The sequence below is a fragment of the Enterococcus sp. AMC1157 genome, from assembly GCF_058216555.1.
In genome coordinates, this window is sequence record NZ_CM177099.1 from 1293528 (window position 1) to 1408870 (window position 115343).

General features: G+C 35.5%; 110 protein-coding genes, 1 other RNA gene and 1 other annotated feature (2 of these 112 cut by a window edge). Of the genes, 28 read left to right on the top strand and 83 right to left on the bottom strand.

Annotated elements, in window-relative coordinates; all coding sequences use genetic code 11:
• The 3 genes in view from AC4BBX_RS06290 to sufC are tightly spaced (at most 15 nt apart) and all read right to left on the bottom strand, a layout consistent with a single transcriptional unit that may run on beyond the window.
• Positions 1–1031: the 5' portion of a cysteine desulfurase gene (locus AC4BBX_RS06290; RefSeq protein ID WP_490455584.1), read on the bottom strand. It extends 205 nt beyond the left edge of the window; 1031 of the gene's 1236 nt are visible here — the first part of the coding sequence; it begins with the start codon at positions 1029–1031; its stop codon lies off the left edge, out of view.
• Positions 1028–2326 (bottom strand): Fe-S cluster assembly protein SufD, encoded by a 1299-nt coding sequence (gene sufD, locus AC4BBX_RS06295; protein WP_490455585.1) that lies wholly within the window; start codon positions 2324–2326, stop codon positions 1028–1030. Before sufD ends, AC4BBX_RS06290 begins: the two co-directional genes overlap by 4 nt.
• Positions 2327–2341: 15 nt before the next feature.
• A complete protein-coding gene (sufC, locus tag AC4BBX_RS06300) occupies positions 2342–3115 on the bottom strand; it encodes a Fe-S cluster assembly ATPase SufC (RefSeq protein WP_490455586.1) in 774 nt (257 codons plus the stop codon).
• A 168-nt stretch (positions 3116–3283) separates the two neighbouring features.
• Between sufC and AC4BBX_RS06305 the strand changes: the two genes are divergently transcribed.
• Together AC4BBX_RS06305 and AC4BBX_RS06310 are read left to right on the top strand one after the other, a co-directional pair.
• Positions 3284–3739 (top strand): GNAT family N-acetyltransferase, encoded by a 456-nt coding sequence (locus AC4BBX_RS06305; protein WP_490455587.1) that lies wholly within the window; start codon positions 3284–3286, stop codon positions 3737–3739.
• Between the two features lie 53 nt (positions 3740–3792).
• Entirely contained in the window at positions 3793–4266 is a 474-nt protein-coding gene (locus AC4BBX_RS06310; protein WP_490455588.1) for a GNAT family N-acetyltransferase, read from the top strand.
• Positions 4267–4426: 160 nt separating this feature from the next.
• Here the strand turns inward: AC4BBX_RS06310 and AC4BBX_RS06315 are convergent, their stop codons facing one another.
• The 6 genes from AC4BBX_RS06315 to AC4BBX_RS06340 all read right to left on the bottom strand — a co-directional run bounded on the left by AC4BBX_RS06315 (position 4427) and on the right by AC4BBX_RS06340 (position 9924).
• Positions 4427–4957 carry an HdeD family acid-resistance protein gene (locus AC4BBX_RS06315; RefSeq protein WP_490455589.1) on the bottom strand — a complete coding sequence of 177 codons (531 nt, stop codon included), beginning with the start codon at positions 4955–4957 and terminating at the stop codon, positions 4427–4429.
• A 127-nt stretch (positions 4958–5084) separates the two neighbouring features.
• Positions 5085–5627 (bottom strand): GNAT family N-acetyltransferase, encoded by a 543-nt coding sequence (locus tag AC4BBX_RS06320; protein WP_490455590.1) that lies wholly within the window; start codon positions 5625–5627, stop codon positions 5085–5087.
• 116 nt (positions 5628–5743) lie between these two features.
• Positions 5744–6148, bottom strand: a complete 405-nt coding sequence (locus AC4BBX_RS06325; RefSeq protein WP_490455591.1) for a zinc ribbon domain-containing protein — start codon at positions 6146–6148, stop codon at positions 5744–5746.
• Between the two features lie 258 nt (positions 6149–6406).
• Positions 6407–8527: a polyribonucleotide nucleotidyltransferase gene (gene pnp / locus AC4BBX_RS06330; RefSeq protein WP_490455592.1), complete on the bottom strand. Its 2121-nt coding sequence runs from the start codon at positions 8525–8527 to the stop codon at positions 6407–6409.
• Positions 8528–9026: 499 nt separating this feature from the next.
• Entirely contained in the window at positions 9027–9296 is a 270-nt protein-coding gene (gene rpsO / locus AC4BBX_RS06335) for a 30S ribosomal protein S15 (RefSeq protein ID WP_016174218.1), read from the bottom strand.
• A 196-nt stretch (positions 9297–9492) separates the two neighbouring features.
• Positions 9493–9924, bottom strand: coding sequence for a VOC family protein (locus AC4BBX_RS06340; RefSeq protein WP_490455593.1), 432 nt, complete (start codon positions 9922–9924; stop codon positions 9493–9495).
• A gap of 158 nt (positions 9925–10082) precedes the next feature.
• Here AC4BBX_RS06340 and AC4BBX_RS06345 point away from each other — a divergent pair, with 158 nt between their 5' ends.
• Positions 10083–10376, top strand: coding sequence for a rhodanese-like domain-containing protein (locus tag AC4BBX_RS06345; RefSeq protein WP_490455594.1), 294 nt, complete (start codon positions 10083–10085; stop codon positions 10374–10376).
• 191 nt (positions 10377–10567) lie between these two features.
• On the top strand, positions 10568–11188 hold the full coding sequence (locus tag AC4BBX_RS06350; protein WP_490455595.1) for an NAD(P)H-dependent oxidoreductase: 621 nt from the start codon (positions 10568–10570) through the stop codon (positions 11186–11188).
• Between the two features lie 38 nt (positions 11189–11226).
• Here the strand turns inward: AC4BBX_RS06350 and AC4BBX_RS06355 are convergent, their stop codons facing one another.
• Both AC4BBX_RS06355 and AC4BBX_RS06360 read right to left on the bottom strand, forming a co-directional pair.
• A complete protein-coding gene (locus AC4BBX_RS06355; protein ID WP_490455596.1) occupies positions 11227–12438 on the bottom strand; it encodes an AI-2E family transporter in 1212 nt (403 codons plus the stop codon).
• Positions 12439–12447: 9 nt separating this feature from the next.
• Complete coding sequence (locus AC4BBX_RS06360; RefSeq protein ID WP_490455597.1) at positions 12448–12801, bottom strand: PTS glucitol/sorbitol transporter subunit IIA; 354 nt, start codon at positions 12799–12801, stop codon at positions 12448–12450.
• Between the two features lie 102 nt (positions 12802–12903).
• Between AC4BBX_RS06360 and AC4BBX_RS06365 the strand changes: the two genes are divergently transcribed.
• The 3 genes from AC4BBX_RS06365 (at position 12904) to AC4BBX_RS06375 (ending at position 14673) form a co-directional block, all read left to right on the top strand.
• Entirely contained in the window at positions 12904–13926 is a 1023-nt protein-coding gene (locus tag AC4BBX_RS06365; RefSeq protein ID WP_490455598.1) for a lactonase family protein, read from the top strand.
• Positions 13927–14140: 214 nt separating this feature from the next.
• Entirely contained in the window at positions 14141–14491 is a 351-nt protein-coding gene (locus tag AC4BBX_RS06370) for a hypothetical protein (protein WP_490455599.1), read from the top strand.
• A gap of 20 nt (positions 14492–14511) precedes the next feature.
• Complete coding sequence (locus AC4BBX_RS06375; protein WP_490455600.1) at positions 14512–14673, top strand: hypothetical protein; 162 nt, start codon at positions 14512–14514, stop codon at positions 14671–14673.
• 79 nt (positions 14674–14752) lie between these two features.
• On the opposite strand, the gene abc-f is transcribed toward AC4BBX_RS06375, so the two are convergent.
• The 15 genes from abc-f to metG form a co-directional block, all read right to left on the bottom strand.
• On the bottom strand, positions 14753–16246 hold the full coding sequence (gene abc-f / locus AC4BBX_RS06380; RefSeq protein WP_490455601.1) for a ribosomal protection-like ABC-F family protein: 1494 nt from the start codon (positions 16244–16246) through the stop codon (positions 14753–14755).
• A gap of 365 nt (positions 16247–16611) precedes the next feature.
• Positions 16612–17910 (bottom strand): CehA/McbA family metallohydrolase, encoded by a 1299-nt coding sequence (locus AC4BBX_RS06385; RefSeq protein ID WP_490455602.1) that lies wholly within the window; start codon positions 17908–17910, stop codon positions 16612–16614.
• A 36-nt stretch (positions 17911–17946) separates the two neighbouring features.
• Entirely contained in the window at positions 17947–18807 is an 861-nt protein-coding gene (locus tag AC4BBX_RS06390) for a carbohydrate ABC transporter permease (RefSeq protein WP_490455603.1), read from the bottom strand.
• A complete protein-coding gene (locus AC4BBX_RS06395; RefSeq protein WP_490455604.1) occupies positions 18804–19712 on the bottom strand; it encodes an ABC transporter permease subunit in 909 nt (302 codons plus the stop codon). The genes AC4BBX_RS06390 and AC4BBX_RS06395 overlap by 4 nt, the downstream gene beginning before the upstream one ends.
• 18 nt (positions 19713–19730) lie before the next feature.
• Positions 19731–21125: an ABC transporter substrate-binding protein gene (locus AC4BBX_RS06400; RefSeq protein ID WP_490455605.1), complete on the bottom strand. Its 1395-nt coding sequence runs from the start codon at positions 21123–21125 to the stop codon at positions 19731–19733.
• Positions 21118–22233 carry an ABC transporter ATP-binding protein gene (locus tag AC4BBX_RS06405; RefSeq protein ID WP_490455606.1) on the bottom strand — a complete coding sequence of 372 codons (1116 nt, stop codon included), beginning with the start codon at positions 22231–22233 and terminating at the stop codon, positions 21118–21120. The genes AC4BBX_RS06400 and AC4BBX_RS06405 overlap by 8 nt, the downstream gene beginning before the upstream one ends.
• A gap of 65 nt (positions 22234–22298) precedes the next feature.
• Positions 22299–23282, bottom strand: a complete 984-nt coding sequence (locus AC4BBX_RS06410; RefSeq protein WP_490455607.1) for a LacI family DNA-binding transcriptional regulator — start codon at positions 23280–23282, stop codon at positions 22299–22301.
• A 348-nt stretch (positions 23283–23630) separates the two neighbouring features.
• The gene (locus tag AC4BBX_RS06415; protein WP_490455608.1) at positions 23631–24212 is read right to left on the bottom strand and encodes a DEAD/DEAH box helicase family protein; all 582 of its coding nucleotides are present in this window, start codon (positions 24210–24212) and stop codon (positions 23631–23633) included.
• Between the two features lie 371 nt (positions 24213–24583).
• Positions 24584–25012 carry a hypothetical protein gene (locus tag AC4BBX_RS06420; protein ID WP_490455609.1) on the bottom strand — a complete coding sequence of 143 codons (429 nt, stop codon included), beginning with the start codon at positions 25010–25012 and terminating at the stop codon, positions 24584–24586.
• A gap of 90 nt (positions 25013–25102) precedes the next feature.
• The gene (locus tag AC4BBX_RS06425) at positions 25103–25732 is read right to left on the bottom strand and encodes a PepSY domain-containing protein (protein WP_490455610.1); all 630 of its coding nucleotides are present in this window, start codon (positions 25730–25732) and stop codon (positions 25103–25105) included.
• Between the two features lie 90 nt (positions 25733–25822).
• Positions 25823–27163, bottom strand: coding sequence for a sensor histidine kinase (locus AC4BBX_RS06430; protein ID WP_490455611.1), 1341 nt, complete (start codon positions 27161–27163; stop codon positions 25823–25825).
• Positions 27153–27839 (bottom strand): response regulator transcription factor, encoded by a 687-nt coding sequence (locus AC4BBX_RS06435; protein WP_490455612.1) that lies wholly within the window; start codon positions 27837–27839, stop codon positions 27153–27155. Before AC4BBX_RS06435 ends, AC4BBX_RS06430 begins: the two co-directional genes overlap by 11 nt.
• 244 nt (positions 27840–28083) lie before the next feature.
• The gene (locus AC4BBX_RS06440; RefSeq protein ID WP_490455613.1) at positions 28084–30801 is read right to left on the bottom strand and encodes a cation-translocating P-type ATPase; all 2718 of its coding nucleotides are present in this window, start codon (positions 30799–30801) and stop codon (positions 28084–28086) included.
• Positions 30802–31170: 369 nt separating this feature from the next.
• Positions 31171–31671 carry a GNAT family N-acetyltransferase gene (locus tag AC4BBX_RS06445; protein ID WP_490455614.1) on the bottom strand — a complete coding sequence of 167 codons (501 nt, stop codon included), beginning with the start codon at positions 31669–31671 and terminating at the stop codon, positions 31171–31173.
• 267 nt (positions 31672–31938) lie between these two features.
• Complete coding sequence (gene metG / locus AC4BBX_RS06450) at positions 31939–33945, bottom strand: methionine--tRNA ligase (protein ID WP_490455615.1); 2007 nt, start codon at positions 33943–33945, stop codon at positions 31939–31941.
• A 696-nt stretch (positions 33946–34641) separates the two neighbouring features.
• Between metG and AC4BBX_RS06455 the strand changes: the two genes are divergently transcribed.
• A complete protein-coding gene (locus tag AC4BBX_RS06455; protein WP_490455616.1) occupies positions 34642–35469 on the top strand; it encodes an NUDIX domain-containing protein in 828 nt (275 codons plus the stop codon).
• A gap of 120 nt (positions 35470–35589) precedes the next feature.
• Here the strand turns inward: AC4BBX_RS06455 and rpiB are convergent, their stop codons facing one another.
• From rpiB to AC4BBX_RS06525, 14 genes are all read right to left on the bottom strand, one after another.
• Positions 35590–36036: a ribose 5-phosphate isomerase B gene (rpiB, locus tag AC4BBX_RS06460; RefSeq protein WP_490455617.1), complete on the bottom strand. Its 447-nt coding sequence runs from the start codon at positions 36034–36036 to the stop codon at positions 35590–35592.
• Between the two features lie 99 nt (positions 36037–36135).
• Entirely contained in the window at positions 36136–36606 is a 471-nt protein-coding gene (locus tag AC4BBX_RS06465; protein ID WP_490455618.1) for a PTS sugar transporter subunit IIA, read from the bottom strand.
• Between the two features lie 2 nt (positions 36607–36608).
• Complete coding sequence (locus AC4BBX_RS06470; protein WP_490455619.1) at positions 36609–38687, bottom strand: BglG family transcription antiterminator; 2079 nt, start codon at positions 38685–38687, stop codon at positions 36609–36611.
• Between the two features lie 210 nt (positions 38688–38897).
• Entirely contained in the window at positions 38898–39953 is a 1056-nt protein-coding gene (locus AC4BBX_RS06475) for a zinc-binding dehydrogenase (protein ID WP_490455620.1), read from the bottom strand.
• 49 nt (positions 39954–40002) lie between these two features.
• Positions 40003–41271, bottom strand: coding sequence for a PTS galactitol transporter subunit IIC (locus AC4BBX_RS06480; protein ID WP_490455621.1), 1269 nt, complete (start codon positions 41269–41271; stop codon positions 40003–40005).
• A gap of 57 nt (positions 41272–41328) precedes the next feature.
• Positions 41329–41622: a PTS sugar transporter subunit IIB gene (locus tag AC4BBX_RS06485; protein WP_490455622.1), complete on the bottom strand. Its 294-nt coding sequence runs from the start codon at positions 41620–41622 to the stop codon at positions 41329–41331.
• A gap of 717 nt (positions 41623–42339) precedes the next feature.
• On the bottom strand, positions 42340–43335 hold the full coding sequence (locus tag AC4BBX_RS06490) for an RNA-guided endonuclease TnpB family protein (RefSeq protein WP_490455623.1): 996 nt from the start codon (positions 43333–43335) through the stop codon (positions 42340–42342).
• 173 nt (positions 43336–43508) lie between these two features.
• Complete coding sequence (locus AC4BBX_RS06495; protein WP_490455624.1) at positions 43509–44216, bottom strand: gamma-glutamyl-gamma-aminobutyrate hydrolase family protein; 708 nt, start codon at positions 44214–44216, stop codon at positions 43509–43511.
• 193 nt (positions 44217–44409) lie between these two features.
• Positions 44410–46218, bottom strand: a complete 1809-nt coding sequence (locus AC4BBX_RS06500) for an FtsX-like permease family protein (protein WP_490455625.1) — start codon at positions 46216–46218, stop codon at positions 44410–44412.
• Positions 46208–46957: an ABC transporter ATP-binding protein gene (locus tag AC4BBX_RS06505; protein ID WP_490455626.1), complete on the bottom strand. Its 750-nt coding sequence runs from the start codon at positions 46955–46957 to the stop codon at positions 46208–46210. Before AC4BBX_RS06505 ends, AC4BBX_RS06500 begins: the two co-directional genes overlap by 11 nt.
• A 595-nt stretch (positions 46958–47552) precedes the next feature.
• The gene (locus AC4BBX_RS06510; RefSeq protein WP_490455627.1) at positions 47553–49952 is read right to left on the bottom strand and encodes a DNA translocase FtsK; all 2400 of its coding nucleotides are present in this window, start codon (positions 49950–49952) and stop codon (positions 47553–47555) included.
• Between the two features lie 320 nt (positions 49953–50272).
• Positions 50273–51079 carry an amino acid ABC transporter substrate-binding protein gene (locus AC4BBX_RS06515; RefSeq protein ID WP_490455628.1) on the bottom strand — a complete coding sequence of 269 codons (807 nt, stop codon included), beginning with the start codon at positions 51077–51079 and terminating at the stop codon, positions 50273–50275.
• Positions 51080–51097: 18 nt separating this feature from the next.
• Entirely contained in the window at positions 51098–51733 is a 636-nt protein-coding gene (locus AC4BBX_RS06520) for an amino acid ABC transporter ATP-binding protein (protein WP_490455629.1), read from the bottom strand.
• A 29-nt stretch (positions 51734–51762) separates the two neighbouring features.
• Positions 51763–52404, bottom strand: coding sequence for an amino acid ABC transporter permease (locus AC4BBX_RS06525; RefSeq protein ID WP_490455630.1), 642 nt, complete (start codon positions 52402–52404; stop codon positions 51763–51765).
• 173 nt (positions 52405–52577) lie between these two features.
• Positions 52578–52808, bottom strand: a binding site (T-box leader).
• 470 nt (positions 52809–53278) lie between these two features.
• Between AC4BBX_RS06525 and AC4BBX_RS06530 the strand changes: the two genes are divergently transcribed.
• The 4 genes from AC4BBX_RS06530 (at position 53279) to AC4BBX_RS06545 (ending at position 56396) form a co-directional block, all read left to right on the top strand.
• Positions 53279–53581, top strand: a complete 303-nt coding sequence (locus AC4BBX_RS06530) for a VOC family protein (protein WP_490455631.1) — start codon at positions 53279–53281, stop codon at positions 53579–53581.
• Positions 53582–53697: 116 nt separating this feature from the next.
• Positions 53698–54567, top strand: a complete 870-nt coding sequence (locus AC4BBX_RS06535) for a helix-turn-helix domain-containing protein (RefSeq protein WP_490455632.1) — start codon at positions 53698–53700, stop codon at positions 54565–54567.
• Between the two features lie 117 nt (positions 54568–54684).
• Entirely contained in the window at positions 54685–55794 is a 1110-nt protein-coding gene (locus AC4BBX_RS06540; protein WP_490455633.1) for an ABC transporter ATP-binding protein, read from the top strand.
• Between the two features lie 221 nt (positions 55795–56015).
• The gene (locus AC4BBX_RS06545; protein ID WP_490455634.1) at positions 56016–56396 is read left to right on the top strand and encodes a YccF domain-containing protein; all 381 of its coding nucleotides are present in this window, start codon (positions 56016–56018) and stop codon (positions 56394–56396) included.
• 293 nt (positions 56397–56689) lie between these two features.
• Here the strand turns inward: AC4BBX_RS06545 and AC4BBX_RS06550 are convergent, their stop codons facing one another.
• The 9 genes from AC4BBX_RS06550 to AC4BBX_RS06590 form a co-directional block, all read right to left on the bottom strand.
• Entirely contained in the window at positions 56690–58759 is a 2070-nt protein-coding gene (locus tag AC4BBX_RS06550) for a DNA topoisomerase III (RefSeq protein ID WP_490455635.1), read from the bottom strand.
• On the bottom strand, positions 58707–59069 hold the full coding sequence (locus tag AC4BBX_RS06555) for a DUF1033 family protein (protein WP_490455636.1): 363 nt from the start codon (positions 59067–59069) through the stop codon (positions 58707–58709). The genes AC4BBX_RS06550 and AC4BBX_RS06555 overlap by 53 nt, the downstream gene beginning before the upstream one ends.
• 262 nt (positions 59070–59331) lie before the next feature.
• Positions 59332–59616 carry a hypothetical protein gene (locus AC4BBX_RS06560; protein ID WP_490455637.1) on the bottom strand — a complete coding sequence of 95 codons (285 nt, stop codon included), beginning with the start codon at positions 59614–59616 and terminating at the stop codon, positions 59332–59334.
• Positions 59617–59680: 64 nt separating this feature from the next.
• Positions 59681–60007 (bottom strand): MazG nucleotide pyrophosphohydrolase domain-containing protein, encoded by a 327-nt coding sequence (locus AC4BBX_RS06565; protein ID WP_490455638.1) that lies wholly within the window; start codon positions 60005–60007, stop codon positions 59681–59683.
• A gap of 269 nt (positions 60008–60276) precedes the next feature.
• Entirely contained in the window at positions 60277–61398 is a 1122-nt protein-coding gene (gene mnmA, locus AC4BBX_RS06570; RefSeq protein ID WP_490455639.1) for a tRNA 2-thiouridine(34) synthase MnmA, read from the bottom strand.
• Between the two features lie 253 nt (positions 61399–61651).
• Positions 61652–61993, bottom strand: a complete 342-nt coding sequence (locus AC4BBX_RS06575) for a DUF1831 domain-containing protein (protein ID WP_490455640.1) — start codon at positions 61991–61993, stop codon at positions 61652–61654.
• 56 nt (positions 61994–62049) lie between these two features.
• On the bottom strand, positions 62050–63192 hold the full coding sequence (locus AC4BBX_RS06580) for a cysteine desulfurase family protein (RefSeq protein WP_490455641.1): 1143 nt from the start codon (positions 63190–63192) through the stop codon (positions 62050–62052).
• A gap of 292 nt (positions 63193–63484) precedes the next feature.
• Positions 63485–64456 (bottom strand): ribose-phosphate diphosphokinase, encoded by a 972-nt coding sequence (locus AC4BBX_RS06585; RefSeq protein WP_490455642.1) that lies wholly within the window; start codon positions 64454–64456, stop codon positions 63485–63487.
• Positions 64457–64802: 346 nt separating this feature from the next.
• On the bottom strand, positions 64803–65345 hold the full coding sequence (locus AC4BBX_RS06590; RefSeq protein ID WP_490455643.1) for a C39 family peptidase: 543 nt from the start codon (positions 65343–65345) through the stop codon (positions 64803–64805).
• Positions 65346–65454: 109 nt separating this feature from the next.
• Here AC4BBX_RS06590 and AC4BBX_RS06595 point away from each other — a divergent pair, with 109 nt between their 5' ends.
• Both AC4BBX_RS06595 and AC4BBX_RS06600 read left to right on the top strand, forming a co-directional pair.
• On the top strand, positions 65455–67359 hold the full coding sequence (locus AC4BBX_RS06595; protein ID WP_490455644.1) for a M13 family metallopeptidase: 1905 nt from the start codon (positions 65455–65457) through the stop codon (positions 67357–67359).
• Positions 67360–67615: 256 nt separating this feature from the next.
• A complete protein-coding gene (locus tag AC4BBX_RS06600) occupies positions 67616–67876 on the top strand; it encodes a hypothetical protein (RefSeq protein WP_490455645.1) in 261 nt (86 codons plus the stop codon).
• 212 nt (positions 67877–68088) lie between these two features.
• On the opposite strand, the gene AC4BBX_RS06605 is transcribed toward AC4BBX_RS06600, so the two are convergent.
• Genes AC4BBX_RS06605 through AC4BBX_RS06620 form a run of 4 tightly spaced genes read right to left on the bottom strand, consistent with a single transcriptional unit; the run spans position 68089 to position 70266 of the window.
• Positions 68089–68784, bottom strand: a complete 696-nt coding sequence (locus tag AC4BBX_RS06605; RefSeq protein ID WP_490455646.1) for a 5'-methylthioadenosine/adenosylhomocysteine nucleosidase — start codon at positions 68782–68784, stop codon at positions 68089–68091.
• Positions 68785–68815: 31 nt separating this feature from the next.
• Positions 68816–69382, bottom strand: a complete 567-nt coding sequence (locus tag AC4BBX_RS06610) for a cysteine hydrolase family protein (protein ID WP_490455647.1) — start codon at positions 69380–69382, stop codon at positions 68816–68818.
• A gap of 15 nt (positions 69383–69397) precedes the next feature.
• Positions 69398–69694 carry a cell wall synthase accessory phosphoprotein MacP gene (gene macP / locus AC4BBX_RS06615; RefSeq protein WP_490455648.1) on the bottom strand — a complete coding sequence of 99 codons (297 nt, stop codon included), beginning with the start codon at positions 69692–69694 and terminating at the stop codon, positions 69398–69400.
• Between the two features lie 2 nt (positions 69695–69696).
• On the bottom strand, positions 69697–70266 hold the full coding sequence (locus AC4BBX_RS06620) for an NUDIX hydrolase (RefSeq protein ID WP_490455649.1): 570 nt from the start codon (positions 70264–70266) through the stop codon (positions 69697–69699).
• 258 nt (positions 70267–70524) lie between these two features.
• Between AC4BBX_RS06620 and AC4BBX_RS06625 the strand changes: the two genes are divergently transcribed.
• Positions 70525–71193 carry a 5-bromo-4-chloroindolyl phosphate hydrolysis family protein gene (locus AC4BBX_RS06625; RefSeq protein WP_490455650.1) on the top strand — a complete coding sequence of 223 codons (669 nt, stop codon included), beginning with the start codon at positions 70525–70527 and terminating at the stop codon, positions 71191–71193.
• Between the two features lie 66 nt (positions 71194–71259).
• Complete coding sequence (locus AC4BBX_RS06630) at positions 71260–72447, top strand: toxic anion resistance protein (protein WP_490455651.1); 1188 nt, start codon at positions 71260–71262, stop codon at positions 72445–72447.
• Positions 72448–72507: 60 nt separating this feature from the next.
• Here AC4BBX_RS06630 and AC4BBX_RS06635 read toward each other — a convergent pair whose 3' ends face one another.
• The 7 genes from AC4BBX_RS06635 to AC4BBX_RS06665 form a co-directional block, all read right to left on the bottom strand.
• Positions 72508–73890 carry an amino acid permease gene (locus AC4BBX_RS06635; protein WP_490455652.1) on the bottom strand — a complete coding sequence of 461 codons (1383 nt, stop codon included), beginning with the start codon at positions 73888–73890 and terminating at the stop codon, positions 72508–72510.
• A 27-nt stretch (positions 73891–73917) separates the two neighbouring features.
• Positions 73918–74781 (bottom strand): GRP family sugar transporter, encoded by an 864-nt coding sequence (locus tag AC4BBX_RS06640; RefSeq protein ID WP_490455653.1) that lies wholly within the window; start codon positions 74779–74781, stop codon positions 73918–73920.
• A gap of 97 nt (positions 74782–74878) precedes the next feature.
• Complete coding sequence (gene sapS / locus AC4BBX_RS06645; protein WP_490455654.1) at positions 74879–75904, bottom strand: two-component system sensor histidine kinase SapS; 1026 nt, start codon at positions 75902–75904, stop codon at positions 74879–74881.
• Between the two features lie 49 nt (positions 75905–75953).
• A complete protein-coding gene (gene sapR, locus AC4BBX_RS06650) occupies positions 75954–76628 on the bottom strand; it encodes a two-component system response regulator SapR (RefSeq protein WP_490455655.1) in 675 nt (224 codons plus the stop codon).
• A 256-nt stretch (positions 76629–76884) separates the two neighbouring features.
• On the bottom strand, positions 76885–78384 hold the full coding sequence (locus tag AC4BBX_RS06655) for a phosphohexomutase domain-containing protein (protein WP_490455656.1): 1500 nt from the start codon (positions 78382–78384) through the stop codon (positions 76885–76887).
• 96 nt (positions 78385–78480) lie between these two features.
• Complete coding sequence (locus AC4BBX_RS06660; RefSeq protein ID WP_490455657.1) at positions 78481–80259, bottom strand: ABC transporter ATP-binding protein; 1779 nt, start codon at positions 80257–80259, stop codon at positions 78481–78483.
• Positions 80246–82003, bottom strand: coding sequence for an ABC transporter ATP-binding protein (locus AC4BBX_RS06665; RefSeq protein ID WP_490455658.1), 1758 nt, complete (start codon positions 82001–82003; stop codon positions 80246–80248). Before AC4BBX_RS06665 ends, AC4BBX_RS06660 begins: the two co-directional genes overlap by 14 nt.
• 222 nt (positions 82004–82225) lie before the next feature.
• Here AC4BBX_RS06665 and AC4BBX_RS06670 point away from each other — a divergent pair, with 222 nt between their 5' ends.
• Entirely contained in the window at positions 82226–83044 is an 819-nt protein-coding gene (locus tag AC4BBX_RS06670; protein ID WP_490455659.1) for a helix-turn-helix domain-containing protein, read from the top strand.
• A gap of 189 nt (positions 83045–83233) precedes the next feature.
• Here AC4BBX_RS06670 and AC4BBX_RS06675 read toward each other — a convergent pair whose 3' ends face one another.
• From AC4BBX_RS06675 to AC4BBX_RS06720, 10 genes are all read right to left on the bottom strand, one after another.
• On the bottom strand, positions 83234–83743 hold the full coding sequence (locus AC4BBX_RS06675) for a methylated-DNA--[protein]-cysteine S-methyltransferase (RefSeq protein WP_490455660.1): 510 nt from the start codon (positions 83741–83743) through the stop codon (positions 83234–83236).
• A gap of 116 nt (positions 83744–83859) precedes the next feature.
• Positions 83860–85338, bottom strand: a complete 1479-nt coding sequence (locus tag AC4BBX_RS06680) for a PASTA domain-containing protein (RefSeq protein ID WP_490455661.1) — start codon at positions 85336–85338, stop codon at positions 83860–83862.
• The gene (locus AC4BBX_RS06685) at positions 85331–86005 is read right to left on the bottom strand and encodes an ABC transporter ATP-binding protein (RefSeq protein WP_490455662.1); all 675 of its coding nucleotides are present in this window, start codon (positions 86003–86005) and stop codon (positions 85331–85333) included. Before AC4BBX_RS06685 ends, AC4BBX_RS06680 begins: the two co-directional genes overlap by 8 nt.
• Positions 86006–86019: 14 nt before the next feature.
• Positions 86020–87519, bottom strand: a complete 1500-nt coding sequence (locus tag AC4BBX_RS06690; protein ID WP_490455663.1) for an ABC transporter permease — start codon at positions 87517–87519, stop codon at positions 86020–86022.
• Between the two features lie 532 nt (positions 87520–88051).
• Positions 88052–88495, bottom strand: coding sequence for a D-aminoacyl-tRNA deacylase (dtd, locus tag AC4BBX_RS06695; protein WP_490455664.1), 444 nt, complete (start codon positions 88493–88495; stop codon positions 88052–88054).
• Between the two features lie 5 nt (positions 88496–88500).
• On the bottom strand, positions 88501–90714 hold the full coding sequence (locus AC4BBX_RS06700; protein WP_490455665.1) for a RelA/SpoT family protein: 2214 nt from the start codon (positions 90712–90714) through the stop codon (positions 88501–88503).
• A gap of 197 nt (positions 90715–90911) precedes the next feature.
• A complete protein-coding gene (locus AC4BBX_RS06705) occupies positions 90912–91664 on the bottom strand; it encodes a 16S rRNA (uracil(1498)-N(3))-methyltransferase (RefSeq protein WP_490455666.1) in 753 nt (250 codons plus the stop codon).
• Positions 91665–92612 carry a 50S ribosomal protein L11 methyltransferase gene (prmA, locus tag AC4BBX_RS06710; protein WP_490455667.1) on the bottom strand — a complete coding sequence of 316 codons (948 nt, stop codon included), beginning with the start codon at positions 92610–92612 and terminating at the stop codon, positions 91665–91667. It lies immediately after the preceding gene.
• A 23-nt stretch (positions 92613–92635) separates the two neighbouring features.
• The gene (locus tag AC4BBX_RS06715) at positions 92636–93112 is read right to left on the bottom strand and encodes a DUF3013 family protein (protein WP_490455668.1); all 477 of its coding nucleotides are present in this window, start codon (positions 93110–93112) and stop codon (positions 92636–92638) included.
• A gap of 112 nt (positions 93113–93224) precedes the next feature.
• Positions 93225–93845 carry a DNA-3-methyladenine glycosylase gene (locus tag AC4BBX_RS06720; RefSeq protein ID WP_490455669.1) on the bottom strand — a complete coding sequence of 207 codons (621 nt, stop codon included), beginning with the start codon at positions 93843–93845 and terminating at the stop codon, positions 93225–93227.
• A 187-nt stretch (positions 93846–94032) separates the two neighbouring features.
• Here AC4BBX_RS06720 and AC4BBX_RS06725 point away from each other — a divergent pair, with 187 nt between their 5' ends.
• The 4 genes from AC4BBX_RS06725 (at position 94033) to AC4BBX_RS06740 (ending at position 96760) form a co-directional block, all read left to right on the top strand.
• On the top strand, positions 94033–95310 hold the full coding sequence (locus AC4BBX_RS06725) for a replication-associated recombination protein A (RefSeq protein WP_490455670.1): 1278 nt from the start codon (positions 94033–94035) through the stop codon (positions 95308–95310).
• 331 nt (positions 95311–95641) lie between these two features.
• Positions 95642–95837: non-coding RNA, 6S RNA (gene ssrS / locus AC4BBX_RS06730), on the top strand.
• 127 nt (positions 95838–95964) lie between these two features.
• Positions 95965–96234, top strand: coding sequence for a hypothetical protein (locus AC4BBX_RS06735; RefSeq protein ID WP_490455671.1), 270 nt, complete (start codon positions 95965–95967; stop codon positions 96232–96234).
• 76 nt (positions 96235–96310) lie between these two features.
• Positions 96311–96760, top strand: a complete 450-nt coding sequence (locus AC4BBX_RS06740) for a universal stress protein (RefSeq protein WP_490455672.1) — start codon at positions 96311–96313, stop codon at positions 96758–96760.
• A gap of 730 nt (positions 96761–97490) precedes the next feature.
• Here the strand turns inward: AC4BBX_RS06740 and AC4BBX_RS06745 are convergent.
• From AC4BBX_RS06745 to AC4BBX_RS06775, 7 genes are all read right to left on the bottom strand, one after another.
• A complete protein-coding gene (locus tag AC4BBX_RS06745; RefSeq protein WP_490455673.1) occupies positions 97491–99071 on the bottom strand; it encodes a permease-like membrane multi-spanning protein in 1581 nt (526 codons plus the stop codon).
• Complete coding sequence (locus AC4BBX_RS06750) at positions 99064–99810, bottom strand: ABC transporter ATP-binding protein (protein WP_490455674.1); 747 nt, start codon at positions 99808–99810, stop codon at positions 99064–99066. The genes AC4BBX_RS06745 and AC4BBX_RS06750 overlap by 8 nt, the downstream gene beginning before the upstream one ends.
• 67 nt (positions 99811–99877) lie before the next feature.
• Positions 99878–100762: a YitT family protein gene (locus AC4BBX_RS06755; protein WP_490455675.1), complete on the bottom strand. Its 885-nt coding sequence runs from the start codon at positions 100760–100762 to the stop codon at positions 99878–99880.
• Positions 100763–100988: 226 nt separating this feature from the next.
• Positions 100989–102173 carry a MalY/PatB family protein gene (locus AC4BBX_RS06760; RefSeq protein WP_490455676.1) on the bottom strand — a complete coding sequence of 395 codons (1185 nt, stop codon included), beginning with the start codon at positions 102171–102173 and terminating at the stop codon, positions 100989–100991.
• A 38-nt stretch (positions 102174–102211) separates the two neighbouring features.
• Positions 102212–103021, bottom strand: coding sequence for an aldo/keto reductase family protein (locus tag AC4BBX_RS06765; RefSeq protein ID WP_490455677.1), 810 nt, complete (start codon positions 103019–103021; stop codon positions 102212–102214).
• Positions 103022–103057: 36 nt separating this feature from the next.
• The gene (locus tag AC4BBX_RS06770) at positions 103058–103279 is read right to left on the bottom strand and encodes an alpha/beta hydrolase family protein (protein ID WP_490455775.1); all 222 of its coding nucleotides are present in this window, start codon (positions 103277–103279) and stop codon (positions 103058–103060) included.
• A gap of 41 nt (positions 103280–103320) precedes the next feature.
• On the bottom strand, positions 103321–103800 hold the full coding sequence (locus AC4BBX_RS06775; RefSeq protein ID WP_490455678.1) for an alpha/beta hydrolase fold domain-containing protein: 480 nt from the start codon (positions 103798–103800) through the stop codon (positions 103321–103323).
• 127 nt (positions 103801–103927) lie between these two features.
• On the opposite strand from AC4BBX_RS06775, the gene AC4BBX_RS06780 reads away from it, so the two are divergent.
• Positions 103928–104704, top strand: a complete 777-nt coding sequence (locus AC4BBX_RS06780) for a hypothetical protein (protein ID WP_490455679.1) — start codon at positions 103928–103930, stop codon at positions 104702–104704.
• A gap of 51 nt (positions 104705–104755) precedes the next feature.
• Here the strand turns inward: AC4BBX_RS06780 and AC4BBX_RS06785 are convergent, their stop codons facing one another.
• Positions 104756–105397, bottom strand: a complete 642-nt coding sequence (locus AC4BBX_RS06785) for a YdeI/OmpD-associated family protein (RefSeq protein ID WP_490455680.1) — start codon at positions 105395–105397, stop codon at positions 104756–104758.
• A 95-nt stretch (positions 105398–105492) separates the two neighbouring features.
• Here AC4BBX_RS06785 and AC4BBX_RS06790 point away from each other — a divergent pair, with 95 nt between their 5' ends.
• Entirely contained in the window at positions 105493–106290 is a 798-nt protein-coding gene (locus AC4BBX_RS06790) for a hypothetical protein (RefSeq protein ID WP_490455681.1), read from the top strand.
• A 63-nt stretch (positions 106291–106353) separates the two neighbouring features.
• On the opposite strand, the gene AC4BBX_RS06795 is transcribed toward AC4BBX_RS06790, so the two are convergent.
• Both AC4BBX_RS06795 and AC4BBX_RS06800 read right to left on the bottom strand, forming a co-directional pair.
• On the bottom strand, positions 106354–106707 hold the full coding sequence (locus AC4BBX_RS06795; RefSeq protein WP_490455682.1) for a DUF2500 domain-containing protein: 354 nt from the start codon (positions 106705–106707) through the stop codon (positions 106354–106356).
• Positions 106708–106760: 53 nt separating this feature from the next.
• Complete coding sequence (locus AC4BBX_RS06800; protein ID WP_490455683.1) at positions 106761–107609, bottom strand: aldo/keto reductase; 849 nt, start codon at positions 107607–107609, stop codon at positions 106761–106763.
• 351 nt (positions 107610–107960) lie between these two features.
• On the opposite strand from AC4BBX_RS06800, the gene AC4BBX_RS06805 reads away from it, so the two are divergent.
• From AC4BBX_RS06805 to AC4BBX_RS06825, 5 genes are all read left to right on the top strand, one after another.
• A complete protein-coding gene (locus AC4BBX_RS06805) occupies positions 107961–108671 on the top strand; it encodes an amino acid ABC transporter permease (RefSeq protein ID WP_490455684.1) in 711 nt (236 codons plus the stop codon).
• Complete coding sequence (locus AC4BBX_RS06810; protein WP_490455685.1) at positions 108664–109398, top strand: amino acid ABC transporter ATP-binding protein; 735 nt, start codon at positions 108664–108666, stop codon at positions 109396–109398. Before AC4BBX_RS06805 ends, AC4BBX_RS06810 begins: the two co-directional genes overlap by 8 nt.
• Before the next feature lie 39 nt (positions 109399–109437).
• The gene (locus tag AC4BBX_RS06815) at positions 109438–110307 is read left to right on the top strand and encodes a transporter substrate-binding domain-containing protein (protein WP_490455686.1); all 870 of its coding nucleotides are present in this window, start codon (positions 109438–109440) and stop codon (positions 110305–110307) included.
• A gap of 33 nt (positions 110308–110340) precedes the next feature.
• Positions 110341–111513 (top strand): M20 family metallopeptidase, encoded by a 1173-nt coding sequence (locus AC4BBX_RS06820; protein WP_490455687.1) that lies wholly within the window; start codon positions 110341–110343, stop codon positions 111511–111513.
• 156 nt (positions 111514–111669) lie between these two features.
• Positions 111670–113763: a glycosyltransferase gene (locus tag AC4BBX_RS06825; RefSeq protein ID WP_490455688.1), complete on the top strand. Its 2094-nt coding sequence runs from the start codon at positions 111670–111672 to the stop codon at positions 113761–113763.
• Between the two features lie 24 nt (positions 113764–113787).
• On the opposite strand, the gene AC4BBX_RS06830 is transcribed toward AC4BBX_RS06825, so the two are convergent.
• The 3 genes from AC4BBX_RS06830 to AC4BBX_RS06840 all read right to left on the bottom strand — a co-directional run.
• Complete coding sequence (locus AC4BBX_RS06830) at positions 113788–114057, bottom strand: GGDEF domain-containing protein (RefSeq protein ID WP_490455689.1); 270 nt, start codon at positions 114055–114057, stop codon at positions 113788–113790.
• Positions 114027–114758 carry a GGDEF domain-containing protein gene (locus AC4BBX_RS06835; RefSeq protein WP_490455690.1) on the bottom strand — a complete coding sequence of 244 codons (732 nt, stop codon included), beginning with the start codon at positions 114756–114758 and terminating at the stop codon, positions 114027–114029. Before AC4BBX_RS06835 ends, AC4BBX_RS06830 begins: the two co-directional genes overlap by 31 nt.
• Positions 114759–115048: 290 nt before the next feature.
• On the bottom strand, positions 115049–115343 hold the end of the coding sequence (locus tag AC4BBX_RS06840) for a gluconokinase (RefSeq protein WP_490455691.1). Its footprint extends 1061 nt past the window's final position; the window shows 295 of its 1356 coding nt (coding positions 1062–1356); its start codon lies off the right edge, out of view — the gene reads right to left on this strand; its stop codon occupies positions 115049–115051.

The following is a 115343-nucleotide window of genomic DNA, read 5'->3' on the forward strand; positions in this document are numbered from 1 at the left end:
TGAATGTTATCCAAATTAAAGGCAATCACTCCTGTATGTTTGGCAGGATCTTGTGGACCATAAATGGTCAAACCTTCGATAGCCTGTAATTGAGGCATCACGTATTCAACTAAACTTGCTTCATAGTCGTGAATCTCTTGTAAACCAAGATTTTTCAAGTAATCTACCGCAGCTCCTAAAGCAATGGCATCTGCAATATTTGGTGTACCTGCTTCAAATTTCCAAGGTAATTCTTTCCAAGTACTTTCTTGCAAGTAGACGAAATCAATCATTTCGCCACCAAATTCGACAGGTTCCATTTGTTCCAACCAATGACGTTTGCCATATAAAATACCAATACCAGTTGGTCCGCACATTTTGTGTCCGCTAAAAGCATAAAAATCAACATTTAATTCTTGTACATTGACGGGCATATGAGGAACAGCTTGGGCACCATCCACCATGATAACTGCATCATGGGCATGGGCTAGTGCTGTTAGTTCTTCAATTGGATTGATCACGCCCAATACATTAGACGCATGAGTAATCGAAACAATTGCTGTCTTGTCTGTAATTTGACGTTTGGCATCTTCCATATCCAAAAAACCTTCTGGTGTTAATGCAATATATTTTAACTTCGCCTTTTTACGAGCGGCTAGTTGTTGCCATGGAATAATATTTGAATGGTGTTCCATGTAGGAAATGACAATCTCATCGCCTTCTTGAACAAAGGCATCCCCAAAACTTCTTGAAACCCAATTTAACCCAGTCGTTGTCCCTCTAGTGAACAATACTTCTGCAGTTTCTTTCGCATGAATAAAGCGACGAACTTTCTCACGAGCACCTTCATAGTCATGGGTTGCTCGTTCAGCCAAAGTGTGCACCCCTCGATGGACATTGGCATTATTTAAATGATAGTAGTCCGTTAAAGTATTCAAGACAGCTTCAGGCTTTTGTGTCGTTGCGGCATTGTCCAAATAAACTAAAGGTTCATCATTGACAATTTGATTCAAAATCGGAAATTCTTTTCGAAGTTCTTGGGCATTGATCATGCGTTCAACTTCCCTTCAATAACATCCACTAATTCTTTTTGTACTTCTTTAACAGGAATCGCTGTTAAAACAGAACCTAGGAAGCCACGAATAACCAAACGTTCTGCATCTTCTTTACGAAGACCACGACTCATTAAGTAATACATTTCTTCTGGATCAACACGACCGACACTGGCTGCATGTCCTGCAGTTACTTCGTTTTCGTCAATCAATAAAATCGGGTTGGCATCGCCACGAGCTTTGTCAGAAAGCATTAGAACACGACTTTCTTGTTGAGCATCTGCTCCCTTAGCTCCTTTAAGAATATGACCAATTCCATTGAAAGTTAAGGTTCCACGTTCGCGAATTACCCCATGTTGTAGGATATGTCCGATTGAATGTGGTGCTTTATTTGTTACACGAGTATCAATCGCTTGCGTTTGACGACCCGCACTAATAGCAACGACTTTAATTTCTGAATGAGAGCCTTCGCCAACTAAATCAGAATCGAAATCTGCGACGATATTTCCATCATTCATGACACCTAATGCCCAATCAACAGATGCATCACGCATGATGTAGCCACGACGGTTCATGTAAGTCGATAAGTTAACACCTAGTTGGTCAATCGCTGAATATTTAACTTTTGATCCCGCTTTGGCAATAACTTCCACGACAATATTTCCTGAAAGTTTTTCTGCTGACTGATCTTCTGTCGTGATAAAACGTTCTAAATAGCTGAATTCACTGTGTTCATCAGCAACGATTAATACGTGTTTGTAAAAATGTGCTGTTGAAGCGCCATTATGATAAAACATCGCTTCGATTGGTTGTTCAATGACCACATTTTTAGGTACATATAAAAACATCCCACTATTCATAAAGGCTGCATGAGCGGCAGTCATTTTATCTTCATCCATTGGTACAGCTTTAGTCATGTAGTATTCTTGAACTAATTCAGGATACTCTTTCATCGCTGTAAATAAATCCGTAAAGATAACACCTTGATCGATTAAACCTTGCGGTAATTGCTCAAAACCAGTTGTATTGTTATATTGCACAAGAACTGGATTGTCTTTCATCTCATCAAAGCTTGGTAAAATCACACCACCGAATGATTCGTTTCCTTGCAAAGCTTCTTCGTCAATATTAAATAATGGCCAGCGTTCATATTTCACACGTTCAATCACTGGGAATGGTAACTCTTCTACTTTTTCTAACGCAGCTTGACGCAATTCAAGCATCCAAGCAGGCTCTTCCTGTAGTGCTGAAAAAACGTTGACTGCGTCAAGATAGTCTTTCAAGTTGTTTTTCATGAATCTTGACCCTCCTTACGCTTCTTCTTCTTTGTAATCAATTCCTAATTCTTTACTGATTCCAGCATATCCTTCTGCTTCTAAACGTTTAGCTAAATCAGCATTTCCTGTTAATACGACACGGCCTTCCATCATAATGTGGACTACATCTGGTGTGATATAGTTCAATAGACGTTGGTAGTGAGTAATGATTAAGGCACCAAAGCCTTCGCCACGCATTTCGTTTACGCCTTTTGCAACAACTTTTAACGCATCGATATCTAAACCAGAATCGATTTCATCTAAAATAGCAAATGTTGGTTCTAACATTAATAATTGTAAAATTTCATTACGTTTCTTTTCCCCACCAGAGAAACCTTCATTTAAATAGCGTTCAGCCATTTCTTCGGGCATGTTTAATAAATCCATTTTTGAATCTAATTTTTTGATGAAGTCCATTACTGAAATTTTGTCATCTTCGTCACGTTTAGCATTGATTGCGGCACGCATAAATTCAGCATTCGTGATTCCTGGGATTTCACTTGGGTATTGCATCGCTAAAAATAGACCCAAACGCGCGCGTTCATCTACTTCCATTTCTAAAACATTCTCCCCATCAAATAAAACTTCGCCTTCTGTTACCTCGAAGTTAGGATTTCCCATAATCGCTGCAGACAAGGTTGATTTCCCTGTTCCGTTAGGTCCCATGATGGCATGAACTTCACCTGTATTAAGTGTTAAATTGACACCTTTTAAGATTTTTTTATCTTCAATTGAAACATGTAAGTTTTTGATTTCTAAAACAGACATTCCGTTCCCTCCAAATTCTTTATTTATTCTTATCTATTGTAGACTAATTGAGAATGAAGTTCAAATACTGAAACTGGATATTGAACTTTTTGTTAAATAAAGGGCGAATCGTTTCAAGCTTTCGTTTCATTTGTTATACTATAATAAAACGAAGGAGTGAATATTTTTATGAGATATGAATTGAAACCGATTACTAAATCAAACTGGAAAGCAGTTGTATCATTGGAAGTCGCTCCAAGTCAGCAGAATTTAATTATTCCAAATGCCCATTCATTAGTGGAAGCAACCTATGATTCTGAGAAAAAATGGTCACCCCTGGCTCTTTACGTGGATAATAAGTTGGTCGGATTTGCGATGATTGGTGGAGAAAATACAGCCGAGAGCTCTATTACTTTTGACCGTTTTATGATTGATCAGCATTTCCAACATCAAGGTTATGGTCACGCTTTATTTAGAGCAATTCTAAATTACTTAAAGGATCATTACCGAAAAGTTGAAACAATTTATATTCCTGTCCACAAAGATAATTTACAAGCAATTCCATTTTATGAATCTTTCCATTTTGAACAGGTTAAAGATGGTGTAGATACTGTCAAAATGAAAGGTACGATTACTCGGGAATAGTTTCTTTTTAAGCTCCTTCTTTGTTATACTAATCGAAAGGAGTGAGCTTTTTCATGAGATACGAATTAAAACCCATCACTCAAGAAAACTGGCGAGCGGCGATAGCTCTAGAGGTTGCTTCCGACCAAAAACATCTAATCGAAACACCGGCAGAATGCTTATTGGAAGCTGTTTACGATCGTCATTTAGGTTGGACACCTCTTGGTTTGTATGTCAATCAAACCATGGTGGGCTTTGCCATGATTGGTGCAGAACACTTGGAAGAAAGATACATGTGGCTAGATCGTTTTCTAATTGATTACCATCACCAACACAAAGGGTACGGACGAGCATTGTTTGCTTGCCTGCTTGATTTTCTCAAAAATCACTATCCTCATATGGATATAATCTACCTAAGTGCAGTGGAAGAAAATGAAAAAATCATTCCCTTCTATCAGTCATTTGGATTTGTGGATTTTGGTGAACGAGATCCCAATGGCGAAATCATCATGTATTTAAAATTTGATAGAGAAAGCGCACAGAAGTAATTTTCTGATGCGCTTTTTTTCTGGTTTGATTGGAAAGTTTTTGTAATCTGAGATCATCTACCGTTTGAGTTTTCCTATTTTTCGAACAGTGGAAGAAAGTTACTAACTTAAACAAAAAAATCTGCGCTCCTATAAAAAGAAACGCAGATTTTTTGTTTGATTAATTTGAAAAAGCTCCTACGATATAAATGATACCATTCATTAATAAGTAAAAACCGACTAAGAATGAAATGGTCATTAATGACACGATTGGATCAAAGAATAAAGAGAATCCAACAAAAATTCCGATGATATTTACAATCATTGAAAACCAATAAAGAGGTACGCTGACTGCACGTGTTGGGCCTAATAAGAATAAATTACGAACAGAATCCATGATAAACCATAAAGCAAACACATACGCTAAGGCAATAATTCCTTCGTCTAAACGGAATAATAAAATAATCCCTACTAAGATTTCAGCAATTGCCAAGACTAAAAATCCTGTTGAACGATAGCCTGTAAATTCTTTGATTTTTGAACGAACAAATAAACTATAAATCCCATTAACAATTGCAGTGACTGTAAAATAAATAACAATGGCAACTAGACTTGTACCTGGATTTTGGAAAGTCACTAGAGAAACTAAGACAAATAAAATCCCAACTAGTAAGCTCATCCAATTAAAACTTCTTCTATCTTCAAACATCATTCATCATCCTTTAATAACATTTTTTTCATTGAATAGTGTACTCCTCAAGTAAAATTTTCGTCAAACGATAACTCAAAAAATAAGATCAGATAGTAAAAACCTAACTGATCTTTCATTTTTTATCATTTTAGTTTATCAGAGCTTGCCATTCTTGTCGTAGCACACCATATTTGACTGAATCGTAGTATTGTCCTTGCCAAAAACGAACTTTGCGAATCTGAGCTTCTTTAGTCATACCAATTTTTTCGCCTAATTTTTGCATGCCGTTATTTCCTGACCAAGTAGTGTAGCCTACTCTTTGAATATGAGGATACAAACTAAATAATTCTGTAATCCACTCTTTCACTGTGTAACTACCAATTCCCTTACTCCATAACGTTGCATCATAAATGGTAATTCCAAACTCTAACCATTGCTGCAAATCGCCATCTTCCCAATGAGCGGTTAATATTCCAACAATTTTGTCATTAAAACAAATAATTTTGCGTTGCGGATTATCGATACTAGATTTACCCCAACCTGTTGCAAATGATTCCCAATCCAAAATTGGATTTCTGAAATAAGGTCCGTCCCATTTTTTCCATTCTAAATCAGCATCGGGGCCAAAAGCGATTTCCCACCATGCTTGTAAATCAGTTTCTTTAATTGTTCGAATAGCTATTTTTTTCATAAATCCTCCAGTTAGTGACAGTGCCACTCCTTGTCAGTGAACTGTGCATGATTGATTGCGGATAGATTTGTTTTTCTCATCTGACTCAACTACTTTCCGAATGCAGTGTATCAGAGCTAAACTTTTTTCACAAATTGATGTTGGCATTTTGAACAAGTAACTTTAATTTTGCCTTTTCCTCTAGGTGCCCGTAGTTGTTGTTTACATTCAGGACAACGGAAATAAACAGATTCTTTGCGATTTTTAAAAGCTTCTTTCTGATTATTAAAGCGACGAAATACTTTATTTTGGATTGCTAGATATTTTTGATTTTCATTTGAACGAACATAGATTTTTTTCGAAAAATAACGATAGTAGGCAATAATAATCAATAAGTATGCTCCCCAGCTCAAAGCACTTAGGGGAATCACTACTAAAATGATAGCTAAAATCATCATCATCCGATTGAGTGAATCAAAATAACCATAGCGTCCTTTCATGAATTTTGCTAATTTTAGTCGCCAATTTTGTGTTTGTTTCATGTAGTTTCTCCTCGTATTTGTATTAATATATTAAAACTTCTGTAAAGTGAAATTTAAGTCTGATTGAAATGCCGTATACCATTCCACTAATTTAAAGTTCCTTGTGCTACTTCGTTTGAGAGTAATTAAATTTTCAAAAAATGAAAATTTAAATTCTATTCTCATCACGCATACCATCCTACTAGCTCGGTGTTCAGTATGACTGGCAAAAAAATCTGCGAGAAAATGAATCTCCCCGCAGATTGTTTAGTCATTTATTTATTTTGATTCTATTGTTTCGTCAGCTAGTAATGCTTTTCTTGAAAGATTTACACGGCCTTGTTTGTCGATTTCAGTGACTTTCACTAGAATTTCGTCGCCTAATTTCACAACGTCTTCTACTTTATTCACGCGTTCGTTTGCTAATTGAGAAATATGAACTAAGCCATCTTTTCCTTTAATTAGGTTTACGAAACAACCGAATTTTTCAATACGAACAACTTTCCCTAAATACACTTCGCCAACTTGGATTTCTTTTGTTAAATCTTCAATAATCTTGATGGCTTTTTTAATCATATCTGCATCAGCAGAAGCGATTGATACATTACCATCTTGATCGATATCAATTTTAACGCCTGTTTCATCAATGATACCGTTAATAGTGTCGCCACCTTTACCGATAACGTCTTTGATTTTAGCAGGATCAATTTTGATCATTTCAATCTTCGGTGCATATTGACTCAACTCTTCACGAGGTTCAGCAATCGTAGTAGTTAATTCTTCAAGAATTTCCATACGAGCTTGTTTCGCTTGAGCTAATGCTTCACGCAAGATTTGTTCTGTAATACCTTGGATTTTGATATCCATTTGTAGAGCAGTAATTCCGTCTTTTGTACCCGCAACTTTAAAGTCCATGTCGCCTAAGTGATCTTCTAAACCTTGAATATCTGTCAAGATTGTATAGTTTTCACCATCAGAAACAAGTCCCATTGCGATACCGGCAACTGGTGCTTTGATTGGTACACCGGCATCCATTAAAGCCAATGTTCCCGCACAGATACTTGCTTGAGAAGAAGAACCGTTTGATTCTAATACTTCTGCTACTAAACGAATAGTGTAAGGGAAGGTTTCTTCATTTGGAATAACTTGTGCCAAAGCACGTTCACCCAATGCTCCGTGTCCAATTTCACGACGACCTGGAGATCCAGCACGTCCTGTTGAACCAACAGAAAATTGTGGGAAATTATAGTGATGGATGAAACGTTTTGAATCTTCCACACCTAAACCGTCAATAATTTGATGTTCCCCGAGTGGTGCTAACGTACAAACTGATAATGCTTGCGTTTGTCCACGAGTGAATAAACCAGAACCGTGTACACGAGGCAACAAACCAACTTCTGAAGCCAATGAACGGATTTCATCTAATTTACGACCATCAGGACGGATTTTATCAATTGTAATCAATTCGCGAACGACATCTTTTTCAAGATCTTCAGCGATTTGTTTTACTTCTTTCTTTAATTGAGCCGCTTCGTCAGCTTCTAATTCAGCTGCTTTTTCTGCGTATACTTCTTTAACTAAGTCTTTTACTTTATCAATCTCGTCTTCACGAGCTAATTTTTCTTCAGTTAAAACGGCTGTTTTCATTGTTTGATAGTAAGCGTCGAAGATTTCTTTTTTCAAATCTTCCGCTACTTGTAACAATTTCACTTCCATTTTTTCTTTGCCGACTGCTGCAACGATTTCTTCTTGGAAAGCAACAAGTTCTTTGATTGCTTCATGACCGAATAATAACGCGCCTAACATATCTGCTTCAGAAACTTCTTTGGCACCAGACTCAACCATGTTGATGGCATCTTTTGTACCTGCAACAGTTAATTCGATATCAGTTGCTGCATGTTGTTCAACTGTTGGGTTTAATACGTATTCACCATTTACACGGCCAACGTCTACCCCTGCAATTGGTCCGTCAAATGGGATATCTGAAATAGATAATGCCAATGAAGAACCTAACATTGCTGCCATTGATGGAGAGCAATCTTGTTCCACACTCATCACAACGTTAGTTACTTGAACTTCATTACGGAAGCCTTCCGCAAACATTGGACGAATTGGACGGTCGATTAAACGTGCAGTTAATGTTGCATCCGTACTTGGACGACCTTCACGTTTGATGAAGCCTCCTGGGATTTTACCTACTGCATACATTTTTTCTTCATAATTGATTGTTAATGGGAAAAAGTCAGTATCTTTTGCTTCTTTAGAGGCAACTGCCGCACTTAAGACAACAGTATCGCCATAGCGTACTAAAACAGCACCATTGGCTTGTTTCGCTAATTGTCCAACTTCAACTTGTAGAGGACGTCCGCCCCAAGTTGTTTCAAAAACTTTCTTAGTCATATGATCTCCTTTTCTACTGTGAGTCAAGGCTGCTACTAAACAAATGAAAACATTGAAGGATTCACTGCTTTCATTTGGTTAGTAGTAAGCCAAGCCAGCATTCACAGTATTTCTTTTTTTGTTTTTTTCAAATTCATGTGTTGCTTTTCCTAAATCATGGTATTCAACATCAGTTTTAACCGTATTTCATCCCGCTAATCACTGTGTTTCGGTACGAAGGTAACTACTCTCGCAAAGACCGCTCGACTAGTATTGTTCATCATCTTCTCTCAGCTCCCACTGGTCGCTGAATCGTAGTGATTCGAACTTTAGTAACTACGCTCCCTTTGGTCGCCTAGTACTGTTCAACACTCCACTTCGTTTCGATCTCATCAAGCTCTAGGCGGTAAACCGCCAAGGTCTTGAAGGATCAGCTCTCATTCTCCCTGCGGTCGATGAATCACTGTGTTTCACAGCAAAAAAGTGAGATTCGGTTGAACCTCACTTTTCTCATGAATGATTAACGACGTAATCCTAAAGCTTTGATCAATTCGCGGTAGCGTGCTACGTCTTTGTTACGTAGGTATGCTAACAAGTTACGACGGTGACCAACTTTTTTCATCAAACCACGGTATGAATGGTGATCTTTTTTATGTTCACGGATGTGAGCATTCAAAGTATTGATATCTTCAGTTAGTACAGCGATTTGTACTTCTGGAGAACCAGTATCTCCTTCATGACGAGCAAATTGATTGATGATTTCGTTTTTACGTTCTTTTGAAATTGCCATGTTTTCCACCTCTTTCTAAAAATTCCCCTGTTACTGAGTAAAACGTTGGTGATTCGTTAAACCAAGCAATAGGTCGTGTTTTACACACAGCTATACTTTACTTTATTCTTCAGGAAAAAGCAAGTTTCTTTATTTAACAATTTATTTCTTTTCAAAAAAAACTTATGAATTGCAGACGATTTTACATAGGTACACTTCACTCAATAATCAACATATCATTTTCATCAAATACCCAAGTATCTCCATAAGCAACTTCCCAATAGTAACCATCTAGATCTTGGAAGTATCCACTATAACCACCCCAATCAGTGGGTTCCGGTTCTTTAACGATCACTCCTCCAATTTCACGAACTTTGGCAAATAATTCATCCACTTCTGTTTTTGACTTCATATTGCAAGCTAATGTTATTCCAGAAAAGTATGTTTGATTGATCACTGGCGGATTCTTTGTATTAATATCTTTTGCTAAACTCTCTATCGGGTAAAGCTCTAATTTCGTTCCGCAATTATTAAAGAAGACAATAGAAGCTCCTGCTTTTTCCTTAGTTTGAAAACCAAGATTTTTGTAAAACTCAAGAGAATCATCCAAATTTGTAACACCTAAACAAATCAAATGAATACTGTTCACACCAATCACTCCTCATTTTTTCTTTAGCTTATCACAGCTAGGAAAAAAACACAGATTAAGAAACCTTTCATTACTTTCTCATTTTAACGTAAAAAATTTGCAAGTTTTCTGAAAACACCCTAAAATCAGTTTCATTCAAGAAAGAAAAGAGGATTTTTATGAATTCAATGAATATACAAGATTTTCAAATGTTGCAAGCCACTCAGTCTGTTGCTATTTTGGACATCCGTGACAAAGCAGCTTTTAATGAAGGTCACTTTCCAAATTCAACTTCGATGCCACTTACTAGCCTACCAAACCGTCTAAATGAATTAGATAAAAATACAACTTACTATGTTATTAGCCATTCTGGTCGTCGTTCTGACATCATGGCTCAATTTTTAAACAATCATGGTTTTAAAGCCGTTCATATTATTGGTGGAATGAAAGCATTTCGTAAAGAAGCTGCTTAATTTAATTGACTAAAGTCCTAGAAGGTATCTCCTTCAGGGCTTTTTTTATAATAAAATATAAACAAATACATTGAAATCTTTTTTTATTCTTGTATACTAAGTTTTATACAAGTTCACTTACTTTTTCAAAGCATACCTTCAAAAGTAACCTAACTTTGTAAAAATAGATTAGATAAATAAGGAGAGTTTACATGGCAACATTATTAGCTGTTAAGGCACACCCACTTACTAATGAAGCATCAAAATCTATGAAAGTTCTATATGCTTTCTTGGATAGCTACAAAAAAAGTCACCCCGAAGATGAAATCATCACTTTGGATTTATATAAAGAAGATTTTCCTGAAATTGACTATGACATTATGACTGGTTGGAATGAGTTGAAAGCTGGTAAAGATTTCTCTGAGCTATCCGCAGATCAACAACGTAAAATTGTTCGTTTTAACGAGTCTACAGAACAATTTTTAGCAGCAGATAAAGTCGTTATCGCTAATGGCTTATGGAACTTGAACATTCCTACTCGTTTGAAAGCTTGGTTTGATACAATCAACGTTGCTGGGAAAACATTTATGTACACTGAAACAGGTCCCGTACCTTTAACAGAAGGAAAAAAAGCCTTACACATCCAATCAAGTGGCGGTGTTTATGCAGGACAAGATTTCGCCTCTCAATATGTAAAAAGCTTGTTAAACTTTGTAGGAGTTAATGATGTGCAACAAGTATTTATCGAAGGTGCCGATCATCACCCAGAAAAAACGGATGAAATCATCGCTGCTGGTGTAAAACAAGCAGAAGAACTTAGTTTGAATTTTTAAGCAAAAAAATGGCTCCCATCCAATCGGGAGCCGTTTTTTTATTTCTCTTCATCAAAATCTGCTGGTTCAATCAGTTCAACTTCAACAACTTCAGTAACCACAGGTGGCTGATTCTCGTCTTCATATAATTTAGAGCGCTCTTTATACCAATTAAAGATATTTTCAAGAACAACTTTAATTGCTGCATAAGCAGGAACCCCTAAGACCACTCCTGTTAAACCAAACAATTGACCGGCAGTTAATAAGATTACCAAAATAGTCACTGGGTGTACTTTTAATTGATTTCCTAAAACTAAAGGTGAAAGCACTCGTCCTTCAATTGTTTGCTCAATCGTAAAGACGATAGCGATTTTGATTAACAAAGCTGGTCCGCCAACAATTCCTAAGAAAACTACAGGAATCATCGCTAAGAAAGAACCTAGGAAAGGAATTAAATTTAAAAATCCTGCTACAATCCCTAACGTGATAGCATAGTCTAAGTTAATGATTGAGAAACCTACCATAAACATAATCGATACTGCAAAAGCTACAGTTAATTGACCACGAATATAAGAAGAAACTTGGTTATTCATTTCTCCCAAGACTCTTAAGGTTGGTTTACGCATTTTTGTTGGTAATATTTGGACGGCAAAAGGACCTAGGTTTTTACCATCTTTTAATAGATAAAACAAGATAACCGGCATCGTTACAACTGCTACTGTAACTGATGCGACTGCACCAAAGAAATTGCCGATATTTTGGAAGGTTGATTTGGAAACATTTTGGATAATATCGGTCAACCAGTTAATAATTCTTTCTCCAGATGCGGCAAACTGCTCTTGGACTTGGCTAAACATCGGGTCAGAAAAAACATCATTCAACGTTTTATCAACGGCAGCAACGTAGGATGGGAAATTATCCACAAAACTTAGTGTTTGTTCTTGAATTTTAGGAATAATTACCACAATTCCCCATACAATTAAACCTAATACTAGAACGAACAGTCCTAAGATACCAAAAATTCTTTTTACACCTTTTTTCTCAAGATAATCAACAATTGGATTCATCAGATAAAACAAAATTCCTGAAAGAATAATTGGCAATCCGACTACACCTAAAAATTGCCAAACAGGTGTAAATAAATAAGAGACTTTGGTAAAAGCGTTAATAATTAGTAAAATTAAAAGCACGATTAATAATGAGGAAACAACTTGATTGTTTAAGAACCATTTCCAAAACCATGAGCGTTGTTCATTTGTCTTTTTCTCCATTCGATCCACCTAACCTTTATACGTAATTGTCATATTTTTTGTTATTTTTGGTACTACTGAAGGGGTTAAATAAATACTTCCAACTAATTTATCTGTTGGTACATTTGAAAAAACAAAAGAAACATGTTCCATTGTTTGTAAGTTAGTGCTTGCTTGTTTACCTAAATAAGTAATTCGATACTCTTGGTCGTCAAATAAAATTTTATCTCCGACTGTCAACTCCACTTCTTTAGGATTTTCAATTTCTTGAATGATAGAATATGGTCGTAATCCTTCCGTCACACCTTTTCCAAAAAAGATTAAAATATTTTCTTCTTGATCAATGGCTTCTTGCCCAATTTCAATAATTTTTCCTTGTTGCATTCACAGAGCTCCTCTCGACTATTTGTACAAATAAATTATAACACATTCTTCTTTTTAAGGTTGTATGTTAAAATATAGATAAACTAAAAAGGAGGAATTCTCATGCTAGAAAAAATGTTTTTAGGAACTTATACGAGAAGAGAAAGTAAAGGGATCTATTCTTTAGTATTAGATACAGATAAAGAAGAATTGGTAGATTTAGAGTTGGTTACTAAAGAAACTAGCCCTACCTATCTTGCTCGCAGTAAAAAAGGCTTTACCTACAGCGTTACTGAAGTGGATGGTAAAGGGGGCGCTAGTGCCTATGATTCAGATTTCAACTTTTTAAATGCGGTGACTGAAGAAGGAGCTCCTTTGTGCTATGTTGCTGTAGACGATGCTCGTCAATTTGTTTATGGTGCAAACTACCATAAAGGTGAAGTGAATGTTTACAAAATTTTAGAAGATGGCTCTTTAGAAGCAACAGATGCTGTTTTCCATGATGAGCCAACTGGTCCACATGAAAATCAAAACACATCTCATGTTCACTATGCTGACTTAACGCCAGATGATCGCTTAGTGGTTTGTGATTTAGGAACAGACCGTGTGTACACTTATGATGTATCTGATGAAGGAAAACTAACAGAAGTCGCTACTTACGTTGCCCCTGCTGGAACAGGTCCTCGTCACTTAGTTTTCCATCCAGAAACAAATTATGCTTACTTATTCGGTGAATTAGCAAGCACAGTAATCGTTTTATCTTATGATGGTAAAACTGGTGAGTTTGAAGAGCAACAAGTACTTTCCACCCTTCCTGAAGACTTTGATGCCTTCAATGGTGGCGCAGCAATTCGTATTTCTAGCGATGGAAAATTTATTTACCTTTCAAACCGTGGTCATAATTCACTTGCGGTATTTGCCGTATTGGAAGATGGTGCTAGCTTATCTTTTGTTCAACACGTTTCAACAGAAGGTGACCACCCTCGTGACTTTGCTTTAGATCCAACTGAAAATTTTGTGATTTGTGCGAACCAAAACACGGATAACTTAACTTTATATAGTCGCGATCCAGAAGAAGGAACACTAACTTTAATCAAAAAAGATATTTATGCACCTGAGTGTGTCTGTATCTTATTTGATAAATAATTACCAGTCCTACTTACTAGGAACTCCAAGCTAGTAGGATGGTATGCGCAGTGAGAATAAAATTCAAATTTTTGTCTTTTGAAAATTTGATTACCCTAAAACGAAGTACCACTAGGAACTCCAAGCTAGTAGGATGGTATGAGTAATGAGAATCAAACATAAATTTCGTTATTTGAAATTTAATTACATTAAAAGAAATAAGGAGGGACTTACAATGTTTTCTAAATCTCCAGTCGAGTTATTGGTAAAAGATTTTTCCAATATTTATAACAAATGCCAGTCTCTTTATGAATTAGTTTCCAGTCGACGTTACAATGAAAATTTAGTCATTTTAACTACTGCGGAAGCTTACGCGATTGCTGAAAAAGCCTATGTTCGTTGCGATACTTTCAAAGAATTACAAACTAAAGAAGTAGAGGATTTTGTCAGTGCCTTTGATGTTTTTTACTTCGAATTAAAACAAGTTCTTTTCCATGAAAACGATGATTTGGAGTCACTTTATACTCGTCTAACTACTATGAGTACACAGTATGAAGAGGTCTATAAATCATTCAATCTGTTTTAATCAATAAGTGAGGGTATAGAATGGATACAATTGATGTCTTAGATCGTTTAAAGGAAGAATTAAATTCACCTTTTTTACAAATTAAATTAGCTGAAAAAGAGTATTCCGAAGAGGAGTATCAACAGTTAAAAAATGAACTTCTTCAATATTTCGATGACTATGTTCGAAATGTTGAAAACTAGATAAAATTTAAAATCCGCCTAACGACTTCGTTTCTGTCGTTGGACGGATTTTTTATTTGCCACTCTAATATAAAAATATTTATCCAATAGAAATAACTTTGCTTGCAACATTTTCTAAAAATGTTGTATCGTGTTCGACAATCAGCATAGTTGGTTGAACTTCTTGGATGATTTCTTCCAATTGTTTATGATTAAAAACGTCCAAATAATTTAAAGGTTCGTCCCAAATAAACAATTCGGCGGGTGTCGCTAAGGATTTAGCTAATTCCACACGTTTTCTTTGTCCCATACTCATATCTTCAATTCGATTTTGAAAAACTTTTCGTTCCACACCTAATTTAAAAAGATTATTTAATAAATCTTGATAGGACAAGCCATGCTCTTCGGCAAATTCTGTCAATGTTCCTCGATTGTCTTCATAATTTTGTCGGACATAACTAATAGTCACTCCTTGTGGTTGCATCACATTGCCAGTGGCTTCTCCTTGGAAAGTACCCAGTAAATATTGAATAATCGAAGACTTGCCAGAGCCATTTGGCCCTTGAATTGCCACACGATCCCCTTTAGAAATTTCAAAAGAAAGTGGCGCAAAGAGGGTTCTTTCTCCATAACTTAATTGCAATTGTTCCACAGTTAATAACTGCTTACGATGACTAGGCTGATAGTTCATACTTAGTGGATCGATGTATTCGATATCTTTTAGTAGTTGTTCTTTTTCTGCCGCTTGATCTTCCATTCGTTTGACGATTGCTTTGGAACGTTTCATCATTCGCTTAGCCCTCGCACTGGTAAAACCATCATGACCTGTTCCTCCACTACCTTTAATATGAGCATTTCCTTGATTATCACTTTCTCTTGAAAGCGACCAGTCAGCTTTTTCTTTAGCAGAAGTTTTCAAACGACCAATTTCTTTTTTCAATTTTACATTTTGTTCCTGTTCAAATTGATCCCGCATACCTTTTTGTTCTTCGTAGACAGAAAAATTTCCTTGATACAAAATCAACTGACTTTTTTCAATTGACAATACATGATCGACAACTTTATCTACAAAACTACGATCATGGCTGACGACAATAAAGCCTTGTTTTTTTCCTCGTAAATAAGTGGCTACTTGTTCTCTGGCGGTTACATCCAAATGATTGGTTGGTTCATCAATCAATGGATAATTAATATCATCCACAAATAACAGTGTCAATAATACTTTAGTTTGTTCTCCACCCGAAAGACTGGAAAAGGGGCGCCATAAAATATCCGCCTCGACTTGTAAAAGATTTAATTCTCGTTCAATCTTCCACTGCTCAAAATCCGATAATTCTTGGAGCACATAATAGGTTAATTGCTCTTTATCTGCTACTTTTTGTGGAAAATAAGTAAAGTTCAAGCGATGCTCTATCTTCCCACTATATGGATAATCCCCCATCAATAATTTTAATAAGGTGGTTTTCCCACGACCATTACGACCAATTAATCCTAATTTCCACTCAGATTGAATGGTTAGATCGGTCTGTTCAAATAGATTGGTTGTTTGGACATCAAATCCAAAGGTTAAATTTTTTATTTCAATTGTTGGCATATCATTCACCTCGACTCACCTTGACGGCAAGAAAAAATCCTCAACCATTTTCAGGAGGAGGATTCCCTAAAGAAGGGCACACAAAAAGGACCCTACTTAAAAAACTTCCACCAATCCTGAAAATCTGCACACTACTCCCTTGACGATCAAAGAATATAGTCTTGATGCAGCTTCAACAAATCGGCTTAGTTTTTCAATATAGGATCCCTCACTTCGTTTTTATTAAATTAAGAATAGCATGATTAAAAAATCTTGGCAATCAAAAATTACATTATTATTCTGGTGATTAACAAGATTAAACAAATCAATTTCTTTGCTTAAGCTAATTATAATAAGAAAAAAGGATATGACAAAAATAATTTTAGTTAATTTTTAAAATATATTGGATTAGTAAGGAGGATTCTTCGTTCAACTCTTTGATTCTTATAAAAGTAGGTTTTCCATAATTCTACTCTTAAAAAGGTAATTTCTTGGATTTCATTCATCCAATTAAAAGCTGTTTGATTAGATTGCATTGAAATCGTAAATGTTTCCTTATTCGTAATTATTCTTAGTTCCTCATCGCCTTTTAAATGCTTTAAAGACAATTTGAGCGGAATGTCACACGGAATAGTGTCACCAAAAGTAAAATCTTGACAATCAATCTGAATAATTGGAGCATCAGTATCGGATACGATAAAGCCAGCCCCATTTTTCATAGCTTGTAAAATATCATCTGGATTTCTTGAATCAGAGTAAAGATAGGTTGTCGGACAGCCAATCGGACCATTTCCATTCGGAGAGTGAAAATCACTTCCACCAATAATTGGTATTTGTTTGCCTTGGAGTAATTGTTCATGCCACCATTGCACAGCCAATTCGTTTGCTTCATCAGATAATCCACCATTCCATACCTCGATAGCATCAAATGGCACATCAAACCCCCATTCCCATGGACAATGAGGACAAAACGGATGATTTAAAACGATTAACGCTCGATTTTGTTGGACTTCATTCATTTTATCTTTTGTTTCAATTAAATTAGTCGTAACAAATGATCCAGAAAAAGGCTGTTCCACTCCTAAAAATCCTGCATGTCCTTTGTACTGCGTCCACTCCATCCCCGGAATCAACGTAACATTTTTAGATAGTAGTTGTAGGTCACGGGAAGCATAGTTGTTATGATCCGTTATAAATAAGAAATCTAATTCCATGTCTTCGGCCTGCTGAACAAGCGTTTGTTGAGTTAATTTGCCATCGGAAGCTTGCGTATGAGTATGAGTATCCCCTCTTAGCAGCTGCCTTTTTTTAGGATAAATTTGAATTGTATAAACTACTTCCACACCTTCTTCAGGAACATGGTAAGCACCAACTAAAATCATCCAGATTCCTTTCATTTTTTCAGGATTCATAAAACCTATCGAACTGGTTCTTTTTGAAAAATAGAAATCAGATCGATTGGAGCCCGCTGATCCTAGATACATTTCATCTGGTCCACTAATCGAAAAATCAATTGTAGCTTGAGGATAACTTAACTCAGTTTTCTCTTTGATTAAACGGATATCCTTTTCATACTGATAATTAATTTGTATGCGATCAACGTCTTCTTTAATTTCGAAAGTAATTGGAAGATATTGCTTTTCTACTTCTTTTACTACTAGTTTTTTGATAACGATTTTTTTCATTTTTCTTTACCCTCTTATCAGTTATTCTAGAAATAGTTACCCTTTTACTGCACCAACAGTCATCCCACTTACTAAAAATCTTTGAGCAATAATATAAGCCGCAATTAAAGGTAAGACAGAAATAACAATAGCTGCCATAATTGCATTGGGTGCTACAAACTCAGTTCCTGAATTTGCTGCACTGTTAAAAACTAAGGAGCGCAATACCATGGGCAATGTATATTTGTTTTGGTCAGATATAATAGTTGTTGGAATCATCAAACTATTCCATTTTGAAATAAAAGAGATGAACCCGACTGTTGCTAATCCGGGCACAGACAATGGTAAATAAATTCGCAAAAAGATTTTCAATTCTCCCGCATCGTCAATTCGAGCTGCTTCAGATAAGGAACTTGGAACGGATTCAAAATAATTTTTCAGTAACATAATACTAAATCCCGAAACTAAGCCATTAATAATCAATCCTGAATAAGAATTTAAAAGACCTAACCATTTATTCAAACTATAAATAGATACTAAAGTCAGCTCGCCAGGAATCATCATTGTTACCATTATAAAAGCCAAAATTCCTTTTCTAAAAGGCAAATCTTTTTTTATTAAAATATAGCCCGCTAATGCAGATAGAAAAGTTTGTAGCAGCGTTCCCACACTTGAAACAAATAATGAATTTACAAAAGGTTGCCACAAGTTTTTCCTTTGCCAGATAAAACTAAATCCTTTCGTTGAGAATTCCTTTGGATAAAAAGCGATTCCCGGAAACATTGAGGCTTGATCTGTCGAAAAAGCAATCGCTAAAATATTTAATAGTGGTACAATCATTGACATAAACAAAAGTAGTAAAAATAGATAATTCAATATTCGAATAGGAGGTGTAAGCCGGTTTTTCTTTTTTTTCATGCGGATTCCTCCTTCAACAGAAATTTGCGAATCAAAAATGTTACACTCATGGTTAGTATCAATATTAATACAGCAGCAGAAGTGGCTATTCCAACATTAAATTTGGTAATCCCATTATCAAATATATACAATAATGGTGTCCGAATCTTATCAATAATTGCTGGATTTCCCATAACAAAAACTTGCTCAAAATTAGTAAAAATCCCCATAACTGCTAACAATAAAACAGTTTTCATAGTCGGAACTAATTCAGGTAAAATAATTTTTCTAATCTGTCTTTCTCTTGAAGCTGAATCTATTTGTGCTGCTTCAAATAAATTCTCATTAATGGAAACAATACTTGCTAAAAAGAGGACTGCAGTATAACCAATCCCTTTCCATGCTCCAGAAAAAATCATAATCCCACGGGCAAAATTGGCTTCTGATAAAAATAAAATTGAATCTAAGCCCATGCTTTCTCGAATACTATTTAACAAACCATTAGCACTTAAGATATATACCCACATACCTCCAACTACTGACCAAGAAAATAAGTAGGGTAAATAAGAAGTGGTTTGAATAGCAGATTTTGTCCATTTATTTTTAACTTCATTTAGACCAATTGATAGAACTAAACCACCTACAAATGTGACAATCAATGTTCCTAAACCAATTAAGCCACCATTAATAATCGAATCTAAAAATGTTTTATCAGCTAATACTTCTTTATAATTTGCAATACCAACCCACTCTACATTTCCTAGCAGCTTACTTTTCTGGAAACTTTGGATAAAACCCATAACTAATGGTACATAGGAAAATAGGGTAAAATATCCTAGCAAAGGAATCAGAAGAACATAGATAAACAAATACTGCCTCATTTTTTTCAATCGTTTACTTGCCGATTTCTTAAAATGCTCGGTCATTTTCTTTCCCACCTTATTTTATTCTGTCACACCTGAACTAGCTAGCTCTTCTCTCATTTCAGTCAACCCATCTTCCACTGTTTTATCACCCTTAACAATTCTCAAAGCGTGCTTAGCTACGATTTCTTTGTACTTAGGTGATTCCGGTAAGAATGACTCTGTAGAAGCATAAGGCAATAAGGCTAACGCATCATCTACACCAGGATTATTAGGTAGCGGGGCCTGATATTTCTCAGAGATTGGGAAGGGCGCTCCATGGTCTTTTCCGTGACTTTCTCCTTCTGCTGTCAAGACAACTTCTCCATCTTCAATGGTGTAATCTACATTTTCAATTCCAACAGAAAGTAAATCTCCACCCTCTTGTGTGGCAAAAGTTTCTAAAACTTTCATTGCTCCTTCAATATTGTCACTGGATGCTGGAATTCCCCATAAAGAAGCTCCACCTCTAGTTAACATGTATTCTCCACTAGCATTTTTGGTACCACCATGTGGAGTGATCATAAATTCATCAGGATACATATCTCCTGCATTCACATTATATAAGCCAGTCCATGCTGCCCAGTCCACAACAACACCCGTTTGTCCAGATTGGAATTTATTTCTCAACTCTTTTGTTGTATCAGTTAAAGAACTTGGATCTAATAAACCTTCTGCATATAGTTTTTGTAACCATTCCCATACAACTTTTGATTCATCTGATGACCAGGGGACTGTTCGTTTACCACTACTGTCTAACACGATTCCACCCTTTAAAGAAGCACTAGCAAACCAAGGTTGAAGATCAAACAATTCACTTAACACGGTATTAAATGGATAAAAACCAGCGTCTGTATTTTTTTCTTTCAGCTCTTTAAATAATTGATAGTAACCATCTAGTGTTTCCTCAACATTCTTTGAAATATCATACTTATCTAGCATCGCATCATTGATATTCACAACACGTTGAATTTCCTTTTTGTTAAAACTAGCATATAACTTATCATCTAATTTTATTGCATCCCACTCTGACTCAGGAATAACACTTGTATCTGACAACACCGAAGAAGATTCAATTTTATCTGTTAAGTCTAATAATGCACCTTGATCAACTAAATCAGCCATTTGGTCTTGACCAAGATAAATTAAATCCAAACCTTCTCCACCAGCTTTTAATTTCTGCATTAGCACTTGGTTATAATCATCGGGTTTAATCATTTCAATAGTATAACCTGTTAATTTAGATAATTCCGCTTCAAATTGACGCATTTCTTCATCGTCTTTACCACCAGTTACCGATGTCAAAAGTGTCACGACTTCTTGAGTAGAAGAATTATCGGCAGATGATTCCTCTTGATTTGTTGTATTTGAACATCCTGCTGCCAATAACATAAAACTTGCTAACAATCCTGCATACATTTTTACAGATTTATTCATTTGAATTAGCTCCTTTTCTGACTATTATTTGTCCTGTTTCACAATCAAATAGATGAATTTTATTTACTTCTAATTTCATTTCATAGCAATCATTTTCTGATAATTTTGTAGAAACTATTTTTCTTACAATAATTTCTCCTTCAGGTAATTCGAAATAAACAAGATTTTCAGCACCCAAAAATTCAATAAGATTGGGCTTAATCCCATTCGCTTCTTCTGAAGTCGGCTCAATAGAGACATCCTCTGGTCGAAATCCAAGAATCACCTCCTTACCTTGATAAGAAGTGAGAGCCCTTTGATAGGTTGCAGGTAATTTAAGGGTTTGATTTGCCAATATAATTTGGTTTAGATTATCCAAATGAATTTTTAATAAATTCATTGGTGGAGTACCTATAAAACTAGCAACAAAAGTGTTCTTAGGAGCTTTATACAAGTTTTCAGGTGTATCAATCTGCTGTATTTCACCATCTTTCATTACAACAATTCTATCTCCTAAAGTCATTGCTTCTACTTGGTCATGAGTAACATAAATCATTGTTGCTTGTATTTGCTTGTGAAGAGCAGCAATCATTTTTCTTGTTTGTACTCGTAATTTTGCATCTAAGTTTGACAGTGGCTCATCCAAAAGAAAAACTTTTGGATCTTTTACTAAGGCTCTACCTAGAGCGACTCTTTGTCTTTGTCCGCCAGATAATTGCTTCGGAAGACGGTCTTCTAGATGGGTCAACTCCAAAACTGAACAAGCATGAGCAACTTTTTCTGTAATTTTCTTTTTAGGAACACGTTGATTTTCCAAACCAAAAGCTAAATTTTGTTTTACTGTCATATGTGGATACAATGCATAATCTTGGAAAACCATCGCAATATCTCTTTTTTTCACTTCTATCTCATTGACAGTCGTTCCATCAATAATCATTTCACCAGAACTAATTTCTTCTAATCCAGCAATCATCCTCAGGAAAGTTGATTTTCCACAACCTGACGGACCTACAAAAACAACAAGCTCACCTTTTTCTATTTCAAAGCTGGCATTTTTAACTGCATAAGACTCTTGATTCATTTCATTTGTATACTGTTTAGCAATATTTTTAAACTGTAAGTAACTCATAATTTTCTCCTTATTTATCTTAAAATTGATGACTTTAAAAATTGAAAATTTCTTTAATAGTTATTCTAGTTTTTTAACAATCGTACTGAATCTTTTGGATGAATCTCTGCCGGGATAAGAATTTTATGATTAAATGTATCTTCACCTTTTTCTAAACATTCAATTAATAAACTAGCTGCCTCTCTTCCCAATTCAAATTCGTTCAATTCTACTGTTGTCAGACTTGGTTGAAGTCCTTCACTTAAGAAACCTGAACAAATTCCGATAACAGAAAGATCTTCTGGAATATTTTTCCCTAAATCATGGCAAGCTTGATAAACCCCTTGAGCCATGAAATCCGAGTCAACAATTAACCCTTCGATTTTGTCATTCTCCAGTAAATATTTTGTGGCTTGATAGGCAAATAAGTTAGGAGCTTCTCTTTTTTTAAGAAAAAAATGTCTTTCTTTTTTAAAGTTGCCTTTATCTTTCAATGCTCTTTCATATCCCGTTTTTCTATCTTGAGAAACAGTTTTAGTTTCAAGACCATTTAAAAATCCAATATTTTGGATATTATTTTCAAGCATATAATGAACAACTTGTTCCCCAATTTTCTGATTATCATTATCTGTATAAGCAATCTTTCCTCGTTCACTAATTGGAGGAGTCCCTACCCAAACATGATTTGGATGATTGATAGAAATATCGTACTCATCTGGATTTAAAATTATTTTCCCATCAATTGGAAAAAAAGTGTGTGTTTCTTGGATAGTGGGTTCAATTAACAAATGGTATTTTTTCTCTCCACAGACAGACAAAATGCCATTAATTATATTCTGATGAAACACAGAATATTCATTATTCTCCATATTGAATGAGATTCCAATCACTTTTGATTTTTTAGTAGCCAATGTCTGCGCATAATAATTCGATTTATAACCCAACTCCTCAGCCGCTTCAAGCACTCTTTGGGTTAATTTTTGACTAATAAATTTTTTTTGGCTGAAGACATTTGAAACTGTGCTTTTAGAAACATTTGCTTTTTTTGCAACATCATTAATAGTAACCAATTAAATCCTCCTTAGAAAACCGGTTCGCTGAGTGCTAATATTTTTCCAACAACTACACTATATACTTCATTTGTAAAAAATAAGTTTGCTTTATGTATAAATTGCATAAAGATTGTTTGGTTTTCATAAACTAAATACAAAAAGGAACTGTAACATAAGTAGTTTAACAGTAAAATATCCGAACCATAGAAGATCGCTCTACGTTCCAACTGACTCTAGTCGCAATTTCGCCTAGAATCTCGAATATTTTAGTTTTTTTACTTATGTTACAATTCCAAATATTTATTTAATTTTTTATTAGTGAATGTCCAGTAACTTGTTTTACGGCATTTTATTTTAAATAATTTATCACAGATTAAAACGCTCTTTAATAATTTTTGCCGTGGCACTTGGTGAGATATGCGTATTATTAATCACTTTAGTTTTTGCTCGTGGTTCAATTTTTGCTAGTTCCCCTGGTAAGGAAACCAAGCGATGTTTCTCATTGGAAGTTACTAATTCATTGTGAGAAAATTGAATATCTCGTTTAGAAGGTTTTGCTGCTAGACGATCTTCTCCCACATTACGTTTAATTCTTGTTTCTAAATCAGCCACTAGCTCTACAAAATACACTTCTTCTCCCTTTGAAAGAAAAATATCGGCAATTTCTCGTAAAAATTGTTTATCATAAGTTTCGCTAAACCCAATCATCACGGTAAAAATAACTGTCTCCGTTTGATTCGTCTCTTTGTTCTCTACAAAGGCTTTAAATAATTCTTTTCGAACCATATCTGATAATTGAAAGGTTGATTTTTGATAACCTAAAAAATCAGCAAAAATATCAATTGTCTGATGATTATATAATAATTTACCATCAATGATTTTTTCTAACTCTTTTCCTACAGTCATTTTACCAACTGCTTGAGCACCGATTAAAACCACTAAGCTCATCACTTCACCTTTTTCCTACTGTATTTATAAAAAATTTAATTTCCTATTTTCTCAAAGTAAGCCATTTCAAAAACGGGAATAAAATAACGTTTTTCTAGAAAATTTCCGTGGATGTTTAGCATACCATAGCTTAGGATGAAAACCAACGTTTTTTTAATTAAATATGGGTAAGAAAAATATACAAAAAAAACCGCCAGATTGGTTAGGTCTGACGGAAAAAGGAGTAATTACTCTACTAAGGAGTAAAATGAAAAATAAAAAGGTTATTGTTGGTTATGAAATAAGTATATATCCTTAGAGAATTTTTGTCATAAAAATAACCTAATAGTTTCATTAAATATTTCTCGTTTAATTCTTTGTTTTTATCATTTTTATCTCTTTAAAAGCAAACTTGACATACGTTGAAAGGCAAAAGAGATGGCATCTGTAGCTTTGTCTTGTTTGTCTTCTGCAGCATTAAACGTTGCTGGATTCACTGTATCTGTTACACTAGCAACCATTTCTTGACAGCCAGCTACATATTCACTATACGCATTCTCTAATTTTTTATGAATTCCCATCACTCGTGCAGGTGGGCGCAAACCTTTGATTGTTACCAACATTGCTTCATATTTTTGAGTACCTTCAGCAAACGTTGCTGCAATTTCAGACAAACGTTCTGGGGAAATTTCTTCGACGTGTTCATTGTCAATTGCTGTACGAATTTCTTCATAGCATGGGTGCATGTCTTCTCCCATGGCTTCTGTATCTTGAATCACGTTACTAATTTTTTGAACGTAATAACCTAAGTTTGGTTTCATGTTTATCTCTCACTTTCATTTTTGCTCTTTTCATTTTACCTTTTTTTAAGAGTGAAAGAAAGCAGAAAAATGATTCCTAACACCTAAGCTTTAGTCATCCAATTCAACTTCTAGTACTTCACCAGTTTTTGCATCGATTTTGACATTGGTTTCTGTACGACCTTGTTCAACTTGCACATCCCAATAAACAATGCCCATTTCTTTATCTAAATCCCAATCAGTGACTTGTCCACCTTCTGCTTGCTCTTCAGCAATTGTTGTAATTTCATCTAATGGCAATAAATCAGACAAATCTAATTTATCTTCTTGGCGTTTCACACCATTTTGTTCATCTCGATCTAATTTCTCAGATTTTTCTTCACTGACTTCTTTGGTATGAACGTCCACTTTTAGTTCGTACTCAGTATCATCGTCCATTCCTTCAATTTTGTAGAAATAGTTACCGAAAGAAGAATCGACTTCAATCGATGTGATATCTGTATCAGGATGTTTTTCTTGAAAGACTTCAATTGCTTCCGCCAAAGTTACATCAAAGGTCAATGGGATGGAATCTGTAGACTGGTTAGTCCCTGTTGATGTTTCTGTTGATGTTTCTACTGTAGTCGTTTCCTGTGTGTTTCCATTTCCTGATTCAATAGGTGTCACCGGATTTTCATTGGTACAACCTGCAAATAATAATACTAACGCTAATGATCCTGAATATAAAAATAGTTTTTTCATAATTTTTTCCTCCTCATTGGTGTATCTTTATGTTACTAGTTATTTCTTTTTTTGAAATCAAAATAACATAAAGGTAAGATGAAGAAATTTTCATTTTTTAGGAAATTTCAGATGAAAAATCGTTCCTTTCGGTTGATTGTCAAAAACGACTATCTCTCCTTGATATTTGTCAACAATTGTTTTTACAATAGCTAATCCAATTCCGGAGCCCTCTGTTCGACTCATTCTAGAAGGATCGACACGGAAAAATCGTTCAAAAATCTTCGCTTTCATTTCATCCGGAATTCCAATCCCCGTGTCTTGAACTTCTACTATGATTTCTTGATCCGTTTGTTCTAAGAGCACATGAATAGTATCTTCTTTTGTTGAATATTTCCGAGCATTGTCCAAAAGATTCTGACATAGTTGTTGAAATTCTACTTCATTCGCTTGCATAGACACATCGGATTCAATACTTGTGCTGATTGTCTGTTCAGTCTGCAATTTAATTTTTTTGATTTCTTGGGAAACAAGGTTTGATAAGTCTAATTCTTGTCGTTCTCTTCCTTCGCCACCTAAAATTAACAGTTGATTGGTTAGTGTTTCCAATCGTTTGGATTCTTTATCAATAAAATCAATGGATTTAGGGATGACTTCTGGATGGGCTTGCCCTCTGCGTTTAATTAATTGAATGTGACCTCGAATAGCAGTTAGAGGTGTTTTTAATTCATGAGAGGCATCGGCAACAAATTGACTTTCTCTAGCAATGGCTTGTCGTTGCGACAATAACAAATGATTAAAGGAAGTGGCTGTTTGCCGTATTTCCAAAGGAGTTTCTGGAATAGTCAACAAATCCTGCTCTCTTGTTTCTTCAATTCCTTCCATCTCTTTTGTCATTTGTTGCAAGGTCTTACTCCAACTACCAACAAAGAAATAAATAATCAAGCTTCCAATAAGAATCGCAAAAATATTTAAAAATAAACTAATGATAATTAATCGGGTTAACATTTCAATCACAGTATTTCCATGAATTGCTAATTCCACCAAACGATTGTCTTGTTGCTGGCGATAAAAATAATAAATCTCATCCTCAGCCAAAATTATTCCTCGAAAAATTGGCAGAGTAGTCCCTTCTGATAATTGGCTAAAAATCTCTTTTCCTCCAGAAGAATAGTAAGTTGGTCCCTCTGTTAAAACAAAACGAATGGCATCTTCATCACTTTTAGCAATTGTGGCATTAGCTAAACTCTCTAAATCACTTGTTTCTGCAGGTAATTCATTCAAAGTATCCACAATTTCTTCTGCTTGATTTGCTAAATAATCGTAGACAGAATAAAAAGAAACACTGATAAAAACTAGATTAATGACGAGAAGTACCGTTGTTAGAATTAGTACAAAACGACTGGTTAATTGAAATTGAGCACTTTGTTTTTGCCATCGCTTATTTTTCATCGCTGTCCCTCAAAACATACCCCACACCTCTAACCGTCTGAACCAGTTTATCTGCGTGTTGTAATTTTTTCCTCAAGGTACGTACATAAACATCTACCACATTGGTTTGTCCAAAAAATTCATATCCCCACACACTATTTAATAACTCATCTCGGCTTTTGACTTCTTCTGGTGTTTTCATTAATTCGTGTAAGACACCAAATTCTTTAGGTGTTAGATAAATTTCTTCCTGATCGATTTTCACTTGATGTTTGGCAATATCTAATTCTAATTGTTTATATTTTAGACTTGTTTCTTGATGGGTTTCTGAATGCAGTCGTCGTTGAATCACACGAATACGCGCAAACAATTCCTCTATCTCAAAAGGTTTAGTAATGTAATCATCCAGTCCCGTATCCAATCCTTGAACAATATCTGCTGTTTGATTTTTAGCTGTCATCATGATAATCGGAACATCGCTGTCTTTTCTAATACGTCTGGCTACAGTAATTCCATCATACTTAGGGAGCATCCAATCAAGTAAAATTAAATCTATTTTTTGTGTCTGGTAATATTCCAAGGCTTCTTGACCATCTTTGGCCCAAATCACTTGATATCCTTCAAATTTTAATTCTGTTTCGATAAAGTCTGCTAAACTTTCCTCGTCTTCTACTAGTAATAATGTGATATTTTCCAAGTCAAACACCTCCTCAATTTTATTATAACCAAAGAAAAGCTCAAGCAACACTTTCAAGCATGAAGAGAAGATGAAAATTTTTTCATAATAAATAAATTCATTGTCTACAGAAATACCGAAATTTTAAAGCTAGCTTCCGTAAAGTACAGACAGTATAATCAACCGATCTGAGCCATCCTACCTCTCGGCATTCAAACGTAAAAAAACGGAGACTCAATCACGAGTCTCCGTTAACGTTGTACTATTAGTTTACTTTTACTTTCTTCGCTACTTCTCCACCTACAACTGGTAGGAAGGCTAATAAGAAGGCAAAAATTAATTCGTTTGCTGTCAATGGTACAGTGCTAAATACTGGATTTAAGAACGGCACATAAATTGCCGCCAACATAAATGCTAATGAAGCAAGTACACATTTGTTTAGGTAGCTGTTTTCAAACAATTTCATTTTGAAAATAGAAACCGATTCAGAACGAGCAGAGTACGCACGCATTAATTCACCTAATACTAAGGTGAAGAAACAACAAGTCATAGCTTCTGCATGAGCAATTGGGTCTGCATTTCCTGAGAACATTGTCGCGATTGGCGCTTGAGCATGGTAACCTACCACGTAAGAAGCTAAGGCACCAATAGCTAAGAACACACTTTGGATTGATACAGCAATTCCCATCACTTTGTTAACAACTGGTTCGGTTGGATTTCTTGGTGCTTTTTCCATCACGCCATCTTCTGCTTTTTCCATACCTAAAGCAAAGGCTGGGAAAGCATCGGTAATCAAGTTGATTGCCAATAATTGAGTCGCTGCCAAAGGAACTGGCATATTGAACAACATCGCAATAAAGATAACTAGGATTTCTCCAATGTTACATGAAAGTAAGAAGCCAACAACTTTACGGATATTTGCATAAATCGTACGACCTTCTGATACGGCCATTACGATACTTGCGAAGTTATCATCTGTTAAAATCATATCTGCTGCTTCTTTCGAAACGTCTGTACCAGTAATTCCCATCGCAATACCAATGTCGGCATTTTTTAATGATGGTGCATCGTTAACACCGTCACCAGTCATCGCTACGATATCGCCATTTCTTTTCACCGCTTGTACTAAACGAACTTTATGTTCAGGTGACACACGGGCAAAGATATTGGTTGTTTTTACTGCTTCTTGTAATTCTTCATCAGACATGCCGTTAATTTCACTACCGACAATTGTTCCAGTATCACTAGCAATCCCTAATTTTTCTCCGATTGCTTGTGCTGTAATTCTGTGGTCCCCAGTAATCATTTTTACTTGGATTCCAGCTTTTTTACATGTATCAATTGCATCTTTTGCTTCTTCTCTTGGTGGGTCAATCATTCCGACTAAACCAACAAACGTTAAGCCTTCTTCTTCTAATTGGAAGTTTTCAGCTGGTAATTCTTTATAAGCCACGGCAATTACACGTAGCGCATCTTGTGCGAAGCCTTCATTTGTTTTAAGAATTGCTTCTCTTGTTTCTTCTGTCAATGGTTCGACACCAGTTGCTGTTTTAATATTTACACAACGTTTTAGTAATTCATCTGGCGCACCTTTCGTAAACATCAATGCATTTTCAGCTGTGTGTTTATGAACCGTACTCATTAATTTACGATCAGAATCAAATGGTAATTCGTCAATTCTGGCAAAATCATTATCCCATTGCTCTTTATCCATTCCTAATTTATAACCAAGTACGACCATAGCACCCTCAGTAGGATCACCTAAAATCGTTTCTTCTGTTGGGTTAAAACTAGAATCATTACACAAAATAGCTCCTTGAACCAACAATTGGATACTATCATTTGGTACTGCTTGGCCATCTTCAGAAAGTAATTCACCGTCTGCACTATAGCCGCTTCCAGTTACGTCATACGTTTGACCTTCAAAATAAGCTTTTTCGATGGTCATTTTATTTTGAGTTAATGTCCCTGTTTTATCAGAACAAATAACGGTTGTACTACCTAACGTTTCTACGGCACTTAGACGTTTCACAATTGAATGGACTTTAACCATTCGTTGCATTCCCATCGCTAAAACAACAGTAACAACAACGGTCAAACCTTCTGGAATCGCCGCAACTGCTAAAGCAATAGCAGTCATGAAGATTTCAAAGAAGTCCATGCCACGATACAAACCTAATCCAAAGATTAGTAAAACAACTGCTAGACAAATGAAACCTAATACTTTACCTAATTGATCTAATTTTTTCTGTAATGGTGTCGATTCAACTGGGCTTTGATTTAACAAACCAGCGATGTTCCCCATTTGGGTACCCATTCCTGTTTGTGTAACAATCCCTGTTCCGCGTCCATAAGTAACAACAGTTCCCATAAATCCACTGTTGATGCGGTCACCTAAACCTGCATCTTCATCCAACACTACTCGAGCATCTTTATCAACTGGTAATGATTCTCCCGTTAAGGCTGCTTCTTCAACTTTTAAATTATTGGCTTCCACTAATCGTAAATCTGCTGGTACATAATCTCCAGCTTCCAAGATAACAATATCTCCAGGAACAATTTGATTAGACGCAAGTTCAACAATTTTTCCATTACGACGAGCTTTTACCTGTGGGCTAGCCATTTCCTTCAAAGCTTTTAGCGCGTTACTGGCTTTGTTTTCTTGGTACACACCCAAAAATGTATTTAGTACAACAATGGCTAAAATGATTGAGCCATCTAATACTTCTCCAAGAGCAATTGATACAGCTGCAGCAATGATTAAAATAATCACTAGCATATCTTTCAGCTGATCCAAAATCATTGAGAACAAGCCTTTTTCAGGTTCTCCTTGTAATTCATTGGGACCATATTCTGACAAACGCTTTTGCGCTTCCGCATCGGTAAGGCCTTCCGGTTTTGTTTCAAGCATATCAAAAACAGCTTTATCTGTTTGAGCGTAAAATGCTTGAGATGGTTGTTTCTTTGCAGTTTCTTCTGACATTTTCTTCCTCCTTAGATTTTTATACAGCAACAAGCTATTTTTATTAAAAAAAAATAGACTCGTGTATGTGCAACACATACATAAGTCTCACTAATTAAGGCAACACCAGAAAAAAAATTTCGGTTGGTGACGTTGCCACAGCGTGTATGCTGCCAGTTACTCCCCTATGAATAAACAAAAAACTATTACAAAATTATTATACAGAATTTTTGATTCCTTGACAATTTTTTTGTTAGTTTTCTGAAAAATAATTGGAAAAACATCTTCTCGTTAGATAGAGAGTGACGCTTCCAAAACAAGTCCCCAAAAATTTCTATTTTTTAAAGAACGAATTATAAACTTAATCATCACAAATTTTTTCTATAGCTATCATAAAATTAGTTTATACATGTAATACTCATCTTCAAAATTATCATCTATTATCAGGGAATGGATTTTTTCACCTTCAATCACAAAACCCAGTTTTTTGTATAACTCTAACGCTTTTTTATTTTTCTTCATTACTGTAAGCTCAATTCGAGAAATAGCAGTTGCTTTTGCCCAGTCAAAAATCTCATTGAATAACCTAGTTGCAACCCCTTTGCCTTGATAGTTTTCTAGAACTCCTAAAGCTATATAAACTATATGTTGCTTACGTTTTGCCTGATTACCTAATGCACCTAAATAACCTACTAAATGACCCTCAATTTCAGCAACTAAAAAAGTCGATTTTTTGTCTTCTTGAATCCGTTGAATCATTTTTTCTTGTTGTTCTACAGTTGTTTGACGTTCTCCAGGTTCAAAAAGCATCCTTCCTGATTCATCAATTGTTTTAGTTAGTCGTACAAATTCTGCAGCATCCGATTTTTTCAATGTTCTAATACGCATCATTATTTCTCCTTATTTCTATTAGCTATTTTATTTTAAGCTAATTCGTTTTAACTTCTATTCTCTCTACGCATACCACCCTACTAGCTTGGAGGTCGTAGTGTTACTTCGTTTTAGAATAATCAAATTTTCAAAAGACAAAAATTTGAATTTTATTCTCTCTGCGCATACCATCTCACTAGCTTAGAGTTCCTTGTAAGTGAGACTGGTAAAGTAGGACTAGCGATATTAAAAATGAGTCTAGTTTCTATGAACTAGACTCATTTTTAATTAAGCTATAATCGCACCATTTGGCATGCCTTTTGGTGCTTCAACAATTTGTAGTTTACCTGAAGCATCTTCTGCAGATAAAATCATTCCTTGGCTCACTAAGCCACGCATTTTACGTGGTTTTAAGTTTGCAACAATCACGACTTTCATCCCAATCAAGGCACTTGGATCAGAATAAAATTCAGCAATTCCAGAAAGAATTTGTCGATCTTGATTATCACCAGCTGCTAGACGGAATTGCAATAATTTGTCTGCACCTTTTACTTTTTGGCAATCAATGACTTCAGCTACTTTTAATTCAATTTTGTCAAAATCTTCATATTTAACTTCAGCTTTATCGGAAACTAGTTCAGTTTCTTCTGGGTTCCATTTTACCCCTTCATCAGCTGTTTGAGTTTTCTCAGACATTTTCTTTTGAATATAAGTAACTTCTGTTTCGATTTCTAAACGAGGGAAGATTGGTGTTCCTTTTGCAACAACTTTGGTGTCACTTGGAAATTCACCAAAACGTAAGTCTTTTAAGTCCATAGTTTCTGGGTCTAAACCTAATTGGCTGAAAATTTGTTTTGGCGTTTCAGTCATGACTGGTTGTAAAAGAATAGCTACGATTCTTAACGTTTCTGCTAAATGCACCATCACACTATCTAGTTCTGCTTTACGTTCTTCATCACGAGCTAATACCCAAGGTTCAGTTTCGTCAATGTATTTATTGGCACGAGAAACTAGAACCCAAACTTCAGACAAAGCATTGCTGAATTCCATTTTTTCCATCGCTTCATGATAACGCCCAACCACATTTGCTGCTGTGGTAGAAAGTTCACTATCAAAAGGAGTGACTTTAGAGGCATATTTAGGCACAATACCTTCACAATATTTATTAATCATCGCAACGGTACGATTCAATAAGTTTCCTAAATCATTGGCTAAATCATAATTTACACGAGAGACAAAATCTTCTGGTGTAAATGTTCCATCATTTCCAAATGGCATTGCACGTAATAGATAGTAGCGTAATGCATCCAAACCATAACGTTCAATCAACATTTCTGGATAAACAACATTTCCTTTAGACTTAGACATTTTTCCGTCTTTCATTAATAACCAACCATGAGAAAAGACTTTCTTCGGTAGTGGTAAGTCTAATGCCATTAACATCACTGGCCAATAAATCGTATGGAAGCGGACAATTTCTTTTCCGACCATATGAACATCTGCTGGCCAATATTTTTGAAATAAACTATCATCCTCTGAGCCATATCCTAATGCAGTAATATAGTTAGACAATGCGTCAATCCATACATAAACCACATGTTTTGGATCAGCTGTTACTGGAATCCCCCATGAGAAGGTCGTACGAGAAACGGCTAAATCTTCCAAACCTGGTTCGATAAAGTTTTTCAACATTTCGTTCTTACGTGCTTCTGGTTGAATAAATTCTGGATTATTATTGTAGTATTCAACTAAGCGGTCCGCATATTTGCTCATGCGGAAGAAATAAGATTCTTCTTTAACTAATTCTACTTCGTGACCACTTGGGGCTTTCCCACCAATCACATTTCCTTCATCATCACGGTAAACCTCAGCTAGTTGCGTTTCTGTGAAAAATTCCTCATCGGAAACTGAATACCAGCCTTCATATTCACCTAAATAGATATCATCTTGATCCAATAATTGTTGGAAAATCTTTTGCACGCTAGCTTTATGATAGTCATCTGTTGTACGAATAAATTTATCGTAGCTGATATCTAGAGTCTTCCATAATTTTTTTACGTCGGCAGCCATATGGTCCACATATTCCTGTGGAGCGACATCTAATTCTTCTGCTTTTTTTTCAATTTTTTGACCATGTTCATCTAATCCAGTTAAATAAAACACATCAAATCCCATTAATCTTTTATAACGGGCAACTGCATCACAAGCAATCGTTGTATAAGAATTCCCGATATGCAATTTGCCACTTGGATAATAGATTGGCGTAGTAATATAAAAAGTTTCTTTCTCAGCCATGGGTCTCCTCCTTTTCGTTAAAACGAGATTATTCTTTGATAGTATACCATATTTAAAGTTGAGATAATTCATTTTTAAACGAGTTTTCTCGTTTTTTTCTTTATAGATTAAGTCCGATTCTTAAGAAAAGCAAGTTTTACTCATTGAAATAATTCTCGTTACCATACCTAGCCAAAGCCAAATAGAACTGAGAACTTCCCGAACAAACCTTTGTCTAGCACTGAAGAGTTTTCTTGTAAAACTGTTAATTCCCATTAATTGTAAAAAAACAAACTTCTGTACAATTATCTCGTTTATTTGAACAGAAGACGAGACTTGTATTTCATTTTTCTATTTTTTCGAACAAAAGACGGAGGTTGTGTTCCATTCTGCTTATTTTTCGAACAAAAGACGAGACTTGTGTTTCAATTTGCTCATTTTTCGAACAGAAGACGAGACTTGTGTTTCATTTTGCTCATTTTTCGAACAAAAGACAGAGGTTGTGTTTCAATTTGCTTGTTTTTCGAACAAAGACGAGACTTGTGTTTCATTTTGCTCATTTTTCGAACAAAAGATGACGTTTGTGTTTCATTCTGCTAATTTTTAAAAAAAGACATGGCTTGGGCGTGCCTCAGCAACTTTTCCAGTCTTTTTCTTCCATTCAAAGCATGTTACAATAGGCAAATAAATAAATTAATGTGTAAGGGGGTCAGATTCATGGCTTTTGCTTCAAAAAAAGCAGAGAAAAATTATTTTGAACAACAAGCAAGTGAAGAAGAATTTTTAGGCTGGTATCAAAAACAAGAACAACCTCAATACGAAAAACCCTCAGTTACAGTTGATATGGTTCTTCTTTGTTATGATAAAGAACAGGATCAATTAAAAATTCTTTTAATTCAGCGAAAAAGTCACCCTTATCGTCATTCTTGGGCTTTACCCGGTGGTTTTGTAAATCCAAATGAATCGACAGGAGACAGTGTTTTACGAGAAACCAAAGAGGAAACAGGTGTTACCATTTCGGGATACAACATCGAACAACTTCATACCTTTAGCACTCCGGATCGAGACCCTCGAGGTTGGGTAATGACAGTTAGCTATTTGGCTTTTATTGGTGAAGAACCGCTATCTGCCGGAGATGATGCGAAAGAAGTTCGTTGGTTTTCGCTGGAAAGAAAAAATCATCAATTATATTTAATCAATGGTGATGTTGAAATTGTTCTGGACTTAAGAACAGGTGAGTCACTAGGAAAAAATACTTTAGCTTTTGATCATAGCGATATCATTTTAAAAGCCTTTAAACGTGTGGTAAATAAAATGGAACACGAACCTCAAGTATTACAAGTTTTAGGAGAGAATTTCACTATTTCAGAAGCTAGAAAAGTTTTTGCGAAATTTCTAGGGGTTGACTTTCGGTCGATTGACCATTCAAATTTCAAAAAATCGATGCTAGCTTATTTTGAAGAAATTGGTGAGCGTCCAGTAGGGATTGGTCGTCCCTCAAAAATTTATCGCTTAAAAGAAGATGTTCTACATGAAGAAATTTAATTCATTTTACTATAAGAAAATCCTAGGAGCATATCACCACTCCTAGGATTTTTTTACTTTTATTGTAACGAGGTTTCGAGCTATCTTCTCTTGCAAGAGTGTTGTCCGTTTTGTTTTGGATTAATCGCCTTTTTCAATTGTTACTAGTTTTTTCAGGCGTCTTTCATGACGTTCTTCAGTAGAATACTCTGTTGATATCCATGTATCAACAATCATCAATGCAAGACCTTCACCGAGTACTCTTTGACCCAAACACAAAACATTAGTATTGTTATGCTCTTTTGTTGCTTTTGCAGAAAAGACATCACCGACTAATGCGGCTCGGATTCCTTCAACTTTATTCGCTGCAATACTCATACCAATTCCTGTGCCACAAATTAAAATGCCGTAATCAACTTCTTTTTCAACTACTTTTTGAGAGACTTGCTTGGCATAGTCAGGATAATCACCCAGCGTCGCTCCGTCAGTTCCAATATCTACAACTTCGACTCCCTTTGCCTGTAAATGTTCGACAATCGCACTTTTTAATTCGTATCCACCATGATCATTTCCAATTGCAATCTTCATTTGTATCCCCCTTTGTTTATTCCTTACACTCAGTATTTACTAGCAGTATTGTCCGCGAGAAAAGGTCTGTTACACAAACGATTCAACCAATTTCTATCCTTAAAAATTATTACTCTTCAGCAATGCCAAAATTTCATCTTCTGTTGTTTTTCCAGAAAGTTCATTCAGCAACTCGGTATGTTGCATCAAACCCATCAAATTTTGGAGCATCGCTAACTGTTGATGAGGTTGATTCAAACCTAAAATGAAAATAAAGTTCGCTGAGATAACCAAACTAGCATCATCCATGCGTTGAAAATCAATCGGACTATCAGGCATAATAAATGCAATGAATTCCTCTTTCACACATTCTGGATCGGTATGAGGAATCGCAATGCCATAAGTTCCTTGATCAATTCCAGTTGGAAATACTTGTTCACGTTCTAAGATTTTTTGCAAAAATGTATCTGTTACCCAATCTTTTTCCACTAATAATTGATTTACAGTGGAGAAAAGTGCTTCTTTGTCTTCAAAGCAATCTCCAATTAAAATAGGTGCACCTTTTAAATAATCCGTTACTTTTTTTGTCATATTCAATCCCCCCAATATTTCATTCGATATGAGCGAAGTTTTTTATACGCTTTGACTGGATCAGAAATATTTAATAGCTTTGCAATATAATCTTCCCTGCCAGCCAAATCCATTAGCTCAAGTAGTGCATCGATGTGTTTTTCTTTGTTATTTGAAGCTAGCAACACAATCAGATGTACTCGCTCGCCCGTTTCCGTGACAATCCCTTCTTTAAAAATGCCAAAACTCAATGCCACGCCAAGTGCACCTTTTTCAGGCTCAGTATGTGGCAACGCCAACTGATGTCTAAAGACAATATATGGTGGAATTTCTAGCATTTCTTGTTTCAAGGCTGTCAAATACTGAGGTGTGATAATTTTTTCAGTAATCAACGGTTGACTTAAAATCTCCAAAGCTTCATGCCAAGTGACCGTATTTTCCTCAATAATGACACGATTAGAATCGAGCAATTGATCAAAGTGAATAGCTTGATCATTGACTGCTTCTGTAATCGATGCATTATCTCTCAATAAATTCACTACATCTAAAAACAAAGCTTCTTCATCAGGAACATCTACATTTTTCTTCACCTGAGCGACAATTTTTTCTGCGAGACCAAAGTCATCCATGCCGACTAGCGTATCGTTCATTACTTTTTTGCGGAGTTGCAATTTCCCATCATCCGTCAAAAAATCTTTAACTAAATAAAAGCGTTTGTCTGTTTCCAAACGGACAGATGAGAAAACAATGTCTGCTTCGATATCGCTTTCATAAAACTCTCTGGAAGAAAGTGTTCTAACAAAATCTATCTCAGGGAAAATTCCTGTCAGACTTCTTTCCAAAAGCAGTGAGACCGAAATCCCATTTGTACAAACGATAATTGCTTTTTTTCTTTCTTCATGGGGAAGCACGCTGTCATGCTCTAACAAATGTCCCCCAAAGAACAGTGCCAGATAGAAAATCTCCGTTTCTGGAATCTCTTTTTCAAAGAAATTTTCTAATGGTTTCAATGACTGTTTCACCAAATAGAAGACAGAAGACACGCCCATGTTTTTTAGTCTTTCTATATCGACTTCATTCAAATGCATCCGATACTTGATGCGATAATATGCTGGACGCATATGAATCATAATACGATTGCGTAGTCTTTCTTTGTCTACAATTGTAATGTGGGCAATTTTTTCGAAGTTATTGATCACACGTTCAACCGAGCCTTCTAACTGAGAAAGTTCCCCGTCTGATAAGATATCCATTTGTGTAAGATTCATCGACAAGAACAACAAAGTGAAGTAAATCAGTTCATTAAAATCTGAATACTCAACCTCATCTGCAAAGAAAATTTCATTGATGACATTGTATTCCTTCGTTTCCTGCAATTCCGCATAATCTAAATCAAAATCATAACTAATACGTTTTTTTCTATTAATCCGACGATGAAGAAGCAACGTAAAGACCGGTAAATGCTTGATTTTATCGTCCGAATAACGGATATTTAGCTTTGTTTCTACCTGCTCAACTTTTTGTTGGAATTCCTGTAATTCAGGAGTATCTATATCTGCAAAACGCTTTAAAAGGAGCTCGTTACTGTCAAATTGACAAATTTCATTGACCGTCTCAAACAACAATTGTCTGCGATTCCACTCGTCACCTTTGATCCGATATCCTTTTGAACGTAAATATTCAAATTTAAGTTGATGGTTCGACAACAGATCGGTCAAGTCCTTTAAATCTCTCGCCACCGTATTTTTACTAACATTCAATTCCACAATAAAGTGATTCATAGACAGAAAATCCGTCTTGGACAATAGCATCAGAATGATTAACTGTAATCGTTCTTCTCGCGACAGATACACATCGATCTGCTTGTTTTTTTGAAGATTGTTTACTTGTTCATTCACTTCCCTTGAAACCACAAAATGTCCATTTTGAGTTCGATAAATCGTCTCCAACTGCATAACTTCTAAATAATCATTCAATTTTTTCAGCGAATAATTCAGCTGAGAACGCGTCAGATCTAACCTTTTGCCAATCGAACTACTCGTCTCGTTTGGATTACCCAATATTTCCATAAATAGCTGGTTTGTTCGTACATCTAATTCCATTTTACTCCCCTCTGAAAACCTATCGCTGATTAACTAAGAAAGACTGTACCCTCAATAACTCATAATTAAAATATCCGAACAATAGAAGCTTGCTCATACGGTCCTGTTGGCTCTCGTCATTTCCACATAGGTTTGACGTGACCTATTTCTACTTTGTTCGGATATCTTTGTTTTAATTTTAACTTGTGTCACAGTCTCATCTTTGCTGAACTACCATTCGTTGGACTGAATCATTACTTTTATTTCATCACCAGACATTACACTTTCAAATGCGGTACGCCAATCGACTAACGAAAATGTTTTGGTAATCATTTCGTTGATATTAATTGCTCCTTTAGCAAGCAAATGCAAAGCGATTGGCCAATCATACGGATTTTGAGAGCGACTGCCAACATAATTAATCTCTCTTTGAATAATCGATTCTAAATCGAGTTCATTCATTTTGTCTTTGAATAGGCCTACTTGTACAAAATCCCCACCCTTTTTCATCAACGGCGATGCTGCATTCACCGCCATAATAGCACCGGAAGCATCGTAAACCTTGTCTACACCCAGACCATTTGTCTCTTCAAGGACAATTTCTGCCAAGTCTTGTTTTTGTGTATTCACAATGATATCTGCGCCCATTTTTTTTGCCAAATTCAATCGATGCTCATCTTTGGTGATTCCAGTAACAATCACTTTTGCACCGATTTCTTTAGCAATCTGTACCAAATACAAGCCAATTGGACCTGGACCAATTACTAAAATTGTATCTTTCAATTCTAAACGGCTCTTTTGATACATTGCATGGACACAACAAGCCACTGGTTCAGTCATTGCTGCCCCTTCATAACTTAGTCGATCTGGTAATTTGTGTGCATACTTTTCTTTGACTAACACATAATTTGCCATCGAACCATTTTGCTGAGTTCCTATACCTTTTCTATTAGAACACAAATTATACTCTTCTTTCAAACAATATTCGCATTCATTACACACATAAAATGTTGTTTGACTCGTGACACGATCCTTCTCACAAAATTTAGTTACATCTGCACCAACTTGAACAACTTGTCCCGAAAATTCGTGCCCTAAAACAACTGGTGTCGTTGGGTTTTTGTACTCACCTTTAAAGGTATGGATATCCGACCCGCAGATTCCTGTGTAGGCCACCTTTACCAAAAGTTCGTCTGCTGCTGGTACTGGAATATCCACCTCCAGCAATTCCATTTGATCGTATCCAGGAGCAGTTTTTGTTACTCCTAGCATTTTTTCTGTACTCATTGCTTTCAGCCTCTCTGTTCTAATACGTATTATTAATAGAAGTTACTAATTAGATTCCGCCACCGATTAATTGTCCGATTTTCAGGAAGATCCATTTCAAGAAATTCCCACCTGTATCAAAGTTTGTAATTTGAGCTGCCCCTTCTGGGAATGCCACAACTCCTCGTGCCATTTCTGTAAGAACTGGTGCAAAATCTGTTGCCATCCAAAGTGCGAATACCATCACGACAGTACATGTAAGCACTGAATGTAAAATATTACCTTTACGACTAGGTACAATCATTCCTACAAAGAAAGGAATCGTTGCTAAGTCACCAAAAGGTAATACCCGATTACCCGGTAGAATAACAGCCAAGAACAAAGTGATTGGAACCATTAGTAAACCTGTTGATAATGCTGCTGGAGAACCAGTTGCTAATGCCGCATCCATCCCCAAGAAAATTTCACGATCGCCGTAACGATCTTGCAATAGTTTTTGTGCACCCTCTTGAATTGGAATCAAACCTTCCATCAAAACTTTAACCATACGAGGCATTAAGAACATAACTCCACCCATTGTCATCCCCATTTGTAAAATACCAGAGATGTCATAGCCACCAAGTGCTGCCAGTGCCCCACCGATGATAATCCCCATAATCATTGGTTCACCGAAGATACCAAAACGTTTTTGGATTGTTTCTGGATTTACGTCTAACTTGCTGATACCAGGAATACGGCTAATCACCCATCCAATTGGAATCCCCAATACCGCATAACCCGCAGTTGAACCCGTAGATAGGGAAACTCCTTCAAGACCATAATATTCTTGCACAGCCGGCGCAGTTAAATCCGCCATGATTTGTACGAAAACTGTAAAGATGATTCCGGCAATTACACCGAAAAAGATGTTGTTTGTCAAAATATAAACTGTCGCTGACACTGAAGCAATATGCCAGTAGTTCCAAATATCGATATTCAATGTTTTTGTCCAATTGAAAGCTAACATAATCAAGTTAACCACCAATACAATCGGAATCATCAATCCCGCAATTGGTTGTGCCCAAGTTGCCCCAGCAACTGCTGGCCATCCAGCATCAATAATCGTCAAGTTCAAACCAAAACGCTCAACCATCGCTTGTGCTGCTGGACCGACACTGGTTGTCAATAAGTTAATTACTAAGTTGATCCCAATCATACCAATACCAACTGTGATCCCTGAAGTGATTGCTTTCGTTGGTTTTACTCGAAAAACTAATCCTACGATAAAAATGATGATAGGCAACATAACACTCGGGCCCATAGCTAAGATACTTTGTACAACATTCATCAATGCATCCATTTATAATACCTCTCCATTCTCTAAAATAATATGTGAATAAACTCCTTTATTCCTTGCTTAGTTCAATACCTTCCCTGCTTCTTCAATGATTTTTGCTTCAATCTTGTCTGTACCGATTCCTGTTAAAAATGCCATTGCTTGAATTGCAGGAATGTCATATTGTTTTGGCAACATTGTTGTTGAAATCAACATATCTGCACCTGCTTGTTTTCCTGATGCTTCTGAGATTTTAATTTGTTCAATATCCACTGGAATCTTGTTTCTTGCGAACAAATCTTCTACTTTTTTCATTACCACGGTAGATGTAGCAATTCCTGCGCCACATGCAACTAATACTTTCAATTTTCTCATTTGGGTTCCCTCCAACTATATAATTTTTACCTGTACAAAAAACAACACTTAAAACCAGCATGCTTTCTTCTGTTATTTTTTACATCCTTATCATATATTACAACCGCTTACACCACAATCTAATTCCAGACTCACTTTTATCTAACCAATTGTGCAACATGAGTATTTTGTGATTTTTTTAGAAAACAAGACTGTCTCACTAGTTATCGTCGTACTTTTCTCTCTTTTTAAATTTGTTATTTTCTTAATTTTCTTTCAGAGTTTTTTTGCATTATTCTAAGCTGATAACCTACAATCAAATGTCGGTGAATAATTCGATGACACTTCTATCTACGTCTGGTTTTCTTATAACAAACAGCGTGGAAAAAAACGTTCATTTATAATTTTAAAAAAATCATTTTTTTCACAGACAAATGGTCATTACTCTTTTTGGAGTTCCTTGCAATACTAAAAATGCCTTCACAATCAGAGGAATCCTGTACACATACTCCTTGCTTATTAAAAAATTATTTTACCAAGAATTTAGGCAAAAAAAGAATAGAAAACTTAGCTAACTGCACTTCCTATCCTTAAATAATCAAAAAGAGAGACCACACCACCACGGTGTCGTCTCTCTTTCGGTTTTTCATAATTAGTGGACAGTGTTCCTAGAAACAAAAATTCAATGATTTTTTTTATACCCTAGGCGATCCCTGAAGTCCCTTTCAGTTCATATCTTTAGGCTAATTTTTCAAGCCCTAAACGTTCTATTTCTAAACATTTTTCATTTTTTAACCCTTTTGTTTCAATATAGTGAATTTCTTTGCCGTACCACTGGCCTTTATATTGAATACGTTGTAAAAATTGTTGCCAATCAGCCTCGGAATATTCTTCTTGTTTGTCACTAAACTTGGGTTTAGCTTCAATAAATAGATGATCGAAATGTCGAACCAGACTAATGGTTAACTGATCAATAAAATTCCGTTTTTGACTAATTTTTGCTGTACGTAATTTTAATACTCGTTGTTTTTGCTTTTGATAGTTTTTCGCATTAACCAATAAAATTTTACGTTTTTTTGCAACTTTTGCCCGAACCTGTAGCTTTTTTTGTTCACGTTGCAAACGTTCGTCCAAACTCTTTTGATTGATTACAGGCAAAGCAGTTGCCCCAGATACCTGAATCAAATTATTTGGACAATAAGCAATTCCAATTGTCTTGTTTGTTTTCGGCAATGCCGGAATCTCTTCTAAACAAAGAATCGAAACATAAAATTCTTTATTTTGATAAGCTGTGATTGTTGCAGATTTAATTTCTCCCTTTACTTCACGATGCAAGTGAACGGGAATTAATTCTTTTAACTTGGGAACTTTTAACTGGTCACCTTGCAAATAAATCGTATGCTTCTGATTATTCGTTGTGTAAGATTGCCATGCATTTTTTTTCGTTTTCAACTTCGGGTAACCAGCCCGGCCATTGAAATAATTTTTAAATGCCCGATCTAAATTCCTCTGAGCATTTGCTAGTGCCAAACTGTCCGTCTTTTTTAAAAAAGGATATTCCTTCTTTAGAGCAGCGGGTGTCAATCGAATGTCATTCACTTGATTGGCGGACTGTTGCCTACTCATTAATAAATGATTATAGGTGAATCGCACGCAACCAAATGTTTCAATAAAAAATTGCTTTTGCGTGTCATCTGGGTAGATTCGAAATTTGTAACCTTTCAAAACCTTCATTTCTCCACCCCTTATTCCCTTATTTCCGTATCCTCCATTTTTTATTATTAAATTTTCTGAATAATCAGCTTATTCTTGTATCATAATAATAAATAATTATTAAAAAATCAAGAGAAAACATAGATTAAAATTAAAAAAATCAATGTTTTCTCTTGCTATATTATTATTCAGTTTTATAACGTCTGTACAACGTGAGTAAAAATTTCCATTTCATGTGGTTGTGTTTGAAATGAAAAGTCTGGATGCCATTGAACACCTAATAATCGATTATCAGCATTCTCAATACCTTCGATCAAGCCATCCGTACAAAAAGCGGTCTCTTTAAAAGAACTAGCTAAAACATCAATCCCTTGATTATGAAAAGAATTTACTTGATTTCGTGTCCCATAAATAGAGTGTAAAACACTATTTTCATTCGTCAATAGTTCATGGGAAGGGTATTCTTTAGGAATTGGATTTTGCATATGCATAATCTCAGTAAAACTATGCAGTTCTTGTTTTAAACTTCCACCAAAGAAAACATTCATTAATTGCATGCCGCGACACACAGCAAATACTGGTTTCCCTTGCTTTAATGCTTCTTCTAACAAAGCCAATTCAAAGTCATCTCGTTTTTCTAAATAATCTCCTGCGACTTTTCTTGTTTGTTTATAATAATGTGGAGAAACGTCCTGTCCTCCCGCTAAAATCAATTTATCAATTTGTTCAATGTATTCTTTTGCCATTTGAGGGGTATCAATTGGTAAAACAAGTGGCATGCCTCCTGCTTTTTGCACACCTTGAACATAACCTGTGGGCGTATAAGTAATCGATAAGCCATGCAACTTTTCTCCAGCATCGGCCACTTCATTTGCGGCAATCCCTACAATTGTTCGTTTCATCTTCACCCCACCCTTCAAAGCTTTTTTCAAGAATACAAGGCAAAAGGTAAATTGTCAACGTAACCAGTGATAGATTTTTTCTATCTTGACTAAGACTTCTGAACGCTCAAAAAGAAAACTACTGAAATCAATCAAAGAGATCTCAGTAATTCCCTAAATATTTAAGGTTATTTTACTTAAATTACATGATTTATTAAGCAGCGATTCCTTGATAGACTTTGCGGAAGTAAAAAATTCTAGCAACAAAGTAATAGATACATTGTATCGAAACAAATACTCCTAGTACTTGCCAACCAGCTAATTGCATACCCAAATAAAACATATGATACATGGTCGTCAGTGCCACTGCGCCATGAATGACGGATACAACAATAGGTGTAAAGAATAAAATACCGACTTGTTGATAGATTGTTTTCTTTAATTCCTTTTTCGACAAACCTAATTTATAAATCATTTTGAATTTCTCAATATCGTTTTCCATGTCACTATACAAACGGAAATATAAGAAACTGCCCGCTGACACAAAGAAAACAATACCAATAAAAATACCCACAAATAGAACTGGCGCATATCCTTTAATCAAGGTATCTTTCATGTATTCCGTTGATTGAACGTAGTAATCGCCTTGATCCATCAGCTCCGCACCGGCATCAATTTGAGCTTGTTGTGAACCTTTTCGAACCATCCAGTAGGTAGTTGTTACTGGTTCACCCTCTAAATTATCACTATCTGGGATAATAAAAGTTGGCATATAGGTTGCTAAGCTTTCTGTTTCAATCATTTTATCCACTTGATACGTCTGTCCACTAATTTCAACACTTTCTTGCAAGACACTATTGTCAAAAACTTGTGGGGTTTTTAACTGAATAGCCATCTCTTTTACATCAACCGTTTTTTCGCCTACTGTTTGAGCCATTTTATTAAATTCACTCTCAGTAATAAACTGGACTTGTTCACCATAGTAGTAGGTAAAGGTCACTTCATCGGCTTGAATTTGATATTTTTCAAGAGTTTGATTGACATTATCCATTTCATTTCCTTCTATTATTGAGGCAGAAAAGCTATAAGGAACGTAACCCATTTGACCTAAGATGATTTCTTGTACCCCATATAACGTTCCAATAGCTGCAAAGGCAACCGTGGAAATCACTGAAACTAAAAAGAAACTACGGGCGTTATCTTTCATACGGAAAGCTAAATCGGAAAGAACCACCATATTGGTTTTTTTCCAAAAAATACTTGTTCTTTTTTTCAACCTTTCAATCATCGCTAGACTGAATTGGTTAAATAAGAAGTGGGTCCCTAAAATAACAGTAAAGACTACTGGTAAAAACGCCACAATGATTGCTTGTGCAGGGACTAATAAAGCCACTGCATATCCTCCACCAATCAGCAGAATCGCTAAAATACTTTTAACAACTGAGACTTTGATGGATCCTTTTCCTAATTCATTGGCTTTTAATAACTCTTGTACATTTAGTTTAGGTAATCTAAATTGGATAAAAAACGAGATTAATAAAAACAACAAGGCAAAAGAAATCAAGGTTAATCCTAAGGCTTTAACTGGAAAATAAAAGGCAAAGTTAATTCCTAATGTCAGTCTAGATAACCATAAAATAATTTGTGAAAAACCAATTCCTAAGAGACTACCAAAAATAGTTGCGAAAAAGCCAATCACCAAATTTTCAATAAAAACCATTTTTCTAAGCTGCACAGGACTCATTCCTTGAATCATTAACAAACCAAATTCTTTTTTTCGTGACTGTAAAAAAACACCCATCGAATACATGACAAAGAAAAAGGCAAATCCATAGATAATAATCGCTGCAGCCAACATCCCAGTTTCTACCTTACTATTCAAATCTTGAGTCAAGACTGGATGAAAAGCAAACACGCTGAATGTAAAAAACACCATTACTGAAAACAAGGTACTAAGAAAATACGCTAAATACAAATGCTTATTTCGCATCGTATTTCGTACAACAAATTGATTAAAATTCATTATCGACACCTTCAATTCTTGCCAATTCTTCTAAAATTTCTTCGTAAAAAGCTTTTTGATCTCCTTTGCGTTGAATATCATGCACTAATTCACCATCTTTAATAAAAACAATTCGCTGACAATAGCTAGCTGCCAATGGATCATGAGTTACCAATAAAATAGTTGCTAGCTCTTCTTGATTTAACTGACGAAGCAATCCCATCACATCTTTTGAAGATTTGGTATCCAAATTTCCGGTCGGTTCATCCGCCAATAATAATTCCGGTTGATGGACCATCGCTCTGGCAACAGCTACACGTTGCGCTTGACCACCTGAAATTTCAGCAATTCGTTTATTCAATAAATGATCAATGCCTAAACGAGGGGCAATTTCTTGCACTTTTTTCTTCATGACAGCTACTTTTTCTCCATCTAACGTTAAAGGCAAAACAATATTCTCTTCAACGGTTAAAGTGGGTAATAAATTAAATGATTGAAAAACAAAGCCTAATTGTGTGCGTCTAAATTGAGCAATCTTTTCTTGATTTAAGTCATTAGGATTTTGACCGTTTAATAAAATATTGCCAATTGTTGGTTGATCAATCGTTGCCAATAAATTTAAAAGTGTCGTTTTCCCACTTCCTGAAGGTCCCATAATTCCTACAAATTCTCCATCTTGTACAGTTAAGTCAATTCCTTTTAAAGCGATATACTGCATACTTTCGCCATATACTTTGCGTAAATTTTTTACTTCTAACATCCTAAATAAACTCCTTTTTCTTCTATATATCCCTAGTGTAGTAAAAAATCGACTTACACGACATTGATTAAAATAACAGCCTACTTACAATTTTGTCATATTCAATGGGTAAAATAAAAAGGCTATGACAAAAATAGTCACAACCATTAAAAAAAGTGTTGGAGAGCATGTTGGATTTTTTTGATAACCGATGTTTCCAATTGATAAATTACTGGTTTGGAAATTATAACGTTAGGATCGATACTTCGTAAATGCTGTAATAAATTTGTCTTGTGCTTATAAATTGAGTTTTTTTCTAATTTCTCTAGGAATTGTCGCTTGATTTTTTGAACTGATTTGTTGCTAAAAACACTAATGATTGCATTTTATTCATCGATATCACTCCATCCTTTATATCTCTCGAAGTAAAGAAAATATATCTAATAGTGATACATAAAAAATGAACCTCACCATAATTGGTTCAGTTCATTTTTAGTAAAGAATAACTATTAACATTTTTATATTACTAATCAATTTTTAAAAGCTAGTGAAGTATGCTCTTGCAACAAAACCATTGCCCTTAGTCAATTAATTATTAGGAATATTTCCTATCACTTTAAACCAAATAATCTTCTTCATTTTCAGCAATCATTTCAGGTTCATCTGTAACTAAAACTTTCCGCGGTTTGCTGCCTTCTGAAGGTCCAACAATTCCATTGGCTTCTAATTCGTCAACTAACCGCGCCGCTCGATTATAGCCCACTCGGAAGCGACGTTGTAACAAGGATACACTTGCTGTTTGCATTTCAATCACTAAATCTTTTGCTTGATCATATAATTCGTCTTGTGGTTCAGTACCTCCACCACTGGTAGAAATATCTTCTTCGGTAATCATCATTTTCTCTTCATAGTTGGCACCCTGCTGATCGGTGACAAATGTAACGACCGACTCTACGTCTTGATCAGAAATGAATGCTCCTTGAACACGAATCGGTTTATTTTCACCCATAGGTAAGAAGAGCATATCTCCCCGTCCTAATAATTTTTCTGCCCCATTGGCATCAATAATTGTTCGAGAGTCCGTTCCACTAGAAACCGCAAAAGCCATTCGTGAAGGAACGTTCGCTTTAATAATTCCGGTAATAACGTCCACACTAGGTCGTTGTGTAGCTAAAATCATATGAATTCCAGCCGCTCGAGCCATTTGTGCTAAACGAATAATCGCATCTTCCACTTCGTTACTTGCCACCATCATCAAATCAGCCAACTCATCGACAATGACCACAATAAATGGAAGGATTGGATTTTTTTCCCCTGTTTCTAGATTACGTTGTTGAATCATTTCATTATAACCTGTAATATTTCGCACACCGCTCGCCGCAAATTTTTCGTAACGTTCTTCCATTTCTTTGACAACTTTTTGTAAGGCTTGTGCCGCTTTTCGTGGATTGGTTACTACAGGTGTCAATAAATGTGGAATTCCATTATAGACATTCAACTCCACCATTTTAGGATCGACCATCATTAATTTAACTTCATGAGGTTTTGCTTGCATCAAAATACTTGTAATAATTCCATTGATGGCAACGGATTTCCCACTACCAGTTGAACCAGCAACTAGTAAGTGAGGCATTTTGGTCAAGTCGGCTGTTTGAACCCGTCCTGAAATATCTCGACCTAAGGGAACTTCTAATAAATTCTCTGGATTTGCAGGCGTCGCTTCAATCACTTCTCGGAAAGAAACCATACTCACTGCATCGTTGGGGACTTCAATCCCAATTAAAGATTTACCTGGAATTGGTGCTTCCATTCGAATATCTTTGGCAGCTAAAGCCAAAGCAATATCATCGGTTAAACCCACAATTTTACTTACTTTTACGCCAATTGCCGGTTGAATTTCAAATTTTGTGACGGCTGGTCCTAAACTAGCTTTAACCACTTTAGCATCAACACCAAAGCTTTCAAAGGTTTTTTCTAGGACCGTAATATTTTGTTCAATTTTTTTGTACTCCCCACTTTGATCAGTGGTTTTAATTGCACCTAATAAAGAAGACGGTGGCAATTCATAATCTTCATCTTCAACTTCTTGAGGAATATCGAACTCTAAATCTTCTACTTCCTCTTCTGCAACTTCTGTTGTTTTTTTCGGAGGTTTAGGTTTTTCATTTCTTGGAACGGATTCTTCTTGGAAACTTGAAATAGGTACGAAACTTAGCTGCTCAGGTTCTACTTCTAATTCAAGAATTTCCTCTTGCATTAATCGTTCTCCCTCAGTTAATGGACGAACTTGATTTTGTTCTGCTTTTTTTATTTCTTCTAGAATTGCTGCTCGTTCAGCTGCTTTTTGCTCTTCTTTTGCTAATTGTTTGGCTTTTTTCTTTTCGGCACGTAAAGCTTGCTTTTCTGGATTACCAGCTAATAGCGCTTGTACTCGATGGCTGATTCCTTGAAGACCATCTAATAACTGTTGGATATCCATTTGACTGACTAAAAAGCTACCAACTAAAATCAATAATGTAGCAATGATATAACTCCCGACTCGAGACACTAAAAAATAAGTACCTTGATAAAGAACAGCGCCTATCATCCCACCACCAACATTAGCGACTACTTGATTGTTTGCTAAATCACTGCGTAAAATCGCCCAAGTACTTTGAATTACACTGGCATCTGCTTGTAAACGACCGAATAATTGCCCATGCAAAATAATTAATATCCCACTATAAATTAAGAGACTCCCAATAACACGTTGTTTATTTGAGATTTTGGCTTCACTATTTTTAATCATCAACCAGACAGAATAAATTGCTAGTAAAATACATAAAACAGGGTAGGTATTCCCTCCAACTAGTCTAAATGTATTGGCTATCAAATTTCCTAAAAAGCCAAGGCGAAATAGGCCAAAAGCTGCGAATAAAAGAAACAGGAAGCCTAATCCGATTAATGTCAACTTTTCTTGTTGCTGTAATTGTTTTTTTGTTTTGCGTTTTTTTGAACGACTTTTTTTCTGTGCCATTACTTCCCCTCTTTTCCTTTACCATTATAGCATCTTACAGAAAAGAACGAAAATGTTTCTCAAAGATGTTTTTTAATAGGAAAATTATAAAAAGTTTTACTATTTACATCCGACTAAGTGAAAAAAAGTGTCTAATAAAAAACTTCCAATCCATCTGTCCGTAAAGAACAGATACTGTGAAAGACTGGTCTAATCCTCTTTGCAAGAGTCTCAAACTTTTTGGCATTCAAACACAGTGTAAGGAAAATAACTTTTATTTATTATGGACCAACAAAAAGGATAGAAAGCTTAGCATCGTAAGCCTTCTATCCTTTGATTAGTTATTCCGAAATATCTTCACCAAACCATTTTTCACCAAGTTCTTTGAAGGTCCCATTTTCTTTTAAGGTCGCAAAACCGTCATTGATTTTTTCAGCTAATTTTTCATCTGCTTTGCGCACACCTACCGCAAATTCTTCTTGCTCAAATGCAGTCTCTACTAAATTAAAGTTGTCACCTTTTCCTGCTTGAGTCAAGTAGTATTCTGCGTAAACACGATCGACCAATAGACCATCAATACGTTTGTTTTCTAAATCAATAAAGGCTTCATTAAAGCTAGCATATAGTGTTGCATCATTGTTACTGACAATATCTTTTAGGGTCTCTGGTTCTTCTTCAAACGTTTTGTAACCAGATGAACCTTCCTGTGCCCCTAATTCTTTATCAGCCATTTGTTCAACTGTCGTAATTCCACTTTCTTTTGTTGTAACCAATACTTGATAGGTTCTCATATAACCTTCTGTGAATAATACCTTTTCTTCACGCTCAGGTGTCACGGTATAACCATTCCAGATCATATCAATCGTGCCATTGTCTAATTCAGTTTCTTTCATTACCCAATCAATTGGTTGGAATTTTACTTTTGTATCAGTTAGCTCAAACAAAGCTGTTGCTAAATCAATATCAAAACCAGTTAGTTCTCCGTTTTCATCTCGGAAGCCCATCGGTACAAAAGTATCATCTAAACCAACAATCACTTCCTCTTTGTCAGCGGCACTTTCTACTTCTCCTGAAGTATTGTTGCCTTTGCCACAAGCTCCCAATACCAATAATCCTGCAATCATAAATAAACCTTTTAATTTTTTCATGTGTATTTCCTCCTATTTTTAATTAATAGATGCTACTTCTAGCAAATTGTCTGCAATATTTTTTGCAAAATCCAAATCATGTGTCACGACGATTTGGGTCATTCCTTGTTTTTTTAAATCTAAAATCAATTTTTCTACCTGTTGTCGTAAAGCAGGATCCAAGGCACTCGTTGGTTCATCATAAGCCAATACTCTAGGATTCATCGCCATCGCTCTAGCAATCGCCACCCGTTGTTTTTGTCCCCCAGATAATTGGAATGGATATTGTCCCAACAAACCAGATAACCCTAATTGGTCTGCTAAACGTTCCGCTTTTTCAATAGATTCTTCTAGACTCTCTTTTAATACCATTTTTGGTGCTAAAGTAATATTTTCAATCACACTTAGATGTGGAAATAATTGAAAGTCTTGGAAAACCACTCCGACAACCTGTTCTTGTTCTTTTAAATTACATGGATTAAATTTTTCTCCATCTAATAAAAAGTCACCACTATCAATTGTTTCTAAACCCGCTAAAGTTCGTAATAACGTGGTTTTTCCACCACCAGAGGGTCCTACGATAGCTAAGATACTACTTTCTTCTATTGATAAATCTAATTGGTCGATTACTCGCTTGTCCCCAAAAGATTTTGTAATTTTATTTAATTCAAGCATATTGCTTCCCTCGCCTTCTTAGTTAAATTTTAACGATAGTAATCTAAGCGTTTTTCGATTTGTTTTAAGAGAATTGTAAAAATCCCCGTCATTACCAAGTAAATGATTCCCACACCAATTAATGGCAAAATAGTCGCTTCTCGTTCCATCGCAATTTTTCCGATTCGCATCACATCTGACAAACCCAAAATATAGATTAAAGAAGTATCCTTCACTAAACTGATTACTTCGTTCCCAACAGAAGGTAAGGTTATTTTTCCTACTTGAGGTAAAATAATCTTGTAAATTGTTTGCCAAGGTGTTAGGCGTAGAACTTGAGCTGCTTCATATTGTCCTTTGGGGATTGATTGAATTCCCCCTCGAAAAATTTCTGCAAAGTACGCTGCATAATTTAACACAAAGGCAATGACCGCTGCTTCAAATCGATCGAAGACAATGCCGATTGTTGGCAAACCATAAAAAACGAAAATTAATTGTAGTAATAAGGGTGTTCCTCGCATCAACCAAATATATAATTGCACCACTGCTTTAATAATTTTTAAGCGGCTGCTTAAAATAAATGCGAATAAAACCCCCAAAGGAATAGCTCCCACCAATGTTAATAAAAATAACTGTAGGGTGATGCCTGTTCCTCTAAATAATTGCGGAAAAACTGAAATAAGTATTTCCATGTGTTCATTCCTCCTTTTTTTCATAAAAAACCACGCAAAGTATCCTTGGTTACCCAAGAGGACGACAATTGCGTGGTTCCACCTCATTTTATCTTTTCTTCACAGAATAAGACCTCTGTAGGTTATCGTCAAATCTTCCTTAGGCAAATAAAAAAGTCCTCTAGTCACTAGGACTAAAGGACGTAATATACGTGGTTCCACCTTTTTTCGCTTGTTCTTCGCAAAACAAGCCTCATGAAGTTATCTAACAATAACCTTAGCTGTAACGGGCTACCCGGACTTTCCTACTTCTTTCAAAAAGTCGACTCCAAGATGTGTTTCACAGCGGATCTATATCTCTTCTCACCAACCAGAGATTCTCTTGTAATAGAATGCGTTGTTACTCTTCTTTTCGATGTCTTTCTTTTAAGTTGTACCTTACTTTACTCCCTTTGTAGATACTTGTCAATCATTTTCCATCTAAAATATCAGAAAATTCTATTAGATTATTACCCATTCACAGTTATCTTTATAATCCATTCGCTACTCTACACAACGAAGTCTGCTTTTGTCGACCGTGGGACCACCTGGAGCCTGTAGTCTCCAGTCTGTCAAGCTTCAAACTGTCACTAATTGCTGCGCTAAGTGACAGTATTTCACATTGACTCCTTTTCACGGTGACAGCGCAGTCTTCGTTGTTCCGTTACGCTAGATAGATGTCAAAACTTTCGTAAATTCAATAATAAAGTTATCACGTACGTTAAAAGTAATTGCAGAAATGAATTCATTCCATTAACTATTACGAAAAAACCTTACCTAATGCAGTAGTCAAAAAGTTCTATTTGGAAACTTACCTGAAAATCCACATTTAGTTCTATCTAAAGAAGAAAAAAATATGGTAATGGAATCTAGTATTATGTTTTTAGATAACACAATTATGATCTCTGATATTCCAAATTTTATGTCAGCAACTCTCGAGAAAATTACCAACGGAAACTCTTTAATTATTAGTTTAATTGACGGTGATTCTGATACTAATGAGCTTATTTTTAATGCATTAGCAAAAGATGGACAAGTGATTATGCCTATAGGTGAGGTTCCTTGGTCTAAAAGTTTCGGACTTGTCATTGATAAATTTGGGATTACATGGAAGTTCAACAGTGATGCTACAAACTTTTTAAAATCATTTGATAACTAGTTACACCTAAACATATAGTATGAAAATTCACTTTTATAATAGAATTCCTTTTACTTCATCTAAAATTACTATACAATGCTAGTGAAGATGATTTAATTAAAAGAGGTGATTTACCATTGAATCTTCAAGACTGGCAAAGGATTTACCCGACAGCTATTTTGAAAACAGTACCGACTGAAGATCCTGATTTTCTATCCATTTTTGTAGAAAATAAATTTCTTTGGATTCCTAAAAAAGCACTGTCTATATCTGAAAAAAAATTGCTGCAAACTTTGACCAAAGCTCAGCAGCCCAAGATTTCCGCAAAGGAACATCCGTGGTATCCCATTTTATTTCAAGGAAAGTCTGCCCCTGCAAATGATGGGCAATTTCGAATCATTCAAGTGGAGTTTACTGCACTTAGTTCGACCTCAATTGAAGATTGGAATAACGAGATTAAAAGTATCTTGCCTGCCTTAGTTGACTATTTCTTTTTTTCTGATAACTCTTGTTTATTGATTGAGGCTTATAGCGAAAATGCCTTATCCTCAGAAGAATTAGAAGGTCTGTTTTTAGCTCTAGATGGAGATTTAGATATGTACACTCGTCTATTTGTAGGTTCTTTTTACAACTACCAATACAATTTTACACAACTACTCCAAGAAGAGCGTCAACTATTCCAAAGTAATATCCAGCAAAACAATCAAACAAAGTGCTTTGATCTCAGCCAATCGGTTATCCATTACTTTTCTACTACTGCAGTCAAAGATAGCTATCTTATGCAGGCATTGTATGAATCTTGGTTTGATAAAGATGTTCCAGAAATTATTGAAAGCTTGTGGAATAATCAAGGAAATGTTAGTTCGGCTGCCAAAGATTTATTCATGCATCGTAATACGCTACAATACAAAATTGAAAAATTTCAAACACAGAACATTACGAATCTAAAAAAAATGAACGACCTATTTTTATGCTATTTATTAGTCGTTTCTTTCCAAACAAATTGAATCTTTTACAACGTGCACAAAAAGCAAGAGCCTTTTTGTGCACGTTTACATTGCTCTGTAAACCGTTTTCACTTATAGTTAATTTATCAAATAATTATTGAAAGAAGGAACTATCTTATGGTACAAATGGCATTAAATCACGTATATAAAAAATATGACAATGCAGAAAACTATTCTGTAACTGATTTTAATTTAGCAATTCAAGACCGCGAATTTATCGTTTTCGTTGGACCTTCTGGTTGTGGTAAATCAACAACTTTACGTATGATTGCTGGTTTAGAAGATATTACTGAAGGTGAATTAGTCATTGGCGATAAAGTAATGAACGATGTTGCACCTAAAGATCGTGATATCGCGATGGTTTTCCAAAACTACGCTTTATACCCACATATGACTGTGTATGATAACATGGCATTTGGTTTGAAATTACGTAAATACGACAAAGCAGAAATCAAAAAACGTGTAGAAAACGCTGCGGACATCTTAGGTTTAACAGAATATCTACAACGTAAACCAGCTGCTTTATCTGGTGGACAACGTCAACGTGTTGCCTTAGGTCGTGCAATTGTACGTGATGCAAAAGTCTTCTTGATGGATGAGCCTTTATCTAACTTGGATGCTAAACTACGTGTAGCGATGCGTGCGGAAATTGCTAAACTACACCAACGTTTAGAAACAACAACTATTTACGTAACACATGACCAAACTGAAGCGATGACAATGGCTGACCGTATCGTTATCATGAAAGATGGTTTCATCCAACAAATTGGTTCACCAAAAGAGGTTTACAATAACCCTGTCAATATTTTTGTAGCTGGATTTATTGGTTCACCTGCAATGAACTTCTTTAACGTCACTTTAAACAATGGTATTGTTAGAGATGGTTATGGTTTAGAGTTGCGCGTGCCAGAAGGCCGTAATAAAGTCTTAATCGAAAAAGGTTATGAAGGCAAAGAATTAGTCTTTGGTATTCGTCCAGAAGATATCAACAGTGAACAAGTAGCGATTGATGCTTCTCCAGAATCAACTGTACGTTCTGAAGTTGTTGTATCAGAATTACTTGGTGCTGAAACAATGCTTTATACAAGAATTGGTGACACTGAGTTTATCTCTAAAGTAGATGCTCGTGACTTCCATAGTCCTGGTGAAACAATTGACTTATCTTTCAACATCAACAAAGCTCACTTCTTCGATAAAGAAACAGAAGAAGTAATCAAGTTACCTTAATTTAGTTAGTTCCCTGTCAGTACTCTGGTTTTGCCCCCAAGGTATTGACGGATAACTTATACAGTATTTCCTTATTTGTATCCCCCATAAAAGAACAGCGATTGATATCGCTGTTCTTTTACTTTTTCAGTCTCAAGTCCCTATTACACTATAATGAATCTTGTTATAATAAAAATAAGAAAACAAAAAAATACTTATTTATATAATTGGAGAGAGAAAAAATGAAAACACTTGGAAATTTAATTTGGTTTCTTTTTGGAGGACTATTGGGTGGTTTGAGTTGGTTTGCTGCAGGTATCATCTGGTGTATTACCATTGTCGGTATTCCAATTGGTGTACAGTGTTTCAAATTAGCTGGTTTAAGCTTTTGGCCCTTCCACAAAGAAGTTGTGTATAGTGATCGCGGCGTTTCACTGTTAGTGAACATTATTTGGTTGATTATTAGCGGTATCCCTTTAGCTGTCGGCCATATCATTAGTGGGATTTTACTTTCTATTACAATCATAGGTATTCCCTTTGGTAAACAAGCTTTTAAATTAGCCAAACTTGCTTTAATGCCTTTTGGAGCGAGAGTTGTTGATACTAGACGTTGGGGATATTAAAAACTTTAGTTCTTTGTCTTTAATAAGTGTCTTTATGAACAGTTGGTGTTACCTTTTTATTTGACCCTTACTCATTTTGCTATAGTAGAGAGGGTAGATTGTATGTTTAAAGGAGGGTATGATATGAGCAAAAAGCAACGCTATATCTTAAACTTCGTTGGAGGATTTATTACAGGTCTCTTGCTCTACTCGCTAATGAATTAGCTTTTATCGTTATTTTGACACACTGTTTCATTAAAAAAATCCGAATCAGATAGTATGCTCCGTGACTGCATCTATTTGATTCGGATTTTTTATTGTTTTTCCATCGCTGCTTTTAACGCTGCTGCTAATGGGCTTTCTTGTGGTTCTTCTTGTTGGGTATATTTTTTCACCAAACGACGTTCTTCATGTTTGGTCATTTTTTTCTTACGTTCATTTTTAGTTGGTACTTTTTCGGTTGTCCCGTCAAATTTACAACGGAAAAATGCGCCATTCTTCCCTTCAATGATCTCCATTTTTTTATGACATTGCGGACAACGATGATTGGATAGTTTCGGATCTTTCCGACGTCGATAACTACAGTCATTACTAGAACAAACATAAATTTTACCGTCACGGGTATTTTTCTCACGCAACAGTTCGCCGCATTCGGGACATTTTTTCTGTGTTAATGAAAAATCTTGATATTTTTGTTCACTTTGTTTGATTTCAGTGACTAATTGTTTAGTGTCTTTCTCAATTTGTTGTAAGAAGGCTTGGCTAGAAAATTTCCCTTTAGCAATGGCTTCTAGTTCTCGTTCCCATTTTTCTGTTAGTTCTGGTGAAACAAGTGATGGATTGACTAATTCAAGTAATTGTTTTCCTTTAGGAGAAACTTGTAAACCACTTGGTGTACGTTCCATCAATTCGGATTTAATCAATTTTTCAATGATTTCTGCCCGAGTCGCAGGTGTACCCAAACTAAATTTTTCCATTTTCCCTAAAAGTGTTCCTTCATTTAAAGGTTTCGGTGGTGAAGTCAGTTCTTTTTTAATGGTAAAATTAGGAACAATCGTCATTCCCTCTTGCCAATTAACTGTTGCTTTGACTGCTTCTTGTTCTTTCCAACCTTGTTCGATGACTTTATTTTGAGTAAAGACAAATTGATATTCCCCAAAAGCTACAGTTGCTTTTTGTTGCACTTTTTTATGGGGCAAAGCAAACAGCATTAGGAATCGAGTGACAATCATATTGTAAATTTTTTGCTCATCACTACTTAATTTTGCATAATTGGCTCTTTGCTCTGTAGGTAGTAACGCATGGTGATCTGAAACTTTAGCATCATTAAAAACAGCTTTTTGTTGCACAACTGCTCCATTTTTTAGATACGATTTTACTTCTGGTGTAAAATCACTGACTGCCTGTAAACGTTCCTTCATCGTAGCTTTCATATCCTGTGTTAGATATTTACTATCTGTCCGTGGATAGGTCACAATCTTATGGATTTCGTATAAACTTTGAACGAGAGAAAGTGTCTTTTTCGCTGAAAAATTAAATCGCTGATTTGCTTCTCGTTGAATTTCGGTTAAATCATAGGGCAAAGGAGAAGTTTCTGTTTTTGTTTTTTCAACTACAGAAACGACTTTTCCATTATGATTCATTTGATTCACAATATTTTGAGCAGCTTCATGCTCTTTTAATTGCTGAGGATTTTTTTGAACCAAGCGAGCCTGTTCATTCCCTACTCCTAATTCAATGACATAGTAGGTTTGTGGACGGAAGGTCTCAATTTGGCGTTCTTGTTGGCGCACCAAAGCTAGTGTAGGAGTTTGTACTCGTCCTGCACTTAAATTATCTTGATATTTCACAGTTAATGCCCGCGTAACATTTAAGCCTACCAACCAGTCTGCCTTAGATCTGGCAATGGCTGAATGATACAGATTGTCGTATTCTTTAGCTGGTTTCAACTGAGCAAAGCCTGATTTAATTGCTTTGTCTGTTTGAGAAGAAATCCATAAACGTTTCACAGGTTTGTCAAAACGGACCCACTCTAAGATCCAGCGAGCCACTAGTTCGCCTTCTCTTCCAGCATCGGTGGCAATAACTGCTTCTGAAACATCTTTTCTTTGAGCCAATTGTTTAATCGCTTTTAATTGATGTCCCGTTTTTGGCAAAGGTTTAATTCCTAAGTTCTTAGGAATCATCGGTAAAGTTTCCATTTGCCACGTTTGCCATTCTTTATTAATATCTTCCGGCATTTTTAGGCCCAATAAATGACCAAGGGCCCAAGTAACAATTACTTTAGGACCTTCGTAGTAGTTTTTATGTTTTTGATTGGCTCCAAGCACCTTACTTAGATCTTTGGCAACGCTTGGCTTTTCCGCTAGAATTAGTTGTTTCATAAAATTCCCTTTCACTTTCAATTTTCAATGGCTGATAATTTTCTAACAAAGCTAACCCTACGTATTGTTGTAAAAATTCATCACATTCTTCACACCAGCGTTCTTCCTCTTCATTCCAAAACGCACAAAGGTAGTTAGGTTTTGCGTGGATGTACTGATACTTAGCACAAATAGTACGCCATTTGCTTTGATAAAATTTTTGGGCTTCTTCTAATGTAACAAAAGTTAGTTCTTCTTGAATGTCTGCTTGCCACTCTTCGAAAAACCACCAAGGTTCATTATCGCCATACATAGTTATTACTTGATACACACGGGACACGTCCTTCAAACTTCTTTTATTACCGTAATACTAGTTACTTTTTAAATAACTTTCAAGAAGTTAGCTTGTGAAAGGCACTGCTTATAATCACAAGGTGTCCATATATTCTATAAAAAAAGTATACCACAAGTAATAGAACTCGGGTATACCATGGGATATATAACGTTATCTTAATTTATTTCAATTTTTTTATCTTGTGAAATACTCTTTCAAATAAGAATTTTTCCTTCTTTTTTGTTAGTAGAATGCTATTTTACGGCATTGATTGCACAATAATTCCAATTAAAATTGTCACTACAAGTAGAAAGAACAAAAAGCCTGACAGAACTAAATATAGTCTTCTGGACAAATCTGGCATTTGATGGTGTTTACCTACTGAAAATAGATAACCACCTAATAAAATACCTGCTAACCAGAAAATATAAGTTCTTCTATACTCAAGGATTGGGGAATTCATCACCCAAAAAAACGTAAACACGATGGTCAAAAGTAACAATATAATCGCAAAAGTTGTATAAAGTTTGGCTTTTGTCTTCATAGTCTGTCTCTCCCTATAATATGAAAATTATCCAACCTCAGTGTCTAGGTTAACGTTGTAACACTTATTTCTCTTCTACCTGTAAAAATTCTTCCAAATTAGGCGTCCAATGATATTTCACAGATGCCAATTTGTCTTTTTCGATAATTACTTTACTCAAATCAATATCATGAACACTAGCAATTGCCAAAGTGTAATGTACAACATCTGCTAATTCTTTTGCTAAAGAGCTTTCTTCTGACAATGCTTTCCTACCTACTAGTTGATTCATCGCTTCGGCAGTTTCACCCATTTCTTCAACTAGCTTCATGAACAGAGATTCTTCAGAAACACGATTTTTATATTTCAAACTCAAATACTCTTGTAGCTTTTTCACCGTCAATTCCGACATGTTTCCACCCCTACTAAGAACTATTTTTGCTTACTCTAAATAAATTGTAGCAAATTTTTTTCCTAGTTTCTTTGGATTTTCCTTAATTTTCTATTTAAATTTAATGTAAAAAAGGCCTATGACCTAAGTAAAAACAAAAATATCCGAACATAATAGAATGAATGTCATCCATTCAAGGTGAACTTGCGATTCGGACCAACTGGACCACAAAAGCAATCTTCTATTCGGATATCTTGTTAAACTACTTATATCATAGACCTGTCTTTGAATTAAATATATTGTAAAACTTTTTCTGCTTTATAAGCATGATCGATTAAACCGCCACCAAGACATTCTTCGCCATCATAAAAAACAACAGCTTGTCCTGGAGTGATCGCACGAACGGGTTCATCAAAAATAACTTCTGCACGATGATCATCTAACAAACGTACAGTCACACCTGTATCTTGTTGACGATAACGGAATTTTGCAGTACAACGAAATTCTTTTGGTTTGTCTTCGTTTGTTGTAAAGTGGATTTCACTAGCATCTAAACGATCAGCATACAATGCTTCATGGTGGAAACCTTGTCCTACCAATAAGGTATTGGTTTCCAATTCTTTTCCTATTACAAACCAAGGTTCAGATGATTTTCCGCCACCACCAATGCCTAGACCTTGACGTTGGCCGATTGTATAGTACATCAAACCATCATGTTGACCTTTAACTTCACCATCTAAAGTAACCATGTTGCCTTTTTGTGCAGGCAAGTAATTACTCAAAAATTCTTTGAAGTTCTTTTCGCCAATAAAACATACACCAGTCGAATCTTTTTTCTTCGCTGTCGCCAGTCCCGCACGTTCAGCAATTTCTCTTACCTCTGGTTTTTCCATATGACCTAAAGGAAACATTGTTTTTGACAGTTGTTCTTGTGATAGTTGGCTTAAGAAATAGGTTTGATCTTTATTGTTATCTACTCCTCGCAACATATGAGACATACCCTTTTCATCACGCACAACTTGTGCATAATGACCGGTTGCAACATAGTCTGCACCTAAATCCATTGCGTAATCTAAAAAGGCTTTAAATTTAATTTCCTTGTTACACATCACGTCTGGGTTTGGTGTACGGCCTGCACGATATTCAGCTAAGAAATATTCGAATACACGATCCCAATATTCTTTCTCAAAGTTCACTGAATAATAAGGAATCCCAATTTGAGCCGCAACTTTTGCGACATCCTTATAATCTTCGGTTGCTGTACACACACCATTTTCGTCGGTATCATCCCAATTTTTCATAAAAATACCGATCACATCATACCCTTGTTCTTTCAACAAAAGCGCTGTTACTGACGAGTCCACCCCGCCACTCATTCCAACGACAACGCGAATCTTACTGTTGTCCGTCATGAATATCACCATCATTTCAATATAGATTCTGAAACATCCACGATTTGAAGGTCGCTACTTTTTCAGTATTTGCTATTATACAGTAGTTTGGCAAGAATTTCACGTTTGGGAGATTTTTTAGGAAAATATTGAAATTTGGTTGTAACAATTAAACTTAGCTCTTGCTAAAATAAAGATTTCTTTATTAAATTTGGTCGATAAAGAAGCAAAAAAAGCTGAATCAAAAGGAAATCCTTCTAATCCAGCTTTTTATTTATACTTTTTCAAATAATCCGCGGCTGATAAAGCCATCCATTAAGAAAAAGAATTTTTCTTGGAGTAAATCATTGTGTGTATCTTTAAAAATGTTCACTGCTTTTAAACCATTGGCAGTTGTTACCGACATTTTTAAGGTTTTAATTTCTTTATCGACTGTAATTTTCAGCTTAAAACCTTCATTGCTTTGTGGTGTTGCTTCTAGTGGACGAATCAATTGGAAGTTGCCACCTTTTGTTTCAGTAAAGCCATTATCTCTTAATGTATAACGTTTAGCTGATGGTGCTAAACGATAGCTTACTGGCGAACCTAGTACTGTACTTGTTTCTTGAAATGCCATTTTTTCACCCCGTCTATCTCATTTGTCTTTATTATAGCTAGTTATTTTCTGTTTGACTAGTCTCTTTGTAGTCGATGAATAGAAGAAATTAAGACGGCTACAAATTTTTCTACTTCTTCTTTGGTATTTCCATATCCAAAGCTAATCCGAATTGATTCATGAACAGCGGGTGCTTCTTTCCCATACATTGCTTCCAAGACATGAGAAGGTTCTACATTTCCTGCAGTACAAGCCGAACCTGTAGATACAGCGAATCCTTGTAAATCCAAGTGCATCAACAAACGATCACTAGGGATGCCAACAAGATGGAGATTCAAGATATGAGCTAATTTGTTTTCTGAATCACCATTCAGTCGAAAATCAATTTCTTCTTTAGTCAGTGCTTCAATAATTAATTCAACAAAATCCACAGATTCCTTTTGATTGGCTTCTTGGACATCTGCGGACAATTCACTAATCGCCTGTGCCATTCCACAAATAGCTGGTAAGTTCTCCGTCCCTGCTCGACGCTTTTCTTCTTGCTCTCCACCGTGAAGGAAACTTGGAAGTTTAATACCATCCTTTTTATAAAGAAAACCGACTCCTTTTGGTCCGTTGATTTTATGTCCGGAAACAGTCAATAAATCAACCTTTAACTCAACCGGAGAAAAAGGGATTTTCCCATAGGCTTGCACGGCATCTGTATGGAAAACAGCTGGATGATTCTCTAAAAGCTCACCGATTTTTTTAATCGGTAAAAGATTACCAATTTCATTATTGGCCAACATAATAGATACCAAAATAGTATCTTCTCGTAAGACTTGAGCTACATCCTCAACTGTAAGCTGACCTTTCTCATTTACTGGTAAATAAGTGATATCAAAGCCTTGCGCTTCTAAGTAAGCCATTGTTTTTAAAACCGCTGGATGTTCAATAGCGGTAGTAATAATATGTTTGCCTGTATGTTCTTGACCAAATGCTACACCAAGAATCGCAGTATTGTCGCCTTCTGTTCCTCCACTATTAAAAATTATTTCATGAGGTTTTGCTTGAATACTGTTCGCAATTATTTGTCGGGCATTTTCTAAATGTTCATGGGCCTTCCGACCATATTGATGAATACTTGACGGATTACCCGGTACTTCTAACATAATTTGACTCATTTTTTCAACGACATCTGGTCGCATAGGCGTCGTTGCTGCGTGATCAAAATAGGTCATTCTCTCGCCTCGTTCCTAGTTTTAATAAACTGATTATAACAAAATTGTCAAAAAAAGTTACGCTTCAAAGTTCAAATTGAATGATTGTAAAATCTCCAAAGCCAGGTTTTTCTAAAAACTCAATATTAAATAATAAAACGCAATTATTGAAAGCTACAAACTATCTAATAGCAATACTATTGATTTTGGACAGATACAGGCTGAAATTTTCAAATGATAGATAGAGCTTAACTAAAAATACCAGTCAAAGAAGATGCAAGGTGCGCACAACTTTGACTGGTTCCTGTCTATCTTATACGTATCTTTCGTCACTTAGTTTAAACAAAGGACTCATTGGTGTATTTTCATGAATGCGTTTAACTGCTTCACCCATTAATTTTGAGCAAGTTATATAAGTTAAAATATCTGGATGACGATCTTCTGATGTTAAGCATGAGTCTGTCACACAAAGATCAACAATTGGTGCCGCATTTAAAACTTCTCTAGCTGGTGGTGATAATAAGGCATGAGAGGCACAAGCATAAACTTCTTTCGCTCCTGCTTCTTTTAGTAAAGTCGCTGCTTTGGCAAAAGTATGTCCGGTATTTAAAATATCATCAATCATAATACACGTTTTACCAGCCACATCACCAATCACATAACCACCATCTTCAAGAGATTCGTCTTGATCAACAATTGCTAAAGTTGTATTTAGATATTCTGCTAAGCTTCTTGAACGTCTCACACCACTATTTTTAGGAGAAACGATAACATAATCATCTCCCTCCATTCCTTTTTCTTGGTAATAGTGGGCGAATAAAGGCACGGTAAATAAATTATCAACGGGAACATCAAAGAATCCTTGGACCTGTACTGCATGTAAATCAAGTGTTAGCACACGAGTAACTCCTGCTTCTACTAACATGTTGGCAATTAACTTCGCTGTAATTGGTTCATGAGGTTTAGCTGTCCGATCCTGACGAGCATAAGCGTAGTAAGGTAATACCACGTTAATCGTAGATGCACTGGCACGTTTCATCGCATCAATCATAATCATTAATTCCATATAATAGTCATTTACAGGTTGATTTGTTGATTGAATAATGTAAATATGCGCACCACGAACACTCTCTTCGATACTGATAGCAATCTCACCATCGCTAAACTTTTTGATGGCACATCTTCCTAGTTCAGTTCCGAATTCTTTAGCAATTTTTTCTGCTAAGGGCACATTTCCATTCAAACTAAAAATTTTCAACGATTCATCGTGATATTTTTTAACCATATGATCCTCCAATAATTTTTTTCCATTTTAACATATTCCATAGCCATAGTTTACCACAAGCCTTGTAAAATAGGGAATAATTGAAGACACTTACAAAATAATTTTCTAAAAAAATATTTTCTTTACTTGTCTTAAAAAAATCAATATCTACTTTTTTTACATTTGATATATCATCAAAAACATCTAAAATCCCTTTATAAATCTCTGTTTTTACCCAACTTCAATTCATTTACTTCAATAAGAAGATTATCCTTTTTCGTTATCAAATTAAATCAAAAATGCCATGTTTCGTAATTCTTTACGATTCTTGGCATTTTTAGTTTCTTCTATAGTACTTACTAGACTTCTATGGCAACGATATTGTTCCATTAATCCACTTGACTGGAATAACTTTGTTATAATTTCCCCAATTGTCGTGAACTTTTAAATAGCGTTGTCCCATGCTGGTCTCCATATAACCATATGCAGTTACCCAGTGATTGCCATAGGTGCTTCCTAATATTTTGGCGACACCTACAATGACTGGTTTGCCTTGATCGATTCGTTTCACAATTCTTTGCCAACCGCCAAACATCGTCATTCTAGCTCTTGAAGGATAGCCCACATGATCAAAATAAGAGGATAAACCATGAGACACCTGCCATGCGATTGTCGGCAAGCCCATCGGTTGGATAAATAATTGTAGAAAATGTGCTAAGGTCTCTTTCTTGCGACTTTTTTTAGTCCGAATATACGTTGGAATGATTCTTTCATCAATGTAATCCTGATAATAAGCTAATAATACTGCCGCTGCATTAGTCCCACATAGATAGCCCTTAGGAGTAGTCCATGTACGGTAAGCTAAAAAACGTTCTTCTTGTAGTTCAATCCATTGGTCTTTTATTTCCATTGAAATTTTCTCCTTTTCATTGATTTTTATTCAAACTATTTTTACATTTCCATCATTGCTTGTTTGTACTAACTGTATCATAATAAAAGTAGGAAATGGAGTGAAAAGAATGACAGATTTAAGAAAACAAGATTTTTACGAACATGTAAATGGCGAATGGCTGAAAACTGCGGTTATTCCTGCGGACAAACCAGCAACGGGTGGTTTTCAAGATTTAGTGGAGGGCATTGACCAACTACTTATCAAAGAACTAAATCAGATGGCAACTGGGGAGAAAGAAATTCCGGCAGGCCGAATGAAAGATGCTGTTGCTTTTTATCAAATGGCGAAAGATTATGAAACACGCAATCAGCTAGCTCATCAACCGATTCAAGATTTATTAACACGTATTGTGGAGTTAGATTCTTTTGCAGACTTAAACTCACAATTAGTCGACTGGATTAAAGAAGGCTTACCATTACCTTTTAGTTTTTTTGTGATGGCAGATATGAAAAATGCCCAACAAAACACTTTATACTTAGACCCAACTTCTTTAATTTTGCCTGATAAAACCTATTATGAAGATGGACATGAAAAAGCAGAAGAATTATTGCAAGTCTTCTTCGATATGACTGTACAGATTTTACAGCAATTTGGACATACTAAACCAGAAGCTGAAACAATTGCTGAACAAGCCTTAGCTTTTGATCGAGCATTAGCACCTCACGTCAAAAGTGCAGAAGAAAGTGCTGATTATACCAAGATTTATAACCCTCGTTCATTAGAAGAAGTCGCAAACTATTCTGATGAAATTGACTTTAAAGCGGCCATTGCCGGTCTAGTCAACTTATCTGTTGAAGAAGTGATCGTTTCTGAACCAGATTATTTTGAAGCATTGGCAACTTTTGTGAATAATGACTATTTGCCATTATTGAAAAGCTGGATGTATATTCAAACCGTGCTAACTTACACCAACTATTTAAGTGAAGAATTACGTCAATTAGGTGGTACTTATCGTCGTTACCTTTCTGGAATCGATGAAGCAATGCCTGCGGAAAAAGCTGCCTTCTATTTAACTTTAGGTGAGTTTGGTCAAGTGATTGGTCTGTATTATGGACAAACTTACTTTGGTGAAGAAGCGAAAAAAGATGTACAACATATGGTAAAAAATATCGTAGACGTTTACAAAGAACGCCTTGAAACTAAAGAATGGTTAAGTCCGGCAACTCGCGAAAAAGCGGTGTTAAAATTAAATAAAATCGGTGTTCATGTCGGCTATCCTGACAAAATCCCAGCTGTGTATGATTTATTCATTACTAAAACAACAGAAGCAGGCGGTTCGCTAGTTGAAAATGTTCGTCACTTCTCACGTTTAGCTAGAGAAGCTCGTTTTGCAAAATTCAAACAACCTGTGGATCGTGATGAATGGAGTATGGCTGCTTGTACAGTCAATGCTTATTATAGTGGAATGATGAATGTGATTGTTTTCCCAGCAGCTATCTTGCAAGCTCCTTTTTATAGTGTGGAGCAACACTCAAGTGCTAATTATGGCGGAATTGGTGCAGTTATCGCTCATGAAATTTCACATGCCTTTGATAACAACGGAGCAAAATTTGATGAATTTGGTAACCTAAACAACTGGTGGACAGAGGAAGATCTAGCACATTTCGATCGTTTAGCTGAAGATATGATTGCTGAATTTGATGGATTGGAAATTGCTGGTGGTAAAGTCAATGGTAAACTAACCGTTTCTGAAAATATTGCCGATGCAGGTGGTTTAAGCTGTGCTTTAGAAGCCGCTAAAAAAGAAGCCGATGTTTCTCTAGATGATTTCTTTACTAACTGGGCAAAAATTTGGCGGACAAAAGCCAAAGAACAATACCAACAACTCTTATTAGCAGTTGATGTTCATGGTCCAGCCAAATTACGTGCCAATATTCAATTACAAAACTTAGCTGATTTCCACGCTACTTATGATATTCAACAGAGCGATGAAATGTATCGCGCTCCTGAAGATCGCGTAGAGATTTGGTAAGTAATTAAAAATACATCCCTTCATGAAATGTGCAAATACTGGCGTTACATGAAGGGATGTACTTTTTTGGTGTTTATTAAAAAAATCTTAAGGAAATCATCTAATCCCTATTATATCAACCTTGAAAAAATTTCATAGAAAAATAACTACTGTCAAACGTACATAAATCGGTTAACCTTTTGATGCACGCGCTTACTTTTCTTTGTACTATAAGTAAATACAATAAAATCGATACACAAAAAAGGAGGAAGATTATATGAAAAATCCAACGAAGAAAATTGAAATACAAAAAAGAACGCTATTTCTTCTGTGTTCAACAATCGTCGTTTTGCTTATACGGATAGGTACGGATGCAGTACTTCAATCTAAGGTAAAAGATAGCATGGATTTAGAATATCGAGTTTTAGTAGATCAAAGTTTTGAAAACTTACTTTTTGATGGCTCTACTGAAACTGGTAAAGAAATGTTTCAAGAATATGAAACATTTTTCGGCGATACCTTTAATGAAGAAAGATAGTTACAGCAATATACGGTAATTAAAAATCCGAATGGCGAGCGACTACTCATTCCTACAACCCCTGGTACAGTCAATCATCAGTTGTATATTCAAGACGTCAAAGTGCTTGATGCAGATAAATCCAAAGAGTAAATTTACCAAAATAAAAAGTAGAATCTCACAGTTAAGATTCTACTTTTTATTTAATAACTATTTCCTTTGCATAAAGCTGACTATTCCACCGCTTCCACAAAAGCTAGAACCATTTCAGCTGAACGTTTACCTGCTTCTTCAATGAATTCATCAAAAGAAACTGTTGCTTCTTGATTGGCAGTGTCACTCATCGCTCGGACAACTAGAAATGGTACATTAAATTGTCTAGCAGTTTGAGCAATTGCAGCTCCTTCCATTTCACAAGCCAAAGCTTCTGGGAAATGGCTCAAAATTTCTTTAATTTTTTCTGATGAACTGATGAAAGAATCGCCAGTCACAATTAAACCTTTTTTGACTTGATGTCCTGTTTTTTTCGCAGCTTTTTCAACAGCCGCAAGTAATTTTTCATCCGCTTCATAATATAAAGGCATTCCCGCTGGTAGTTGTCCATACAAATAACCAAAGGCTGTCACATCAACATCATAATAAGCTAGCTTATCGGATACTACCAAATCGCCCACAGCTAATCCAGAGCCAATTCCACCGGCAGACCCTGTGTTAATAATCGCATCAACTTCGTATTGTTGAATCAACAGACTCGTTGTGATTGAAGATAAGACTTTGCCGATTCCTGATTGCACCACAATAACTTCATGGTCTGCGTAATTTCCCGAATAGAAAGTCGCCCCTGCCATTTTCCAAGTCTGAATATCTTGTAAATTTTGTTTCAACACTTCTACTTCTTGTGCCATAGCACCAATAATTCCAATTTTCACTTTATTGTTTCCCTCCAGATGATCGTTTGATCTATAGTTTGTTCTCTGCTAAAGCTTGAAGAAAGTCTTTCGTATTCAGGACTGTGGCAAATTCATCATGCAATGTTGCTAATGAAATATCATGAATCAGTTCTGGATCCAGTTTTTTACCGTGATGATCTTGCAATGTAAAAGCTGCCGTCGCATCAGAAATCAAATAGGTTTGATAACCTAAATTGCCACTCATTCTTGTAGTGGTCGAGACACAATGAGGGGTTGTTAATCCTACAATTACAATCCTTTGAATTTCTTTTTCTTGTAAGTAATCATGTAAATCCGTTCCAATAAAAGCACTGTTTACTTGTTTGGTTATTCGTTTCTCTCCCTCAATTGGTGCGACAATTGATTTGATTTTAAATCCCTCGCCATATTCGTAAAAAAGTGAATCGGTTGAGTGCGAATGATGTTGGATATGAATAATTTCCCAAGCTTTTTGCCGGCAACTTGCTAAAATTTTTCGCATTTTTTCTTCTGCTTGAGGATTATTCCGAGTGCCCCACTTGGGATGTTCAAAAGCCTTTTGAACATCAATTAAAATCAAAGCATTTTGAGTTGACATTAAATCCCTCCAGTTTTATAAAAAGAAGATTGCCAGACCGACAATGACTAGTAATAAAGACACAATTAAAATTCCTTTCCACAAAAAAGAATTCATCCTTTGAGATCGTTGTCTTTCCAAAGTTCGAGATTGAGTAACCGGCTTATTTTTTTTGGATTCTTTTCGATAGAATCGATCAATTTTCTTTTCTTCTTGTTGAAATTCCCGTTCTGATTCTTTGTGTAAAATTTGACGATTACGTTCGCTTGCGGCCTCTTCCACTGCTTTTCGTCTACGAATTTCCGAGCGAGTAACTAATGGTTTTTTTGCCAATGTTAATCCCTCCCTTGAGCCAATAATAACTCCCAATATTGAATAGCAAAAATCGTTTTGGCATCACAGATTGTTTTTTCTTTGATCGCATTTTTTGCTTCTTCTAGTGTATATTCATAAACTTCCAAAACTTCATCTTCATCTTGCGACAAAGGATTCTCGACTTTTTTGATATTTTTTGCGTGATACACATGTAGAAGTTCATTCGCAAATCCCGGAGATAGATACATGGAAGCTAAATGTTCTAGACTTTCGGCACGATAACCAGTTTCTTCTTCTAATTCTCTTCCTCCAGTTTCCTCAGGATGTTGTCCCTCACCTGGATCAATTTTGCCTGCTGGAATTTCTAGAATAACTTGTTCCAAAGGCTTTCTAAATTGTTTGACTAAAACTATTTTATTTTCAGGAGTCAAAGCAAGTACACCTACTCCTCCAGGATGAAAAACTAATTCTCTCTGAGCCGTACCACCGTCTGGCAATTGTACTTCATCTAAGGCTACATCAATAATTTTCCCGTGAAAAATTTCTTGTCTACTAATTGTTTTTTCTTCAAAGTCTTCATAATGAAGCATTTTGTCACCCTACTTTCTTTTTTCATTATGCTTTAGTTTACCATATCCACTTATAAATTTCCTAAGTCCTAAGATAGAGATTTTGTTGATATTTTTGTAAAAGCGAAGAGATTTTTAGATTTCTTATAATTTTCCTAAATTCAAAAAATCCACCGCAAGTCCGATTCTTTTATTGTTCTTAACATGATAGAATAAATCCATAGACAACAAGAACAATTAAATACTCTTGTCCAGTAGAAATCTAGGAGGAAAAAATAGATGAAAAATTCAAAATGGCTAAAAATATTGCTTTGGACTATTGGAATTTTGGTATTGATTTCTTTAGCAAATGAGCACTTCTCGATAGTCTTACTAATCGGTGGTGCCTTGTTAGTACTTTATGGATTTAAAGGAAAACCTGCGACTAAAGATCGAAATACCAATACCTTACCTAATTTATCCAAAAAACGAGAACAGAGCTACTTAGAAAGCGGCATGTCTCCTCGTGAAATTGATTTTTTCCGTGAAACATTAAATCATGCGAAAAAACAAATCGAGCAATTACAACAAAATATTAATAGTAACTCAAAATTAAAAGCGATTGATTTACGTCACGATACCATTCGTGCTGCAAAAGCTTTATTTAAAGAATTAGTAAAAGAACCTACTCGCTTAAATGAAGCTAGTCATTTCCTTTATACCCATTTACCAAATATGGTTGATCTTACTAATAAGTTCATTGAAATTAACAACCATGAAATTAAAAGTCGTGAAACCTATGAAAAAATCGAAGAAAGTATTCAAATTATCGATCAAATGGCCTCTTTAATTGCTAAAGACTACCAAAAATTTGTGTCCGATGATTTAGATGACTTAGATGTAGAGCTATCCATTGCCAAACGTAGTATAAAAAGAGATAATGATTATAACAAACATGAAGTGAGATAAAAGACCTCTTTTGTCTCACTTCTCTCGAATAAAAATAGCTAATTTACCCAAAGGAGGACTCTCTATATGACAGACTTACCAAAAAACGAAGCAAATGATACGTTAGAAGATTTATTAAGTGATCCTTTTGCACCTAATTTAGACTCATTAACCTCAACACAACAACAAGAGATTTCTGCACTACATGCACAAAAACAAGCACCACGCTTATTGGACCAACTATCTGAAACACGTCAACAACAAGCTAAAGAATTAGCTGCCAAAATTGATGCGACCGATCAGCAAGCCGTGATTACATATGGTGCTGCAGCACAAACTAAGTTGAGTGACTTTTCTCAATCGATGCTGACTCACGTACAAGCGGCTGACATTGGACCTGTTGGAGATTCATTAACAGAATTAATGTACCGTTTACAAGAAGCCAATCCTGACGATTTACGTGCAGGAGAAGGCAATATTTTCAAACGCATGTTTGGCAAAGTCAAACAATCTATTTTCGAAATTACAGCGAAATACCAAAAAATTGGTGCACAAATTGATAAAGTTGCGGTCAAACTAGAAAAAGAAAAAGATGGTTTACTAAAAGACAATATGATGTTGGAACAACTTTATCATAAGAACAAAGACTATTTTGATGCCTTAAATGTTTACATTGCTGCAGGTGAAATCAAAATGGATGAACTACAAACTTCTATTATTCCCGAAGCTTTAGAAAAGGCTCGTGAAACGGGTGACCAAATGGATGTGCAAATTGCCAACGATTTTTCACAATTTTTAGATCGTTTGGATAAAAGAACTCATGATTTGCGTTTAGCACGTCAAATTACCATTCAACAAGCCCCACAAATTCGTTTGATTCAAAATACAAACCAAGCATTGGCTGAAAAAATCCATGCTTCGATTAATACGGCGATTCCGTTATGGAAAAACCAAGTAGTAATCGCTTTGACTTTATTACGTCAAAAGGATGCAGCCACTGCCCAACGCCAAGTTTCTGAAACAACGAATGATTTATTACGTAAGAATTCAGAAATGTTGAAGGTTTCTGCTATTGAAACGGCTCGTGAAAATGAACGTGGAATTGTTGATATTGAAACCCTTCAAAAAACCCAAAACGACTTGGTGGAAACTATTCAAGAAACCTTGCGTATCCAACAAGAAGGTAAAGAAAAACGTCGCAATGCCGAACTTGAACTTGGTGTGATGGAAGAAGATTTAAAACAACGATTGTTAGAAATTACAGGACAACAATAAAAGAGATCCGAACAATAAGAACGGCTTTATTACTGCCCTTCTATTTTGTTCGGATCTTTATCATTTCCGCTCTTTATTTAAGTGACTATGACGATAACCATAACCAAAATAGATAAGTAGTCCTAAAACAGTAGCAATTCCAAAAACAATCCACGTCACTCTTTGTAATCGAGTCATCAAAAATCCACAAGCTATGATCGATACTAAAGGTAGTATCGGTACCCAAGGCATTTTGAATTCCCCTTCCCTTGGTTGTCCAAATTTTCTTCTAATTTGAATAATACCGCCAGAAACCATAATTAAGCAAGCTAACGCAGTCATATTTGTTAATTCCGCTAAAATATTCATTGGAAATGCGGCTGCAAAAAATAAGGCAATCCCACCTACCACATAAGTTGCATTTCTAGGAGTTCGGTGTTTGCTATCAATTTTCCGTAAAAAACTTGGCAATAAACCATCTTTACTAATAGCGTAAACTAAACGTGCCAATGAATAAAGCATAGAAATAGATACCGTTAATAAGGTCATAATTGCTCCTACAGATACAATCGAACCAATAATTGACTTATCAATATAACGCATCGCAAAAGCAACTGGATCACTAATTCCTAATTGATCAAAAGGAACAATTCCGGTTAAAATTAGCGTAACAACACTGTATAAGGCTGTTACTAACAACAACGAACCAATGATTCCTCGGGGAATATTCTTTTGTGGTTCTTCCACTTCATCCACCGCCATTGAAATAGCATCAAATCCTAAAAAGGCAAAAAACACTAAGGCTGCACCATCAAAGACACCTTTCATTCCAAAAGGCATAAAATTTTGCCAATTAGTTGGTTGGACAAAGAAAATCCCTACCACGACAAACAAAGCAATAATTGCAAACTTAATCCAAACCATCGCATTGTTTAAACGTAAAGCTTTTTTCGCTTCTTGGCTCACCCAAAAAGTGATAAAAATCATAACCATGGCAGCAATCAAGTCCACATAGGTTCCTTTTTCTGGATTGTAACCTGCTGTTAAGGCAGTTGGTAAATAAATACCGACACTACCTAAGAATCCTTGAACATAACCTGACCAACCAGAAGCCACTGAGGACACAGCAAGAAGATATTCACAAATTAAAAACCAGCCTGCCATCCATGCACTTAACTCGCCAAAGACTACATACATATAACCATACGGTCCACCAGAAACGGGAATTCTTGAAGCAAATTCTGCAAAACTAAATCCACTTAAAATCACAACAAAAGCTGCAACAATGAAGGATAGACTTAATGCTGGTCCCGCATATTCCGCAGCAGCTTGGCCTGTAACAACAAAGATTCCTGTGCCTATACAAGCCCCAATTCCTAACATAATCAAATCTTTTAGTTTTAGTTCTTTTTTTAAAGCACTAGGTTCACTTTTTTTAAAAGATTTTTTCCTAAATATGTTCATTCCATCTCCAACTTATCTTAAATTTCTTTATGCTTTCAGATAGCCTAGAAGTAAGCCACCTAAGATAACCAATAAACTACCTACGATTACCCCTCGCAATTCTTTTTTGGTTTTTGTTTCTCCTAATAAAAAGATTCCTCCCAAAGTAGAAATGATAATTCCCATTTGTGATAGTGAGAAGCCAATTGCTAAACCAATATTTTGAACCGAAATCAACATACAGATATTACCAATCCCCCAAAGTAAACCTGACCACATATTTTTCCAGACATATCGATCTATCGTAACTTTACGAAGGGACATTAAGCTTGCCCCAACAATCATTCCAATACTTTGAGGCAAAATGATAGCTAATGGGTCTAACTCAGCCCAAGTAATCACAATCGTATAAGCTCCATAGCCCAAAGTTGAAATGACTAAAGCACGTAATCCTTTGCTAAAATCAAATAATTTTGCATGATTTTCCTGTGATTTATTGGGATCTTGACGTGCTGTCAAATACGCACCAGAGACTAGGAAGAACAAAGCCAATGTTCCAAATATAAAGTCTCTTGTTTGGGTCCATTCATGAAAAAAGATCGCCCCAGCAATAGTATTTAAAAATAATTGCATGCCTGTTGACATTGGCAAACCAACTGACACCCCTAAATATTTCATTCCGTGAAATTGACCGTTCTGTCCTACAGTCCAAAATAAACCTGACAAAAAACCGATAAGCACAATCCACCAAGTTAAAGCAGGTTGAATTACCAAGTACACCATTAGTGAAAAAAGAAAAGCTCCTATTGTCATTCCTAAGGTTTGTTGATTAGCATCCCCACCAATCTTTCCACTTACTAAGCCAATACTTCCCCAAGCAAACATGGGAATTAAAGCAATTAAAATCGTCATTCATTCGTCTCCAATCTCGTTTATTCTTAAAATCCTTTGTTCGTCTATCAATCGCTACTTTCTAAACAAGTTTTCCTTCGAAAAAAAAGAAAAAGTTTTAGCGTTCCTCTTCATAATAACTTAACATGGGGAAAAACAAGGTCATTTTGCTTCCTTGACCTTCCGTCGATTTCGCATATAATTTTACTCCCAATTGTTTTGCTAAATTTTTAGCTAAATACAAGCCTAAACCAGTTGAGTGAATCTCGTCATTTCGGCCATTGTTTCCTGTAAAACCTTTATCAAAAATTCGTCGCATATCTTCTTTGGGAATACCAATGCCATTGTCTTCAATTTCCAGTTGTACCCCTTTACGCTTTTTAGAAATTCGAATCATAATTTGACCATTTTCTGGAGTGTATTTAATACCATTACTTAATAACTGTCGAAAAATAAAACCAATCCATTTACCGTCTGTAAGAACTTGCTGATCCTCTCCTTCAATGGAGAAGTGAATATTTTTTTGGATGAAATAATTGGCTTGACTGCGTAATACCGGCTGAATAATTTGTTTTAATGAATTTTCACGAATTAAATAGTCTTTACTAAAACTATCTAAGCGTGCTACATACAACACTTGATCTACATATTCATCCATGCGTAATAGCTCGTTTTCCATAGCAATAAATTTGTCATCTTCAATATCAAATTCAATGGAACGCAACAATAATTGCATGGCTGCCAGTGGTACTTTAATTTCATGAACCCAAGAATCAATATAATCTTTTTGTTCTTCTTGACTTGTCAAAACCTCTTGCATCGTCTCTTGATGTTCAAAAATGATTTGGTTGATAAATTCTTGGTACAAGCGTTCCTCTTCATTTCTAGCGATAGAAAGGGGCTGTTGCAAGACACTATCACCCTCTTTGTAAGTCAATTCATTCCACCAGCGCTTTTTACTGTAATAGTGAATCGCCACAATAATGCCAAAAATAACTGCTTGAGTCAAGACTAAATACCCCAAAGTTCCAACACTCAAATCGACATCTGGAGTCAGCCAAATAATAAAGGCGGTCATGACAACAAAAAGAAACCAACCAATGAACATCCACCATTGATCCTTTAAATACTTCCAAATATTCATAGGTTCCCTCCTAATCACATACAAGATTTTATTCCCTAATCACTTTAGCTTAAGGAACAATATATCCCTGTCCGACTTTTGTTTCGATATAACCTTTCACACCTGCTTGCTCAATTTTTCGACGCAAGCGATTAATATTTACCGTTAAGGTATTATCATCGACAAAACGTTCATCATCCCATAAAGCACGCAGCAGTTTTTCTCGACTTAAAATTTTCCCGTGATTTTTCATCAGAATATATAATAAACGGTATTCATTTTTACTCAAATCTATTAATTCACCATTCACGTCAACACTACCATTTTCTACATTCAATACCAAATTATTGTGGGTAATTGTCTCATTGTTGTTCTCAGCGTAATTATAAGAACGGCGTAATAAGGCATTAATTTTTGCGACTAATACATCTAAATCAAAGGGTTTAGTGACAAAATCATCCGCTCCCATATTCATCGCCATAATCATATCCATATTGGTGTTTCGACTAGAAATAAAAATAATCGGTACTTTAGAAATTTCGCGAATTTTTTGACACCAATAATAACCATCAAAAACCGGTAGATTAATATCTAACAAAACTAATTGGGGTTCTTGTTCTTCGACATTTAATAAGACTTGATGAAAATCAGTCGTTCCAAATGTTTCAAATTGCCACTTCTCCAATTCTTCCATGATTAATTGACGAATGACAATCTCATCTTCTACAACCATAATCTTTGCCATAACAAACTCACTCCTCTTGTTCGTTTCATATCCTATATGTATCCATGAAGCTGATTGTTAGACAAACAACTACTATTAAACCACTTTCTATACTTTACCAAATTTCAATTCTTACGACTATTTTTATCGTAAAGATTAAGAAAAATTCTAATAATCATAAAAAAGCAGAGGAGGCTTATCCGTAAGCCCCTCTCTGTTTTTACTTTTTATAATCAATACTAGCTGGATACTGAAACTTTCTATACCTAATTAAATATTATGCTCCTAAGACAGCGATTAATTTTTCTTGATTCACTGTTGAATACTTGTCGATAAATTTTTGAAGTTCTCGTAAAACTTTAAAGTTGTTGCCTGCTTGATCGTTCTCTACTTGTAAAACGAGTAAAGGTTCATGCAAGCTCATGCGTACTAAGAACCAGCCCGAGCCAAATGGTGCAGATAATTTAAAGCGAATCCCTTCATCATTTTCAGGGTCCACTTGCCAGCCTGCTACTTCGATTTCAGCTAAGTCAGCAATCACTGTTTCTCCTAATTTACGATAATTGGCTTCTTCTAATTTAAAACGAACTTCTTGAGTTTCAACAGGTTGTTTTAGATCCGCAATCAAACCTTCTAATGTTTGTCCTTCAGATTGAAGTTGTGGTAATAACATTAAAATTTTAGCAATAACATAAGCGCCATCGTCTAAGAAATAATTTTCTTTAAATGCGGCATGTCCACTGGTTTCAATCGCTAATTGACAGTCAATTCCAGCTTGATTCAAAGAAATTGCTTTGTTAATGACATTACGATAACCAGAAATATAACGCACTTGTTTGCCATTCAACGACTCAATAAACTCTTTCAAGTGATCGGTTGTTGGTGAATTGGTTACAATGCTTGTACCAGGATGCTCGGCTAAGACAATTCGACTTAAAACAGCAATTAGATTATTTCGATTTAAGACATCTCCTGTTTTGGTAACAACTGCTGAGCGATCTACATCCGTATCAAAAATCACACCTAAATCTGCTTGATGATTCAAAACAGCTTGTTGAATACTTTCCATGGCTTCTTGATTGTCAGGATTAGGAATATGATTAGGGAAATTTCCATCAGGTTCTAAAAATTGTGAGCCCTTGGTGTCTGCACCTAAAGGAACTAAAACTTTATCCGCAAAAAAACCTCCTGCTCCATTTCCAGCATCGACAACAATTTTAAGACCAGTCAAAGGTTTTTCAGGGTTTCCTGTAATTCCTTGTCGAATCTTTTTAACCATATCTTCCGCGTAAGGGGTCAAAATATCTCCTTGAACAACTTCCCCTGCTTCTGAAGAAATTTCTTGAGTATGGGAAAGAATATAGGCAATATCTTCTTTTTCAGCACCACCATTTTGACTAAAAATCTTAACGCCATTAAAATAATATGGCAAATGACTAGCAGTTAACATCACGCCAGCATCACAGGAAAATTCTGTAAACTGTGTACTCATAAACATCGCTGGTGTGGTTGCTAAACCAAAATCAATCACTTTTACCCCTTGTGTCACAAGTGCGTTGACTAAAGCTTCCTTCAAAGATTGTCCACTCAAACGACTATCTTGTCCTACACCCACAGTTAAGGGACTCTCACTTTTTTGTCGTAACCAATGAATTAATCCTGAAGCAATTTTTTCCATTGCCTCAACAGTTAAATTTGCCTCATATTCTTCTGTTGCAATCGCAATTCCTCTAATATCCGAACCATTTTGTAATTTCGCTAAATCTAATGCTGTCATTCCTTCTTCCTCCTTTTTCTTGATTATAACCAAAAAAATAGAGTGTGAGAATCCTTTTTAGTAAAATTTACCAAAAAGCTTTCTCCACTCTATTAACTATGCTTGTACTAAGTCATATTGAGATTGATACAAGTGATGATACAACCCTCGTTCTTTCATCAATTCTTCGTGGGTCCCTGCTTCTACAAGCTCTCCACCTTGTACGTAGAAAATTTGTGAGCTATTTTTAATCGTTGATAAACGATGGGCAATAATAAAGGATGTTCTTCCTTTTAACAATTGTTGTAAACCTTCTTGCAGTAATTCTTCCGTCTTCGTGTCGATACTAGAAGTTGCTTCATCCAAAATTAGAATTTTCGGATCTGCTAACAAGGCACGGGCAAAGGAAATTAACTGGCGTTGCCCCGCAGATAAGGTACTTCCTCGTTCTTCGACCACGGTATGGTAACCATCTTTTAAATCCTTAATAAAATCGTGCGCTCGGACAACTTTAGCAGCTGCAATCACTTCTTCTTCCGTGGCATCTAATTTCCCATATTGAATATTTTCTAAAATAGTTCCACTAAAAACAAAAGTATCTTGCAACATCACACCCATTTGTGTCCGTAAAGATTTTAACGTTACCTCTCGAACATCATGACCGTCCACTTTGACACTACCTTCATTCACATCATAAAAACGGCTTAGTAAGTTAATAATTGTCGTTTTACCTGCACCCGTTGGTCCAACTAAAGCAATTGATTGACCCGGAGTAATTGTAAAGCTCACATTATTTAAAATGTTTTTGCCTTCTTCATAACGAAAGGTGACATGATCAAAGGTTACTTCTCCTAAAATCGGCGGTAGCTCTTTAGCATTTGGTGCGTCTTGAATGTCAGGTACTTCATCCATTGTCTCAAAGATTCGTTCCAAATAAGCGGTTGCCGTAATCAAAGAATTATAAAAGTTTCCAATATTAATCACTGGATTCCAAAAATTATTAATATAACCAATAAAGGCAATTAAAGTTCCTGTTGATACACTGACACCAATTTGACGAATCCCGACAAAATAAATCAAACACGTCGTCAATACCGCGATATTTTGAACTCCTGGCCATAAAAGAAATTGTACTCTAACAGCTTTCATCCAAGAGGTTCGGTATTCATCACTAACTTCATTAAAAATGTCATAATTTTTTTGTTCACGGGCAAACGATTGTGTGACTTTAATTCCAGAAATACTTTCGTGAATATACGCATTTAAATTCGATTGCTTGTTACTTAGTTCTTGGAAAGCTTTCCGTTGTTTGTTTTTAATCACTATCACAATGATAAATAAAACAGGTAGTAGCGCTAAGCTGTAAAAAGTCAGTTTTACATCAATAAAAAACATAAAAGCCAAAGTAATAATTACACTAAAAATATCAGAAATTAAATTGATGAGTCCATTACTTAATAAGTCACTTAATGTATTGATATAGTTCACAACACGGATTAAAATTTTTCCATGAGGACGATTATCAAAATAAGAAAATGGTAAACGTTGTAAATGCTCAAAAATCGAAAATCGCATATCTTTTAAAATATCTTGACCAATTTCAGTAATCGCAATAATTCGATATTTCATACACCAAGCAACAAATAGTAGCGATAGGAAAAAGACAACACCTAAGATTGCTAATAAGGTTAAATCTGCTTGGGGAATAACATCATCAATGGCTATTTTTGTAAAGTAAGGCCCTAACATACCTGCTGCATTCGCTAAAATAATGATGATTAAGACTTTTAAAATGGGTTGTTTATAGGGTTTTACATAACCACCTAAACGTTTATAGTGAGACCAATTAAATTCTTGTTCTAATTCCTCATCTACATCGAATTTATTTCGAGCCATCTTGGTCCACCTCCCCGTTTACTAAACCTAATTGTTTTTGATAAATTTCATAATAGAAACCTTTTTTAGCCACTAACTCTTGATGGGTACCCGATTCAATGACATGCCCTTTTGCCATCATTAAAATGATATCTGCATCTCGCACTGATGAAATTCGATGAGCAATAATAAAGGTCGTTTTTTCTTCCGTTAACTTTGATAATTCTTTTTGAATTTTCGATTCAGTTTCCATATCAACGGCCGAGGTTGTGTCGTCTAAAATTAAAATAGAAGGATCTTTAGCTAATGCTCTTGCAAGAGAAATCCGTTGTTTTTGCCCTCCAGAAAGACCTACCCCACGTTCACCAACAATTGTTTCATATCCTTCCGGCATTTTGCTGATAAAAGCATGGGCATCGGCAATTTCAGCAACTCTTTGAATATAATTTGGTTCCACATGAGGATTCCCAAAAGCAATATTTTCTTCAATCGTATTTGAGAATAAGAAAACATCTTGCATAACCATCGCAATATTTTCTCGTAGTTGTCGGACTGGATAACTTTTTGCATCTTTGCCGTCAATTAAAACTTGACCTGAAGTCGGATCATAAAAACGAGCTACCAAATTGACTAAGGTGGTTTTCCCAGAACCTGTTTCGCCTAAAATTCCAATCGTTTGACCCGGATGAATATCAAAAGAAACATCTGTTAATACATTGGTATTTTCATCGTCAGAAAAATGGAAATAAACATTTTTGAACTCTACATTCCCACGAATTTTGGCAGTGTCTTCTTGAATTTCAACTGGAATTTGTGCTTTTGTATTAAGCATTTGACGGATTTTCAAACACGAAGCTGAAAAACGCTGAGCATCATTGATTAACCAGCCACTCATCCGCATTGGTTGATTTAACATCCATAAGAAACCATTAAATGTAATTAGATTACCTAACGTCATGTCACCACGAATAACTAACCAACCACCAAGAATTAAAGTAATCAAATTCAAGCTAGAAGCCAACATATCCAACCAAGGTAGAAAACGAGCAGACACTTTTGCAGAAGCTAAATTTTTATCTTTATAATCTTCATTGTGTTTATTAAATTTTTCAATTTCAAAATCTTCACGAGCAAAGGCTTTTACCACACGATTTCCACCGATATTTTCTTCAACCATGGAGTTTAATCTAGAAAAACTTTCTCGAATCTCAAAGAAAATCGGATAGGCTCTACTAGACATTCTAGCAGTTAGAAAATAAATAAAAGGCGTCACCGCAACCAGTGCTAACATCAATGGAAAGTTGATCGTTCCCATCATGATAATGGCTGTTAAAAACCATAGAATACACTCTATAATATTATAAGAAACCCATGACACAAAATGACGAATCGCATCGGTATCACCAGTCATTCGTGCCATAATATCTCCGACACGAGTATGATTAAAGAAATCAAAATCCAATTCCTGTAATTTTTTGTACATATCTTGTCTCAAAGCAAACAAAACATTTTGTCCTGTTTGTTCGAACATCATTTGATAGGAATAACGGATCGCGGTTCTAAATACGGTAATACCCACCATTAAACCTAACAATGGGAGTAATAAGTCTACTTGACCTTGTTGAATGACTCGGTCGACTAACATTCCCGTTACCACAGGATTGACAATAATCATCAGCGAGTTTGCTAGTAAAAAAATTAATGCTAGAATAATTTGAAATTTATATTTTCTCGCATATTGCCAAATCCATTGAAAATTGTTCATTTTTTGTTCCTCCTTATTTTTACTAATTTATAAAGCTACTTTGTTTCAATGAATTTAAATTTTCAAAAAACAAAAGTTTGAGTTTTATTCTCTTTCTATCATACCGTGATAACTTTTAAATAGAATGGAATATCCTAGTTAAAAGAATGTAAATTTCTGTCATTTTTTTGAGGTTTAAAGGTATAATAACTTTATCTAATTTTTTGCAAAGGACTTATAATCATGTTAAAAAATATCCAAGAATTTAATCCGACCATTTATTATGCTTTTGATGCTTGGAATCAGCCTTTAAATGAGACCGCTAAACACCATCATGATTTTTTTGAAATCAGCATTTTGCTAGAAGGAGAAGGCTATTATTTGATTGATGGACATTGGCAAAGTATTTCAAGTGGAAAAATCCTTTTATTTAACCCTGGTGTAGAACATGGCGAAAAGCAGCTACCCGATACTTATTCCCACCAATTACACATCGGTATCGGCGATTTCCAACTAGAAAATTTACCAAAAAACAACTTTCCTGATTCAAAAATTATTTTGACCAATCAAAAAAATCAGATAAAAATTTTTGATAAAGCTTGGCAGTTAATTAATGAGTTTAATCAGCAGCATTCTAATTTTAATCTGATTTGTAAAGGCTTAGTTCTTGAGATTATGGGCTTACTTTTACAAGGTTTAGCTGACAATACAAATGAAAATCCCACAAGAACGGATCGATTGAATCAAGCCGTTCACTTAATTATTACTTATATGGAAAATAATTTTGCCAAAGATTTAACGATTGAACAATTAGCAACGACTCACTTTGTTAGTCCTACCTATTTGTCACGGATTTTTAAAGAAGTTACTGGCGTATCTCCGATTACCTATTTAATCCAAATCCGACTAAAAGAAGCCTATAAATTATTAGAACAAAATCAAATAACCATTAAAGAAGTCGCTAAAGCAGTTGGCTATGAAGATGCCTATCATTTCAGTAAATCTTTCAAAAAGTTTTACGGATTTGCTCCTTCTAAATTGCAAAAAAATCGTGGTGCGTAAATTTATTGACTAGATACCACTATTCTCTTATCTAATATATTCACTAAAAACTGGAAGAAGCGAACGGATAAAATTCTCTAATTGTTTTTTGAAGAACTAACCCATCGATTTTTCAGAGATTCGATCTGATAAAAATCACAATAAAAAAAACTTGAAGTTCCAGCACTTGGAGACTTCAAGCTTTTTATTTTATCGCTTGACCTGACTATAATCTAATCCCTCAATTTTAAGTAGTTTTCTTTTTAGAGGTAAACCACCTCGGAATCCCGTCAAAGAACCATCTTTTCCTAAGACTCGATGACAGGGAACAATGATTAATAATGGATTTCTTCCGACCGCATTAGCTACTGCTCGAACGGCTGTTGGACGCCCGATTTTTTCTGCCAGTTCACTATAATTCGTTATCGTACCATACTGTACCTGTAAAAGTTCTTGCCATACTTCTTTTTGAAATTCAGTTCCCACCAAATCTAATGGAAAGGTAAATTGATCGTTTTGATTAGTAAAATAGTCTTTTATCGGTTGAACATACGCTGTTAAGATTTCTGGGTTTTCAGTCACAGAATAACCTTTGAAAAATTTAGGCAACGTTTCGTAGCTATTTTCAAGAACACCAAAATACGCCAATCCTTTTTCAGTGGCAGCTAAAATATACTGAGTATCCTCAATTTCAATAGTGGCAGTCGCTAGTTCTTTCACTTTATTCACCTCATTAATTTTCTTTACTATATCTTATTTTTGATGAAAAGAAAAAGAGTGTGTCCTACAAGTTTCAACAACTTGAAGAACACCACTCTGCTTTTCAATTACTCGATTTATTCTGTAACATCGGAGTAAGTTTCTACTTCAGGCACTTCATTAACGGGTGGCGTCTCAATAATTGGAGGAGCTTCAATTGGCGCACTCATATTCCCCAAACTAATTCCAATGTAGATGGTACATTCGATTGATAGGAATTGGCTATAGTGACTCATTTCTACGACCGTTCCTTTAGGTTCATAAGAATCTACATAGTACACTTCATAATAAATGTAGGCACCTTTGGATTGATATTCATCAAAGAATAATTTTGGTAAATCACCTTCTTGAACAGAACCTCGTAAATCTTTGATGTAAGGTTGTCCTTCTGAGTAGACAACTTCCACTGGTGGAATGGTATCTCCTTCTCCATATTCTGTTCCTGGTTCAACCGATTGGCTAATGAAACTTCCATAACTGGTCAGAGTTGAATAAACACTCTTAATAACCACTGGAATAGTTGCCTCAATGCCTGTTGCTTCTTCCATTGTATAGAAAGAATAGTCAGGAACAACAATTGCCTTACCTTTTGAAACAGTGACTACAAATTCTTCTTGTTTTGCAACTTTGTCATTAGCGGCTGTGCCTTGAGAAACCACTTGGTCGATAGGAATCTCTTTCGAAAATTCTTCTTCTACAGTTAATTTCAATTCGTTTTTCTTCGCCCAATCAGTCACTTCTGCTAAAGTTTTTCCTTTAAAATCAGGTACATTAATATCTTTTTCAAAGACTTCTTTTCCTTTTGAGTAGTAAATATTCAAGCGATCTTTCCGACGATAATCTTCTAAGTTTAATTCTTTATTGGCTGCTTCTTGGCGAATAAAGCTTCCTGAATCAATACTTTCGTCAAAGGATTCGATTAAGGTAACATTGTTTGCTTTGTTTTCTTCAATCCAAGCACTGGCCGCAGATTTATCCAATTCATTAAAGTTTGGTAATTCAATTGGTTCTTCTGGATCTGCCCCTAAACTACTCGCCAAAGTTAAGGTCTTTCCTTTTCGAATTTTTTTACCTGCTTCTACATCTTGAGAGATAACTTGATTGATATCGACATCAAAATCGTATTCCTGATTCACTTTGATCGCTACACCCTCTTCACTGCCCCACGAACGAGCTTCTGAAATATTCTCATTTGCAAAGTCAGGTACTTTTACATGGGTTAACTGATAATAAGTAAAGGACAATAGAACCACTGCCAACAAAGAGATCAAAGCAATCAGAAGATACTTACGTCGCTGACGCTTCTTATATGTCGGATCAAATTCAGTTTCTTCCGTTTGATAACGGCTAACGGGAGGAACTTTTTCTTTTTCTCTTCGTTCACTTCTGGAAGTAGGCTTTGCTTCTTCTGATTGATTAACGGACGCTTCTACAAGTGAAGTTCCTTCCTCTGCTTCAACATCTGGAGAATCTTTTTCTATCTCTTTTGAATCAGAAGCAAGTTTTTTCTTACCGTCATAACTTTCCTTACTAAAATTAGATAAAAAATCACTCATATGGTCTCAACACACCTTTTCTTAAATACAACATTTCATCTGCCTGTTCGGCAATTTCATTGGAGTGAGTGACTACGATGACACATTTATTATGGGTATGAGCCAACTCTTTGAAGATATCAACAATTTCTTGTTCCATTTCTTCGTCCAAGTTTCCTGTCGGCTCATCCGCCAAAATAATATCTACATTCGTTGCTAGGGCACGAGCAATGGCTACCCGTTGTTGTTCCCCCCCAGATAATTGATTCACTAAACGATCTGCTTTATCGCGAGTAATGCCAATATAATCTAATAGATTATACGCTACTTCACGATGATCTGCAGGTAAATCGTTATCAGTAATCGACATTGGTACCAACACATTCTCCACAGCCGTTAGGTAAGGAATCAGATTGTAACTTTGAAAGATAATACTAATATCATTTCTGCGATATTTTTCATAACCTAGTTCTTTAATATCTTTTCCATTTAATAAAACCGCACCACCCTTTGGTGCATCCAAAGCACTAATTAAAGATAGAAAAGTTGTTTTTCCTGAACCTGACTGCCCTAAAATTGTATAGAAAGTTCCTTTTTCAAAAGCAACTGAAGTATCTTTTAAAATATAGCGACGTTGGTCCCCATCTTGATAGTAGTAATCAACATTTTTTGTTTCTAATAAAGTCATTTATTCCTTCCTCCTTACATCATAATTTTCTTAGGATTTAAGCGTAGAATATAGAGCAATGGTAAGATCGCTGACAATAGAACAGTTCCTAAGCCTAATAACAAGTAACTGATAATATAACCGGTTGAGAAAGTTACTTTATAAGCAGCTTGAATATCTTCGTAAGAAACACCTGAATTCATCATGTCTCCATAAGAGTAATATATGTCTTGGTTTCCATTCAGCCAATCCGTTTGTAGCAAGGAGTCAGAAACTGCACTACCTAGTAAATTCCCAGTAACTAAAGAAAGAACTAAAGCAACCGCACTTGTTAAGACTAATTCCACAACAATTTGTCCGATAATTTCTGTACGACTCTCACCTAAAGATAGATAAATTCCTAATTCATGCTTACGATCACGTAAGAATAATAGAACTACCAAGGAAATAATCAGAATTGTAGCTAAGACGGCAATAACAACTACGTAACTAGAAATTGTACCTAATTTTTTCATGCCTCCAGCTACTTGTTCATATTCATCTACTGAAGCACGAACAGCATAAAATTCATTCGATAACAATACATTAGCTTCTTCACGGAAAGGTTCTACATCATCCACTGTATTTAATACAAAGATCGTATTATAGTAGTTGTTGTCATCAATTTGTTCTAGTTCTTCTTCCGTATATTGATATAATTTTTCATTTTGCTCTCTATTAAAAGCTTGCATCGTTTTATTTGGCGCATAAATCGTATTGATTTGTTCTGTCGCCATCCAGTCGGCTTCACTCATGCCTTCTTCTGGATTGCTTGGTTGTTCATCTGCTTTACGGATAACAGAAAAAGTTCCAACAATTTTTACAGGAAAATCAAATGTCAAAACAGAAGCGTCGTTATCTTCCGATTCACCATCTTCTTCAAAGATGTAATTTTCTTCAGAAGCGTCGATCACAAGTGTATCTCCCACAGTAACATTATTTAATTCTGCTACTTCTTTACTAATAATCGCTACATTATTTCCATCTTGGATGTCTTGTTCACTGAATAATTCTCCTGTTTCCAGTTTAATTAATCCTTCTTCAATATCTAACATTTGACTACGGTTCACACCTTTACCATTAAAACGGTGTTTAACCCCTCCGTCATACATCATTCCCGAACCCTCAGGAGAATATGATTTGATATTGTTTGTCCCTATCCAAGCATTCACAGAGTAATCAAAATATTTTACATAAGGTAGCTCTCCCAAAGACTCATATTCTTCAATAGTCGGCGGTTTAACTAACTCCATATATTCTTCTTCTGTCAAATCTGGATTTTCGTTCGCATATTTTTCCCACTTTTCATAGTCCATATCAACCGTTGCTCTTGCACCCATTTGACGTTTGGTTTCTTTTTCAACATTTTGAGTAGATTGTTGGATAGCTACCGAACCAGCGATGACATTTCCTAAAATAAAAATAACTAAAAATAAGATAAACGAACGTCCTTTTCTTCTTGTCACACTTTTAAGTGCTCGTTGCCAAAACTTCATGCTATTATTCCTCCTCAACACTTTTTTTATTTATTATTCCACTGTTACAAATATATTACAATCCTTTTTCGAAGTCTTTCACATACCTCCTTTTTTCTTTAAATGAAAAACAAGCATTTAAAGAAAAAAACAAATTAAAAAGCTTGATTTATCGGCTTTATTTTGACTAATAACCGCTATTTTTTCTTAACAATTACTAACTAACAGTTTTGTAAGACAATCTGTTAGTATAAATTTTTGTTAACGAGAAACTTTAGATTTTCTTCTTTTTACTTAAAATAAATCATAATAATTTTATTAGAAGAAGGATAACTATTTAGCTAGTCTAGCATAAAAAATTCACTAACAACTATTTTTATCCTGAACGCTGCATATCTTGTCCTGAACGCAAAAATTACTGCCTAGTTAGGTATGAATTCATTCCCAAAATAATGACTATTACTTATAAAAACTAATATTCAATTAATTAAAAAAACGGGATAGCATTTACAAAACTCCTAGAAGTTCAGTAAATGTTATCCCGTCAGTGTTGTTATTCTCGTGTGTCTAAAATAATAGTAACTGGACCGTCATTAATCAATGATACTTTCATATCAGCACCAAATTCACCAGTAGCTACCGGAATTCCTTCAGACTGTAGTCCTTGATTAAATGCTTCATAAAGCGGAATCGCTATATCTGGTTTAGCGGCTTTAATGAAACTTGGACGATTGCCCTTTTTAGTTTCTGCATACAAAGTAAATTGTGAAATGCTTAAAACACTTCCTGAAACAGCTGCAATGTTCCGATTCATTTTGCCTGCTTCATCTTCAAAAACACGCAACTTAGCAATCTTTCCCACTAAATATTCGACATCTTTTAATGTATCTTCTTCGTGAATACCTAGTAAAATCATAAAACCTTGATTAATCTCTCCAACTACTTGCCGATCAATTACAACATTTGCTTCACTTACTCGCTGTACTACTGCACGCATACTATTTATCCTTTCACTCGATGCACACTATAGACATCTGGTATTTGTTTAATTTTCTCAACAATTGTTTGTAGATGAGATAGGTTTTGAATGGAAACTGTTAAACGAATCGTTGCTTGTTTATCGTTGTTCGAGCGAGCATCTACACTAACAATTCTTCTTGATTGGGAGCTAATAGTTTGTAAGACATCGTTTAGTAAACCAGAACGATCGTAACCATGAATTTCAACATCGGCATCGTATTCCTTTTTACTGTTGGTCGTATCTTCCCACTCAACTTCAATTAAGCGACTTTCATTTTCAGGAGAATTTGTTACATTTGGACAATCTGCACGATGGATCGAGATTCCTCGTCCTTTCGTAATGTAACCAACAATGTCATCACCTGGTACTGGATTACAGCAACGACTAATACGAATTAATAGATTTTGCACGCCTTGAATGACAATGCCACCTTCATGACGAATTTTCATCTTTTCAGGTTCTTTTTTCGCAGGTTGATTCATCATATCTTGTACACGTTGTTTTTCTTTTTCGATCTGTTGTTCACGACGTTCTTCTTCAGTTAAACGATTGGCCACTGTCGTAGAACTAACCTCACCATATCCAACTGCCGCAAATAAATCTTCATCCGTTTGATAGTTGAAACGTTGTAAGGCTTCTTGCATTTTAGATTTGCTTAACATTTCTTTAGGAACAAAGCCCATTTCTTGCAGAGATTTAACGACTGCTTCATGACCTTTTTCGATGTTTTCATCACGGTCTTGCGTTTTTAAGAAACGCTTGATTTTATTTTTGGCTTTACTTGTAGCTACTAATTTCAACCAATCGCGATTAGGACCTGCAGAATTAGTGGATGTCATGATTTCAACAATATCGCCATTTTTTAATTTATAGTCTAATTGCACCATTTTGCCGTTAATTTTAGCACCAACTGTTTTCTTCCCAATATCTGTATGAATATTAAAGGCAAAATCCAATGGTCCTGAACCTTTAGGCAATTCTGACACATCACCTTTCGGCGTAAATACATACACCTTATCACTAAAGATGTCCCCTTTCACACCTTCCATAAATTCGGAAGCGTCAAAGCTTTCATCTTGTAATTCCAACAACTCTTTGAACCAAGAAACTTGGTGGGTCACAGCATCTGACTCAACTTGTTCTGTCCGTCCTTCTTTATATGCCCAGTGTGCTGCCACCCCAAATTCAGCAATTTCATGCATTTCATGAGTTCTAATTTGAATTTCTACTGGGTTGCCTTTAGGTCCAATAACAGTCGTGTGAATCGATTGATACATATTTTCCTTCGGCATGGCAATATAGTCTTTAAAACGTCCCGGCATCGGTTTCCATTTTGTATGAATGGCTCCTAATACGGCATAACAATCTTTAATCGAATCGACAATCACTCGAATAGCCAATAAATCATAAATTTCGTCAAATTGCTTTTTCTTGTCTACCATTTTCCGATAGATAGAATAAATATGTTTCGGACGACCATAAATTTCGGCATAAATATCCAGTTCTTCTGTCGCAATGCGAATTTCTTCCACCGCTTCAGCTACGTAAGACTCTCGTTCTTCCCGCTTAGATTGCATCAAATGAACAATACGATAATATTGTTTTGGATTTAAGTAGCGTAAAGCTTTATCTTCCAATTCCCATTTAATGCGACTAATCCCTAAGCGATGAGCCAATGGAGCATAAATTTCAATCGTTTCTTGAGCAATTCTTCTTTGTTTGTCTTCTCGTAAGTGATTCAATGTCCGCATATTATGCAGGCGGTCGGCTAATTTCACCATGATTACCCGCAAGTCTTGCGCCATCGCAATCAACATTTTGCGGTGATTTTCTGCTAGTTGTTCTTCATGTGATTTGTATTTAATTTTACCTAGTTTCGTTACGCCATCAACAAGCATGGCTACATCTGGACCAAATTCTTCTTCCAAATCTTTTAAGGTTACATCGGTGTCTTCCACCACATCATGCAAAAAGCCAGTAGCAATCGTGTGAGGATCCATGTGTAATTCTGCTAAGATTCCTGCAACTTGAATTGGATGAATAATATAGGGTTCACCTGATTTACGAAATTGCCCGTCGTGGGCTGCTGTGGCATAGTCCAACGCCTTTTGAACAAAAGCCACATGTTCATCACTCATATAGTAAGCTACTAATTTAATGACACTTGGGCCAGACATAATACTTTCTTTTGCCATAGTGGAACCCTCCTTTTAAAAAAAGGTCTGGACGACTTGCCCAGACTTTCTCATCGTGTATACAAGAGAAAACAGAACTAATAGTAAAAACAGCATTCCCGTTTTCTCTATACTCTCATTTTATCCCTAAATACCAGTTTTATTATACAAATTTTTTGCAATTTTTTCAAACTAAGAAATTGCTAGAAATCAACGTGTTATCTAGCTAACTCCAATTGATAGCTTGCCGCACTTAATAAATAGAACGGAGCTGTTTCAGTCCTTAAAATACGCGGTCCTAACCCACATAATTTTCCTCCCGCATTTACGAGAGTTTCGACTTCGTTTGGCGTTAAGCCTCCTTCAGGACCAAAAATAGCCAGTACCCGACTCCCTGAATCAATAGTTTGGAATATTTGCGCTAACTGAGCAGTCTCTCCCTGCTTTGCGGATTCTTCATAAGCCACAATAATCACATCATAATTCGTTAGTTTTTGAAAAAATTCTGTCTCATTCATCAATAATTCAATTGTTGGTGTAATTTGGCGATGGGATTGTTCCGCTGCTTCTTGAGCGATTTTTTCTAAACGTTGCTGTTTTTTACTGAGTTTTTTGCCATCCCATTTCACCACAGAAGTTTTGGCTGGGAAACCAATAAAACTAGCTGCTCCTAGCTCTGTTCCTTTTTGAACGACTAATTCTAGCTTGTCTCCTTTTGGATAACCACTGGCAATTGTTATTTGAATCGGCAACTCTTTTTTCTGCTGCTCTTTGGCAACTTCAATTAATACGACTGCTTCTTCCGTTATTTCACTGATTTCTGCAATAATTGATACTTGATTGTCAAATGCCAAAAACACTTGGTCTCCTGTAGACATCCGCATTACACGAATCATATGATGATAAGCTTCTCCATGAACATCATAGCTTTCTTGTTTTTGGTAAGGTTCTTTTAAAAAATATCGTTGCATTTATTCTTCCTCAGGTTTCTTTAATAAAATCGCATACCAATCTTTTTGTTGGAAAATTTGATCCACAACAAATCCTTGGGCTTCCATTCCATCAATTACCATCTGTTTCTTTTCCTCAATGATCCCTGAAACAATCAAAGTCCCAGTTGTTTTCAGCAAACGCCAAGCATCTTCAATCATCAAGACAATGATATCTGCCAAAATATTGGCCACAATAATGTCCGCCTCAATTTCGACTCCTTTTAGTAGGTCATTGGCGCTAACGTGAACATCTTTTGCTACCTCATTTAAATCCATGTTTTCTTGGGCCGCTTGAACTGCCACATCATCTAAGTCAAAAGCATAGACATCATTTGCCCCAAAATATTTACTGGCAATACTTAATACTCCTGAACCTGTTCCAACATCTAAAATTGTTTCATTCCCACGAATGGCAACCTCCAAAGCTTGTAAGGTTAAACGTGTGGTGGGATGTGTTCCCGTACCAAAAGCCATTCCTGGATCTAAAGTAATAATTTTTTCATCGACATGTTGAGGCGTATATTCTTCCCAACTTGGAACAATCGTTAAATATCTTGAAATTCTCACTGGATGGTAGTATTTTTTCCAAGCAGTGGCCCAATTTTCTTCCGCAACTTCACTGACTGTGACTTCATTTTTTCCAATAGCTAAACCAAACTCAGGTAATTTAGCGACCCGTTCTTTGATAAAAGGTAAAATTTCTGGTAAAAAAATGGTTTCTGGAAAATAAGCTGCTACATAGGCTCCTTCATCCAAAGTTGTATAGGTCTCACGATCCAAGATTTCTCCATAAATATCACCTTGAAAGTTTTCGATATCTAAAGAATCTTCAATTGCTACACCACTAGCCCCAGCTTCCATCAAAATATTGGCTACCGCTTCGACAGCTTCACTAGCTGTTTCTATCTTTACTTCATTCCATTTCATTCGTCATTCTCCTCTAGTCCGTCCTAATAGCTAGGATAAGGTAAATAGCTTGTATCTGTATATTTATCAACATAGTCTTGGAATTTTTGTTCTGAGAAATGTAATTCAAAAACTTCCGCTTCTTCATCTGCTAAAAAGTCCAACAAATCACTTTGTCCTTGATCCAAGATTTCTTGTAAATAATCCACAAGTCCATCTAACACATTTTTAGGAATCCCTTTTTTTCCTTCAAAAGGGATTTTAACTAAATAATCTTCTTCGTCAAAAGAAGATTTTAGAGGATTAAACAGTAAAATTCCATCTTCAAACTCAATAATTTCTTCTTCTGAAGCTATACCCTCTACGTCATCTATAGTTGCACCATTATTATTTTCAGCAAATAAGCGAAAAATAATTTCGGCCGTATGATTGCGAGCATCCCAATCAATCGCCACATCATATTCAGTAATTTTTTTCGTTAATTGTTTATCTAAATAAGTTAACATCGTTTCTTTTGCCATTTGATTTCTCCTCTAAATAAAGTATTAGGTTATTTCGTTTCAATATTAGTCATTTTTATGACTATCATTCTACTAGTTTGGAGTTTCTAGTAAATGGGAATGATCTCTTTTCTTACAGCCAGCCATGGTTGGCATCTATGTCATTTTTGCGAATTTTAGTGACATAAGGATTCCCTTTTGCTACAAAACGTAAAGGCATTTCCGTCCATTCCCCTTTATTAGGGATTCCAATTCTAGGTAATTCTTCAATTTCTTTGGGTTCTCGTCTTTTTTCAGGTATGAGGTGCAAAGAGCTAGTAAAAATCGATTCTCCATAAAGTTCTGGGGAAATTCCTAAAGCAGCCACTAATTTTCCCGGACCATTGGATAAATCTTTGCCAATTTTCCCACGATTTTTTTCCATCACAGCCAAACCTTCTACTGGTTCAAAACCACGAATCATCACACCTTGAGGAATTCCCACTGGTTGAGTGACCATATTAAGAATTAAGTGTGTATGCATCGAATAAAGATAGATTGTCCCTGGTTTTTGATACATCGCTTTTACTCTGGGTGTTTTTCGCATACCAAAGCTATGGGCTGCTTGATCTTCTGGTCCTAAGTAAGCTTCACAATCAACGATATAACCTCCTAGTTTTCCTTGAGGTGTCTCATGTTCCAAATACATGCCCACTAAATAACGAGCAATTTCAACTGTCGAATGGGTGTTAAAAATCTCTTGTACTTCTTTCATCAAATCCTCTTTTTCCAATTAAAAATGTACGTGCAAAGTTTTAATATCATTGCACTTTGCTTCTCATCTATCATACACAATTCTGCGCTTCCTTGCTATCCTAAAAACTTTTTTAATCACAAAAAACGAATGTACGTTTGCTTTTATGCTATACTATAGAGAGAATTTAAAAGGAAGGATGTTGATTATGCAACAACCTCTTGCTTATCGTATGCGACCTCGTGATCTAGACGAAGTCGTTGGACAACAACATCTGGTAGGTGAAGGAAAAATCATCCGTCGAATGGTAGAAGCAAAAATGCTTTCTTCTATGATTTTATATGGTCCTCCAGGTACTGGGAAGACAAGTATAGCCAGTGCGATTGCTGGCTCCACTCGCTATGCCTTTCGGATGTTAAATGCCGCCACTGATACCAAAAAAGATTTACAAATTGTCGCCGAAGAAGCTCGGATGAGTGGAACCGTCATTTTATTATTAGATGAAGTGCATCGTTTGGACAAAACGAAGCAAGATTTTTTACTCCCTCATCTAGAGAGCGGCAAAATTATTATGATTGGTGCCACCACTGAAAATCCATATATCACAATCAATCCGGCGATTCGCAGTCGAACACAAATTTTTGAAGTTTTTCCGTTAGAAGAAGCAGATATTTTAAAAGCTGTAGATCAGGCTCTAGCTGATAACGAACGTGGTTTAGGGGAGTACCCAGTTGACTTAGCTGAAAATGCTCGTTTACATCTTTCTCGCTCAACCAATGGCGACTTACGCAGTGCTTTAAACGGACTTGAATTAGCTGTGAGATCTACTCCACCATCAGAAGATGCACAAATTCATTTGACTTTAGGAGTTATTGAAGAGTGTGTTCAAAGAAAAGCTCTGACTCATGATAAAGATGGCGATGCTCATTATGATGTTATTTCAGCTTTACAAAAATCAATTCGCGGAAGTGACGTCGACGCTGCTTTGCATTATCTCGGTCGTTTAATTGAAGCGGGTGATTTGGCAATTATTTGTCGTCGTTTAATGGTCATCGGGTACGAAGATATCGGTCTTGCTAATCCTAATGCCGCTTCAAGAACCGTTAGTGCTGTATTGGCAGCCGAACGTTTAGGTCTACCTGAAGCTCGGATACCTTTGTCACAAGTAGTCGTTGATTTATGCCTTTCACCAAAATCAAATAGTGCCCACACAGCTTTAGATGATGCGATTGCCGATATTCGTCAAGGTAAAGCTGGTGATGTGCCTAGTCACTTACGAGACAGCCATTATAAAGGAGCCAAAGAATTAAATCGTGGGATTGGCTATCAGTATCCGCATGATTTTGAAGATGCTTGGGTCAATCAACAATATCTACCTGATAAACTTAAAAGCAAAACCTACTATCAACCAAAAACAACTGGAAAATATGAGCAAGCATTAGGCATGCGTTACCAACAATTACAAAGTCGAAAAAAAAATAAGTAATCGACTTTTTATTAGAAATAACTAATAAAAACTGAACATTTAATTGTGAGAAATGACAGACTATTCAAGTTAACAATGGGAATTTTCCTACCTATTGATTTGCCGACTTTTGAGACTATTTTGTTAACGTAAAATTTGCCGTTAGAACAACGAAAACTGCGCTGTCACCAAAAGGAACCAACGGGAGACTATTGGCTCCAGTTGATTCCAAGGTCGACAAAAGCAGACTTCGTTGTGTAGTGTAGCGAATGGTAATGATACATCAGGAAACGCTTTCTTTTTAGAGGTTCTTCTATTGATACTTTTTTGTGGTTATGCTAATATAGAAGTGGGAAATCTGTGATGTACGAGTTATCCTTATTTAGTGTTGACCGAACATTTTTATTGATATCTTGGGATCTGTCCGGTGTTGTAGTTGGTAACATGCCTTATCATTTGGTAGTTCGAAAACTATAACCGTAGAACCCACCTGCTAGAATTTGCGGGATCAATACTCCGGGACGAAAAACGGCATCGACGGATCTTACCCATATTTTTTCAAGTAAACCTCTTACCTTTTGGTGAGAGGTTTTTTCATTCATTGCAGTTTCTAAGAAGTTCTTCTATACTTGACTTAAGGAATGATAGATTACTTACTTTTTTGGAGGAATTCCCATGATTACTTTCTTGCTATTATTTATGGCAGCTATCTTATTATTTTTAGGTGCCACACTCATTCAACAAAATTTGTTTTATTCAATGATTGAAAGAAATGACGTAAATAGTCGCTTTTTAAAAAATTACGGATATATTTTTGTGTTATTGGGCTTGATTAGTGTTGCTCTAATTTTTGTGAATCAAACAGTTGTTACTTTATTTTTCATTGCTGTAATGATGGTTGTTTCTGCATTATTTAGTATGCAGTTTTCAAAAAAAATGCATTAAATCCAGCGAATTATTTTTTCTTTTTTCATTAAAATAGCTTACAATATAAGTAAGATAGAAGAGAGGATGTGTTATTATGCTACAACAATATAAAAGAATTATGGTCGCAGTGGATGGATCCAAAGAAGCCGAGATTGCTTTCAAAAAAGCGGTGAATGTCGCAAAAAGAAACCAAGCTTCCTTGCTATTGGTTCATGTTATTGATACTCGGGCTTTTCAATCTGTTACTTCCTTTGATACCGTTCTTGCAGAACAAGCAACTGAGATGGCAAAAGCATCTTTAAAAGAGTATGAAAGCACTGCTCTAGGGCAAGGTGTTAGTAATGTAGAAACTACGATTGAGTACGGTTCTCCAAAGGTTTTAATTGCTAAACATATTCCTGAAGACAAAGAAGTCGACTTAATTATGCTAGGTGCAACTGGCTTAAATGCCGTTGAAAGATTATTCATCGGATCCGTATCGGAATATGTTATCCGCCATGCCTCTTGTGATGTATTGATTGTACGTACAGACACTGAGGAATAAGCAAAAAAACAAGGAATTTCTAATTAAATTAGAAATTCCTTGTTTTTCATTGAGGGAGTTACGTCCCAGGGGTTATTGTGAAAGATGAATAGAATTCATCTTGTACACCATATATCCAGCAACGAAAAACTATCGTTGTTTATATATTTAACCATGATAATTACAGAATGTAAATACCTTTATCTAAATTTTCAGAATATTTTCTAAAAATAAAATTTTAGTTTTTTTACAAAATAAAAACAAACTCAAAATAACCACATTAGTCATCATCTTGAACTTGTTTTATAAACTTGCTCATATTGCTTCGGCAATGGTATTTGGGTGACTTAAAGGATTATTCCTTTAAGTCTTTTATTTTGCTCGCAATCCCCAGCACTAGATTAACTAGTATCAGAATTACTATAATGTTTTGCAACATTATATTTAAGAACGTAACCTTTCCCGTTACCATTGTTTTTCATTGGCACTCCCTCCTCGACCAACGATTTCTAGAATTCGCGATCTGGTGGTAGGGGTAGTACCAAGGCCTCACAATAACTGCACTTGTATGACAGTAAATCTGATATTTTTTCTCCTCAATAATAATTACTCAAAAAAATTCTAAATGTATTAAAAATTTTCAATAAAATAAAAAGAGCAGAAAGCCGATAAAACATGCTCTCTGTCCCTTAAACAATCCTTCTTAATTTTGGTTATAAAAATTCTTATACTAAGTTTTTAGATAAAATAATTAATCAATTTTTTCCCAAAAGTTTTTTTGATAGTACAATTGCCACTGAACTGCTAATACGATGAATGTTAAAAATACAGGGATATCAATAATATAGGAATACCTTGTTACTCCTAAACCATAGAGGACTAATAAGATTCCCCCACCAAAAATTAACCCCATCATCATAAATGCGATACCCCAATTGCCCGCACCTCTTGTAAATAATTGACTGATATTGATCCAATAAAGATTGAGCAGTCGATAATCTCTAACGAAATAGCGTTGAGCAAACAGATAGGTTCCCACTAGTGTCCCCACAATTAAACTAAGTAAATGTAGGATAGGGACACGGAAAAATAGCCCAGTTGCTATTACAATAAATCCATTAATCATTCCTTGAATAATACATACAAAAAGAAGTTTTTCCTTCAGGTATTGTTTCATCGATAAAGGTAATGAAAGAATATAAAGGAAATTTTCTTTGTCTAGAGAAATAATGTTTCCTGCAAAAGACATTGGGTTGACAGAGAGCGTGGAGAAGACTACACCAACGAAAAAAGCCATTCCTAAATAACGAATATCTAAGAATGAAAGATTCAAACGATTAGTGATACCAAAAGTAAGGATAAAAATAACCGGCATCAATACTGAATTCGAGAATACTTGCATAATTAAGTTGGGATCTTTGATCAATTGAGCATTGTAACTGAATAGTTGTTGTCGCAAATTTTGATTGCTTTTACGCTTGCGCTTGATAGAACTACTTTTTGACGAAGCATCTAGTAATTGCTCGTATAATTTTGGCAAGAGGGTTCTTTTCATCAAATAAAGCATTCCCACTGTCAATACGACAAGCCCCAAAATACCCATGATTCCTCTAGTGGTAAACGGACTGGTCACTGCATAATAGAAAGGTAACAACGGCAAGATATTGCTGCGATCGAGACCCATACTTTCTATATTTCCTGATTGTCTGTTCATCATCAAGATACCTACTACAGCAATCCCCGTTGAAAATACCAATAATAAACTAGTGACTGTTTGCTTATGTTTTTTGAAAAAAGCTGTTCGAGTGAGACCAAAAACAATAAAGCTACATAAACTAAAAATCAACGCTACGAATAAGAAAAATAAAATCAATCCTAGGATAACAGCCAGTCCCAAGAATACTCTTGCTTGAATACCAGCTAAAATAAACACTGCTAATATTGGTAAAATGAAAGGAATCACCGTCATGGCAACTACTAAAATTTTTGCTATAAAAATTTCATTCTGTTTAAAAGGCAAGGGTAAATAGGCTGGTAAATCTTGACTCTCAAAAAAGACATTGTAAATAGTTGAAACCCCTTGAGAAAATGCAATGATTCCAAATAAAGCCACGTAATAAGTAAAAAATCCTGGCATTTCATTAAAATTTAACATTGACATTAAAAAACCATATACAACTAGAAAAAGACCTCCTGACAATAGGTATTGCATCAAGATATAACGTGTTAATTTTGCCCCACTTTTACCTGACTTTCGCGCTTTGTCAGTCACTTGTGGATTAGCGTATCTCAAGTTAACTTTGATCAGTTCAGTTATTTGTTTTTTATTCATGAGTGCCCTCCACTTCTTGAGATTGTCGACCTGTCATTTTCAAGTAGATAGATTCCAATGATTCTGCTGGCGCAGTTGCCAATAAATCGGCCACGGATCCGTTGTAGAGTAACTCTCCTTTTTTCAGAATAGCCAACTGATCACACAATTGTTGTGCTGTATCTAACACATGGGTAGAAAAAATGACTGTTTTCCCTTTATCAGCATGGGCTCGCATCATTTCTTTTAAATCAAAAGCAGCTTGGGGATCTAATCCTTGTAAAGGCTCATCTAAAATCCAGATATCAGGATCGGATAACAAGGCGCCGATAATAATTGTTTTTTGACGCATCCCGTGTGAAAAGCTAGCTAAAGTTTCTTCTTGATGAGATAACATATCAAACAGTTTACCCAGCATTTGAACTCGTTCATCCTTAACTACTGGTTCAATTTCATAAGCTGCAGCCATTAAGTCCCAATATTCCCCTGCTGTTAATTGTAGAAATAAATCTGGCGAGTCTGGAACATAACCAATTTTCTTTTTTATTTCTTGACGATGTTCGGTTAACGCTAATCCATCTACTGTAATTGTTCCTTGAGTCGGTTGAATGATACTAACTAAACTCTTAATTGTAGTGGATTTCCCGGCACCATTGTGTCCTAAGAAGCCAAAAATTTCACCCTGATTAATGGTTAAGCTTAAATTTTCCAAGGCTGTTTTGTTTCCATAACGTTTACTAATATTATTTAATTCGATCATGTCTACACTTCCTTTCTTTCATTGTATCAAAAAAACAGATGGAAGTATAAATTCCACCTGTTTCTTATCACAACTGATTCATTTCTACACCGTATTCATCGGCTACTCGTTTTAAACTAAAACCACGGCCGTGGACTTCGCTAGCACTCAAAGTAATAAAGAAGGCTGTTTCATCAATCGATAAAATTTCTTCTCTAACTTGTGGGAAGTCTTTCTCATTCATGACAGTCATTAATAATTTACTTGGAGCTTTACTGTATCCACCCTCAATAGGAATTAAGGTTGCTCCTTTATCTAATTTAGTCGTTAATGCTGCTTGGATTTCTGCATATTTTGGCGAAATAATCATGACATTTTTCGATCGGTCTAAACCAACTTGAACAATATCAACGACACGTCCAATCAGATACAAACTGATTAAAGAGAATAGAACTACATCCGTATCAAAAGCGACCAAGGCTGATAAAATCACCAAACCATCTACAAACAACAAGGCCACACCTAATGAAACATGAAGATATTTATGAACAATTTGGGTCAGAATAGACGTTCCACCTGTTGAAGCATTTCCTCTAAATACTAATCCTAAGCCAATCCCAGTAAGAATTCCGCCGAATAAAGCCGCCAAAAATAAATTTTCAGTTAATGCAGGAAAACTTGACGTAACTCCAACAAAAAAAGGATAAATTAAACTTCCGACAATAGTCTTCAAGCCAACTTCTTTTCCTAAAAGTAAAAAACATAAAATCAATAAAGGTATATTAATTGCATATAAAGTGATCGCTACATTCCAACCAAATAAGTGATTTAAAACCACGCCAATCCCGTTCGCACCACCTGCAACAATTTGATTGGGTAATAATATACAATTAATTGATATTGCTAAAATAAATGAGCCCAATACCACATAAAAAGCCTCTTGTGCTCGTTGTTTTGTAAATAAGTTCTTCATTTCATTCCTCCGCCTAAACTAAATTAAATTTCACCGTTTTTCATCTTATCATTACTTCCAGCAATTCGCTAGATGAAATAGTTTGAATATCTCAAAAATGAAAAAATTATTGCTGTTTACAACAAACTCTACACTTCACTATAAGAGATTCTTATCTAGGTCAATGATGAAAAAAAAGATAAAAAGACTATCTGTAAGGCTTAGCTTACAAATAGTCTTTTTATTTTTATTCTTCTAAAATAGCCGCAATTAATTGTTTCACTGCTTGATGAATATTTTCAGGAGTAGTCGCTAGGTTCAAACGAATAAACCCTTTGCTATTTGGTGAAAACCATTCACCAAAATCAATCGCTAATTTTGCCTGATCTTGAACGATTTCTTTTACCTGACTTTTTTCCACATAACCACGAAGATCTAACCAAAGAAGATAGGTTCCTTCTAAATTAGCTACTTCAATTTTTGGTAAATGTAGTGCAACTTGTTCTTTTACATAATCATAGTTGGACTGAATCGTTGTTAACAACCCAGCTAACCATTCATCTGCCGTTTCATAGGCGACTTTTGCGGCTAATTGTCCTAACAAACTATTCTCCGTTTGCTTATATTGACTTTTCCACGCTTGATATTGATTACGCAACTCTTCATTTGGAATCCAGACATGGGAATTTAACAAGCTAGCTAAGTTAAAGGTTTTGGATGGTGAGTTTACCAGAATCAAATTATCTTGGTACTTGCCTTGTTCCACAGTCAGTGCTGAACAAAAACCTCTTTTAGTTAGAACAATATCTGAATGAATTTCATCAGCTAAGACCAACACCTGATGTTTTTCACATAAAGCCAAAACATCCGCCAACTCAGTAGCCGTCCATACACGACCGACTGGATTATGAGGAGAACATAAAATAAATAATTTTGGTTGTTGTTCAATAAGTTTTGCTTCAAAATCAGCTACATTCATTTGATATTGACCATCAACCAATTGTAATTCGGAAGAAACTACTTGCCGGCCTTTATCACGAATAGCATTGGAGAAAGGATAATACACAGGTGGCTGAATGATAACCTTGTCACCTTTTTCTGTAAAACAGTCCACAATATCATACAATGACTGTACGACTCCAGTTGAAAAAGATAACCATTCTTCTTTAAAAACCGTTTGTTCATGTCGCTGTTGCCAACCCTGATAGGCATTAAAGTAATCTTTTGCGACCATTGAATAACCAAAAATCCCATGAGAAATTCTTTGAATCAATGCTTCTTTGACCGTTTCCGGTACAGAAAATTCCATATCTGCCACCCAAGCAGGTAATAATTCTGCATCCCCAAAACGTTCTTCTAAAGCATCCCATTTCAATGAACCAGTGTTTTTACGATCCACACTATATTTTGTTACAAATTCCTCTTGATTCAAATGAATTCCTCCTTTTTTAGACAAATTGTTCAACTATTTTAAAGTTGGCTAATTGTTTGTTTTTCATCTTTCGTTAATTCAAAGTCAAATAGTTCTAAGTTCAATTGTTGACGTTCTTTATTATGAGATTTGGGAATCACTACTACTTCTCGTTCGATTTGGTAGCGTAAAATAACCTGTGCCCAAGTTTTTCTATAAGTTTCGCCAATTTTGGTTAAGACTTCTTTGGCCTCTTCGCTGACTCTTGAGAGTGGTCCCCAAGCTTCTGGCACGACTTGATTTGCCAATGAGTAATTTAGAATATCATCGTTCCACTTACCTGGATGAGATTCAATTTGATTGACAGCTGGTTGAATCCGAGCATGTTTGATTAAATGACTAAGTTCAGGCTCTTTAAAATTAGACACGCCAATTGCTTTTAAAATTCCTTGATCGACATATTCTTCTAAAACATGCCACGTAGCAACAATTTCGTCTAAGTTTTCCCAAGGATGATGAATCAAATACAAATCAATATAAGTAGTGTCTAAAGCTTGTAAACTTTCTTCCACGCCTTTTCGTACAGCCTCTTCATTTGCCGTGTATTCAGGTTTTCCTGGAAGCTTTGAAGTGATAAAAAATTCGCTCCGAGGAATACCACTATCTTTAATCGCTTGTCCAACAACAGTTTCATTTCGATAAGCAATTGCTGTGTCAAAATGACGATACCCTAGTTCAATCGCATCCTTCAATTCTGTTTGATCGCCATTAATTTCCCCCATATAGTCACGATCAACTTTTCCAAAGGTATTGGTACCACTCCCGATTATTGGTAATTTTACTCCCGTATTTAATGTAATATATTTCATATTGACTGCCTCCTTTAGTCTATCTTAGTGCTAAATTTAGTTTAACACTCGATTTAAAAAGTCTAAAATAAGTTGTTTGGTTGATTCTTGTGTAAAAGGTGCATCGGGATGCTCTGCGCCTTCAAAAATATAGAAATCCGACGCAATTCCCGCAGCTTGTAAAGCATCGTATAACAATTGACTCTGTCGTACAGGAATACTCGTGTCGGCATCTCCATGTAAAATAAGAAACGGTGGCGTTTGCCCAGAAATAAATATGGATACTAAGGAACAACAGCTTTCACTCGACTAGAATACTTTTAATAGTCTCCTACATCATATTCTCGTGTATTCGCCGTTGCACCAACTAAAGCAGCTAAATAACCTCCAGCTGATTCTCCCACTGCCACAAATCGCTGAGGATCTAAACCTAATTCTTCTGCGTGAGCTTTTAAGTAGCGAATTGCTAATTTAACATCTTCAATTTGATTAGGAAATTTTGCTCGAGCGGTCACACTATAGTCTATACTTGCAACAGCAAAGCCAAGCTTAGCAAACCAAGCCAATTCCGGTGTCCAAACATTTCGGTCCATTGCAGAGAAACTTCCTCCGCACAGCCAAATGATTGTCGGCAAATTTTTGTGAGGTGTATCATATGGAAAAGACATTCGTGGTCGCATTAAACTCAAGCTTAACGGTCGATAAACTGCATTACTACCTTCAATTCGATGACCATGTACAATTTCTGGAATCAAATTAATAATGGGTTGTTCTCGTGAAACCTTGATTTTCTTTTGCATTGGATTCTTCCTCTCTATTGATTTCTTAAGTTGAGTATAGCGTAATTCATTTATTTCACCAATCAAATGGTTAACTTTTTTATACATCTCCTAAATGTTATATAATGAAATAAAGGAGTTGATTCAAATGAAAATTTTAGTAATCGCCTTATCTTTTTTAATCATTTTGACCGCTTGCAATCGACAAACTTCACCCACAGATGAAAGTACACAGGTCTCTACTACTCACAGCACTTCTGAACCTGCTATTTCAGAAAGCTCTACTTCAGAAGAACTCACTGTCTATCCAGCAAATATTGTCGGTACTTGGAAACAAGAAAATTTAACGTTAACCGTTGATTCAGAGGGGAATTGGCAGTTTTCAGGTAACATTATTAGTCAAGGAACGCTTCAGGTGGCAGCTGCTACAAATGATATGAAATTACTAAAATTTTATGGTTTTGACACTGAAATTGATAATATTGGAAATTATTTTATCGCTCGTTTTAATGAATCTAGCACTTCTCTTAACTTAGGTTATCTTGGGAACTTTTTGAGAGAAGGAGATACAGAACAAGAATTAAGTGATTTGACTTATATGGATGTTGTTGAAGGAGAAATTGACTTTAGCCAGAGTATTATTGGTACCTGGATTAATGAAAATCCTGACTATCATTATCAAAGTGTTTGGAATTACAATCCTGATGGTACTTTTGAAATTTATTCAGATGGCAAAGGAGAAGCTTCTTTTGGTATCTATCGCGTAGAAACTCTAGATGAACATCGAATCAATCTATACACGACCTATGAAGACAATGAGGAAGAACATGTTTCTGAATATACCTTGGAGAATGGAAAACTGACTCCTACTGACTTTGAATGGCAAGTTCTCATTCGCAATACTGATCCTACAACGCCAGAATAAAAACATATCCGAGTGAGTTGATTCTATCTCATTCGGATATGTTTTCTTATTTTATGCTAAATCTTTTGATTTTATCCCTTTTAATAGGAGTTCAATTGTCTCATTCAATCGTTTTTCTCTAGTTGCTTCTCTTTTAGCACTAAAAACAAAACGTGCCCAGTTTCTTTGGTATCCCGGTGTCAACTCTTTAAAAAACTGTAAAGCAGCTGGCGTTTTCGCCAACAAATTTTCTAATTCTGGAATAAACTGAACATAATCTGCAACTGATTGACTAGCTGTACGTTTCTTTTTTGTCACGGTTCTTTTCAGCCCAATAATTGTGTAGACATCATCAAGTTTGACCATTTGATTGAATTTATAATCTGATTGGTCAATATACCCTTCTTGATTAACTTTTAAGGCTGGCAAAATTTCATCGCGATGAATAAACGTTAGGAAAACCTTGTTTCCTTTTTTAGGATAACAAACCAGTAAACGTCCACCCATTGCTAATGCTTGTCTATCAATTAATTGCTGAATTTCAATTTGCATCTCTTCAAGTGTTTTTACGAAAAGAATGATAGTCTCTACCGGCTCAGAAGGGAGTTCATCAAAAATGTTAAATGCTGAAAAATACTCTTTTGTCGGAGGATAGATTACATAAATAGGTTCATCTAAACTTAAACGTAGCTTCTTTGCCAACTCCTGACTCATAAAAAACTTCCTTTCTTTCACTAGGCGTGTTTCTTCCAAAGCGTTTTTCTTCTTGTTATAATATTACCAAATATATCTTATGAGGAGCAACGACAATGACCATTCAGGCAACTCTCTCACTATCAAAAGAAAACATAAATTTACAGCTGGCAGATAATTTAGGTCAACTTACCATTCATTACACGAAAGATAAAACTGTTTTCGAATCAACAGCTAGTGTCTACCTACTTTTTAAAGAAAATACGCTAAAAGAAATCGGTGTCGCAAATGAAAAGTTAACAACCCGTACTTCTTTTGACACCTTCGTTCAACTGACTCCCCCTTGGGACACAGAATTAGATTATCTCGCACAACGTCTAGTAGAAACGGCAGAAGAAGCAAATATTAAATTAACGAAAAAACCAAAAAGCTTAGCGATTCCAGCTAACTATTACAACAGTGTCTCTGCTTATCAAGATACAGTTTTGATAATTTTAGAAAAATTTGGTTTTGTTTTAAAAGCTCCTGAGGCTCCTAAAAAACCTCGTCCAGCGAAAGCACAACACAGATGGCGCAAAGACGTCAGTAACATCGAGTTTTACGTGGATGACTTCGATTGTAAGGCTACGATTGTTTGGCAAAAACGCAATGAAATGCTGATAAAAAAAGGTGCAAAATTGCGTAAGGACTACGAGTTAAATAAAGATGGCTCGATTGGTTTGGATGTACGAATGACCACTCAACTAAGAAAAGAACAAGAAGATAAAATCGAAAACTTTGTCACAACTGAAGATGTTATCTTAAAGAGTGTCAATGAAAGTGGACTCTTCCTATATTATGGTGGTCGAAATGGTTGGTTAGTTTTTAAAGACCAAGAAGGTAAAACTATTGATGAATGGACCATTGTAAAATAATCAAATAAACATCAAAATATCCTAACGAGCTAGCGAAATATACGAGCTCGTTAGGATATTTTATTAATTCATTAACTCAAATTCTTTGAATAACTTTCTTTGATAGGTCAAACGACCATAGTCACCAACAACGTATTGATGATAATTACTTTTCCTTACATTAAAGTTCAAACGGTTCCCCGTTTCATCTTCAAAAATAAACGTATAGCTAGTGTTATTATTGTGTTGCCCCCACACTGAGGTATCTTTGCCAATTAAAGTAACTATAATCGTCTCAGGTGAAGCGGAGGCATTCAAGACTGCGTTGACAATTAGACTAATAAAAACCACAGCAATAATCCCAAATACCACGATAAAAACGATCATGAAAAATGGTGGTGCTCCAAAAAATAATGAACGAAACATTGATTCTTCCACACTAATTCCTCCAGTATCGATTAGTTCTTCATCTTCAGGTAATCAAGACCTACTTAAAAGTTCTTTTCATCAGGATTTGAAGCAATTCCTGCTGCACCTTTTAATTGGTCGATTGCTTGCATATCTTCTTCTGATAACTCAAAATCAAATAATTGACCATTTTCAATAATTCTTGATTCAGTCACTGATTTTGGTAGCGGTAAGAAGCCGTGTTGTAAGCTCCAACGTAAAACAATTTGAGCAACCGTTTTATCATACTTTTCAGCAAGAACTTGTAATTCAGCAATCTCAAGAATATTTCCTGTTCCTAAAGGACTATATGCTTCAGTTAAAATATCATGTTTTTTATTATGAGCAACGACTGCTGCTTGCATATCACTAGGATTTAAATAAATTTGATTCACAACTGGTTTTAATTTAGCTGTTTCTAATAATGCATCAATATGATGAGGCATGAAGTTTGAGATACCGATTGATTTTGCTTTACCAGCTTCTACAGCTTCTTCCATTGCTCGCCAAGCTTCAGCATTTCCTTCTTTCCAAGTGTCACGAATCGCCACTGGATTCGGCCAATGAATTAAATACAGATCCACATAATCCAAACCTAATTTTGATAATGATTCATCCAAAGCTTTTTTTGCACCTTCATATGAATGACCATCATTCCATAATTTCGTTGTCACGTAAATTTCTTCTCTAGGAATGCCACTTTTAGCAATTGCTCTTCCAACAGATTCTTCATTTTTGTAAACAGCCGCTGTGTCAATATGACGATAACCCGCTTTTAAGGCAGCTAATACCGATGCCTCAGCTACTTCCCCATCAGGTGTTTGCCAAGTTCCAAAACCCACTACTGGAATTTTTTCTCCATTTGATAATTTATAAGTATCTGTTAAACTCATCTAACTTCCTCCTCTAATATCGTTCTAACTATCGTTCTATAATGTAGGATGATAGTTCTCTTACATCATATCATTTAATCTATTTTCTTGTCATCAATAGAAAATTATGACTTTCTGAAACTATATCTCTAGAAATTAAAAAGTGTTTTGCACTGAGAATTTTCCTAAACAGTCTCACTGAAAGTTTTCACTTTTCTGCTTTGTCTATAAATTACACTAAAAAATGAAAAAAACGTATAAACATGCAAAAAACCTTGCATTCAATTTATTTTTGTATTAATATACATTTCATAGCTTAATTATTAATAAAATATGCAATTTATTCAAGTGAAATAGAAATGAGGATTATAAATGGAATATGCATTAGGAATAGTCTTAGATTTTGGAAAAATGGTAAAATGGATTCCAACTTTTATTGACGGTACAATTGTTACCATTGTTTTATCATTAATTACTGTTTTAATGGGTTCAATCATTGGTTTGATTGCGACCTTAATGAAACAATCTCACTCAAAAATTTTTAAAGGTATTGCGGCTGCCTACACTCAAGTCATTCGAGGAACACCTCTTCTTGTACAATTATACATTTGGTTGTATGGATTTCCGTTAATTGGCCTGACTATTCCTGCGATATCTGCTTTAGGTTCCACTTATGGTTCACGAGAGTTCCTAACTGCTGTGGTTGCTCTCTCAATTAACTCAGGAGCTTACATTTGTGAGTTGCTTCGAGGAGGATTAGAGTCCATCGACAAAGGACAGATGGAAGCAGGTCGTTCGTTAGGTTTAAGTCATGGACAAACGATGCGTTCAGTAATTATTCCCCAAGCAATCCGTGTTGTTTTACCTGGTTTGGGAAATGAATTTATTATGATGATTAAAGAATCTTCCATTGTTTCAGTAGTCGGGATTTTTGATGTCATGTATACCCAAAATATCGTCAAAGCCGTTACTTATTCGATATTTGAACCTTTAGTCGTCGTCGCTCTCATTTATTTCTTATTAACCGCTACATTAACATCACTTATTAAGCAATTGGAAAAGAGGTTACATGCACATGATTAAAACTGAAAATTTAACCAAATCATTTGGTAAACTACAAGTATTAAACGGAATTTCCACAACAATTGAACAAGGAGAAACGGTTGCTATTATTGGACCATCTGGCTCAGGTAAGTCCACTTTCTTGCGCTGTCTTAACTTAATGGAAAAACCGACTGATGGTAATGTTTATTTTAAAGATCAACTATTGACTGATCCTAAATTAAAAGATAACGAAATCAATCAGATTCGTGAAAATATCGGAATGGTTTTCCAACACTTTAATCTTTTCCCTAACATGTCTGTTTTAGACAATATTATTTTAGCACCGATGAAATTAAAAAAATTATCAAAAGAAGCCGCTACTAAAATAGCGGAAGATTTATTAGATAAAGTTGGGCTCCTAGATAAGCGAGATAGTTATCCAAATAAACTATCTGGTGGTCAAAAACAACGGGTGGCCATCGCACGTGCATTAGCAATGGAACCAGAAGTCATGCTGTTTGATGAACCCACTTCGGCTTTGGATCCTGAAATGGTCAAAGAAGTATTATTAGTTATCCAAAACTTAGCAAAAAGTAATTTGACGACAGTCATTGTGACCCATGAAATGAATTTTGCGAAAAAAGTCGCTTCTCGTGTAATGTTTATCGATCATGGAATTGTAATTGAAGAAGGCACACCAATTGAATTGTTTGATCATCCACAACATCAGCGTACACAAGAATTTTTAGATCAGATTACTTTTTAATTATTCAAAACTATACTATACAACTAAGGAGTTTTTATTATGAAAAAAATGACATTTGCATTATTAGGTATTTTTGCTACATTAACTTTGGCAGCTTGTGGTTTAGGCAATTCAAGTAATTCCGATAGTGAAGCTCAAGATAAATTAGCTCAAATTCAAGAAAGTGGTAAATTAGTTATTGGGACTTCACCTGACTTCCCTCCTGCTGAATTTTACATCTTAAATGAAAATGGCGAAAAAGAAATTGTTGGTAGTGATATCTCACTTGCTAAAGCTATCGCTGAAGAAATTGGTGTAGAGTTAGAAATTAAACCAACTGACTTTAACGGCGTATTGGCAAATATCCAAACGAACAGCGTCGACTTCGGAATTTCAGGTTTCGTTGGAACTGATGAACGAAGCAATATCATGGATTTTTCTGATGGTTACCAACAAGAAGCAAGTACTGGTTACCAAGGAATTCTTGTGAAAAAAGAAATTGCTGATCAATATGCAACCTTGGATGATTTAAAAGCTGCCAATTTAACTTTTGGTGCTCAAGGCGGTTCGATTCAGTATGAAACAGCGGCAACTTTAACAGATGAAAAAAATATTAAACAATTCGGAACAATGGATGCGTCTATCTTGGCCTTAAATTCAGGTGATATTCAAGCAGTGACTGTTTCTACTTCATCAGTAGAACCTTTACTAACTACTTTCCCTGACCTAGTGATTTTACCTAAAGATGGGTTCGACTTAGATCCTGAAGAAAAATATGCAACTAACGTCATTGGTTTCCCTAAAGGTGACGACACAGCTTCATTAATCGAATTAGCTAATAAAGTCATTCAAGAAAATAAAGATAACGGTAATCTAGAAAAATGGCGTCAAGAAGCGGAAGAATTAGCTAAACAATCCATTCAAGAATAAACTTTGACACTTAAAATATAGGAGCGTAACGATATGACAGCAAAAGAAACTTTATTAACTTCCATCGAAAATAAAATTGATGCTTATATGGAACTTGTTCAAATTATGTATGATAATCCTGAAATTGGGAATGAAGAATTCGAAACAATGAAACTCTTGGTAAACTATTTAGATAGCGTAGGATTCAAAACGACTTCTGGTTATGTCGTACCTACTGGCTTTCTTGGTGAATACGATACTGGAAAACCTGGTCCAACCATCGCTGTTATGTGCGAATACGACGCTCTACCAGAAGTTGGACATGGTTGCGGACACAATCTAATCGCTGGAATCGGAGTAGCCACTGGTGAAGCAGTCAAAGCTGTCATCGATCAATACGGCGGTAAACTCTTGGTTGTGGGTACACCTGCAGAAGAAAACTTTGGTGGAAAAGTCAGTATGTCAGAAGCAGGCGTTTTTGATGATGTAGACGTAGCCTTAATGGTCCATCCTGCTGACCATAATGGTGTAGGTGGTCGATCAAATGCTCTAAACCCAATCAAATTTGAATTCTTTGGTAAAAATGCTCATGCTTGTCGACCAGAAAAAGGTGCATCTGCTTTAGATGCGGCAGTCATGAGTTATTTACAAATCAATCTATTACGTCAATTTGCAGCCCCTCACACGTATATTCATGGGGTCATTAAAGATGGTGGTGAAGCGGCTAACGTTATTCCTGGCTATGCTTCATTAGAATATTACTTCCGTGCACCAACAATTGGTTATGCCAAAGAATTAACAGAAAAAGCTGTGCAAGCAGTTGATGGTATTTGTAAAGCAAATGGCGTAACTTTTGAAACATCCACTTACGAATGTCCTTATGAAGATACGGTTATTAACTACAAACTAGCTGATTTATTAACTGAAAAATATACTGAACTAGGGGTAGAAGATATTAAACCCGTTGACGAAGTAGCTGCTGGCTCTACCGATGTTGGTGCTGTAAGCTACCGTTGCCCAACTATCCAAGGTTTGATTAAAATCTGCGGAACAGAAGTTGGTGGTCATACAAAAGAAATGGCTGCAGCAACTATCTCTCCAGATGGAAAAAATGGACTAATTAAAGCCGCTCAAGGATTATCTCTGACTATCTTAGAGCTATTAGAAAACCCAGAAAAACTAGCTGAAATCAAAGCAGAGTTTGATGAAACGATTGCGAGTTTATAATACGAAAAGAACTTTCGATTCCAAAATGAATCGAAAGTTCTTTTTTTATGTAAATTAATAAAGAAATTTGAACTTTAATGTTGCATATCCATTGATTCTATGGGGTTTGAAATGTACACTATATAACGGTATATATTTCAATAAGTAGGTGATAAAGTGTTAAATGAGCAAACTTTGTACGTTATAGGATTATTATTAGTCATTTTATATATCTTAACAGGATTTGATGACTTCTTATGGGATATTGTGACATTATTCAAAAGACGTAATTACAAACGTGAATTATTAGACATGAAAAAAGTAGATGACATTCCTCCAAAATTGCTAGCAGTTGCGATTGCAGCCTGGCACGAGGAAAGTGTTTTGGGAGATGTTATTGAAAATTTAATTGCTTCTGTGCATTATCCAAGTTCAATGTACCATGTTTTTTTGGGCGTATATCCGAATGATGACGCAACAATTACTGTAGCGAAGGCACTAGAAGAAAAACATGAAAATGTCCATATGATTATCAATGAGTTACCCGGTCCCACTTCTAAAGCACAAAATATTAATTATATTATTGACCAAATTAAGTTTCTAGAAAAAGAAAAACAATGGCATTTTGAATCTCTGACGATTCACGATTCAGAAGATGTAGTACATCCTTATGAGCTAAAAGTTACTAACTATCTATTAGATACTTATCCAGCGATTCAGTTCCCTGTATTTCCTCTAATGGAAATGCCTAGATTCAGAAATTTTTTCAAAAACTTGACAACGAATACGTATGCTGACGAATTTGCTGAAAATCATTTTAATACAATGGTTAGTCGTTATAGTAGTGGTGCATTCGTTCCTTCAGCTGGAACTGGCTTTGCTTTATCTAGAGAAGTGATTGATAGTTTTGGAAAAGAGGATGTCTTGCCAAAAGACAGCCTTACAGAAGATTACCGATTATCATTAACCTTGTACCAAAAAGGGATTCAAATGTACTATCCTCTTGTACAAGTTCCTCGTATTAATGACAAGAACGAGTTAGAACATGAGTTTATTGCTACAAGAAGTCGTTTCCCTTATACGTTTAAGACCGCAGTCAAACAAAAGACACGTTGGATCTTGGGAATTACTATGCAATCTTTCAAGTTTAGAGAAATTTTCAAAACAAAAAATATGTCTTTTGCAGGTCGCTACTCGTTATATCGTGATTTTAAGGCAAAGATTGGAAATCTATTAGTACTTGTAGGTTATCCCGTATTAATCTATTTTCTTGTTTCCTTATTCATAGAGCTACCTCCAATTTATCCGAAGTATTCATTTTCTTGGTATCTGGCAGTTGTAGTAACAATCATGATGTTAGAAAGACAGCTGTTCCGTGGCATTGCAGTTAATCAAGTTTATGGATTAAGAAGTGTATTCTTTGCTTGTCTGTTTCCACCCATTTTACCTATTCGCTTTGTCTGGGGGAATATAATTAATATGGTTGCAACCATGAAAGCTTACAAGCAACGCTTCTTCGGTAATAGCACACCTGTAAAAAAAGAAAAGAAAGAAAAAAAGAAAACAAAACAAAATACTAAAAAATTCGAATGGGATAAAACTGAGCATCACTTTCTTGAAAAAGAAGTTTTAAAAAGATATCATCGGAGACTTGGAGATGTCCTATTAGAAAAAGGATTTGTAGAACCTAAAAAACTACAAGAAGCGTTACAGGATGCCGTTGAAAAAAAATTACCTATTGGAGAACATTTACTTAATATTGGATTGATTACTGAAGAACAGTTATTAGAATCTTTAGCTAACGTTCAACATTCACAGTATTTACCTTCAACGAATTTTGATGGTTACATTGAACCTGAATTTGCTGAAAAATTTGACGAAACTGAACTAAAGAATTTTAATTGTTTACCTATTTTACAAGCAGATAATCATTATGTTTTTGCTATTTGTGACAATACACCTCATAACATAGCAGACATTCTTGAACAAAAATATAGTATCCGAATTTCCACCGTATTTGCTTTAAAGGAAACTGTCGTTCGCGGTCTTGATATCTTGTATTCGATAAATAAAACTGGCGAATCAAAAAAATTCCATGACGTAGCCTTACAAAGATATGAGGAAAAATTAATTTCATACAAACAATTGTTACTAATTCGTACTTACCAAGAACGTACAGAAAAAAATTCAGACGAGCTATTATACACAATGGGCCTAGTTCCAAAAGAAAGCATACTAAACTCAATAGAGGAAAAGACAATTACTCAATAAAAAAAGCGATTCGGTGTAAAATGACTACATCGAATCGCTTTTTAATTCATCCACATTCCACATCAACACTTTATTTCTTCCAGAATGTTTTGCCGTATAGCAGGCATCATCCGCTTTTTTCATAGCCTCTAAAATAATAAAATGACGGTTGATAGAATTTTCAATTCCCGCTGAGAAAGTGATATTAATGTCTTCCTTCTCTGAAACGACAACAGGATAATTTTCCATTTTAGAACGAAAGGCTTCAATGATATTATAAACCGTCACTTTGTCTGTATCGTAGAAAAAAAACAAAATTCTTCGCCGCCAAAACGGTAAATCTCGACTTTTTCTTTCTCCATACTCAAGTGAAGATGCGCTTCCAATGATTCTACAAAAGATCTTAATATCTCATTCCCCGCCATATGACCATGTCGATCATTGAGATCTTTAAAATAATCCAAATCTAACATGGCAATCGTGACTTGTTGACTTGTGCCTTTAAGAAAGTCAATCATATCACTCAGTGCAGCATAATTATAAACACTTGTTAGACGATCTGTCTTGACTCGAATTAATTCCTCTCGAATACGAGTATGTTCCTTTTCTTGCCAGAGCATATAAACTTGAAATAATACAAAAATAACTACTGAACCAATAAGGAGATAGACATCAACTCCTTTTATAGAAAGAGGTTCAAAACTTTCAATATGAAGCTTTTGTCCTAGTAACATACTGAGAATAAAAATGGGTAAAAATTTCAGATTTTTGTACTGAGGGTTTCCCCATTCTACAAATAAAAACAAACAAAAAATAATACCACTCATCATTAATAATTGAGGAAACGTTGCTGTTATTTCTATATGAGATATTTTTACGATTAACTGCAATAGAATAGGAGTTAATAAGATTAAATACTTTCCATACGTACAAAAAAAATAAGTAGAAATAAATAAGGGTAAAGAATATTCATAACAAATTGCTCCTAGCAAATTGTCGGATAATGAAAAACACAAAACACGTAAATCACATATAACAAAATCACCAAACTGATTTGTATCAGTGTACTATTATAAATTTTCCGTACACTTCTAAAGACCGTATCCATCGTAATCAACAGACTGACAATGATACTTGGGAAAAACACGGTAAGAATTAATATACTGCGCGTAAAGTTCCTTTCATTTAAAACACGCAAAAAGCTTCTTTCTTAGATACAACTATACTAATAGCTATATTATCATCTTCAGCACAACAAAAAAAGAACTTTAATCTATTATCAATAAGTTCTTTTTTTTAATATTTATTAGAACAACTCTTGATATAGCTGTGTACGTCCAGAATCATGTGGGATTCTTTCTAAAGGGTAGCCAACGATTTCTTGGTCATAAATCAGGTAATACAAACCTAAAATTGGTTCATTGTAATCTGAAAGGTAACAATCTATCCCTAATATATCTGCTGTCATTTGTGTTAATATTTCTGATTGGAAAAAGCCACCACTTAAAGACAATTGCCCTTTTATAGCAATCATTTGAGTTAATGTACGAATATTGATTAAAATTCCCTCTACAACACTTCGAATCATATCTGCTTTGGTG

Coding starts and splice junctions, on each gene's coding strand:
- AC4BBX_RS06685 (WP_490455662.1), bottom strand. CDS start 86,005: ATGACTTTATTAGAAACAAAAAATGTTGATTACTACTATCAAGATGGG.
- AC4BBX_RS06690 (WP_490455663.1), bottom strand. CDS start 87,519: ATGAAGTTTTGGCAACGAGCACTTAAAAGTGTGACAAGAAGAAAAGGA.
- AC4BBX_RS06515 (WP_490455628.1), bottom strand. CDS start 51,079: ATGAAAAAATTAAAAGGTTTATTTATGATTGCAGGATTATTGGTATTG.
- pnp (WP_490455592.1), bottom strand. CDS start 8,527: ATGACTAAGAAAGTTTTTGAAACAACTTGGGGCGGACGTCCTCTACAA.
- AC4BBX_RS06310 (WP_490455588.1), top strand. CDS start 3,793: ATGAGATACGAATTAAAACCCATCACTCAAGAAAACTGGCGAGCGGCG.
- AC4BBX_RS06520 (WP_490455629.1), bottom strand. CDS start 51,733: ATGCTTGAATTAAATAAAATTACAAAATCTTTTGGGGACAAGCGAGTA.
- AC4BBX_RS06475 (WP_490455620.1), bottom strand. CDS start 39,953: ATGAGTACAGAAAAAATGCTAGGAGTAACAAAAACTGCTCCTGGATAC.
- AC4BBX_RS06320 (WP_490455590.1), bottom strand. CDS start 5,627: ATGAAAAAAATAGCTATTCGAACAATTAAAGAAACTGATTTACAAGCA.
- AC4BBX_RS06525 (WP_490455630.1), bottom strand. CDS start 52,404: ATGGAAATACTTATTTCAGTTTTTCCGCAATTATTTAGAGGAACAGGC.
- AC4BBX_RS06750 (WP_490455674.1), bottom strand. CDS start 99,810: ATGATCGAATTAAATAATATTAGTAAACGTTATGGAAACAAAACAGCC.
- AC4BBX_RS06395 (WP_490455604.1), bottom strand. CDS start 19,712: ATGACCGAGCATTTTAAGAAATCGGCAAGTAAACGATTGAAAAAAATG.
- abc-f (WP_490455601.1), bottom strand. CDS start 16,246: ATGCCAACAATTGAAATAAAAAATTTAACCTTTGGATTTGATGTCCAA.
- AC4BBX_RS06620 (WP_490455649.1), bottom strand. CDS start 70,266: ATGCTTCATTATGAAGACTTTGAAGAAAAAACAATTAGTAGACAAGAA.
- AC4BBX_RS06305 (WP_490455587.1), top strand. CDS start 3,284: ATGAGATATGAATTGAAACCGATTACTAAATCAAACTGGAAAGCAGTT.
- AC4BBX_RS06800 (WP_490455683.1), bottom strand. CDS start 107,609: ATGAGTTTAACAGATACTTATAAATTATCAAATGGAGAAAAAATTCCA.
- AC4BBX_RS06580 (WP_490455641.1), bottom strand. CDS start 63,192: ATGACCTATTTTGATCACGCAGCAACGACGCCTATGCGACCAGATGTC.
- AC4BBX_RS06740 (WP_490455672.1), top strand. CDS start 96,311: ATGCTACAACAATATAAAAGAATTATGGTCGCAGTGGATGGATCCAAA.
- AC4BBX_RS06815 (WP_490455686.1), top strand. CDS start 109,438: ATGAAAAAAATGACATTTGCATTATTAGGTATTTTTGCTACATTAACT.
- AC4BBX_RS06735 (WP_490455671.1), top strand. CDS start 95,965: ATGATTACTTTCTTGCTATTATTTATGGCAGCTATCTTATTATTTTTA.
- AC4BBX_RS06470 (WP_490455619.1), bottom strand. CDS start 38,687: ATGGAATTAGATGTACGAACAAACCAGCTATTTATGGAAATATTGGGT.
- sufC (WP_490455586.1), bottom strand. CDS start 3,115: ATGTCTGTTTTAGAAATCAAAAACTTACATGTTTCAATTGAAGATAAA.
- AC4BBX_RS06420 (WP_490455609.1), bottom strand. CDS start 25,012: ATGAAACCAAACTTAGGTTATTACGTTCAAAAAATTAGTAACGTGATT.
- AC4BBX_RS06550 (WP_490455635.1), bottom strand. CDS start 58,759: ATGAAACAACTAATTCTAGCGGAAAAGCCAAGCGTTGCCAAAGATCTA.
- AC4BBX_RS06540 (WP_490455633.1), top strand. CDS start 54,685: ATGGTACAAATGGCATTAAATCACGTATATAAAAAATATGACAATGCA.
- AC4BBX_RS06415 (WP_490455608.1), bottom strand. CDS start 24,212: ATGAGCTTAGTGGTTTTAATCGGTGCTCAAGCAGTTGGTAAAATGACT.
- AC4BBX_RS06390 (WP_490455603.1), bottom strand. CDS start 18,807: ATGAAAAAAAAGAAAAACCGGCTTACACCTCCTATTCGAATATTGAAT.
- AC4BBX_RS06810 (WP_490455685.1), top strand. CDS start 108,664: ATGATTAAAACTGAAAATTTAACCAAATCATTTGGTAAACTACAAGTA.
- AC4BBX_RS06430 (WP_490455611.1), bottom strand. CDS start 27,163: ATGAAAAATAAGCGATGGCAAAAACAAAGTGCTCAATTTCAATTAACC.
- AC4BBX_RS06405 (WP_490455606.1), bottom strand. CDS start 22,233: ATGAGTTACTTACAGTTTAAAAATATTGCTAAACAGTATACAAATGAA.
- AC4BBX_RS06585 (WP_490455642.1), bottom strand. CDS start 64,456: ATGGTTAAAAAATATCACGATGAATCGTTGAAAATTTTTAGTTTGAAT.
- AC4BBX_RS06365 (WP_490455598.1), top strand. CDS start 12,904: ATGCTAGAAAAAATGTTTTTAGGAACTTATACGAGAAGAGAAAGTAAA.
- AC4BBX_RS06720 (WP_490455669.1), bottom strand. CDS start 93,845: ATGAAAGAAGTACAAGAGATTTTTAACACCCATTCGACAGTTGAAATT.
- metG (WP_490455615.1), bottom strand. CDS start 33,945: ATGGCTGAGAAAGAAACTTTTTATATTACTACGCCAATCTATTATCCA.
- AC4BBX_RS06660 (WP_490455657.1), bottom strand. CDS start 80,259: ATGGCTCGAAATAAATTCGATGTAGATGAGGAATTAGAACAAGAATTT.
- AC4BBX_RS06755 (WP_490455675.1), bottom strand. CDS start 100,762: ATGAAGAACTTATTTACAAAACAACGAGCACAAGAGGCTTTTTATGTG.
- AC4BBX_RS06505 (WP_490455626.1), bottom strand. CDS start 46,957: ATGTTAGAAGTAAAAAATTTACGCAAAGTATATGGCGAAAGTATGCAG.
- AC4BBX_RS06705 (WP_490455666.1), bottom strand. CDS start 91,664: ATGCAACGATATTTTTTAAAAGAACCTTACCAAAAACAAGAAAGCTAT.
- AC4BBX_RS06465 (WP_490455618.1), bottom strand. CDS start 36,606: ATGACAAAAAAAGTAACGGATTATTTAAAAGGTGCACCTATTTTAATT.
- AC4BBX_RS06655 (WP_490455656.1), bottom strand. CDS start 78,384: ATGACAGCATTAGATTTAGCGAAATTACAAAATGGTTCGGATATTAGA.
- AC4BBX_RS06565 (WP_490455638.1), bottom strand. CDS start 60,007: ATGTCGGAATTGACGGTGAAAAAGCTACAAGAGTATTTGAGTTTGAAA.
- AC4BBX_RS06495 (WP_490455624.1), bottom strand. CDS start 44,216: ATGAAACGAACAATTGTAGGGATTGCCGCAAATGAAGTGGCCGATGCT.
- AC4BBX_RS06630 (WP_490455651.1), top strand. CDS start 71,260: ATGACAGACTTACCAAAAAACGAAGCAAATGATACGTTAGAAGATTTA.
- AC4BBX_RS06545 (WP_490455634.1), top strand. CDS start 56,016: ATGAAAACACTTGGAAATTTAATTTGGTTTCTTTTTGGAGGACTATTG.
- AC4BBX_RS06700 (WP_490455665.1), bottom strand. CDS start 90,714: ATGGCAAAAGAAAGTATTATGTCTGGCCCAAGTGTCATTAAATTAGTA.
- AC4BBX_RS06745 (WP_490455673.1), bottom strand. CDS start 99,071: ATGAATAAAAAACAAATAACTGAACTGATCAAAGTTAACTTGAGATAC.
- AC4BBX_RS06575 (WP_490455640.1), bottom strand. CDS start 61,993: ATGGCATTTCAAGAAACAAGTACAGTACTAGGTTCGCCAGTAAGCTAT.
- AC4BBX_RS06485 (WP_490455622.1), bottom strand. CDS start 41,622: ATGAGAAAATTGAAAGTATTAGTTGCATGTGGCGCAGGAATTGCTACA.
- AC4BBX_RS06500 (WP_490455625.1), bottom strand. CDS start 46,218: ATGAATTTTAATCAATTTGTTGTACGAAATACGATGCGAAATAAGCAT.
- AC4BBX_RS06725 (WP_490455670.1), top strand. CDS start 94,033: ATGCAACAACCTCTTGCTTATCGTATGCGACCTCGTGATCTAGACGAA.
- AC4BBX_RS06610 (WP_490455647.1), bottom strand. CDS start 69,382: ATGTCAACTCAAAATGCTTTGATTTTAATTGATGTTCAAAAGGCTTTT.
- AC4BBX_RS06665 (WP_490455658.1), bottom strand. CDS start 82,003: ATGAACAATTTTCAATGGATTTGGCAATATGCGAGAAAATATAAATTT.
- AC4BBX_RS06440 (WP_490455613.1), bottom strand. CDS start 30,801: ATGTCAGAAGAAACTGCAAAGAAACAACCATCTCAAGCATTTTACGCT.
- mnmA (WP_490455639.1), bottom strand. CDS start 61,398: ATGACGGACAACAGTAAGATTCGCGTTGTCGTTGGAATGAGTGGCGGG.
- AC4BBX_RS06325 (WP_490455591.1), bottom strand. CDS start 6,148: ATGAAACAAACACAAAATTGGCGACTAAAATTAGCAAAATTCATGAAA.
- AC4BBX_RS06510 (WP_490455627.1), bottom strand. CDS start 49,952: ATGGCACAGAAAAAAAGTCGTTCAAAAAAACGCAAAACAAAAAAACAA.
- AC4BBX_RS06765 (WP_490455677.1), bottom strand. CDS start 103,021: ATGAAATATATTACATTAAATACGGGAGTAAAATTACCAATAATCGGG.
- AC4BBX_RS06445 (WP_490455614.1), bottom strand. CDS start 31,671: ATGATGCGTATTAGAACATTGAAAAAATCGGATGCTGCAGAATTTGTA.
- AC4BBX_RS06350 (WP_490455595.1), top strand. CDS start 10,568: ATGGCAACATTATTAGCTGTTAAGGCACACCCACTTACTAATGAAGCA.
- AC4BBX_RS06775 (WP_490455678.1), bottom strand. CDS start 103,800: ATGCAAAAGAAAATCAAGGTTTCACGAGAACAACCCATTATTAATTTG.
- AC4BBX_RS06640 (WP_490455653.1), bottom strand. CDS start 74,781: ATGACGATTTTAATTGCTTTAATTCCCATGTTTGCTTGGGGAAGTATT.
- AC4BBX_RS06635 (WP_490455652.1), bottom strand. CDS start 73,890: ATGAACATATTTAGGAAAAAATCTTTTAAAAAAAGTGAACCTAGTGCT.
- AC4BBX_RS06790 (WP_490455681.1), top strand. CDS start 105,493: ATGACCATTCAGGCAACTCTCTCACTATCAAAAGAAAACATAAATTTA.
- AC4BBX_RS06455 (WP_490455616.1), top strand. CDS start 34,642: ATGGCTTTTGCTTCAAAAAAAGCAGAGAAAAATTATTTTGAACAACAA.
- prmA (WP_490455667.1), bottom strand. CDS start 92,612: ATGAAATGGAATGAAGTAAAGATAGAAACAGCTAGTGAAGCTGTCGAA.
- AC4BBX_RS06625 (WP_490455650.1), top strand. CDS start 70,525: ATGAAAAATTCAAAATGGCTAAAAATATTGCTTTGGACTATTGGAATT.
- sapR (WP_490455655.1), bottom strand. CDS start 76,628: ATGGCAAAGATTATGGTTGTAGAAGATGAGATTGTCATTCGTCAATTA.
- rpsO (WP_016174218.1), bottom strand. CDS start 9,296: ATGGCAATTTCAAAAGAACGTAAAAACGAAATCATCAATCAATTTGCT.
- AC4BBX_RS06345 (WP_490455594.1), top strand. CDS start 10,083: ATGAATTCAATGAATATACAAGATTTTCAAATGTTGCAAGCCACTCAG.
- AC4BBX_RS06780 (WP_490455679.1), top strand. CDS start 103,928: ATGAAAATTTTAGTAATCGCCTTATCTTTTTTAATCATTTTGACCGCT.
- AC4BBX_RS06480 (WP_490455621.1), bottom strand. CDS start 41,271: ATGGATGCATTGATGAATGTTGTACAAAGTATCTTAGCTATGGGCCCG.
- AC4BBX_RS06670 (WP_490455659.1), top strand. CDS start 82,226: ATGTTAAAAAATATCCAAGAATTTAATCCGACCATTTATTATGCTTTT.
- AC4BBX_RS06560 (WP_490455637.1), bottom strand. CDS start 59,616: ATGAAGACAAAAGCCAAACTTTATACAACTTTTGCGATTATATTGTTA.
- sufD (WP_490455585.1), bottom strand. CDS start 2,326: ATGAAAAACAACTTGAAAGACTATCTTGACGCAGTCAACGTTTTTTCA.
- AC4BBX_RS06355 (WP_490455596.1), bottom strand. CDS start 12,438: ATGGAGAAAAAGACAAATGAACAACGCTCATGGTTTTGGAAATGGTTC.
- rpiB (WP_490455617.1), bottom strand. CDS start 36,036: ATGAAGATTGCAATTGGAAATGATCATGGTGGATACGAATTAAAAAGT.
- AC4BBX_RS06360 (WP_490455597.1), bottom strand. CDS start 12,801: ATGCAACAAGGAAAAATTATTGAAATTGGGCAAGAAGCCATTGATCAA.
- AC4BBX_RS06600 (WP_490455645.1), top strand. CDS start 67,616: ATGAAAAATCCAACGAAGAAAATTGAAATACAAAAAAGAACGCTATTT.
- AC4BBX_RS06315 (WP_490455589.1), bottom strand. CDS start 4,957: ATGATGTTTGAAGATAGAAGAAGTTTTAATTGGATGAGCTTACTAGTT.
- AC4BBX_RS06785 (WP_490455680.1), bottom strand. CDS start 105,397: ATGAGTCAGGAGTTGGCAAAGAAGCTACGTTTAAGTTTAGATGAACCT.
- sapS (WP_490455654.1), bottom strand. CDS start 75,904: ATGAATATTTGGAAGTATTTAAAGGATCAATGGTGGATGTTCATTGGT.
- AC4BBX_RS06680 (WP_490455661.1), bottom strand. CDS start 85,338: ATGAGTGATTTTTTATCTAATTTTAGTAAGGAAAGTTATGACGGTAAG.
- AC4BBX_RS06595 (WP_490455644.1), top strand. CDS start 65,455: ATGACAGATTTAAGAAAACAAGATTTTTACGAACATGTAAATGGCGAA.
- AC4BBX_RS06425 (WP_490455610.1), bottom strand. CDS start 25,732: ATGAAAAAACTATTTTTATATTCAGGATCATTAGCGTTAGTATTATTA.
- AC4BBX_RS06715 (WP_490455668.1), bottom strand. CDS start 93,112: ATGGCAAAAGAAACGATGTTAACTTATTTAGATAAACAATTAACGAAA.
- AC4BBX_RS06370 (WP_490455599.1), top strand. CDS start 14,141: ATGTTTTCTAAATCTCCAGTCGAGTTATTGGTAAAAGATTTTTCCAAT.
- AC4BBX_RS06375 (WP_490455600.1), top strand. CDS start 14,512: ATGGATACAATTGATGTCTTAGATCGTTTAAAGGAAGAATTAAATTCA.
- AC4BBX_RS06400 (WP_490455605.1), bottom strand. CDS start 21,125: ATGAATAAATCTGTAAAAATGTATGCAGGATTGTTAGCAAGTTTTATG.
- dtd (WP_490455664.1), bottom strand. CDS start 88,495: ATGCGTGCAGTAGTACAGCGAGTAAGTGAAGCAAATGTTGTAATTGAT.
- AC4BBX_RS06530 (WP_490455631.1), top strand. CDS start 53,279: ATGGTAATGGAATCTAGTATTATGTTTTTAGATAACACAATTATGATC.
- AC4BBX_RS06385 (WP_490455602.1), bottom strand. CDS start 17,910: ATGAAAAAAATCGTTATCAAAAAACTAGTAGTAAAAGAAGTAGAAAAG.
- AC4BBX_RS06590 (WP_490455643.1), bottom strand. CDS start 65,345: ATGGAAATAAAAGACCAATGGATTGAACTACAAGAAGAACGTTTTTTA.
- AC4BBX_RS06490 (WP_490455623.1), bottom strand. CDS start 43,335: ATGAAGGTTTTGAAAGGTTACAAATTTCGAATCTACCCAGATGACACG.
- AC4BBX_RS06805 (WP_490455684.1), top strand. CDS start 107,961: ATGGAATATGCATTAGGAATAGTCTTAGATTTTGGAAAAATGGTAAAA.
- AC4BBX_RS06820 (WP_490455687.1), top strand. CDS start 110,341: ATGACAGCAAAAGAAACTTTATTAACTTCCATCGAAAATAAAATTGAT.